At 63.4% G+C, this 111151-nt stretch carries 106 protein-coding genes, 2 tRNA genes and 4 pseudogenes (2 of these 112 only partly in view); 50 read left to right on the forward strand and 62 right to left on the reverse strand.

Going from position 1 to position 111151, the window contains the following annotated elements; genetic code table 11:
- Both phaC and KVG96_RS22575 read left to right on the forward strand, forming a co-directional pair.
- On the forward strand, positions 1–1089 hold the 3' portion of the coding sequence (gene phaC / locus KVG96_RS22570) for a class II poly(R)-hydroxyalkanoic acid synthase (protein ID WP_217894007.1). 594 nt of this gene lie to the left of the window's left edge; only the last 1089 of its 1683 coding nucleotides appear in the window; its start codon lies beyond the left edge, outside the window; it ends in the stop codon at positions 1087–1089.
- 27 nt (positions 1090–1116) lie between these two features.
- On the forward strand, positions 1117–1737 hold the full coding sequence (locus KVG96_RS22575) for a TetR/AcrR family transcriptional regulator (RefSeq protein WP_217894008.1): 621 nt from the start codon (positions 1117–1119) through the stop codon (positions 1735–1737).
- A gap of 188 nt (positions 1738–1925) precedes the next feature.
- Here the strand turns inward: KVG96_RS22575 and KVG96_RS22580 are convergent, their stop codons facing one another.
- The 3 genes from KVG96_RS22580 to KVG96_RS22590 all read right to left on the reverse strand — a co-directional run bounded on the left by KVG96_RS22580 (position 1926) and on the right by KVG96_RS22590 (position 3686).
- Complete coding sequence (locus tag KVG96_RS22580; protein ID WP_217894009.1) at positions 1926–2726, reverse strand: phasin family protein; 801 nt, start codon at positions 2724–2726, stop codon at positions 1926–1928.
- A 10-nt stretch (positions 2727–2736) separates the two neighbouring features.
- Positions 2737–3159 carry a phasin family protein gene (locus tag KVG96_RS22585; RefSeq protein ID WP_085585457.1) on the reverse strand — a complete coding sequence of 141 codons (423 nt, stop codon included), beginning with the start codon at positions 3157–3159 and terminating at the stop codon, positions 2737–2739.
- Between the two features lie 251 nt (positions 3160–3410).
- The gene (locus tag KVG96_RS22590) at positions 3411–3686 is read right to left on the reverse strand and encodes a polyhydroxyalkanoic acid system family protein (RefSeq protein ID WP_217894010.1); all 276 of its coding nucleotides are present in this window, start codon (positions 3684–3686) and stop codon (positions 3411–3413) included.
- Positions 3687–3840: 154 nt separating this feature from the next.
- Here KVG96_RS22590 and ubiE point away from each other — a divergent pair, with 154 nt between their 5' ends.
- The 11 genes and pseudogenes from ubiE (at position 3841) to KVG96_RS27895 (ending at position 11960) form a co-directional block, all read left to right on the forward strand.
- On the forward strand, positions 3841–4611 hold the full coding sequence (gene ubiE / locus KVG96_RS22595; protein ID WP_217894011.1) for a bifunctional demethylmenaquinone methyltransferase/2-methoxy-6-polyprenyl-1,4-benzoquinol methylase UbiE: 771 nt from the start codon (positions 3841–3843) through the stop codon (positions 4609–4611).
- The gene (locus KVG96_RS22600) at positions 4611–5234 is read left to right on the forward strand and encodes a ubiquinone biosynthesis accessory factor UbiJ (RefSeq protein ID WP_217894012.1); all 624 of its coding nucleotides are present in this window, start codon (positions 4611–4613) and stop codon (positions 5232–5234) included. The genes ubiE and KVG96_RS22600 overlap by 1 nt, the downstream gene beginning before the upstream one ends.
- Positions 5231–6835, forward strand: a complete 1605-nt coding sequence (gene ubiB / locus KVG96_RS22605) for a ubiquinone biosynthesis regulatory protein kinase UbiB (RefSeq protein ID WP_217894013.1) — start codon at positions 5231–5233, stop codon at positions 6833–6835. Before KVG96_RS22600 ends, ubiB begins: the two co-directional genes overlap by 4 nt.
- A gap of 123 nt (positions 6836–6958) precedes the next feature.
- Complete coding sequence (gene hisI, locus KVG96_RS22610; RefSeq protein ID WP_217894014.1) at positions 6959–7363, forward strand: phosphoribosyl-AMP cyclohydrolase; 405 nt, start codon at positions 6959–6961, stop codon at positions 7361–7363.
- Positions 7356–7688 carry a phosphoribosyl-ATP diphosphatase gene (locus KVG96_RS22615; protein WP_085585469.1) on the forward strand — a complete coding sequence of 111 codons (333 nt, stop codon included), beginning with the start codon at positions 7356–7358 and terminating at the stop codon, positions 7686–7688. Before hisI ends, KVG96_RS22615 begins: the two co-directional genes overlap by 8 nt.
- Positions 7689–7713: 25 nt before the next feature.
- On the forward strand, positions 7714–7992 hold the full coding sequence (locus KVG96_RS22620; RefSeq protein ID WP_085585471.1) for a twin-arginine translocase TatA/TatE family subunit: 279 nt from the start codon (positions 7714–7716) through the stop codon (positions 7990–7992).
- Between the two features lie 10 nt (positions 7993–8002).
- Positions 8003–8449, forward strand: coding sequence for a Sec-independent protein translocase protein TatB (tatB, locus tag KVG96_RS22625; protein ID WP_085695049.1), 447 nt, complete (start codon positions 8003–8005; stop codon positions 8447–8449).
- Positions 8446–9234 (forward strand): twin-arginine translocase subunit TatC, encoded by a 789-nt coding sequence (gene tatC, locus KVG96_RS22630; protein ID WP_085585475.1) that lies wholly within the window; start codon positions 8446–8448, stop codon positions 9232–9234. The genes tatB and tatC overlap by 4 nt, the downstream gene beginning before the upstream one ends.
- Entirely contained in the window at positions 9231–9938 is a 708-nt protein-coding gene (locus tag KVG96_RS22635) for a 16S rRNA (uracil(1498)-N(3))-methyltransferase (protein ID WP_114881123.1), read from the forward strand. The genes tatC and KVG96_RS22635 overlap by 4 nt, the downstream gene beginning before the upstream one ends.
- A 222-nt stretch (positions 9939–10160) precedes the next feature.
- Positions 10161–11045 (forward strand): annotated as a pseudogene (locus KVG96_RS27890) (methyl-accepting chemotaxis protein); the annotation flags it as partial.
- A 210-nt stretch (positions 11046–11255) separates the two neighbouring features.
- On the forward strand, positions 11256–11960 hold the full coding sequence (locus tag KVG96_RS27895; RefSeq protein ID WP_400835616.1) for a methyl-accepting chemotaxis protein: 705 nt from the start codon (positions 11256–11258) through the stop codon (positions 11958–11960).
- A gap of 154 nt (positions 11961–12114) precedes the next feature.
- Here KVG96_RS27895 and KVG96_RS22645 read toward each other — a convergent pair whose 3' ends face one another.
- The 20 genes from KVG96_RS22645 to hutC all read right to left on the reverse strand — a co-directional run bounded on the left by KVG96_RS22645 (position 12115) and on the right by hutC (position 36688).
- On the reverse strand, positions 12115–12849 hold the full coding sequence (locus tag KVG96_RS22645) for an amino acid ABC transporter ATP-binding protein (RefSeq protein ID WP_217894016.1): 735 nt from the start codon (positions 12847–12849) through the stop codon (positions 12115–12117).
- Positions 12842–13801 carry an amino acid ABC transporter permease gene (locus KVG96_RS22650; RefSeq protein WP_217894017.1) on the reverse strand — a complete coding sequence of 320 codons (960 nt, stop codon included), beginning with the start codon at positions 13799–13801 and terminating at the stop codon, positions 12842–12844. The genes KVG96_RS22645 and KVG96_RS22650 overlap by 8 nt, the downstream gene beginning before the upstream one ends.
- A gap of 175 nt (positions 13802–13976) precedes the next feature.
- Positions 13977–14774: a transporter substrate-binding domain-containing protein gene (locus KVG96_RS22655; protein ID WP_217894018.1), complete on the reverse strand. Its 798-nt coding sequence runs from the start codon at positions 14772–14774 to the stop codon at positions 13977–13979.
- Between the two features lie 221 nt (positions 14775–14995).
- The gene (gene mdoH / locus KVG96_RS22660; protein ID WP_217894019.1) at positions 14996–17569 is read right to left on the reverse strand and encodes a glucans biosynthesis glucosyltransferase MdoH; all 2574 of its coding nucleotides are present in this window, start codon (positions 17567–17569) and stop codon (positions 14996–14998) included.
- Positions 17562–19346 (reverse strand): glucan biosynthesis protein G, encoded by a 1785-nt coding sequence (locus tag KVG96_RS22665; RefSeq protein ID WP_225927444.1) that lies wholly within the window; start codon positions 19344–19346, stop codon positions 17562–17564. The genes mdoH and KVG96_RS22665 overlap by 8 nt, the downstream gene beginning before the upstream one ends.
- 306 nt (positions 19347–19652) lie before the next feature.
- Entirely contained in the window at positions 19653–20090 is a 438-nt protein-coding gene (gene dtd, locus KVG96_RS22670) for a D-aminoacyl-tRNA deacylase (RefSeq protein ID WP_217894021.1), read from the reverse strand.
- The gene (gene pip / locus KVG96_RS22675; protein WP_217894022.1) at positions 20087–21058 is read right to left on the reverse strand and encodes a prolyl aminopeptidase; all 972 of its coding nucleotides are present in this window, start codon (positions 21056–21058) and stop codon (positions 20087–20089) included. Before pip ends, dtd begins: the two co-directional genes overlap by 4 nt.
- Before the next feature lie 104 nt (positions 21059–21162).
- Positions 21163–22080, reverse strand: coding sequence for an alpha/beta hydrolase (locus KVG96_RS22680; protein WP_217894023.1), 918 nt, complete (start codon positions 22078–22080; stop codon positions 21163–21165).
- A gap of 64 nt (positions 22081–22144) precedes the next feature.
- A complete protein-coding gene (locus KVG96_RS22685) occupies positions 22145–23092 on the reverse strand; it encodes a choline ABC transporter substrate-binding protein (protein ID WP_217894024.1) in 948 nt (315 codons plus the stop codon).
- Between the two features lie 290 nt (positions 23093–23382).
- Positions 23383–24186 (reverse strand): N-formylglutamate deformylase, encoded by an 804-nt coding sequence (gene hutG, locus KVG96_RS22690; RefSeq protein WP_217894025.1) that lies wholly within the window; start codon positions 24184–24186, stop codon positions 23383–23385.
- A 10-nt stretch (positions 24187–24196) separates the two neighbouring features.
- Complete coding sequence (gene hutI, locus KVG96_RS22695) at positions 24197–25402, reverse strand: imidazolonepropionase (RefSeq protein WP_217894026.1); 1206 nt, start codon at positions 25400–25402, stop codon at positions 24197–24199.
- 98 nt (positions 25403–25500) lie between these two features.
- A complete protein-coding gene (gene hutH / locus KVG96_RS22700; protein ID WP_217894027.1) occupies positions 25501–27033 on the reverse strand; it encodes a histidine ammonia-lyase in 1533 nt (510 codons plus the stop codon).
- Positions 27034–27154: 121 nt separating this feature from the next.
- Positions 27155–28678: a histidine ammonia-lyase gene (gene hutH, locus KVG96_RS22705; RefSeq protein WP_217894028.1), complete on the reverse strand. Its 1524-nt coding sequence runs from the start codon at positions 28676–28678 to the stop codon at positions 27155–27157.
- Positions 28679–28823: 145 nt separating this feature from the next.
- Positions 28824–29654 carry a quaternary amine ABC transporter ATP-binding protein gene (locus KVG96_RS22710; RefSeq protein ID WP_217894029.1) on the reverse strand — a complete coding sequence of 277 codons (831 nt, stop codon included), beginning with the start codon at positions 29652–29654 and terminating at the stop codon, positions 28824–28826.
- The gene (locus KVG96_RS22715) at positions 29651–30502 is read right to left on the reverse strand and encodes an ABC transporter permease (protein ID WP_217894030.1); all 852 of its coding nucleotides are present in this window, start codon (positions 30500–30502) and stop codon (positions 29651–29653) included. The genes KVG96_RS22710 and KVG96_RS22715 overlap by 4 nt, the downstream gene beginning before the upstream one ends.
- A gap of 84 nt (positions 30503–30586) precedes the next feature.
- Positions 30587–31555, reverse strand: a complete 969-nt coding sequence (locus tag KVG96_RS22720; protein ID WP_217894031.1) for an ABC transporter substrate-binding protein — start codon at positions 31553–31555, stop codon at positions 30587–30589.
- A 70-nt stretch (positions 31556–31625) separates the two neighbouring features.
- Positions 31626–33098: a purine-cytosine permease family protein gene (locus tag KVG96_RS22725; RefSeq protein WP_217894032.1), complete on the reverse strand. Its 1473-nt coding sequence runs from the start codon at positions 33096–33098 to the stop codon at positions 31626–31628.
- A gap of 152 nt (positions 33099–33250) precedes the next feature.
- Complete coding sequence (gene hutU, locus KVG96_RS22730) at positions 33251–34936, reverse strand: urocanate hydratase (protein ID WP_217894033.1); 1686 nt, start codon at positions 34934–34936, stop codon at positions 33251–33253.
- A gap of 475 nt (positions 34937–35411) precedes the next feature.
- Complete coding sequence (locus tag KVG96_RS22735) at positions 35412–35981, reverse strand: HutD/Ves family protein (protein ID WP_217894034.1); 570 nt, start codon at positions 35979–35981, stop codon at positions 35412–35414.
- A complete protein-coding gene (gene hutC / locus KVG96_RS22740; RefSeq protein ID WP_217894267.1) occupies positions 35978–36688 on the reverse strand; it encodes a histidine utilization transcriptional repressor HutC in 711 nt (236 codons plus the stop codon). Before hutC ends, KVG96_RS22735 begins: the two co-directional genes overlap by 4 nt.
- A gap of 146 nt (positions 36689–36834) precedes the next feature.
- On the opposite strand from hutC, the gene KVG96_RS22745 reads away from it, so the two are divergent.
- Positions 36835–38199 carry a formimidoylglutamate deiminase gene (locus KVG96_RS22745; protein ID WP_217894035.1) on the forward strand — a complete coding sequence of 455 codons (1365 nt, stop codon included), beginning with the start codon at positions 36835–36837 and terminating at the stop codon, positions 38197–38199.
- A 58-nt stretch (positions 38200–38257) separates the two neighbouring features.
- Here the strand turns inward: KVG96_RS22745 and KVG96_RS22750 are convergent, their stop codons facing one another.
- The gene (locus KVG96_RS22750) at positions 38258–38827 is read right to left on the reverse strand and encodes a lipocalin family protein (RefSeq protein WP_217894036.1); all 570 of its coding nucleotides are present in this window, start codon (positions 38825–38827) and stop codon (positions 38258–38260) included.
- A 31-nt stretch (positions 38828–38858) separates the two neighbouring features.
- Complete coding sequence (locus KVG96_RS22755; RefSeq protein WP_085581774.1) at positions 38859–39113, reverse strand: hypothetical protein; 255 nt, start codon at positions 39111–39113, stop codon at positions 38859–38861.
- Positions 39114–39405: 292 nt separating this feature from the next.
- Here KVG96_RS22755 and KVG96_RS27900 point away from each other — a divergent pair.
- Positions 39406–40428, forward strand: a pseudogene (locus KVG96_RS27900) (HAMP domain-containing protein); the annotation flags it as partial.
- Positions 40429–40521: 93 nt separating this feature from the next.
- On the forward strand, positions 40522–41286 hold the full coding sequence (locus KVG96_RS27905) for a methyl-accepting chemotaxis protein (RefSeq protein WP_371856106.1): 765 nt from the start codon (positions 40522–40524) through the stop codon (positions 41284–41286).
- 115 nt (positions 41287–41401) lie between these two features.
- Here KVG96_RS27905 and KVG96_RS22765 read toward each other — a convergent pair whose 3' ends face one another.
- The 5 genes from KVG96_RS22765 to KVG96_RS22785 all read right to left on the reverse strand — a co-directional run bounded on the left by KVG96_RS22765 (position 41402) and on the right by KVG96_RS22785 (position 50972).
- A complete protein-coding gene (locus KVG96_RS22765) occupies positions 41402–42004 on the reverse strand; it encodes a DUF924 family protein (protein WP_217894038.1) in 603 nt (200 codons plus the stop codon).
- Positions 42005–42007: 3 nt separating this feature from the next.
- Complete coding sequence (locus tag KVG96_RS22770) at positions 42008–43018, reverse strand: class 1 fructose-bisphosphatase (protein ID WP_217894039.1); 1011 nt, start codon at positions 43016–43018, stop codon at positions 42008–42010.
- A 336-nt stretch (positions 43019–43354) separates the two neighbouring features.
- Positions 43355–44719 (reverse strand): DUF3999 domain-containing protein, encoded by a 1365-nt coding sequence (locus KVG96_RS22775; protein WP_217894040.1) that lies wholly within the window; start codon positions 44717–44719, stop codon positions 43355–43357.
- Positions 44716–48333 (reverse strand): DUF2339 domain-containing protein, encoded by a 3618-nt coding sequence (locus tag KVG96_RS22780; RefSeq protein ID WP_217894041.1) that lies wholly within the window; start codon positions 48331–48333, stop codon positions 44716–44718. The genes KVG96_RS22775 and KVG96_RS22780 overlap by 4 nt, the downstream gene beginning before the upstream one ends.
- A gap of 188 nt (positions 48334–48521) precedes the next feature.
- Positions 48522–50972: a glycogen/starch/alpha-glucan phosphorylase gene (locus tag KVG96_RS22785; protein WP_217894042.1), complete on the reverse strand. Its 2451-nt coding sequence runs from the start codon at positions 50970–50972 to the stop codon at positions 48522–48524.
- Between the two features lie 244 nt (positions 50973–51216).
- Between KVG96_RS22785 and KVG96_RS22790 the strand changes: the two genes are divergently transcribed.
- Positions 51217–51654 (forward strand): YkgJ family cysteine cluster protein, encoded by a 438-nt coding sequence (locus KVG96_RS22790; protein WP_085581788.1) that lies wholly within the window; start codon positions 51217–51219, stop codon positions 51652–51654.
- 209 nt (positions 51655–51863) lie between these two features.
- Here the strand turns inward: KVG96_RS22790 and typA are convergent, their stop codons facing one another.
- Together typA and thiI are read right to left on the reverse strand one after the other, a co-directional pair.
- Positions 51864–53684, reverse strand: a complete 1821-nt coding sequence (gene typA, locus KVG96_RS22795; protein ID WP_085581790.1) for a translational GTPase TypA — start codon at positions 53682–53684, stop codon at positions 51864–51866.
- 139 nt (positions 53685–53823) lie between these two features.
- Positions 53824–55278, reverse strand: a complete 1455-nt coding sequence (gene thiI, locus KVG96_RS22800) for a tRNA uracil 4-sulfurtransferase ThiI (RefSeq protein ID WP_085581792.1) — start codon at positions 55276–55278, stop codon at positions 53824–53826.
- A gap of 328 nt (positions 55279–55606) precedes the next feature.
- Here thiI and glnA point away from each other — a divergent pair, with 328 nt between their 5' ends.
- The 5 genes from glnA to ntrC all read left to right on the forward strand — a co-directional run bounded on the left by glnA (position 55607) and on the right by ntrC (position 61078).
- Positions 55607–57013, forward strand: a complete 1407-nt coding sequence (gene glnA, locus KVG96_RS22805; protein ID WP_085581796.1) for a glutamate--ammonia ligase — start codon at positions 55607–55609, stop codon at positions 57011–57013.
- Between the two features lie 189 nt (positions 57014–57202).
- Positions 57203–57712 (forward strand): DUF4124 domain-containing protein, encoded by a 510-nt coding sequence (locus KVG96_RS22810; RefSeq protein ID WP_217894043.1) that lies wholly within the window; start codon positions 57203–57205, stop codon positions 57710–57712.
- Positions 57709–58329 (forward strand): DUF4124 domain-containing protein, encoded by a 621-nt coding sequence (locus KVG96_RS22815; protein WP_217894044.1) that lies wholly within the window; start codon positions 57709–57711, stop codon positions 58327–58329. Before KVG96_RS22810 ends, KVG96_RS22815 begins: the two co-directional genes overlap by 4 nt.
- A gap of 230 nt (positions 58330–58559) precedes the next feature.
- Entirely contained in the window at positions 58560–59645 is a 1086-nt protein-coding gene (glnL, locus tag KVG96_RS22820; RefSeq protein ID WP_085581802.1) for a nitrogen regulation protein NR(II), read from the forward strand.
- The gene (gene ntrC / locus KVG96_RS22825) at positions 59642–61078 is read left to right on the forward strand and encodes a nitrogen regulation protein NR(I) (RefSeq protein WP_217894045.1); all 1437 of its coding nucleotides are present in this window, start codon (positions 59642–59644) and stop codon (positions 61076–61078) included. Before glnL ends, ntrC begins: the two co-directional genes overlap by 4 nt.
- Positions 61079–61590: 512 nt before the next feature.
- On the opposite strand, the gene KVG96_RS22830 is transcribed toward ntrC, so the two are convergent.
- The gene (locus KVG96_RS22830) at positions 61591–62031 is read right to left on the reverse strand and encodes a hypothetical protein (RefSeq protein WP_217894046.1); all 441 of its coding nucleotides are present in this window, start codon (positions 62029–62031) and stop codon (positions 61591–61593) included.
- Between KVG96_RS22830 and KVG96_RS22835 the strand changes: the two genes are divergently transcribed.
- The gene (locus tag KVG96_RS22835; RefSeq protein ID WP_085581807.1) at positions 62030–62485 is read left to right on the forward strand and encodes a tRNA (cytidine(34)-2'-O)-methyltransferase; all 456 of its coding nucleotides are present in this window, start codon (positions 62030–62032) and stop codon (positions 62483–62485) included. The genes KVG96_RS22830 and KVG96_RS22835 overlap by 2 nt on opposite strands.
- A gap of 119 nt (positions 62486–62604) precedes the next feature.
- Here KVG96_RS22835 and secB read toward each other — a convergent pair whose 3' ends face one another.
- The 3 genes from secB to KVG96_RS22850 form a co-directional block, all read right to left on the reverse strand.
- A complete protein-coding gene (gene secB, locus KVG96_RS22840) occupies positions 62605–63090 on the reverse strand; it encodes a protein-export chaperone SecB (RefSeq protein ID WP_217894047.1) in 486 nt (161 codons plus the stop codon).
- 61 nt (positions 63091–63151) lie between these two features.
- Positions 63152–63406 carry a glutaredoxin 3 gene (gene grxC, locus KVG96_RS22845; RefSeq protein ID WP_217894048.1) on the reverse strand — a complete coding sequence of 85 codons (255 nt, stop codon included), beginning with the start codon at positions 63404–63406 and terminating at the stop codon, positions 63152–63154.
- Between the two features lies 1 nt (position 63407).
- The gene (locus KVG96_RS22850) at positions 63408–63821 is read right to left on the reverse strand and encodes a rhodanese-like domain-containing protein (protein ID WP_217894049.1); all 414 of its coding nucleotides are present in this window, start codon (positions 63819–63821) and stop codon (positions 63408–63410) included.
- Positions 63822–63973: 152 nt separating this feature from the next.
- Here KVG96_RS22850 and gpmI point away from each other — a divergent pair, with 152 nt between their 5' ends.
- The 5 genes from gpmI to KVG96_RS22875 all read left to right on the forward strand — a co-directional run bounded on the left by gpmI (position 63974) and on the right by KVG96_RS22875 (position 70671).
- Positions 63974–65503 (forward strand): 2,3-bisphosphoglycerate-independent phosphoglycerate mutase, encoded by a 1530-nt coding sequence (gene gpmI, locus KVG96_RS22855; protein ID WP_217894050.1) that lies wholly within the window; start codon positions 63974–63976, stop codon positions 65501–65503.
- 251 nt (positions 65504–65754) lie between these two features.
- On the forward strand, positions 65755–67047 hold the full coding sequence (locus tag KVG96_RS22860) for a murein hydrolase activator EnvC family protein (RefSeq protein ID WP_217894051.1): 1293 nt from the start codon (positions 65755–65757) through the stop codon (positions 67045–67047).
- 31 nt (positions 67048–67078) lie between these two features.
- Positions 67079–68398, forward strand: coding sequence for a S41 family peptidase (locus tag KVG96_RS22865; protein WP_085581819.1), 1320 nt, complete (start codon positions 67079–67081; stop codon positions 68396–68398).
- Between the two features lie 2 nt (positions 68399–68400).
- A complete protein-coding gene (locus KVG96_RS22870; protein ID WP_217894052.1) occupies positions 68401–69177 on the forward strand; it encodes a divergent polysaccharide deacetylase family protein in 777 nt (258 codons plus the stop codon).
- A gap of 114 nt (positions 69178–69291) precedes the next feature.
- Positions 69292–70671: a Vps62-related protein gene (locus tag KVG96_RS22875; protein ID WP_217894053.1), complete on the forward strand. Its 1380-nt coding sequence runs from the start codon at positions 69292–69294 to the stop codon at positions 70669–70671.
- On the opposite strand, the gene KVG96_RS22880 is transcribed toward KVG96_RS22875, so the two are convergent.
- The 7 genes from KVG96_RS22880 to KVG96_RS22910 form a co-directional block, all read right to left on the reverse strand.
- Positions 70652–71407 carry a substrate-binding periplasmic protein gene (locus KVG96_RS22880; protein ID WP_217894054.1) on the reverse strand — a complete coding sequence of 252 codons (756 nt, stop codon included), beginning with the start codon at positions 71405–71407 and terminating at the stop codon, positions 70652–70654. The two genes, KVG96_RS22875 and KVG96_RS22880, sit on opposite strands and share 20 nt — an antisense overlap.
- A gap of 73 nt (positions 71408–71480) precedes the next feature.
- A complete protein-coding gene (gene hisF / locus KVG96_RS22885) occupies positions 71481–72251 on the reverse strand; it encodes an imidazole glycerol phosphate synthase subunit HisF (RefSeq protein WP_085581828.1) in 771 nt (256 codons plus the stop codon).
- 9 nt (positions 72252–72260) lie between these two features.
- Entirely contained in the window at positions 72261–72998 is a 738-nt protein-coding gene (hisA, locus tag KVG96_RS22890; protein ID WP_217894055.1) for a 1-(5-phosphoribosyl)-5-[(5-phosphoribosylamino)methylideneamino]imidazole-4-carboxamide isomerase, read from the reverse strand.
- A gap of 94 nt (positions 72999–73092) precedes the next feature.
- Positions 73093–73350 (reverse strand): DUF2164 domain-containing protein, encoded by a 258-nt coding sequence (locus KVG96_RS22895; RefSeq protein WP_085581832.1) that lies wholly within the window; start codon positions 73348–73350, stop codon positions 73093–73095.
- Positions 73351–73989, reverse strand: coding sequence for an imidazole glycerol phosphate synthase subunit HisH (hisH, locus tag KVG96_RS22900; RefSeq protein ID WP_217894056.1), 639 nt, complete (start codon positions 73987–73989; stop codon positions 73351–73353).
- The gene (hisB, locus tag KVG96_RS22905; RefSeq protein ID WP_085581847.1) at positions 73989–74582 is read right to left on the reverse strand and encodes an imidazoleglycerol-phosphate dehydratase HisB; all 594 of its coding nucleotides are present in this window, start codon (positions 74580–74582) and stop codon (positions 73989–73991) included. Before hisB ends, hisH begins: the two co-directional genes overlap by 1 nt.
- 291 nt (positions 74583–74873) lie before the next feature.
- Positions 74874–76538 (reverse strand): OFA family MFS transporter, encoded by a 1665-nt coding sequence (locus tag KVG96_RS22910; protein WP_217894057.1) that lies wholly within the window; start codon positions 76536–76538, stop codon positions 74874–74876.
- 225 nt (positions 76539–76763) lie between these two features.
- On the opposite strand from KVG96_RS22910, the gene KVG96_RS22915 reads away from it, so the two are divergent.
- The 7 genes from KVG96_RS22915 to KVG96_RS22945 all read left to right on the forward strand — a co-directional run bounded on the left by KVG96_RS22915 (position 76764) and on the right by KVG96_RS22945 (position 83788).
- Positions 76764–77168: an acetyl-CoA sensor PanZ family protein gene (locus tag KVG96_RS22915; protein WP_217894058.1), complete on the forward strand. Its 405-nt coding sequence runs from the start codon at positions 76764–76766 to the stop codon at positions 77166–77168.
- Positions 77169–77245: 77 nt separating this feature from the next.
- Positions 77246–79468: an AsmA family protein gene (locus KVG96_RS22920; RefSeq protein ID WP_217894059.1), complete on the forward strand. Its 2223-nt coding sequence runs from the start codon at positions 77246–77248 to the stop codon at positions 79466–79468.
- Positions 79465–80532, forward strand: a complete 1068-nt coding sequence (gene mutY / locus KVG96_RS22925; protein ID WP_217894060.1) for an A/G-specific adenine glycosylase — start codon at positions 79465–79467, stop codon at positions 80530–80532. The genes KVG96_RS22920 and mutY overlap by 4 nt, the downstream gene beginning before the upstream one ends.
- Positions 80529–80801, forward strand: coding sequence for an oxidative damage protection protein (locus KVG96_RS22930; RefSeq protein ID WP_085639391.1), 273 nt, complete (start codon positions 80529–80531; stop codon positions 80799–80801). The genes mutY and KVG96_RS22930 overlap by 4 nt, the downstream gene beginning before the upstream one ends.
- 104 nt (positions 80802–80905) lie before the next feature.
- Positions 80906–80981 (forward strand) — tRNA-Phe (locus tag KVG96_RS22935).
- 365 nt (positions 80982–81346) lie between these two features.
- Complete coding sequence (locus KVG96_RS22940; protein ID WP_217894061.1) at positions 81347–83101, forward strand: anti-phage dCTP deaminase; 1755 nt, start codon at positions 81347–81349, stop codon at positions 83099–83101.
- Between the two features lie 342 nt (positions 83102–83443).
- On the forward strand, positions 83444–83788 hold the full coding sequence (locus KVG96_RS22945; protein WP_217894062.1) for a hypothetical protein: 345 nt from the start codon (positions 83444–83446) through the stop codon (positions 83786–83788).
- Positions 83789–83790: 2 nt separating this feature from the next.
- Here the strand turns inward: KVG96_RS22945 and KVG96_RS22950 are convergent, their stop codons facing one another.
- Both KVG96_RS22950 and KVG96_RS22955 read right to left on the reverse strand, forming a co-directional pair.
- Complete coding sequence (locus KVG96_RS22950; RefSeq protein ID WP_217894268.1) at positions 83791–84066, reverse strand: YceK/YidQ family lipoprotein; 276 nt, start codon at positions 84064–84066, stop codon at positions 83791–83793.
- Between the two features lie 93 nt (positions 84067–84159).
- Positions 84160–84615, reverse strand: coding sequence for a carboxypeptidase regulatory-like domain-containing protein (locus KVG96_RS22955; RefSeq protein ID WP_217894063.1), 456 nt, complete (start codon positions 84613–84615; stop codon positions 84160–84162).
- Between the two features lie 176 nt (positions 84616–84791).
- Between KVG96_RS22955 and KVG96_RS22960 the strand changes: the two genes are divergently transcribed.
- From KVG96_RS22960 to KVG96_RS22970, 3 genes are read left to right on the forward strand one after another with little or no spacing between them, the layout of a single operon-like run.
- Positions 84792–85790 carry an alpha/beta hydrolase family protein gene (locus tag KVG96_RS22960; protein WP_437180513.1) on the forward strand — a complete coding sequence of 333 codons (999 nt, stop codon included), beginning with the start codon at positions 84792–84794 and terminating at the stop codon, positions 85788–85790.
- Positions 85791–85810: 20 nt separating this feature from the next.
- Entirely contained in the window at positions 85811–86224 is a 414-nt protein-coding gene (locus KVG96_RS22965; protein ID WP_217894064.1) for a hypothetical protein, read from the forward strand.
- 6 nt (positions 86225–86230) lie between these two features.
- A complete protein-coding gene (locus tag KVG96_RS22970; protein ID WP_217894065.1) occupies positions 86231–86701 on the forward strand; it encodes a hypothetical protein in 471 nt (156 codons plus the stop codon).
- A 73-nt stretch (positions 86702–86774) separates the two neighbouring features.
- Here KVG96_RS22970 and gabP read toward each other — a convergent pair whose 3' ends face one another.
- Positions 86775–88166, reverse strand: coding sequence for a GABA permease (gabP, locus tag KVG96_RS22975; protein ID WP_217894066.1), 1392 nt, complete (start codon positions 88164–88166; stop codon positions 86775–86777).
- A 552-nt stretch (positions 88167–88718) separates the two neighbouring features.
- On the opposite strand from gabP, the gene KVG96_RS22980 reads away from it, so the two are divergent.
- From KVG96_RS22980 to KVG96_RS23015, 8 genes are all read left to right on the forward strand, one after another.
- On the forward strand, positions 88719–89492 hold the full coding sequence (locus KVG96_RS22980; RefSeq protein WP_007939465.1) for an ABC transporter ATP-binding protein: 774 nt from the start codon (positions 88719–88721) through the stop codon (positions 89490–89492).
- A gap of 13 nt (positions 89493–89505) precedes the next feature.
- Entirely contained in the window at positions 89506–90252 is a 747-nt protein-coding gene (locus tag KVG96_RS22985; RefSeq protein WP_085581872.1) for an ABC transporter substrate-binding protein, read from the forward strand.
- A 78-nt stretch (positions 90253–90330) separates the two neighbouring features.
- A complete protein-coding gene (locus KVG96_RS22990) occupies positions 90331–91026 on the forward strand; it encodes an ABC transporter permease (protein ID WP_217894067.1) in 696 nt (231 codons plus the stop codon).
- Complete coding sequence (locus tag KVG96_RS22995; protein ID WP_085581876.1) at positions 91023–91712, forward strand: ABC transporter permease; 690 nt, start codon at positions 91023–91025, stop codon at positions 91710–91712. Before KVG96_RS22990 ends, KVG96_RS22995 begins: the two co-directional genes overlap by 4 nt.
- Positions 91693–92928: a methyltransferase gene (locus KVG96_RS23000; protein ID WP_217894068.1), complete on the forward strand. Its 1236-nt coding sequence runs from the start codon at positions 91693–91695 to the stop codon at positions 92926–92928. The genes KVG96_RS22995 and KVG96_RS23000 overlap by 20 nt, the downstream gene beginning before the upstream one ends.
- A 344-nt stretch (positions 92929–93272) precedes the next feature.
- A complete protein-coding gene (locus tag KVG96_RS23005) occupies positions 93273–94088 on the forward strand; it encodes an FkbM family methyltransferase (RefSeq protein ID WP_217894069.1) in 816 nt (271 codons plus the stop codon).
- Between the two features lie 76 nt (positions 94089–94164).
- Positions 94165–94240, forward strand: a tRNA-Thr gene (locus KVG96_RS23010).
- Between the two features lie 433 nt (positions 94241–94673).
- A complete protein-coding gene (locus tag KVG96_RS23015; RefSeq protein WP_217894070.1) occupies positions 94674–96140 on the forward strand; it encodes a P-loop ATPase, Sll1717 family in 1467 nt (488 codons plus the stop codon).
- A 42-nt stretch (positions 96141–96182) separates the two neighbouring features.
- On the opposite strand, the pseudogene KVG96_RS23020 reads toward KVG96_RS23015, so the two are convergent.
- A pseudogene (locus KVG96_RS23020) lies at positions 96183–97346 on the reverse strand (IS3 family transposase).
- Positions 97347–97410: 64 nt separating this feature from the next.
- Here KVG96_RS23020 and KVG96_RS27580 point away from each other — a divergent pair.
- Together KVG96_RS27580 and KVG96_RS23025 are read left to right on the forward strand one after the other, a co-directional pair.
- Positions 97411–97824 (forward strand): annotated as a pseudogene (locus KVG96_RS27580) (site-specific integrase); the annotation flags it as partial.
- 320 nt (positions 97825–98144) lie between these two features.
- Positions 98145–99044 carry a GPW/gp25 family protein gene (locus tag KVG96_RS23025; RefSeq protein WP_217894071.1) on the forward strand — a complete coding sequence of 300 codons (900 nt, stop codon included), beginning with the start codon at positions 98145–98147 and terminating at the stop codon, positions 99042–99044.
- Between the two features lie 438 nt (positions 99045–99482).
- On the opposite strand, the gene KVG96_RS23030 is transcribed toward KVG96_RS23025, so the two are convergent.
- From KVG96_RS23030 to KVG96_RS23045, 4 genes are all read right to left on the reverse strand, one after another.
- The gene (locus tag KVG96_RS23030; protein WP_217894072.1) at positions 99483–100496 is read right to left on the reverse strand and encodes an alpha/beta hydrolase; all 1014 of its coding nucleotides are present in this window, start codon (positions 100494–100496) and stop codon (positions 99483–99485) included.
- A 30-nt stretch (positions 100497–100526) separates the two neighbouring features.
- Complete coding sequence (locus KVG96_RS23035; protein WP_217894073.1) at positions 100527–100946, reverse strand: organic hydroperoxide resistance protein; 420 nt, start codon at positions 100944–100946, stop codon at positions 100527–100529.
- A gap of 205 nt (positions 100947–101151) precedes the next feature.
- The gene (locus tag KVG96_RS23040; protein ID WP_217894074.1) at positions 101152–101553 is read right to left on the reverse strand and encodes a helix-turn-helix domain-containing protein; all 402 of its coding nucleotides are present in this window, start codon (positions 101551–101553) and stop codon (positions 101152–101154) included.
- Between the two features lie 163 nt (positions 101554–101716).
- Entirely contained in the window at positions 101717–102403 is a 687-nt protein-coding gene (locus KVG96_RS23045) for a hydrolase (RefSeq protein WP_217894075.1), read from the reverse strand.
- Between the two features lie 263 nt (positions 102404–102666).
- On the opposite strand from KVG96_RS23045, the gene KVG96_RS23050 reads away from it, so the two are divergent.
- Positions 102667–103128 (forward strand): RidA family protein, encoded by a 462-nt coding sequence (locus tag KVG96_RS23050; protein WP_217894076.1) that lies wholly within the window; start codon positions 102667–102669, stop codon positions 103126–103128.
- Between the two features lie 20 nt (positions 103129–103148).
- Here KVG96_RS23050 and KVG96_RS23055 read toward each other — a convergent pair whose 3' ends face one another.
- The 6 genes from KVG96_RS23055 to KVG96_RS23080 all read right to left on the reverse strand — a co-directional run bounded on the left by KVG96_RS23055 (position 103149) and on the right by KVG96_RS23080 (position 106820).
- Positions 103149–104063 (reverse strand): LysR family transcriptional regulator, encoded by a 915-nt coding sequence (locus KVG96_RS23055; RefSeq protein ID WP_367617496.1) that lies wholly within the window; start codon positions 104061–104063, stop codon positions 103149–103151.
- Positions 104064–104276: 213 nt separating this feature from the next.
- Complete coding sequence (locus KVG96_RS23060) at positions 104277–104987, reverse strand: SDR family NAD(P)-dependent oxidoreductase (protein WP_217894078.1); 711 nt, start codon at positions 104985–104987, stop codon at positions 104277–104279.
- 33 nt (positions 104988–105020) lie between these two features.
- Positions 105021–105665 carry a DsbA family oxidoreductase gene (locus KVG96_RS23065; protein ID WP_217894079.1) on the reverse strand — a complete coding sequence of 215 codons (645 nt, stop codon included), beginning with the start codon at positions 105663–105665 and terminating at the stop codon, positions 105021–105023.
- Positions 105662–105880, reverse strand: coding sequence for a tautomerase family protein (locus KVG96_RS23070; protein ID WP_085581897.1), 219 nt, complete (start codon positions 105878–105880; stop codon positions 105662–105664). The genes KVG96_RS23065 and KVG96_RS23070 overlap by 4 nt, the downstream gene beginning before the upstream one ends.
- A 369-nt stretch (positions 105881–106249) precedes the next feature.
- On the reverse strand, positions 106250–106564 hold the full coding sequence (locus KVG96_RS23075; RefSeq protein ID WP_217894080.1) for a type II toxin-antitoxin system YafQ family toxin: 315 nt from the start codon (positions 106562–106564) through the stop codon (positions 106250–106252).
- Complete coding sequence (locus tag KVG96_RS23080; protein WP_217894081.1) at positions 106530–106820, reverse strand: type II toxin-antitoxin system RelB/DinJ family antitoxin; 291 nt, start codon at positions 106818–106820, stop codon at positions 106530–106532. Before KVG96_RS23080 ends, KVG96_RS23075 begins: the two co-directional genes overlap by 35 nt.
- A 465-nt stretch (positions 106821–107285) precedes the next feature.
- Here KVG96_RS23080 and KVG96_RS23085 point away from each other — a divergent pair, with 465 nt between their 5' ends.
- On the forward strand, positions 107286–108212 hold the full coding sequence (locus KVG96_RS23085) for a LysR family transcriptional regulator (RefSeq protein WP_217894082.1): 927 nt from the start codon (positions 107286–107288) through the stop codon (positions 108210–108212).
- Here the strand turns inward: KVG96_RS23085 and KVG96_RS23090 are convergent.
- The 5 genes from KVG96_RS23090 to KVG96_RS23110 form a co-directional block, all read right to left on the reverse strand.
- Positions 108129–108446, reverse strand: a complete 318-nt coding sequence (locus KVG96_RS23090) for an AzlD domain-containing protein (protein WP_085581901.1) — start codon at positions 108444–108446, stop codon at positions 108129–108131. The two genes, KVG96_RS23085 and KVG96_RS23090, sit on opposite strands and share 84 nt — an antisense overlap.
- Positions 108425–109141: an AzlC family ABC transporter permease gene (locus tag KVG96_RS23095; protein ID WP_217894083.1), complete on the reverse strand. Its 717-nt coding sequence runs from the start codon at positions 109139–109141 to the stop codon at positions 108425–108427. The genes KVG96_RS23090 and KVG96_RS23095 overlap by 22 nt, the downstream gene beginning before the upstream one ends.
- Positions 109138–109515 carry a GNAT family N-acetyltransferase gene (locus KVG96_RS23100; protein WP_085582221.1) on the reverse strand — a complete coding sequence of 126 codons (378 nt, stop codon included), beginning with the start codon at positions 109513–109515 and terminating at the stop codon, positions 109138–109140. The genes KVG96_RS23095 and KVG96_RS23100 overlap by 4 nt, the downstream gene beginning before the upstream one ends.
- Positions 109516–109594: 79 nt before the next feature.
- Complete coding sequence (locus KVG96_RS23105; RefSeq protein WP_085581906.1) at positions 109595–110341, reverse strand: 2OG-Fe dioxygenase family protein; 747 nt, start codon at positions 110339–110341, stop codon at positions 109595–109597.
- A gap of 229 nt (positions 110342–110570) precedes the next feature.
- A protein-coding gene (locus tag KVG96_RS23110) for an OprD family porin (RefSeq protein WP_217894084.1) crosses the window boundary here: on the reverse strand, positions 110571–111151 show its 3' end. Its footprint extends 706 nt past the window's final position; the window shows 581 of its 1287 coding nt (coding positions 707–1287); the start codon falls outside the window, past its right edge; the stop codon is at positions 110571–110573.

Genomic DNA, 111151 nt, shown 5'->3' on the forward strand with positions numbered 1-111151 from the left:
GAGATGCTGGAGCTGATCCAGTACCGGCCGATGAGCGAGAAACAGTACGCCAAGCCGCTGCTGGTGGTGCCGCCGCAGATCAACAAGTACTACATCTTCGACCTCAGCCCGCACAACAGCTTCGTCCAGTTCGCCCTCAAGAACGGCCTGCAGACCTTCATGATCAGCTGGCGCAACCCGGACGTGCGCCACCGCGAATGGGGCCTGTCGACCTACGTCGAGGCGGTGGAGGAAGCGATGAACGTCTGCCGCTCGATCACCGGCGCCCGCGACGTCAACCTGATGGGCGCCTGCGCCGGCGGCCTCACCATCGCCGCCCTGCAAGGCCACCTGCAGGCCAAGCGGCAGCTGCGCCGGGTCTCCAGCGCCACCTACCTGGTGAGCCTGCTCGACAGCCAGTTCGACACGCCGGCGACGCTGTTCGCCGACGAGCAGACCCTCGAGGCGGCCAAGCGCCGCTCCTACCAGCGGGGCGTGCTCGACGGCCGCGACATGGCCAAGGTGTTCGCCTGGATGCGCCCCAACGACCTGATCTGGAACTACTTCGTCAACAACTACTTGCTGGGCAAGGTGCCGCCGCCGTTCGACATCCTCTACTGGAACAACGACAGCACCCGCCTGCCGGCGGCGTTCCACGGCGACCTGCTGGACTTCTTCAAGCACAACCCGCTGACCCACCCCGGCGGCCTGGAAGTGTGCGGCACGCCGATCGACCTGCAGAAGGTCACGGTCGACAGCTTCAGCGTGGCCGGCATGAACGACCACATCACGCCGTGGGACGCGGTGTACCGCTCGACCCTGCTGCTGGGCGGCGAGCGGCGCTTCGTGCTGTCCAACAGCGGCCACGTGCAGAGCATCCTCAACCCGCCAGGCAACCCGAAGGCCAACTACGTCGAGAACGGCAAGCTGAGCGGCGACCCCCGCGCCTGGTACTACGACGCGAAGAAGGTCGACGGCAGCTGGTGGACGCAGTGGCTGGAATGGATCCAGCAGCGCTCCGGCGCGCAGCGCGAGACCCAGATGACCCTCGGCAGCCCCGACTACCCAACGATGGAAGCGGCCCCCGGCACCTACGTGCGCGTGCGCTGACGCCCCGAAACCTTTTAAGAAGACTGGATGAAAACCCGCGACCGGATTCTCGAATGTGCCCTGCAGCTGTTCAACGAAAAGGGCGAGCCGAACGTCTCCACCATGGAGGTTGCCAACGAGATGGGGATCAGCCCCGGCAACCTCTACTACCACTTCCACGGCAAGGAGCCGCTGATCCTCGGGCTGTTCGAGCGCTTCCAGGGCGAACTGGCGCCGTTGCTCGACCCGCCCGCCGACGTCGAGCTGGCGCCGGAGGACTACTGGCTGTTCCTGCACCTGATCGTCGAGCGCCTGGCGCTCTACCGGTTCCTGTTCCAGGACCTGTCGAACCTGTCCGGGCGCCTGCCGAAGCTGGCCAAGGGCATCCGCAACCTGCTCAACGTCCTCAAGCGCACGCTGGCGTCCTTGCTGGCGCGCCTGAAGGCGCAGGGGCTGCTGGTCAGCGACACCCAGGCCCTGGGGCAACTGGTGGAGCAGATCACCCTGACCTTGCTGTTCTCCCTGGACTACCAGCGGATCCTCGACCGCGAGGGCGAGGTGAGGCTGGTGGTGTACCAGATCATGATGCTGGTGGCCCCGCACCTGCTGCCGCCGATCAAGGTGGCGACGGAACGGTTCGCGCTGCAGTACCTCGAAGAGCACGAATGACCGTCGAATCCCCTTTGCGGGAGCTAGCCTGCTCGCCATAGCGGTGTGTCATTCAGCTTCTCTGGCGACCGGTCCGACGCCTTCGCGGGCAAGCCCGCTCCCACAGGAGACCGCATCGGCTGCGAAGGTGCGGCACAAACAAAAACGCCCGGCCTTCGCAGGCCGGGCGTTTTCTTGAGCCCTGAGGATCAGGACTGACTGGACGGCGCCGACGGGGTCGGTGCGGCAGTCGGGGTCACGGCAGATGCCGGTGCGGCGGCGGAGTTCGACGCGCTGACCGGAGCGGCCGGGGTCGCAGGCTTGGCGGCTGCGGCCGGTTTCGGCGCAGCGGCTTTCGGTGCGGCCGGCTTTTTCACTGCCGGTTTCTTCGCGGCAGCCGGTTTGGCGGCTGGCTTGGCGGCAGCGGTCTTCGCCACAGGTTTGGCGGCGGGTTTGGCCGCCGCTTTCGCAGCCGGTTTGGCCGCTGCGGTTTTCGCCGCAGGCTTGGCGGCCGGTTTGGCGGCGGCCTTGGCCAGCGGCTTGGCCGCAGGTTTCGCAGCCGGCTTGGCCGCTGCGGTTTTGGCCACAGGCTGGGTTTTCAGGCCGGTGAGTTTCTCGATCTGCTTGGTCAGGGTCTCGACCTTGCTGTGCAGCGCCTTGACCTCATTGCGGCTCGGCACGCCCAGACGCGAGATCGCGCTGTTCAGGCGCTTGTCGAAGGCCTCTTCCAGTTCGTCCCACTTGCCCAGGGCGCGGTCTTTCACGCCGCTGATGCGCGACTTGGCCGAGGAAGCGGAGTCCTTGGCGGCGTCGACTTTCTTGCCGACCGCCGATTTGGTGAGTTTCTCGGCCTTTTCGCCGTCTTTGACCAGTGACTCGAAGAGCTTGCTGCCGTCAGTGTCGATCTTCGAGTACACGCCCAGGCCCGCCAGCCAGATCTTGCGGGAGTAGTCTTCGACCTTCCCGATCCACGAGCTGCCTTCTTTATCGGTGTTCTTTTTGCCAGCCATCCCGTTCTCCTTAAGATTTACGCGCGACGCGTTCGAGCAATGCCGTCAGCTCATCGAGCTTAGCAGAGAGTGCCTCAACGTCATGTTTAGACGGAATGCCGATGCGATTCAAGGCACTGGCGACGCGTGTGTCGAACGCCTTCTCGACCTTGTCGAGCTGCACTTCGACCCGGCCCTTGAAGGTGCTGACTTCGCCCTTGGCCTCATCGATCTCGGCGTTGGCCGCTTCGAGTTTTTCGGCGACGGCTTTTTTGCCTTTCTTTTCAACCGCTTGACCGGCCTTGATCAGCTCTTGAAAGTAGTCGCTGCCCTCTTGGCCGACCTTGGCGTAGGCACCCAGGCCTGCCAGCCAGATCTTGCGGGCATAGGATTTGACGTCGCTCAGAGCGGAAGTCGAAGCGTCGATTTTTTTCTTCAAAATGACTTTGGCCATGGTGCACCTCACGCGCAGAAGGTTTGAGGAACTGCCCGGACGAGTGTCGGGCTCAGGCACAAAGTAGGGAGAAAAATTAGAAACGGCACCCTAACAACTGACATAAAGCAGGTGAACGTGACACGGTACCTGTGGGAGCGGGCTTGCCCGCGAAGGCCATGTTCCTGCCACAAGAAATCTTGCGGATGTACCGGCCTCTTCGCGGGCAAGCCCGCTCCCACAGGATTATCTGTTCGCCGCAAAGACCGGGTTCAGGCCAGCGCCTTGTCCAGCGCCTTCTCGATCTCGGCTTTGATCATGCCGCCCATGGCCGACATCATCAGGCCCAGTTCCACGTCGACGCGAATCGAATCCTCGGCCACATGCACCGCGCCCTTCACGCCGGAGCGCTTGAGGTTCAGGGTGTCGCCCGACCACTGCGGCTCCAGGCCGTACTGGTCGGAGAGTTTCTGCGCCAGCTTGTCGGCTTTCTCGCGGGCGGCGTCCTTGCCCAGGCTATGGGCACGTTCAACACTGATTCGGGCCATCGGATGACTCCTGATTGATGAAGGCTTGTCGGCAGATCCTGACCGCGGCTGCGGCAAATCGTCCCGAGGGTCGCCCATCTTACCTTGAGCCATTCCAAGACAAAGCATGGCTTGGGGATTAGAATGTCGCGCATTCTCTTTTGGTGACAGCGATATGACTGATCAGCGCAAAGGCAGCGATGCCGAACCCACCACCCACTTCGGCTTCAAGAACGTCCCGGAAAGCCAGAAGGCCGAAAAGGTCGCTGAGGTGTTCCACTCCGTGGCCGCCAAGTACGACCTGATGAACGACCTCCTGTCCGGCGGCATGCATCGCCTGTGGAAGCGCTTCGCCATCGAGCTGTCGGGCGTGCGCAGCGGCAACCGCGTGCTGGACATCGCCGGCGGCACCGGCGACCTGACCAAGAAGTTCTCCCACCTCGTCGGCCCGACCGGCCAGGTGGTGCTCGCCGACATCAACGAGTCCATGCTCAAGGTCGGCCGCGACCGCCTGCTGGACGTGGGCGTGTCGGGCAACGTCGAGTTCGTCCAGGCCGACGCCGAAAAGCTGCCGTTCCCGGACAACCACTTCGACTGCGTGACCATCGCCTTCGGCCTGCGCAACGTGACCCACAAGGAAGACGCCCTGCGCTCGATGCTGCGCGTGCTCAAGCCCGGCGGCCGCCTGCTGGTGCTGGAGTTCTCCAAGCCGACCAACGCGCTGATGTCCAAGGCCTACGACGCCTACTCGTTCGCCTTCATGCCGCTGATGGGCAAGCTGATCACCAACGACTCGGAAAGCTACCGTTACCTGGCCGAATCGATCCGCATGCACCCGGACCAGGAAACCCTGAAGTCGATGATGGTCGAGGCCGGCTTCGACCGCGTGACCTATCACAACATGACCTCGGGCATCGTCGCCCTGCACCGCGGCATCAAGCCCTGATGCTGCTGACCGGGCTGCTGGCCAGCGTCGAAACCGGCCTGAACCGGGTGCTGCGCCTCGACAGCACCGCGCTGCCGCGCCTGGCGCACCTGACCGGCAAAGTGATCGCCGTCGATTGCGCAAGCCCGGCGCTGCAACTGTTCATCCTGCCCAGCGACGAAGGCCTGATGCTGGCCTCGCGCTGGGAGACCGGCGTCGACTGCACCCTGCGTGCGCCGGCGTCGGGCCTGGTGAAGCTGGCCCTGAGCAAGGACAAGACCGCGGTGCTGCACGCGCCCGAAGTCGAGCTCGACGGCGACAGCGGCGTGCTGCTGGATCTGGCGGGCATCCTGCAGGACCTGGAGCTGGACTGGGAGTACGAACTCTCGCGCTGGCTCGGCCCCGTCACCACGCAACTGGTCGGCGGCCACCTGCGCAGCCGCGCCCGCTGGTACCGCCAGGGTTTCGCCAGCCTCAACCAGAACCTCGCCGAATACCTGGCCGAAGAGTCGCGCACCCTCGTCGGGCAGCGCGAAGCCGAAGCCCGGTTCCGCGAACTGGACCGGATCAAGCTTGATCTGGAACGTCTCGAGGCGCGTTTCGAGCGCCTTTCCCGATCCCTCGACCCAAGCGATAACGCATGAAGCTGCTTGCCGTCCGCCGTCTGTTGCGCATCCAGCGCGTCGTGATCCGCTACCGACTCGATGACCTGCTGTTCGACCTCCCGTTGCCGTGGTTCCTGCTGGCCCTGCGCTATGTGCTGCCGTGGCGCTGGTTCCCGCGCAAGCCGCTGGAGCTGAGCCGGGGCGCGCGCCTGCGCCTGGCGCTGCAGGATCTGGGGCCGATCTTCATCAAGTTCGGGCAGATCCTTTCGACCCGCCGCGACCTGCTGCCGGAGGACATCGCCGACGAGCTGATGCTGCTGCAGGACCGGGTGCCGCCGTTCGACTCGCAACTGTCGGTGCGGCTGATCGAAGAGCAACTGGGCAAGAAGATTGACGAGGTGTTCAGCCGTTTCGACGTCGAGCCGCTGGCCTCCGCCTCGGTGGCGCAGGTGCATGCCGCCCAGCTCAAGACCGGTGAAGAGGTGGTGGTCAAGGTGATCCGTCCGGGCCTCAAGCCGGTGATCGCCCAGGACCTGGCGTGGCTGTTCATCCTCGCCCGCGCCGCCGAGAAGGTCTCGGCCGATGCCCGCCTGCTGCACCCGGTGGACGTGGTCAGCGACTACGAAAAGACCATCTACGACGAACTCGACCTGCTGCGCGAGGCCGCCAACGCCAGCCAGCTCAAGCGCAACTTCGACGGTTCGCCGCTGCTCTATGTGCCGCAGGTCTATTGGGACTGGTGCCGGCCGAAGGTACTGGTGATGGAGCGCATCTACGGCATCCAGGTGACGGACCTGGCGACCCTGGCCGACCAGCGCACCGACATGAAGATGCTCGCCGAGCGTGGCGTGGAGATCTTCTTCACCCAGGTGTTCCGCGACAGCTTCTTCCACGCCGACATGCACCCGGGCAACATCTTCGTCAGCACGGTCAACCCGTGGAGCCCGCAGTACATCGCCATCGACTGCGGCATCGTCGGCAGCCTGACCCCGCAGGACCAGGACTACCTGGCCCGCAACCTGTTCGCCTTCTTCAAGCGCGACTACCGCCGCGTGGCTCAGTTGCACATCGATTCGGGCTGGGTGCCGGCGGAAACCAAGCTCAACGAATTCGAAGCGGCGATCCGCACCGTGTGCGAACCGATCTTCGAAAAACCGTTAAAAGATATTTCATTTGGCCAGGTGCTGATGCGTCTGTTCCAGACGGCGCGGCGCTTCAACATGGAAGTCCAGCCGCAACTGGTGCTGCTGCAGAAGACCCTGCTGAACATCGAAGGCCTGGGCCGTCAGCTGTATCCGGAGCTGGACCTGTGGAACACCGCCCAGCCGTTCCTCGAACGCTGGATGCGCGAGCGCGTGAGCCCCAAGGCCTTGATCGGCAACGTGCAGAGCCAGTTCGAACAGCTGCCGCACCTGGCCAACATGGCCCGCGACCTGCTCGAGCGCCTGTCCCAGCCCCACGCCGGCGACCCGCCGCCGCCGTGGAAAAAGCGCAAGGACGACTGGTTCCTGCGCCTGCTCGGCAGCGCCCATCTGGCGGGCGGCACGATCCTCGCCGCCGGCGGTCCGCTGCACGAATTGGGGCACTGGCCCGCCGGGATCATGGTGGCAGTGGGCTTGTATCTGGTCGTTCGTCGATAGCAGGAATCAGCTGCAAGCGATAAGCTCTGAGCTTCAAGCTTCAAGCTTCAAGCTTGAGTACGACCCGATTGCTTTCACTTGCAGCTTGAAGCCAAAAGCTTGCAGCTGCTTCAGGAACTGAAGATGAACAACTGGCTGGACGAGATCAAGTGGGACGCCGATGGCCTGGTACCGGCGATCGCCCAGGATCACAAAACCGGACGCGTGCTGATGATGGCCTGGATGAACCGCGAGGCGCTCGAGCTGACCGCTGCCGAAAACCGTGCAATCTACTGGTCACGTTCCCGTGGCAAGCTGTGGCGCAAGGGAGAGGAGTCCGGCCATGTGCAGACCCTGCACGAAATGCGCCTGGACTGCGACGCCGACGTGATCATCCTGATGGTCGAGCAGATCGGCGACATCGCCTGCCACACCGGCCGTCAGAGCTGCTTCTACCGCGTCTTCGAAAACGGCGACTGGAAAACGGTCGACCCGGTCCTGAAAGACCCGCACGCCATCTATTCCGCTGCAGGACACACACATGAGTGACACCCTGACCCGCCTCGCCCAGGTGCTCGAAGAGCGCAAGGGCGCGGCCGCCGACACCTCGTATGTCGCCAGCCTGTACCACAAGGGCCTGAACAAGATTCTGGAGAAGGTCGGCGAAGAGTCGGTGGAGACCATCATCGCCGCCAAGGACGCCGCCGTCAGCGGCGACTGCAGCGACGTGATCTACGAGACCGCCGACCTGTGGTTCCACAGCCTGGTCATGCTCGCCCAGCTCGGGCAGCACCCGCAGGCTGTGCTGGATGAGCTGGACCGTCGCTTCGGCCTGTCCGGACACGCCGAGAAAGCCTCGCGTCCGTCCGCCTGAAAACCAATTAGAGAGGAGCTGCAAGATGGGCATTTTTGACTGGAAACACTGGATCGTCATTCTGGTGGTCGTGGTGCTGGTGTTCGGCACCAAGAAACTGAAGAACCTGGGCACCGACGTCGGCGAATCGATCAAAGGCTTTCGCAAGGCCATGAACGACGACGAGAAACCGGCCGACCCGGGTGCCGCGCCTGCGCAACCGGTGCCGCCGGTGCAGCCGCAAGCCACCGCCCAGGCCAACCCGCCGCACACCATCGACGTGCAGGCGCAGAAGGTCGAAGAGCCGATCCGCAAAGACGTGTGAGCACTGACTAATGTTTGGTATCAGCTTCTCTGAACTGCTGCTCGTCGGCCTCGTCGCCCTGCTGGTGCTGGGCCCCGAGCGCCTGCCGGGCGCTGCGCGCACCGCCGGCCTGTGGGTCGGGCGGTTGAAGCGCAGCTTCAACGCGATCAAACAGGAAGTTGAACGTGAGATCGGTGCCGACGAAATCCGTCGGCAACTGCACAACGAGCACATCCTGTCCCTGGAGCAGGAGGCTCGCAAGATCCTCACGCCGGTCCAGCAGGAACCGACGCCGGTCGAGCATGTGGGCGGGCAGACGATCCACAGCCCTGCGGCGCCGACTCCTGCGGCTCCTGCGCCAGCGCCGGCCGAACCCGCGCCCGCCGCCGCAGCGGCCCCGGCCGAACCTGTTGCCCCAGCTGCCGCGCCGACCGCGCCGGCCCCTCACGACCCGACATTGCCACCGCGAGCCCCATGAGCGATCTCCCCGAAAACGACCAGCACATGCCGCTGGTTTCGCACCTCACCGAGTTGCGCACCCGTCTGCTGCGTTGCGTCGCGGCGATCTTCATCATCTTCGCCGGGCTGTTCGCCTTCACCCAGCAGATCTACACCTTCGTCTCGACGCCGCTGCGCCAGTACCTGCCGGCCGGCGCGACGATGATCGCCACCGACGTGTCGTCGCCGTTCCTGACGCCTCTGAAGCTGACGATGATGGTCTCGCTGTTCCTGGCGATCCCGGTGATCCTGCACCAGATCTGGGGCTTCATCGCACCGGGCCTGTACAAGCATGAAAAACGCGTCGCGGTGCCGCTGCTGATTTCCAGCATCCTGCTGTTCTACACCGGCATGGCGTTCGCCTACTTCTTCGTGTTCCCGCTGATCTTCAAGTTCTTCGCCTCCGCCACCCCGGCCGGCGTCGAGATGATGACCGACATCACCAGCTACCTCGATTTCGTCATGACGCTGTTCTTCGCCTTCGGCGTGGCGTTCGAGATCCCGGTGGCCGTGGTGCTGCTGGTATGGATCGGCGTGGTCGACGTCAAGTACCTGAAGAAGATCCGCCCGTACGTGATCATCGGCTGCTTCGTGGTCGGCATGATCCTCACCCCGCCGGACATCTTCTCCCAGACCCTGCTGGCCGTGCCGATGTGGATGCTGTTCGAAGTCGGCATCCTGTTCGGCAGCCTGGTGAGCAAGCGCGAACGCCCGGACGAGACCGCCGACGACCACAACGACCAGCCGCCAGCGACCCAGCCATGAACCTGCTGCTGCTCGAAGAGGCCGATTTCATTGCGGCCGACCGCGTCGTGCTGCGCGACCGCCGTCTGACCCACATGCAGGAAGTCCATCGCTCGGAAGTCGGCGACAGCCTGCGGGTCGGGCGTATCAACGGGTTGATGGGCTCGGCCGAGCTGCTGCGCCTGGAAGCGGGCGAAGCCGAGCTGCAGGTCACCCTCGATCAGCCACCGCCGGCCAAACTGCCGCTGACCCTGGTACTCGCCCTGCCACGCCCGAAGATGCTGCGTCGGGTGTTCCAGACCGTGGCGACCATGGGTGTGTCGAAGGTGATTCTGGTCAACAGCTATCGCGTCGAGAAAAGCTTCTGGCAGACGCCGTTCCTGGAACCGGAAGCGATTCGCGAGAATTTGATCCTCGGCCTCGAACAGGCCCGGGATACCGTGCTGCCGGAAATCATCATCGAGAAACGCTTCAAGCCATTCGTTGAAGATCGCCTGCCGGCCATCACCGACGGCACCCTCGGTCTGGTCGGTCATCCCGGCAACTTCCCGCCCTGCCCCCGCGCCCTGAGCGAACCGGTGACCCTGGCCATCGGCCCCGAAGGTGGCTGGATCCCCTACGAAATCGATCTGCTGGGCAAATCCGGCCTGCAGCCGGTGCAACTGGGCGATCGCATCCTGCGGGTGGAAACCGCCGTCACCGCCCTGCTCGCCCGCTTGTTCTGAACCTGCCGGCGTCATTCGGCGCCGGACAAATCGCGTTACAGATTGCCATCATCCAGCCGATACAGTCTCCATAAGTCCAATTAGTGGTCCGAGGGGAGTCGTCGCATGTACCGTTGGTTAGCCGAGAATCTTGGAAACGTCAGCGTCAAACGCAAGCTGGGCATCGGCTTCGGCCTGGTGCTGCTGCTGACGCTGTTGATCACCTTCACCGGCTGGACCGGCATGAGCGGCATCATCAGCCGCGGTGACAAACTCGGTTTCATCTCGAGCCTCAACGAGCTGACCAAGGACCTGCGTCTGGCGCGCCTGGACTACGAAATGCGCCGTGGCGAACAAGGCCCGGGCGCGGTCAATGACCTGCTCGGCAAACTCGACAGCGGATTGCAAACCGCCCGCAGTCTGATCGAGCAACCGTCGGACGCAACGAAAGTCGATCAGCAACTGGCGGCCGTCGCCGAGTACAAACGCGCCTTCGCCGACATGGTGCAGGCCGGCGCCAATCGCGAAGATGCCCGCAGCAAGCTGGGTGCCACCGCCGACAACGCCGTGGCCAAGGTCGCCGAAGTCGAAAAATCCATGCTGCAGGGCGACAGCGTTGCCCAGTTCAACGCGGTGATCGACCTGAGCAAGCTGATCCAGCAGGCGCGCTTCCAGGTCCGTGGCTACACCTACAGCGGCAAGACCGAAGCCGAGCAACCGGCCCTCGACGCCATCGACAACGCCCTGAAAAACCTCGAGACCCTGCCGGCCAAGTTGCCTGAGCAACACATCGCCAACCTGCAACAGGCCACCGATTCGCTCAAGGCTTATCGCGCTGCCGTCAGCCAGTTCCGCGATTCTCAGGTGGCCAGCGCCAAGGCTCTGGCCCGCATGTCGGCGCAGGGCGACATCCTGCTCGATGTCAGCAAGCAGCTCACCGAATCCCAGACCGTCGTTCGCGACACCGACGCCGCCAGCGCCAAGAATCAGCTGCTGATCGCCACCCTGCTGGCCGTGGCTTTCGGCCTGCTGGCCGCCTGGGCGATCACCCGGCAGATCATCATTCCGCTGAACCAGACCCTGAAAGTCGCCGAGCGCGTAGCCTCCGGCGACCTGACCCACAACCTGATCTCCCAGCGCCGCGACGAACTCGGCCAGCTGCAGCGCTCGATGCAGAGCATGAACCAGGGCCTGCGCGAACTGATCGGCGGCATCAGCGACGGCGTCACCCAGATCGCCAGCGCCGCCGAAGAACTGTCGGCCGTGACCGAGCAGACCAGCGCCGGGGTGAACAATCAAAAGGTCGAGACCGACCAGGTGGCCACCGCCATGAACGAAATGGCCGCCACCGTGCAGGAAGTCGCGCGTAACGCCGAGGAAGCCTCGGAGGCCGCCGTCGCCGCCGACCAGCAGGCCCGCGAAGGCGACAAGGTGGTCGGCGAGGCCATCGCCCAGATCGAGCGCCTGGCCGTCGAGGTGGGGCACTCCACCGAGGCCATGGGCGAACTCAAGCGCGAAAGCGACAAGATCGGCAGCGTGCTCGACGTGATCAAGTCCGTGGCCCAGCAAACCAACCTGCTGGCCCTCAACGCCGCCATCGAGGCGGCCCGCGCCGGCGAGGCCGGCCGTGGCTTCGCGGTGGTGGCGGACGAAGTGCGCAGCCTGGCCCAGCGCACCCAGAAATCCACCGAAGAGATCGAAGAGCTGATCGTCGGCCTGCAGAACGGCACCCAGCAAGTGGCGACGATCATGGACAACAGCCGCACCCTGACCGACAGCAGCGTGGAACTGACCCGCCGCGCCGGCGGCTCGCTGGACAGCATCACCCGCACCGTGTCGGCGATCCAGGCGATGAACCAGCAGATCGCGGCGGCGGCCGAGCAGCAGAGCGCCGTGGCCGAAGAGATCAACCGCAGCGTGCTGAACGTGCGGGACGTGTCGGACCAGACCTCGGCGGCCAGCGAAGAGACGGCGGCCTCCAGCGTCGAGCTGGCGCGCCTGGGCACTCACCTGCAAACGCTGGTGGGGCGGTTCAAGGTCTGAGCTGATGCATTGACCCCGGTTCACTGCGGATCTGTGTGATGCCATCGCTGGCAAGCCAGCTCCCAAAGTGACCGAGTTGAACACAGACTTTATGGTCGACCGAAAACCTGTGGGAGCTGGCTTGCCAGCGATGGCGTCCGAAAGGACGCCGCCGTTAGAGGACTTGGCGCAGGAAGGCCTGCGCCCGCGGATCCTTCGGCGCCGCGAAGAACCGCTCCGGCGCAGCGTCCTCCAGCAGTTTGCCGTGATCGAAGAACAGCACCCGGTCCGCCACTTCACGGGCAAAGCCCATCTCGTGGGTCACGCAGACCATGGTCATGCCTTCCACGGCCAGGTTCTTCATCACATCCAGCACTTCACCGACCATTTCCGGATCAAGGGCCGAAGTCGGCTCGTCGAACAGCATCACCTTCGGATCCATCGCCAGCGCCCGGGCGATCGCCACCCGCTGCTGCTGGCCGCCGGAGAGGCGCGACGGGTACTCGCGGGCCTTCTGCGCGATGCCGACCTTCTCCAGCAGCGCCAGGGCCTTGGCCTCGCTTTCCTTCTGCCCGCGCTTGCGCACGATCTTCTGCGCCAGGCACAGGTTCTCCAGCACGGTCATGTGCGGGAACAGGTTGAAATGCTGGAACACCATGCCGACTTCGCGGCGGTAGGCGTTGATGTCGGTCTTGGGGTCGGCCAGTTGCAGGCCGCCGATGCTCACGGAACCGGAGTCGAACTGCTCCAGGCCGTTGAGGCAGCGCAGGAAGGTCGACTTGCCCGAGCCGGACGGGCCGATCACCACCAGCACTTCGCCCTTGGCGACGGAGGTGCTGACGTTGTCCACCGCACGCACCACCTGGCCGCGGGTGTCGAAGACTTTTACCAGATCGCGGACTTCAATCACTTTGCGCGAGCCTCCGCTCGAGCCGGCTGGCGATTTTCGACAGCGGCAGGTTGATCAACAGGTACAGGCCGGCGACGCAGAACAGGATCTCGAACGGCGAGAACGAGGTGGTGATGACCTCCCGGCCGCTCTTGAGCAGCTCGGTGATGGCGATCACCGACACCAGCGAGGTGTCCTTCACCAGGCTGATGAACTGCCCGGCCAGCGGCGGCAGCACGCGCTTGAAGGCCTGCGGCAGCACCACATGGCGCATCGACTGGCCGGCGCTCAGGCCCAGCGAGCGGGCGGCCTCGTTCTGGCCGCGGGCGATCGACTGCACGCCGGAGCGGATGATCTCGGCCACGTAGGCGCCGGTGAACAGCGACAGCGCGGCGATCCCGGCGAACTCCCGGGACAGGTTCATCACCGTGCCGATGAAGAAATAGAAGATGAAGATCTGCACCAGCAGCGGCGTGCCGCGCACCAGTTCGACGTAGATCGTCGAAAGGTCGCGCAGGGTCGGATTGCTCGAGAGCCGGCACAACCCCGTCGCCAGGCCGATCAGCAGCCCCAGCACGCCGGACACCAGCGACAGCCACAGCGTCGTCCACAGCCCCCACAGCAGCGGCCCCGCCGCCCAATGCCGGGTGACGCCCACCACGTCGCCTTCGGCGACATCATCGCCCTGGGCGAACTGCAGGCTGTTCTCGTCGACGGTCAGGCGCTGCTCGTCACCGGCGTCGTTGCGCAGGGTGACCTCGGCGCTGCCGCCCTTGCGCACCAGTTCGCTGACGGTGGAGATGTCGGCGGCGCGGTGGGTTTCCTCGGCCTGATAGGCGAAGTACTGCGGCACGCGGTTCCAGCGCCACTCGTAGGACATCAGCGAGGTCGCGTAGTACAGCGCGCCGGCCAGGCCGATCAGCACCAGCACGGTCAGGATGTGCCAGGGCCATTGGGCTTTCTTATGTTTCATTGGATTTGCAGGTTCCGAAATCTGTGTCGCTTGGAAGGCCGCTATCGCGGGCAAGCCCGCTCCCACAGGGAATTGGGCGAACACAAATGATGTGTCCGACGCGAAACCTGTGGGAGCGGGCTTGCCCGCGATTGGAGCGACTCGGCCTTACTGACCCGTCGCCATGATAACGGGCTTATTCCATGTCCTTGAGCCACTCGGTGCTCTTGAACCACTTGTCATGGATGCGATCGTAGGTGCCGTCTTCGTGGATCTGGTGCAGGAAGTTGTTGATGAAGTTGATGCTGTCGTAGTCGCCCTTCTTCAGGCCGAAGGCCAGCGGCTCGTAGGTGAACGGCTTGTCGAGGAACACCAGCTTGCCGGCGCCGACCTTGTTCACCGCCACCACGTTGTACGGCGCGTCGTAGATGAAGGCGTCGGCCTTGCCGTTGACCACGTCGAGCACGGCTTCCTGCTCGTTGTCGTAGCCGTGGTACTTGGCCTTGGCGATCAGCTTCTTGGCCACCAGCTCGCCGGTGGTGCCGAGCTTGGAGGTGATGCGGTAGTCGGCGGTGTTCAGGTCCTTGTAGGACTTGACGGTGCCTTCCAGCTCCTTGCGGATCAGCAGGGTCTGGCCGACCACGATGAACGGTTCGCTGAAGTTCAGGCGCAGGTTGCGTTCCTGGGTCAGGGTCATGCCGCTGCCGATCATGTCGAACTTGTCGGTCATCAGCGCCGGGATGATCCCGTCGTAGCCGGTGGACACCAGCTCCAGCTTGACGCCCATGGCCTTGGTCATGGCCTTGAGGAGGTCGACTTCGAAGCCGATGATCTCGCCGCGCTTGTTGGTCATCTCGAACGGCATGTAGGTCGGATCCATGCCGACCTTCAACGAACCGCGCTTGACCGCGTCATCGATGGCGCCGGCCTGTGCCGCATTGACCGCAACCAGTGCCGTGACGCCGACCAGCAGCATCGACAGATACTTCTTCATCTTCAAGTCCCCAAAACCATTGCATGTGCGGCGCGAAAACGACAGAAGCAGGCAAGTACGCCCGGGCGCGCCAATTCGGGGACGGATGCTAACGCACTCACTCGATTGCACAAGGGTTAATGGACGATTTGTTTAACAATCGGCGGCGGTTTCCCACAGCGTCCTGACAGAGATGCGGGCAGCGCAAACAAAAAAGCCCCGCCAGGAGGCGGGGCTTTTCGTCAGGCCGGCTGGGCCTGCAGGCTGACCGGCGGCCGCAACGGCAGCAGCGGCGCGTGCGGGTCGGCTTTCACCGATGCCCGCCAGGCGTCCAGCCAGTCGCCCAGGCCTTCGCTCCAGACCTGCTCGTGCAGGCGGGCCAGGGCCACCGGGTCGCTCAGCAGTTGCAGGCGGTCGTGGTTGTTCAACCCGGCGGGGCCGACCTTGACCGCGTGGCGCACGCGCTCCTGGCGCAGCCACTCGATCGGCTCGGCCTGGCCGTGACGGGACGTCGCCAGCGAGCACGCCAGGGCGTTCTGCTGCGGGTCGACCACGGCACGGACGAAACCGTCGTTCAGCGCATGCCAGCGGTTCTCGTGGGTGTACTGGTCGGTGGCCAGCAGCGCCTGCGGCGGATTGTATTCCTCAGGGATGAGGAACAGGCTCTCGTCGCGGGACTTGAGGCCCAGGCCCACGCGGCTGGAGATCACCGACACCGGGATCGACAGCATCAGGGAACCGACGATCGGCACCAGCCACCACAGGAAGCTCGGGTTCAGCCAGATCACCAGCAGCGCCCAGAAGAAGCCCAGCAGCGTCTGCGGACCGTGGCGCTTGATCGCTTCGCTCCACGGCGTGGAGTCGTCGTCACGCTGCGGCGAGTTCCAGGTCGCGGCCCAGCCCAGGAACGCGGCGAGGACGAAGCGGGTGTGGAAGATCATCCGCACCGGCGCCAGCAACATGGAGAACAGCATCTCCAGCAGCATCGACACGGTCACCTTGAACTTGCCGCCGAACTCCTTCGCGCCCTTGGCCCAGATCAGGATGATGCTCAAGAGCTTGGGCAGGAACAGCAGCACGATGGTGGTCGAGAACAGGGCGATGGCCTTGTCCGGATGCCACTGCGGCCACAGCGGATAGAGCTGGCGCGGTTCGAGGAAGTACTGCGGCTCCATCAGCGTGTTCACCGCCAGCAGCGCCGTGGACAGCACCAGGAAGAAGAACCACAGCGGCGCCGACAGGTACGACATCACGCCGGTGAGGAACACCGCGCGGTGCACCGGGTGCATGCCCTTGACCAGGAACAGGCGGAAGTTCATCAGGTTGCCGTGGCACCAGCGACGGTCGCGCTTGAGCTCGTCGAGCAGGTTCGGCGGCAGCTCTTCGTAGCTGCCCGGCAGGTCGTAGGCGATCCACACGCCCCAGCCGGCCCGACGCATCAGCGCCGCTTCGACGAAGTCGTGGGACAGGATCGCACCGGAGAACGCGCCCTTGCCCGGCAACGGCGCCAGGGCGCAGTGGTCGATGAACGGCTTCATCCGGATGATCGCGTTGTGGCCCCAGTAGTGGGATTCGCCCAGTTGCCAGAAGTGCAGGCCGGCGGTGAACAGCGGACCGTACACCCGGGTGGCGAACTGCTGCATGCGCGCATACAGGGTGTCCATGCCCGAGGCCCGCGGCGCGGTCTGGATGATCCCGGCGTCCGGGGTCGCTTCCATCAGGCGCACCAGGCTGGTCAGGCACTCGCCGCTCATCACCGAGTCGGCGTCCAGCACGACCATGTACTTGTAGTCGCCGCCCCAGCGACGGCAGAAGTCGTCGAGGTTGCCGCTCTTGCGTTTCACGCGGCGACGGCGGCGGCGGTAGAAGATCTTGCCGAAGCCTTTGGCTTCACGGCAGACGTCCAGCCAGGCCTGCTGCTCGGCCACGCAGATGTCGGTGTCGTTGCTGTCGCTGAGGACGAAGAAGTCGAAGCGGTCCAGGTCACCGGTGGCGGCGACCGACTCGAACGTCGCGCGCAGGCCGGCGAACACCCGCGGCACGTCTTCGTTGCAGATCGGCATCACCAGCGCGGTGCGGGCGTCCTTCGGAATCGGCTCGTTGCCGGCGCTCTTGCCGGAGATCCGGTACTTGTCGTGACCGGTGAGCAGTTCCAGAAAGCCCATCAGCGCAGTCCAGAAACCGGCCGACACCCAGCAGAACAGGATCCCGAACATGATCAGGATGCTGGTCTGCAGCGCATACGGCAGCACTTGCGTGGCGGTCTGCAGCAGCGGCTGGTGCAGGACTTCTTCCAGGTCGACGAACGACCAGCCCTGGTACGGCATGATGCCTTTCATGTACCAGCCGGCGACGATGGTCTGGCCCAGCATCAGCAGCAGCAGGATGTAGCGGCGGATCGACCCGACGGTGCGCCAGCGGGCCGCCGGCAGCACGTTCTGATCCTTCGGCGGCTGCGGCGGGTTGGTGCGCCCGGTCAGGCGTCGCCAGCCGCGCACCAGGATGTTGGTGCGCCATGGCTCCGGCACGACCTTGGTGCGGCGGATCGGCGGCGCGGCCTTGAGGCAGACGCGGCCGCTGGCGTCGAGCGCCAGCATTTCCGCGTCCTGCAGCTCTTCGGCGGTGCTCAGGGTCAGGCGCTTGCCCACCGAGGCCTGGGCGGCTTCGGCAGGGGCACCGAACGTGCTGGAGGACAGGCGTTCATGCAGTTCGCTGAAGGACCGGCAGCCCGCGAGTTCCGCGCGCTGCTCGTCGGTCATCGGCAGATGCGCCAGATACTCGGACAGAGTTTCCGGCTGTACTTGAGAGTTACTCATCGGCAGGCAACTGATAGCTCCAGGTCTCGGTCAGGACTTCTTCAGTCGGGGCCGATTCCGGTGTGGCTGGGGCCGCTTCGGCAGCCGCTGGCTGCTTGGCGTCTTTGTTGGCCTTTTCCTTGGCGTCTGCCGCAGGCTTGGCGTCGGCTTGCTTAGCCTCCGCTGCCTTGGCTTCCTTGTCGGCTTTTTCCTGTTGCTTGGCGGCGACCTTGTCGGCCTTGGCGACGGACGAGTTCGACGCCGGCACCGAAGTCTTGGCCAGGTCCGCCGGCACCACGTGCTGCACCAGGGCGGCACGCATCTCGGTGGACTTGCCCGGATCCTTGATCTTCAGGCGCAGGGTCAGGCGCCAGCCCTTGGTCTCAGGGTTGTAGCGCACGTTGTTCTCGACCAGTTCGGCGTTGTCGCCGACGCTGACCTGGCTGCGCACGTCCGCGTCCGGCGACAGCGCCGACAGGGACGGGCCCTCGAAGTCCACCAGGTAGGCGACGCTGCCGTCTGGCTGACGGATCAGGTTGGACTGCTTCACGTCACCGGTGGAACGCAGGGTCTGATTGACCCAGGCGCTGTCCGGCGCGTGCAGCGCGGCTTCGTCGATGGTCCAGTGCATGCGGTAGGCGAAGTCCAGCGGCTGGCCCGGCTCCGGCATCTTCTCCGGGCTCCAGAACGCAACGATGTTGTCGTTGGTCTCGTCGGCGGTCGGAATCTCCACCAGGTCGACGGTGCCCTTGCCCCACTCGCCCTTCGGCTCGATCCAGGCGCTCGGGCGCTTGTCGTAGCGGTCGTCGAGGTCTTCGTAGTGGCTGAAGTCGCGGCCACGCTGCAGCAGGCCGAAACCGCGCGGGTTTTCGACGCTGAAGTTGCTCACGGCCAGGTGTTTCGGGTTGTTCAGCGGACGCCAGATCCATTCGCCGTTGCCGGCATGGATCGACAGGCCGCTGGAGTCGTGCAGCTCACGACGGTAGTTGAGCACCTTCGACGGCTGGTTGGCGCCGAACAGGAACATGCTGGTCAGCGGTGCGATACCGAGCTTGCCGACCTTGTCGCGCAGGAACATCTGCGCCTTGACGTCGACGATGGTGTCGCTGCCCGGACGCAGGATCAGGCGGTAGGCGCCGGTGGCGCGCGGCGAATCCAGCAGGGCGAAGATCACCAGGTGCTTGTCGCCCGGCTTCGGTTGCTGGATCCAGAACTCGCGAAAGCGCGGAAACTCTTCGCCCGACGGCAGGGCGGTGTCGATGGCCAGGCCACGGGCCGACAGGCCGTAGGTGTGACCCTTGCCGACGACGCGGAAGTAGCTCGCGCCCAGCATGGTCATGATTTCGTCTTGCTTGTCGGCCTTGTTGATCGGGTACAGCACGCGGAAGCCGGCGTAGCCCAGCTGCTCGGTGGCCTTCGGATCGAACTGCAGGTCGCCGAAATCGAAGCGGGACGGGTCGTACTTGATCTCTTCGACGGTGTTCGCGGTGATTTCGTTGATTTTCACCGGCGTATCGAAGTGCATGCCCTGATGATAGAAGGACAGCTTGAACGGCGTCTTCTGGTCGGCCCACTCGGCCTTTTCGGTGCGGAAACGGATCTTCTGGTAGTCCGCGAACTTCATTTCGCGGAACTCGGTCGGCAGGTTGCTGCGCGGGGCTTCGAACTTCTGCCCGGCCAGCTCTTTAGCCTTGGCGGATACATCGTCCAGATTGAACGCCCAAAGCTGGCCGGCGCTGAGCAGGCACAGGAGCGCCGAGCCCGCTACCAGCGCGCTTCGCATGCGTTTGGCAGACATTCTTGCTGCATTACAGGGACTAACAATCACGAGCAACCCTCGCCGAAAACAGATCAAAAAACCAACGGCCAGCTATCTATGTGCCAGGTTGGCGAGCATTGTTCCGACTCCGCTGGGGCAAAATGATTCCCCAATCGGATCCGTCCAAGTCTCTACCTAAGTCAAAATGGATCAACGAACGCTGATCCCCATAGCGCGCGATTATCTAGTAGCCCGCGTGACAACGCATCAGGGGCAACAAAGTATTTATCGCGAAAATTCCCTGTTTTCAGTCGAAAAGCCCTTGAAATGATGTTTCAAAGGCTTTCATGTCTGTAACAGAAACGTCACCGGGCCATCGTTGACCAGGTGCACCTGCATATCCGCGCCGAATCTACCTGATGCCACAGTGCCATGCACCTGTTTCGCTTTGCCCAATAGATAGTCGAACAGTTCCTCGCCCAAGGCCGGAGGGGCCGCGGTCGAGAAACTCGGGCGCAACCCGCTTCGGGTGTCGGCGGCGAGGGTGAACTGAGAGACCAGCAGCAGCCCGCCGCCCACATCCGCCAGGGACAGGTTCATCTTGCCCTCGGCGTCACTGAATACCCGATAGTTAAGCAGCTTATGCAGAAGTTTGTCGGCGTTGGCCCGCGTGTCGTCGGGTTCGACGGCCACCAGCACCAGCAGCCCCTGGTCGATCGAGCCGACCGTCTCCCCCGCCACGTCGACGCGCGCGCCCTTCACGCGCTGCAGCAGCCCCTTCATGCTTCTTCGGGCGGCAGGTCGAGCAGGCGGCGCGCCATCTTGCTCGCCGCGCGCACCAGCGCATCGGTGATGCCCGGTTCCGAGGCGGCGTGGCCGGCGTCGCGGATCACCTGCAGTTCGCTGTTCGGCCAGGCCTGATGCAGCTCCCAGGCGTTGTCCAGCGGGCAGATCACGTCGTAGCGGCCGTGGATGATCACGCCCGGCAGGTGGGCGATCTTGCCCATGTCGCGGATCAGTTGGTCCGGTTCGAGGAAGGCGTTGTTGGTGAAGTAGTGGCATTCGATCCGGGCGATCGACAGCGCGCGCTGCGGCTCGGAGAAGCGGTCCACCACCAGCGGGTTCGGCCGCAGGGTCGCGGTGCGCCCTTCCCAGATCGACCAGGCCTTGGCGGCGTGCATCTGGGCGATCTGGTCGTTGCCGGTCAGGCGCTTGTGGAAGGCGCCGAGCAGGTCGTCGCGCTCCTCCGGCGGGATCGGCGCGATGTAGTCCTGCCAGTAGTCGGGGAACAGGCGGCTGGCGCCGGCCTGGTAGAACCATTCGATCTCCTGCGGGCGGCAGAGGAAGATCCCGCGCAGGATCAGTCCGTGCACCCGCTCCGGATGGGTCTGGGCGTAGGCCAGCGCCAGGGTCGAGCCCCAGGAGCCGCCGAACAGCACCCACTTGTCGATGCCCAGGTGCTTGCGGATGCGCTCAAGGTCCTCGACCAGGTCCCAGGTGGTGTTGTTCTCCAGGCTGGCGTGGGGGGTGGAGCGTCCGCAGCCGCGCTGGTCGAAGGTGACGATGCGGTACAGGTTCGGGTCGAAGTAGCGGCGGCTCTGGGCGTCGCAACCGGCGCCGGGGCCGCCGTGGATGAACACCACCGGCAGGCCTTCCGGCGAGCCGCTTTCATCGACGTACAGCGTGTGGGTTCCATCGACGGCCAGATCGTGCCGGGCATGGGGTTTGATCTGCGGAAACAAAGTCTGCATTGCGCGCTCCGTAAGGGGTCGAGGTCATCCCTGGGGGGACTTCTATTATTCTGCCGTCCGGCATCATAAACCCGATTCACGTCAATGAGCATGCCCGCTCGCAGTCACAATTTGTCAGCCATGAACCTCAGCAGGCTGTCGTACAGGCGGTCGACCTCGGGCACCCGTCCACGGCCGCGCAGGCAACCGTGCACCAGCCCTTGGCCGTAGTGGAGGATGGCCTCGCCGCCGGCGGCGGACAGCCGTTCGGCGTAACGCACGCCGTCGTCGCGCAGCGGATCGAACTCGGCCACGGCGATCCAGGCCGGCGGCAAGCGGCCGAGGTCCTGCGCCAGCAGCGGCATGGCGCAGGCGTCGGGCTGGCGGGTGCCGCGCAGGTACAGCGCGTGGTAGCAGTCGACGTCGCTGGCCGTGAGCAACGGCGCATCGGCGCATTCGCTGCGCGACGGCAGACGGTCATCGCCGCCCAGCCCCGGATAGATCAACACCTGGGCCACCGGCAGCGGCTCGCCGGCATCGCGCAGGGCCAGGCACAACGCGGCGGCGAGGTTGCCGCCGGCGCTGTCGCCGGCCACCAGCAGGCGCTGCGGATCCAGCGCCAGCCCGGCGCCGCGCAAGCCGCGCCAGACGCTCAGGCAATCGTCGAACCCGGCGGGGAACGGATGCTCCGGCGCCAGCCGGTAATCCACCGCCACCACCCTCGCCCCCAATTGCATCGCCAGTTCGAAGCAGATGAAGTCGTGGGAGTCCAGGCCACCGACCACCCACCCGCCGCCGTGCAGGTACAGCACGCACGGCCAGCCCTCGGCCGGCGGCGCGAGGGGTGGCAGGTAGGACCTGACCGGCACGCCGTTCAGCGAAAAGTCCTCCACCGTCAGCCCTTGCGGACGGGGCGGCGTGAACGCCCGGCACATGCTGTCGTACGCCTTGCGCAGGCTTGCCAGGCTGGTGTCCTCTGCGTTGAAGTTCAGGGTCTTGGCGACGAATTCGGCCATTTCAGCGGAAAGCGGATAGGGAGCCATGTCATTTCGATCCGACGGTGTCAGTTGATTGTGGCGAGGGAGCAAGCTCCCTCGCCACACGGCATCAGTTTTTCAGACTGGCCTGCACCGTGGCCACGCCATCCTTGCCGTCGAAGCTGCTGACCCCCGCCAGCCAGCGCTGCAAGTCCTCGGGATGTTCGCGCAGCCACTTTTTCGCCACTTCCTGCGGCGTTTTGCGTTCCATGATCGGCACCATCAACTGGCTTTCCAGGGCAGCGGTGAAGGTCAGGTTCTCCAGCAACCGGTAAACGTTGGGGCAACGCTCGGCGTAATCCGGGGCCGTCACGCTCGACACGGTCGCGGCGCCTTCGTTGGGGCCATAGACGTCTTCGCTGCCGGTCAGGTAGGTGATCTTCATGTTGATGTTCATCGGGTGCGGGGTCCAGCCGACGAACACCACGAATTCCTTGCGGTTCACCGCCCGCTGCACGGCGGCGAGCATGCCGGCCTCGCCGGACTCGACGATCTTGAAGTCCTTCAGGCCGAAGCGGTCGGTGTCGATCATTGTCTTGATCGTGGTGTTGGCGCCGCTGCCGGGTTCGATGCCGTAGATCTTGCCGCCCAGCCGATCCTTGAATCTCGCGATGTCGGCGAAGGTCTTCAGGCCCGCCTCGGCGACGTAGTCCGGCACCGCCAGGGTGGCCTGGGCATCGGCCAGGCTCGGTTTGTCCATGACCTTGACCTGCCTGGCCGCCAGGAACGGCGCGATGTTGTTGTCCATCGCCGGTTTCCAGTACCCCAGGAAGATGTCGAGGCGCTTGTCGCGGATGCCGGCGAAGATGATCTGCTGCACGGCGCTGGTCTGCTTGCTTTCGTAGCCCAGGCCGTTGAGCAGCACGTCGGCCATGCCGCTGGTGGCGATCACGTCGGTCCAGTTGACCACGCCCATGCGCACGGTTTTGCAGGAGGGGTCGTCATTGGCCAGGACAGGGGCGCTGAGCAGCGCAGTGCTTGCGAGGATTAACGCACAACGAGAGAACAGTCTTTTCATGGGAGGGTCTCGTGCGGCAGCGGTTTTATTGTCGGGCCGGTGTCTTCATGCACCGTGGCCGAAACATTACGCAGCAGACGGGACGCAAAAGCGACCTGTGGCGACCGGGATTTGCACTGGGGCGACTGTCTTGCGGTGGCTGGGCGGACGCCATCGCCAGCAGGCTGGCTCCCACAGGATTCTGCGGGGAACCCTGTAGGAGCGAGCCTGCTCGCGAAGAGGGCCTGACAGTCGACATCGAAGTCGGCTGTGCCGCCGCATTCGCGAGCAGGCTCGCTCCTACACAGCCGTCAAGCGGCGTAACGGCCCTGCGCCCAGCCCAGCAGGCCTTGCAGCAGTTCCTTGAGCACCACCCGCGTCGGTTCCGCCAGGTCGGCGCGGTAGCGGAACGGTTCGAACTCTTCCATGTAGGTGCACTGGCCCAGCTCCAGTTGCACGGCGTGAATATGCTCGGCCGGGTTGCCGTAGTGGCGGGTGATGTGGCCGCCCTTGAAGCGTCCGTTGAGCACATGGCTGTAGTCGCCGTGGCGGGCGCAGATGGCTTCCAGCTGCGTGGCCAGCTGCGGGTCGCAACTGGCGCCGTTGAAGGTGCCGAGGTTGAAGTCCGGCAGCTTGCCGTCGAACAGGTGCGGGATCACCGAGCGGATCGAGTGCGCATCGAACAGCAGCGCGTAGCCGAACTCGGCCTTCAGCCGCGCCAGCTCTTGCTGCAGGGTGCGGTGGTACGGCGTCCAGATCTGCTCCAGATAGGTCGCGCGCTCCTCTTTCGAAGGCTCCAGCCCTTCCTGGAACAGCGGGATGCCGTCGAACAGGGTGGCCGGGTACAGGCCGGTGGTCGCCCCCGCATACAGCGGCTTGTCGTCGGACGGCCGGTTGAGGTCGATGACGAACCGCGAATACTCGGCGGCCAGCGTGCTGGCGCCCAGTGCCTGGGCGAAGTCGTACAGCTGCGGGATGTGCCAGTCGGTGTCCGGCAGGCTTTTCGCCGCCGGGATCAGCCCGGCCTCGACCGCCGGCGTCAGGCGCACGCCGGCATGGGGCATGCTGATCAGCAGCGGCACGCGGCCTTGTTTGAAGTTCAGAACCTTATCCACAACCGCTCTCCTACAGATTTGATTCGACGCCGTGACGCACGACGCGCTTGTCCAGTTCGCCGCCCAGCCAGTAGGCCAGGTCCGCCGGCCGGTCGATCTGCCAGGCGACGAAGTCCGCGACCTTGCCGACTTCCAGCGAGCCGTGGGTGGCGGCCATGCCCAGTGCCTGGGCCGCATGGATCGTCGCACCGGCCAGGGCCTCTTCCGGGGTCATGCGGAAGCAGGTGCAGGCCATATTCAGCATCAGGCGCAGCGACAGCGCCGGCGAGGTGCCGGGGTTGAGGTCGCTGGCGACGGCGATCTTCACCTTGTGCTTGCGCAGGGCGTCCATCGGCGGCAGCTGGGTCTCGCGCAGGAAATAGAACGCCCCCGGCAGCAGCACCGCGACCGTGTCGGACTCGGCCATGGCGATGGCGTCCTCTTCGGTCATGAACTCCAGGTGATCGGCGGACAGCGCGCGGTAGCGCGCCGCCAGGCTGGAGCCGTGCAGCGACGACAGCTGTTCGGCGTGCAGCTTCACCGGCAGGCCGAGCTTCTGCGCGACGATGAAGACCCGTTCGACCTGTTCCGGCGAGAACGCCAGGTATTCGCAGAATGCGTCCACCGCGTCCACCAGCCCTTCGGCGGCCAGCGCCGGCAGCATCTCGGCGCAGATGTGGTCGATGTAGGCGTCGGCGCGGTCGGCGTACTCCGGCGGCAACGCATGGGCGGCCAGGCAGGTGCTGCGCACGCTGATCGGCAGTTCGTCGGCCAGGCGCCGGATGACCCGCAGGATCTTGCGTTCGCTGGCCAGGTCCAGGCCATAGCCGGACTTCATCTCGACCGTGGTCACGCCGTCGCGCATCAGGCTGCGCAGGCGCTTGGCGGCGCTGGCGAACAGCTCGTCCTCGGAGGCCTCGCGGGTGGCGCGCACGGTGCTGGCGATGCCGCCGCCCTGGGCGGCGATCTCGGCGTAGCTGACGCCTTGCAGGCGCTTTTCGAACTCGCCGCTGCGGTTGCCGCCGAACACGGTGTGGGTGTGGCAGTCGATCAGCCCGGGGGTGACCCACGCGCCCTGCAAGTCGTTGACCGCCGGGTATTCGCCCACCGGCAATTGATGGCGCGGGCCGATCCACTCAATGAGCGCACCGGACGTCACGATGGCCGCGTCCTCGATGATCGAGTAGGCGCCCTGCGCCATGGTCGCGACGTGGCAGTGTTGCCAGAGGGTTTTCATCCCAAGTCCTCGTCTTGTTCAAAATCGTTTCGCTGGCAAGCCAGCTCCCACAGGAACACGCATTTCACTGTAGGAGCCAGACTGCCGGCGAATGGGCCTTACAGGCTCGGCAGCAGCTTCGCCGGCACCAGCGCGTTCAGGCAGCGCGACGCCAGCAGCCCGGTCGCCGCGTCGATGTCCGGCGCGAAGAAGCGGTCCTTCTCGTAGAACGGCACCTCGGCGCGCAGGGCCGCGCGGGCCTGCTCCAGCGCCGGCGAGCTCTTCAGCCCGTCGCGCAGGTCCAGCCCCTGGGCCGCCGCCAGCCACTCCACCGCGAGGATCCCGCGGGTGTTCTCGGCCATCTCCCACAGGCGCTTGCCGGCGGCCGGGGCCATCGACACGTGGTCTTCCTGGTTGGCGGAGGTCGGCAGGCTGTCCACCGAGTGCGGATGGGCCAGCGCCTTGTTCTCGCTGGCCAGCGCCGCCGCCGTCACCTGGGCGATCATGAAGCCGGAGTTCACCCCGCCGTTGGCCACCAGGAACGGCGGCAGCTGCGACATGTGCTTGTCCATCATCAGCGAGATGCGTCGCTCGCTCAGGGAGCCGATCTCGGCGATGGCCAGGGCCATGTTGTCGGCGGCCATGGCCACCGGCTCGGCGTGGAAGTTGCCGCCGGAAATCACGTCGCCCTCGGCGGCGAACACCAGCGGGTTGTCGGACACCGCGTTGGCCTCCACCGCCAGCACCTCGGCGGCCTGGCGGAACTGGGTCAGGCAGGCGCCCATGACCTGCGGCTGGCAGCGCAGGGAGTACGGGTCCTGCACCTTCTCGCAGTTCTGGTGCGAGTCGGACACCTCGCTGCGCTCGCCCAGCAGGTGGCGGTACGCGGCGGCCGCGTCGATCTGGCCTTTCTGGCCGCGGGCGGCATGGATGCGCGCGTCGAACGGCGAGCGCGAACCGAGCACCGCCTCGACGGTCAGGCCGCCCACGGCCAGCGCGCCGGCGAACAGGTCCTCGCCCTCGAACAGGCCGCGCAGGGCGAACGCGGTGGACACCTGGGTGCCGTTGAGCAGCGCCAGGCCCTCCTTCGCCGCTAGGGTCAGCGGCTTGAGGCCGGCGACCTTCAGCGCCTCGACGGCCGGCAGCCATTCGCCCTTGTGACGCGCCTTGCCCTCGCCCAGCAGCACCAGCGACATGTGCGCCAGCGGCGCGAGGTCGCCGGAGGCGCCGACCGAGCCCTTGAGCGGGATGTGCGGATAGACCTCGGCGTTGACCAGCGCGATCAGCGCGTCGATCACCTGCCGGCGGATGCCGGAGAAGCCGCGGCTCAGGCTGTTGACCTTGAGCACCATGATCAGGCGGCACAGCGCGTCGCTGACCGGCTCGCCGACGCCGGCGGCGTGGGACAGCACCAGCGAACGCTGCAGGTTCTCAAGGTCGGCGCTGGCGATGCGGGTCGAGGCCAGCAGGCCGAAGCCGGTGTTGATGCCGTAGGCGGTGCGGTTCTCGGCGATGATCCGCTCGACGCAGGCGACGCTGGCGTCGATCTGCGCCGAGGCGCTGTCGCCTAAGGTCAGCGTGACCGGGTTCTGGTAGACGTCACGCAGTTGGGCCAGGGTGAGTTGGCCGGGGGTCAGGTTCAGCGCGGTCATGCTTGTGCTCCTTTTGAGAGGTTCTTGTTCATTCACCAGACGCTGCGCAGAGTTCCGTTGTCCGTCGCTTCCCGCCTTGTGGGCGGGCTGGCGCCTTGGCTCGCTGGTTTGCGGGGGGAAATCAGTTCACATCGGGCAAGGCCTTGCGCAACAGATCCGGGTCTTTCAGCACGCCGGCCGCACGGGCGATGTCCGGCGCCAGCCAGCGGTCCTGGTCGTACGCCGGCACGTGCTCGCGCAGCAGCCGCCACGCCGTGCCGGTGCCGGCGCCGAAGCGCTGTTCTTGCAGGAACTCGAAGGCCTGGGCCGCCAGCAGGTACTCGATGGCGAGGATCTGCGTGCAGTTCTCCAGCGCGCGGTGCAGCTTGAGCGCGGCGTTGGTGCCCATGCTCAGGTGGTCTTCCTGAAGCCCCGAGGTCACATAGTTGTCGAGCACCGCCGGTTGCGCCAACTGGCGGTTTTCTGCGCACAGCGACGCGGCGACGTACTGCACGATCATCATCCCGGAGTTCACCCCCGGGTTGGCCACCAGGAACGCCGGCAGGCCGCTGACGTGCGGGTTGACCAGGCGATCCAGGCGCCGCTCGGCGATCGAGCCGACCTCGGCCATGGCGATGGCCAGCAGATCCGCCGCCAGCGCCACCGACTGCCCGTGCGGGTTGGCCTGGGACATCACCCGGAAATCGTCCGGCGTGCCCAGCAGCAACGGGTTGTCGGTGCAGCCGTTGAGCTCGGTCTCCACCTGGCGGACCGCGTGCGCCAACTGGTCGCGCGCCGCGCCGTGCACCTGGGGAATCGAACGGATGCTCAAGGCGTCCTGGGTGCGGATGCCCTTGCTCGCCGCGATCACCTCGCTGCCGTCGAGCAGCGCCCGCAGGTTGGCGCCCACCTGCTGCATGCCGGGGTGCGGCTTGAGCGCGATGATCTCGGCGTCGAACGCGGCGATCTGGCCGCGCTGGGCCTCGAAGCTCATGGCGCCGATCACGTCGGCCCACTGCACCAGACGCGTGGCGTCGGCGATGGCCAGGCAGCTCAGGCCGGTCATGCACGGCGTGCCGTTGACCAGGCACAGCCCGTCCTTCGCCCCCAGTTGCACCGGCTCCAGGCCCTCTTCGGCCAGCGCCTGCTGCGCGGCGACGATTTGCCCGCGGTAGCTGACGTTGCCCACACCCAGCAGCGCGATGCCGATGTGGGCCATGTGGGTCAGATAACCCACCGAACCCTGGGACGGCACCTGCGGGGTGATGCCGCGGTTGAGCAGCGCCAACATCGCCTCGACCACCCGGCGGTGCACGCCGGACTTGCCCTGGCTGAAATTGCGGATGGCCGCGCACAGGATCGCCCGAGTCTGCTCGTCGGCCAGCACCGGGCCGACGCCGCAGGCATGGCTGAGCAGGGTGTTGCGCGACAGCTGGCTGAGCTGTTCGTCCTTGAGCGACACGTTGCACAGCGCACCGAGGCCGGTGTTCACGCCATAGGCGCGCTCGCCGCTTTCGACGATGCGCTGGACGATGGCCTGCGCATTTTCAATGCGCGCCCAGGTCTGCGCCGACAGCTCAAGCTGCGCGCCGTGACGGGCGACTGCAACCACATCCTGCCAACGCATCGGAGCGTCGGCGATAACGATTTTTTCAGCCTGGGACATCTAAAACCTCAACCTTGATAGGGATGCAGCCCTACTGGCCTCATCGCTGGCAAGCCAGCTCCCACAGGTATCTCAGTGATCACACGATCCCTGTGGGAGCTGGCTTGCCGGCGATGGGGCCCGTCAGACCACCGCAAAATTCAGATCAGACCACCGCCGCCCGCCGCTGCACGAAGCGGTCCACGTATTCGTCCGCCGGCGAGTGCAGGATCTCCTTCGGCGTGCCGACCTGGATCAGGCGGCCGTCCTTGAGGATCGCGATGCGGTTGCCGATGCGCACGGCCTCGTCGAGGTCGTGGGTGATGAACACGATGGTCTTGTGCAGGGTCTTCTGCAGCTCCAGCAACTGGTCCTGCATCTCGGCGCGGATCAGCGGGTCGAGGGCGCTGAACGCTTCGTCCATCAGGATGATGTCGGTGTCCGCCGCCAGTGCACGGGCCAGGCCGACGCGCTGGCGCATGCCGCCGGAAAGCTGGTGCGGGTATTTGTTTTCGTAGCCCTTGAGGCCCACGGTGTTGATCCAGTGCAGCGCGCGCTCGGTGCACAGCTGCTTGCTTTCGCCGCGCACCTTCAGGCCGTAGGCGACGTTGTCCAGCACGCTCTTGTGCGGCAGCAGGCCGAAGCTCTGGAACACCATGCTGATCTTGTGCCGGCGGAATTCGCGCAGGGCGTCCATGTCGTACTGCAGGATGTCCACGCCGTCCACCAGGATCGCGCCGCTGGTGGGGTCGATCAGGCGGTTGAAGTGGCGCACCAGGGTCGACTTGCCGGAGCCGGACAGGCCCATGATCACGAAGATCTCGCCGGTGCCGATGCTCAGGGACAGGTCGTTGACCCCGACCACGCAACCGGTCTCGTTGAGCACCTGCTCCTTGGTCTTGCCCTGGCCGACCATGGAAAGGGCGTCCTTGGCGCGGTTGCCGAAAATCTTGAAGACGTTCTTGACTTCGATCTTGCTCACGGTTGCGTTGCTCATTTGCTCACCTCATGCCGCGCACGACCGTAGGCCTGGGTAATGCGGTCGATGACCACAGCGAGAATCACGATGGCCAGACCGGCTTCGAGGCCGCGTCCGACGTTGAGGGTCTGGATGCCCACCAGCACGTCTTCGCCAAGGCCACGGGCGCCGATCATCGAGGCGATCACCACCATCGACAGGGCCATCATCGTGGTCTGGTTGATCCCGGCCATGATGCTCGGCAGGGCCAGCGGCAGCTGCACGCCGAACAGTTGCTGCCAGCGGTTGGCGCCGAAGGCGTTGATCGCCTCCATCACTTCGCCGTCGACCTGGCGGATGCCAAGGTCAGTCAGGCGGATCAGCGGCGGCGCGGCGTAGATCACGGTGGCGAAGATCGCCGGCACCTTGCCCAGGCCGAACAGCATCAGCACCGGGATCAGGTACACGAAGCTGGGCATGGTCTGCATGATGTCGAGCAGCGGCATCAGCACCGAGCGCAGGCGGTCGCTGCGCGCCGAGAGGATCCCCAGCGGCACGCCGATCAGCACCGAGATCAGCGTCGCCACCAGCATCAGCGCCAGGGTCTGCATGAGCTTGTCCCACAGGCCGACGGCGCCGACCAGGAACAGCAGGCCGACGATCACGCCGGTGGTGACCAGCTTGCGGGTGGCGTGCCAGGCGATGCCGGCGACGATCGCCAGCATCAGCCACCACGGCACCGAGCGCAGCAGGCCCTCAAGGTTGACGATGGCCCACAGCAGGGTGTCGGAGATGTGGCGGAACACGTCGCCGTAGTTGGTGACCAGTTTGTCGACCCAACCGTTGACCCAGTCGGCGATGGAAAAGGTAAAGCTTTCGGGAAACATAAGCGGCTCTCAATCAGAAAACTCAGTCAAGCGATTGCGGCGAACACCCCGGCCAGCCTCTCGGTTGGCCGGGAGGAATTCGACCTACAGCGCCGCGTCGATTTTCTTGGCAGCGTCTTCACTGACCCACGCGTGCCAGACTTCAGGATGTTCCTTGAGGAAGATTTTCGCCAGCTTCGGCGACTCGATGCGTTCCTTCGCCATGCGGCCCAGGTTCTGGTTCAGCAGGTCGATCGGCAGGTTGACCTTCTCCAGCACGGACACCAGTTCCGGCGCCTCGTCGTGGAAGGTCTTGGACAGGCCGACCTTGATGGTCACGCTCTTGTCGACGCCGGCCTTCTCTTCCAGCTTCACCGCGTCGATCTGGCCCATCAGCGGGGTCGGCGACCAGTAGTAGAACAGGATCGGCTCGCCGCGCTTGTAGCTCGACAGCACCGCCGCATCCAGCGCGGGACCGGTGCCCGGGCGGAAGTTGGTGTAGCTGTTCTCCAGGCCGTAGCTCTTGAGCATCTCGGTGTTGTCCAGCTCGCAGGTCCAGCCGGCCGGGCAGTTGTAGAAACGGCCCTTGGACGGCTCTTCGGCGTCCTTGAAGATCGCCGAGTACTTGCCAAGGTCAGCGATGTGCTTGAGGTCCGGCGCCTTGGCTTCGAGCTTGCGCTTGGCGTCGCCCTCGATCACGTAGCGCGGCACGTACCAGCCTTCGATGGCGCCCACCACCGGAGCGCCGACGCCGACGACCTTGCCGGCCTTCTCGGCCTTGTTCCAGACCTCGCTGCGGCCGACCCACTCCTCGGCGAAGACCTGGATGTCGTTGCTGCTCAGGGCGTTCTCCATGGTGATGGAGTTGCCCGGCAGGCTGTCGGTCTTGCAGTCGTAGCCTTTCTCCAGCACCACTTGCAGCACGTCGGTCAGCAGCATGCCGCTTTCCCAGTTCAGGCCGGCGAACTTCACCGGTTTGCCGGATTCGCACCAGCCGGCGGCCTGGGTGGCGCCGGCGCTGGCCAGAAGGCCCATGGAAAGCAGAGTGGTCAGCAGGGTCTTGTTCGATTTCATTGTTGTGACGCTCCTAATCATGAATTGGCTTACGGCAGTCAAGAGGCATCCAGCCCTGTCCACGTCCAAATCAGGCCTGCGCCGCAGCGCGACCGGCCCCGCTTGTTTTAGGTTGTACGGCACTGTTCTGCTCGACGGGCAGAATCAGGCGATCGGGCACTGCACCGTGCCATTTCTTGGCACACACATAGTAGAGGCCGGCGGGAAGCACCAGGCCGATGATCCAGGAAATGTCCACATCGCCCAGGGCGGCCACGAGCGGGCCGGTGTAGAACTTGGTCGAGATGAACGGCAGTTGCACCAGCACGCCGAACACATAGACGCTGATGCCCAGCACGTTCCAGCGGCCGTAGCGGCCGTTCGGATCGGCCAGCGCCGGCACGTCGTAGCGCTCGCGGGTGATGCAGTAGTAGTCCACCAGGTTGATGGCGCTCCAGGGCGTGAAGAACGCCAGCAGGAACAGGATGAACGACTTGAACGCCCCCAGGAACGAATGCTGGCCGAGCAGCGCGATCAGGGTCGCGGCGCCGACGATCACCAGCACGAACACCAGGCGCTGCAGGCGGGTGACCGTCAGGTGGCCCCGGAAGCCGCTGATGATGGTCGCGATGCACATGAAGCTGCCGTAGGAGTTCAGCGTGGAGATGGTGACCTTGCCGAACGCGATGCTGAAGTACAGCAGCGCGGCGGTGGCACCGGTCCCGCCCAGACCGACGATGTAAGCGACTTCATGACCGGCGAATTGCCCGTTGGCCGAGGCGGCCGCGAACACACCGAGGATCATCGCCACCTGCGCGCCGATCACTGAACCTGCACCGGCGGCGAAGAAGGTTTTCACCGAAGACACCTTGCTCGGCAGGTAGCGCGAGTAGTCCGCCACGTACGGGCCGAACGCGATCTGCCAGGAGGCCGCGAGCGACACCGCCAGCAGGAAACTGCTCCAGCTGAAGTGGCGGATGTCCAGAAGTGCGCCGACGTCCACCTGACTCATCAGACGGCTGAACAGATAAACGAAAGCAATCACGCCAACGGCACTGGCGATACGGCCGATCCAGTGAATCACCCGGTAGCCGAGCACCGTGACCACGACGATGACGCTGGCGAAAAGCAGGATGCCGACGGTGTCGCTGACCCCGAACAACTGGCCCAGCGCCTGGCCGGACAACACGGTCCCGGTGGCGGTGAAGCCCAGGTACATCAGGCACACCAGCACGATCGGAATCGCTGCGCCGTAGACGCCGAATTGCACCCGGCTGGAGATCATTTGCGGCAGGCCGAGCTTCGGCCCTTGCGCCGCATGCAGCGCCATCACCCCGCCGCCCAGCAGTTGACCGATCAGCAGACCGATCAAAGACCAGAACACATCGCCGCCCAGCACCACGGCCAGGGCCCCGGTGACAATCGCGGTGATTTGCAGGTTGGCACCCATCCACAGGGTGAACTGACTGAACAGACGACCGTGTCTTTCCGCTTCCGGGATGTAGTCGATCGAACGCCTTTCGATCAACGGTTTGTTGCCTGCACGATCGGTGTTGCCTGCCATGATTCAACCTCTGTGGATTGTTTTAATTGTTCTGTCGGGCTTACTCGATTCCTGTGGGAGCTGGCTTGCCAGCGATGACGTAGGCACTTTAAACATCAATTCCAGCAGTGCCGCCGCAATCGCTGGCAAGCCAGCTCCCACAGGGATTTGCGTTACTTGCCGCCGGTGATCATCGGCAGGTTCAGGCCCTGCTCTTTCGCACAGTCGATCGCAATCTGGTAACCGGCATCGGCGTGACGCATCACCCCGGTGCCCGGGTCGTTGTGCAGCACGCGGGCGATGCGCTCGGCCGCCTCGTCGGTGCCGTCGCAGACGATCACCATCCCCGAGTGCTGCGAGAAGCCCATGCCCACACCGCCGCCGTGGTGCAGCGACACCCAGGTCGCGCCGCTCGCGGTGTTCAGCAGCGCGTTGAGCAGCGGCCAGTCGGACACGGCGTCGGAGCCGTCCTGCATCGATTCGGTCTCGCGGTTCGGGCTCGACACCGAGCCGGAGTCCAGGTGGTCGCGGCCGATCACGATCGGCGCCGACAGCTCGCCGCTGCGCACCATCTCGTTGAACGCCAGGCCCAGCTTGGCGCGCAGGCCCAGGCCGACCCAGCAGATGCGCGCCGGCAGGCCCTGGAAGCTGATGCGCTCGCGCGCCATGTCCAGCCAGTTGTGCAGGTGCGCGTCGTCCGGGATCAGCTCCTTGACCTTGGCGTCGGTCTTGTAGATGTCCTGCGGGTCGCCCGACAGCGCCGCCCAGCGGAACGGGCCGATGCCGCGGCAGAACAGCGGACGGATGTAGGCCGGCACGAAGCCGGGGAAGTCGAAGGCGTTCTCCACGCCCTCTTCCTGGGCCATCTGGCGGATGTTGTTGCCGTAGTCGAAGGTCGGCACGCCCATCTTCTGGAAGTCCAGCATCGCCTTCACGTGCACCGCCATCGACTGCTTGGCGGCCTTGACCACCGCCGCCGGCTCGGTCTTGGCGCGGGCGCGGTACTCGTCCCAGGTCCAGCCGGCCGGCAGGTAGCCGTTGAGCGGGTCGTGGGCGCTGGTCTGGTCGGTGACCATGTCCGGACGCACGCCGCGGCGCACCAGCTCCGGCAGGATCTCGGCGGCGTTGCCGCACAGGGCGATGGAGATCGCCTTGCCTTCGGCGGTGTACTTGGCGATGCGCGCCAGGGCGTCGTCCAGGTCCTTGGCCTGCTCGTCGACGTAGCGGGTCTTGAGGCGGAAGTCGATGCTCACCTGCTGGCATTCGATGTTCAGCGAGCAGGCGCCGGCCAGGGTCGCGGCCAGCGGCTGCGCGCCGCCCATGCCGCCCAGGCCTGCGGTCAGCACCCATTTGCCGGTGAGGTTGTCGTTGTAGTGCTGGCGGCCAGCCTCGACGAAGGTCTCGTAGGTGCCCTGGACGATGCCCTGGCTGCCGATGTAGATCCAGCTGCCGGCGGTCATCTGGCCGTACATGGCCAGGCCCTTGGCGTCCAGTTCGTTGAAGTGCTCCCAGGTCGCCCAGTGCGGCACCAGGTTGGAGTTGGCGATCAGCACGCGCGGGGCGTTGGCGTGGGTCTTGAACACGCCGACCGGCTTGCCCGACTGCACCAGCAGGGTCTCGTCGTCGTTGAGGTGGGTCAGGCTCTCGACGATCTTGTCGTAGCACTCCCAGTTGCGCGCCGCACGGCCGATGCCGCCGTAGACCACCAGCTCTTTCGGGTTCTCGGCCACCTGCGGGTCGAGGTTGTTCATCAGCATGCGCAGCGGCGCTTCGGTCAGCCAGCTCTTGGCGGTCAGCTGGTTGCCGCGGGGGGCGCGGATTTCGACGTCGCGGAACTTGGTAGGCTTTTTGTCAGTCACGAAAAACTCTCCTCAGCATTCAATTCAAACCAACCCTGGCGGTGGGCAAGCGGGCCTGTGCGCTTCACTGCACGACAAGCGAATCAGTGGACGCTGCGGAGAGTTTCCTTCAACTCATACGCATACGTCTTTACTTGTACATACAAGCATATGCAATCAAGCGGCCAACTCGTTGGAGACACGTTCAAGAAAACTTGCGCGCAGGGCTGGAGAGCGCCTGGATCAAGGCCTGCGGCGTGAATGAAATTTTTCGGTAGGGGGTTTTGCGTGAAGGGCGGAGGCTGTTACGTGAGCGGGGCATTGCGCCACACTGGGGCGTTCGGTAACAAATTGGTGCGCCGCAGGAAACAGGAACGCCGAAAACACGTGTGGCGAGGGAGCTTGCTCCCGCTGGAGGCCGAAGGACTCCCGAGCGACTCGGGAAACGCTTCGCGGCCCAGCGGGAGCAAGCTCCCTCGCCACAGCTTTTAGAGGATCAGCGTGCGGTCAGTTCAATCACGCAGCACGCAGCATTGACGGCGACTTCCGCCAGCCCGGCGTTACCGTCCAGTTGCAGGCAATCGTGCCGGCCCAGTTGCTCGGTGCGGCCGCCGGCCTGCACCTGCAAAAGCTCGCTGACGCTGAACACCAGCAGCGTGCCCGCCGAGCTGAAGAAGCGTTGCTCGCCGTGAAGCCATTGCAGGCGTGCGCTGTAGCGCTGCGGCGCGTAAATCAGGTTGAAGTCGCGGATCGCCCCGCCGAGCAGGGTGCAGGACACCTGGCTTTCGCCGCTGAAGGCGAACGGATCGAGGGGCCGCAGCGGGCGGGTGTCGTCACCGTCGACGCACAAGGTCATGCCGTCGCCCTGCAACACGGTGATCACCCGCTGGTAGCCGGCGAAGGTGGAGAAGCCGCCCGACTCGGCGATGTCGGCGATCGACAGGCGCCAGCCGAACCCGTCGAGGCCGGCGCCGGCGTCGCGGGTGATTTCCTCGGTGCTGCCGCCGCCGTTCTTCCATGGCATGCGCGGGTAGCCTTCGGCACGTAAAACCTTGATCTGACTCATTTGTGGAACCGACCTTCCAGACTGTGACGGGAACCGGGATGGATCAGGCGCGCCGCCGTCACCGGCTGACGGCCCGACCAGGTGCGGCGGCGGATCAGCAGGCAGGGTTCGCCCTTCTCGATCTGCAGCAGCTTGCATTCGGACGGCTCGGCCAGGATCGCCTCGACCACGTGTTCGCCTTCGGTCAGCGGCGCGACCTGGTTCAGGTAGGCGTAAGGCGTCTGCAGGGTGAAGTCCTGCTTGAGGTATTCCGGCGCCACCAGCGCGTTGACGAAACGATCCTCGATCTGCACCGGGATGTCGTTCTCGTAGTGCACGATCAGCGAGTGGAACACCTTCTGCCCTTCGCGCATGTCCAGGGCCAACGCACGCTCGGAACCGGCGGCCTCCTCTTCGAGGACGATGACCTGGCAGGTGTGACGGTGGCCGCGGGACGCGATCTCGTCGGCGATGTTGTGCACTTCGAACAGCGCGGACTGGCTCTTGGGCTCGGCGACGAACGTGCCGACGCCTTGCATGCGCACCAGCAGGCCGTCGGCGGTCATCTCGCGCAGGGCGCGGTTGATGGTCATGCGGCTGAAGCCCAGTTGGCTGACCAGCTCGCTTTCCGACGGCACGCGGTAGTGCGGCGGCCAGTTACCGCTGTCGATCTGCTGGGTGATCATCTGTTTGACGCGGGCGTACAAGGGCGCCGGACTGTCGCCCATGTTCGCGGCCAACGGAGAGACGGGTGGCGGAGTCGGCACGGTGGATCCCTGTTCGTCTGGTGAAAGTTGCTAGCTTGCCGGAGTTTACCGGGCAGGCAAACGTCTGTATATGTATATACAAATAACACACGATGGGGTGCTGAACCATGTCCGCCTTCTTTGCCGAACGCGCGCTGCTGCCTAGTGGATGGGCCAACAATGTACGTCTTGAGGTCAACGCCGACGGCGTGCTGACCAGTGTCCAGGCCGATTCCACCGCAGACGGCGCCGAACGGCTGGGCGGTCCGCTGCTGCCGGGCATGCCGAACCTGCACTCCCACGCCTTCCAGCGGGCGATGGCCGGACTGGCGGAAGTGGCCGGCAATCCGAACGACAGTTTCTGGACCTGGCGCGACCTGATGTACCGGCTCGTCGGAAAAATCACGCCGGAGCAACTCGGCGTCATCGCCCGCCAGCTCTACATCGAAATGCTCAAGGCCGGCTACACCTCGGTGGCCGAATTCCATTACGTGCACCACGACACCAGCGGCCGGCCTTACGCCGACCCGGCCGAACTGGCCTTGCGCATCAGCCAGGCCGCCGGCGCCGCCGGCATCGGCCTGACCCTGCTGCCGGTGCTCTACAGCCATTCCGGCTTCGGCGGCCAGGCGCCGAACGACGGCCAGCGCCGCTTCATCAACGGCACCGACGCCTACCTCGATCTGCAGGCGCGCCTGCAACCGGTGCTGGCGCAACAGCAGGCGCAGTCGCTGGGCCTGTGTTTCCACTCGTTGCGCGCGGTCACCCCGCAGCAGATCAGCGACGTGCTGGCGGCCAGCGACAAGCAGTGCCCGGTGCACATCCACATCGCCGAACAGCAGAAGGAAGTCGACGACTGCCTGAGCTGGAGCGGCCGCCGCCCGTTGCAGTGGCTGTACGAGAACGTCGAGGTCGATCCGCGCTGGTGCCTGGTGCATGCGACCCACGCCGATCCGGACGAAGTCACGCTGATGGCCAAGAGCCGCGCCATCGCCGGCCTGTGCCTGACCACCGAAGCCAACCTCGGCGACGGGATCTTCCCGGCGGTGGATTTCCTGGCCCAAGGCGGGCGCATGGGCATCGGTTCCGACAGCCACGTGTCGTTGAGCGTGGTGGAAGAGCTGCGCTGGCTGGAATACGGCCAGCGCCTGCGCGACCAACGGCGCAACCGCCTGTACGGCGCGGACCAGCCGATGGTCGGCCGCACCCTGTACGACGCGGCGCTGGACGGCGGCGCCCAGGCGCTGGGCCAGCCGATCGGCGCGTTGGAGGTCGGCAAGCGCGCCGACTGGATCACCCTCGACGGCAGCGATCCGTACCTGGCGACCGCCCAGGGCGACGGCATCCTCAACCGCTGGCTGTTCGCCGGCGGCGACCGTCAGGTGCGCGACGTCATGGTGAACGGCCAGTGGGTGGTGCGCGGCGGGCGGCATGCCGCAGAAGAGGACAGCGCCCGGGCGTTCACCCAGGTGCTGCGCGAGCTCCTGGGCTGACGCGGATCAAAACGGCGGGAGCCAGCCTGCTGGCTCCCGCCGTGGTTGGCGGAACCGGTCAGTTGGAGGTCTTGGCCATCTGCCGGTCCGAGGTGCGCCAGATCAGCCGCGTGGTGTCGTACCCCTGCTGGCGCGCCTTGCTCAGCAACTCCTCGCGCACCACGCCGTTGACCGTCGGCGTGCGGGACAGCAGCCACAGGTAACGCCGGCTCGGGTCGCCGACGATGGCGGTCTTGTAGTCATCGCTGACGTACAGCACCCAGTACTGGCCCTTGGCGGTGCCCGGGATCAGCCGCGAGAACCACGTGTCGAACTCGACCCACAGCTTGTCGGTCTTGCCCGGCACCTGTGGATAAGCGGTGCCCTTGACCTCTTCCCACTGCCAGTCTTCCGTCAGGCAGCGGTTGAGCACCCCGAGGTTGCCGTCGGGCTGGAGGGTGTAGCGGGCTTCGGACTGTGCGCAGTTGCGCTGGAAATACATCGGCAGGCGCGCCAGCTCGTACCAGGTGCCCTGGTAGCGCTTGAGATTGACGCTGTGGACTGTCTTGGGCGCCAGCGGATCTTCACCGGTGGTGGCGCAGCCGGCCAATACCAGGCCGGCGAAAAGGACAAGCAATAACCGCTTCATTGTTTTTCTCCCGTGGGCGCGCGGCCCCGGTTCACTTCAGGCCTTGGCCGGAAAACATCAACACTTTGTCACCGGCGTACTGCACGCTGATAAAGCTCTTTTCGTCGCCCCAGGTGCAACTGGACATGCCGAGCGCACCCGCGCAATCGGTGGGTTTGCCGAGCAGGGTCTCCACCTCGGCCTTGGCCATCCCGGTCGAGAGCTTCGAGTAGTTTTCCTGATTGATCTTGCTGCAGGCGGCCAACAGCACGCAAAACGACAGCAAGGCGATAGAACGCAGCGACATGTGTAACTCCTGGAGCGGAAGGGGGATGGCCTGGCGCCAACCAGAAGCTTAGAAGAGAAAACCCCTGTCGGGTTCCCTCCCGGGCCGGCTATTTGTTGCCCCGCCCGTCTGCCTTTTCCCGATAAATCAGACACTTTGTAAGGCCATTGGGCATTTCGTCGCCTTTCGCGAAAACGGCCTCATCTTTGGCCCGCAGCGGTCGAAATAAGAGCAGCGCAAAGCCCGAGACTGTGGCAAATTGCCGCCCCTTCTTGACCAGCCCTCCGCGGTAGCTCATTTAATGACCAGAAACATGAAATTCAGCCACAAGATCTTGTTGGCTGCCGCCCTCGTGGTGGCCGTTGCGTTCGCCTGTTTCATTTTGTTCAACGACTATCGCCAGCGCGAAACCCTGCGCAGCAGCACCGATGCGTCGATGCAGGAACTGGGCAGCCTGACCACCAGCAACATCCAGACCTGGCTGGAGAGCCGCATCCAGTTGCTGCAATCGCTGTCCCAGCAGATCGTCGCCGACGGCAACGCCCCGGCCAGCCTCAAGCGCATCATCGACCTGCCCGCCTACACCGGCAATTTCCAGCTCAGCTACTTCGGCGGCGCCGACGGCGTGATGTTCTCGGTGCCGGCCGGCAACCGCGCGCCGGACTACGACCCGCGCGCCCGCGGCTGGTACAAGGCGGCCAACGCCGCCCAGCAGACCATCGTCACCGAACCCTACATCGCCGCCTCGTCGGGCAAGCTGGTGATCACCGTCGCCACCCCGGTGCAGCGCCAGGGCCAGATGATCGGTGTGGCCGGCGCCGACATCGACCTGTCCAGCATCAGCGCGATCATCAACTCGCTGAACTTCGGCGGCCACGGCCACGCGTTCATCGTCAGCCGCGAAGGCAAGATCCTGATCCACCCGGACAGCAAACTGGTGCTCAAGAGCCTGGCCGACGCCTATCCCGACGGCGCGCCGAGCGTCAGCCCCGGCTTGAAGGAAGTCGAGGCCGACGGCAAGACCCAGCTGATCTCGTTCACCCACGTCAACGGCGTACCGTCGGCCGACTGGTACGTGGCGCTGGTGCTGGACAAGGACACCGCGTTCTCGATGCTCAGCGAATTCCGCACCTCGGCGCTGATCGCCATGGTGATCGCGGTGGTGATCATCATCGCCCTGCTCGGCATGCTGATCCGCGTCCTGATGCAGCCGCTGCTGACCATGGGCCGCGCCATGCACGACATCGCCGAAGGCGAAGGCGACCTGACCAAGCGCCTGACCATCCACGGCCACGACGAGTTCGGCGCCCTGGGCCTGTCGTTCAACCGTTTCGTGGAGCGCATCCACACCTCGATCCGCGAAGTGTCGTCGGCCACCGGGCAAGTCAACGAAGTCGCCCTGCGGGTGGTCGCTGCCTCCAACTCGTCGATGCACAACTCCGACCAGCAGGCCTCGCGCACCAACAGCGTGGCCGCCGCGATCAACCAGCTCGGTGCCGCCGCCCAGGAGATCGCCCAGAACGCCGCGCTCGCCTCGCAGCATTCCAGCGAAGCGCGCAGCCAGGCCGAAGACGGCCAGCAGGTGGTGGACAAGACCATCCACGCGATGCAGCAGCTGTCGGCGCAGATCAGCGATTCCTGCGGCAACATCGAGACCCTGAACAGCCACACGGTGAACATCGGCCAGATTCTGGAAGTGATCACCAGCATCTCCCAGCAGACCAACCTGCTGGCGCTCAACGCCGCCATCGAAGCGGCCCGTGCCGGCGAAGCGGGCCGCGGTTTCGCCGTGGTGGCCGACGAAGTGCGCAACCTGGCGCACCGCACCCAGGACTCGGCGCAGCAAGTGCAGAAGATGATCGAAGAACTGCAGGTCGGCGCGCGTCAGGCGGTCACCATCATGACCGACAGCCAGCGCCAGAGCGAAAGCAGCGTGGGCATCGCCAACCAGGCCGGCGAGCGTCTGGGCAGCGTGACCCAGCGCATCGGCGAGATCGACGGCATGAACCAGTCGGTGGCCACCGCCACCGAAGAGCAGACCGCCGTGGTGGAGTCGATCAACGTCGACATCAGCGAGATCAACATGCTGAACCAGGAAGGGGTGGAAAACCTGCAAGCGACGTTGCGTGCGTGCTCGGACCTCGAGCAGCAGGCGGCGCGGCTCAAGCATCTGGTGGGCAGTTTCAGGATCTGAGGCGCCTTCACCGGCCGCCGCCCGGAGCAAGCCCTCTCCCACAGGGATCTGTGTCGTTCACGAACCCACTGTGGGAGTGGGCCCGCTCCGGGCGGTGATCCGCCGCAAAGCGACTCTAGAAACCCGCACCCGGCTGCGAAAGGTAAACCAACTCCTCAGCCGTCGACTCCCGCCCCAACACCGCGTTGCGGTGCGGAAACCGCCCGAACCGGGCGATCACCTTCCGGTGCCGTTCGGCATAGTCCAGATTGTCGGCAAACACCGCACGCTCGGCCTGCGGCTGTTCGTCCGTCAGCGCCATGAACCTTGAGACGGCCTCGTTCTGCACCGCGAGGTTCTCGCAGTGCTCGAACACCAGGTAGATGAACACCCGCTGGATCGGCTTCAGTCGCCGGTCGAAGTCCGCCGCAATGCCCTGGGCGACCAGCTTCTGGGCACGGGCATCACCGGAAAACGCCTGGGGTGTGTCGCGATAGATCATGCGCGGCAGTTGATCGAGCAGCAGCACCACGGCCAGCCAACCCTCGGGACATTGCGTCCACCCGGTCAAGCCGCCGGCCAGGGCCTGATCGACAAAGACCCCGAAACGCTCCCGCGCTTCGAGGTCCTGGCTGTCGCGTTTGCCGAACCACAACGCGCCCTTTTGCGCCGCCGTTGCGCTCGCCGATCCGGCATGGCCGAACCACCAGTCGAGCAACGGCTGCCAGGGCGCGTCCATGGGTCAGGCCTTGTGGTAGGCCGTGGCGCGTTCGACTTCTTCCTTCGAGCCGAGGAACACCGCCACGCGCTGGTGCAGGCCTTCAGGCTGAATGTCGAGGATGCGCTGGTGGCCGTCGGTGGACGCGCCGCCCGCCTGTTCCACCAGGAACGACATCGGGTTGGCTTCGTACATCAGGCGCAGCTTGCCCGGCTTGGACGGCTCGCGGCTGTCGCGCGGGTACATGAACAGGCCGCCGCGGGTCAGGATGCGGTGCACGTCCGCGACCATCGAAGCGATCCAGCGCATGTTGTAGTTCTTCTTCAGCGGGCCGGTCTCGCCTTCCAGCAGTTCGCCGACGTAGCGCTGCACCGGGGCTTCCCAGTGACGCTGGTTGGACATGTTGATGGCGAATTCCTGGGTGGCGGTCGGAATGGTGATGTTTTCGTGGGTGAGCACGAAGCTGCCCATCTCGCGGTCCAGGGTGAAGCCCTTCACGCCGTTGCCCAGGGTCAGGATCAGCATGGTCTGCGGGCCGTAGATCGCGTAGCCGGCGGCGACCTGCTGGGTGCCCGGCTGCAGGAAGGCCTTCTCGTTCAGGCTTTCGTTCTGGCTCAGGTATTCGTTCGGGCAGCGCAGCACCGAGAAGATGGTGCCGACCGACACGTTGACGTCGATGTTCGACGAACCGTCCAGAGGGTCGAACACCAGCAGGTAGGCGCCTTTAGGGTACTTGCCCGGGATCTGGTAGGCATTGTCCATCTCTTCGGAGGCCATGCCGGCCAGGTGGCCGCCCCACTCGTTGGCTTCGAGCAGGATTTCGTTGGACAGCACGTCCAGCTTCTTCTGCACTTCGCCCTGGACGTTCTCGGTGCCCATGCTGCCCAGCACGCCGCCGAGGGCGCCTTTGGACACGGCGTGGCTGATTTCCTTGCAGGCACGCGCCACCACTTCGATCAGGAAGCGCAGATCGGCAGGGGTATTGTTGCTGCGGGTCTGCTCAATCAAATAGCGACTCAGGGTAACGCGGGACATGGACGGCTCCGGTGGAATGGGGGGCTGAAAAACCCGCGCAGTTTACAGGGAGTCTGGAAACCTAGCGAGCGGTGACGCCCGTAAACGTGCGTCGGGGCAATTCCTGCCATCTGACGGGATTGGCGGGACAGAGTTCAGGCACGGGATTGAGCGTAGCCCGGAACGGGACGGGCGGTGCTGCGTTGAGCATGACCGCCCCCCCTTTTTGCCTGATCGGCCGCCTTCGCGGGCAAGCCCTCTCCCACAAGGATCTTCAGTGGACACAAATCCAGTGAACACCCTCTTCTGCTGTGGGAGCGGGCTTGCCCGCGATCCGGCGCCCAGCGCCGGCCAACCTCAGGGCTTGGCCGGCGGCTTGCGCAACAGGCTGAACGCCATCGCCCCCAGGAACAGCACGCTGAGCAGCAGCACCGCCCACAGCCCGAACTTCTTCCAGTTCGTGTCCGCCGTCGCCGTCGTAGTGGCGGTCGAGGTCTGGGGCGCGAGCGCCTCGCCCTGCACCGTGGCCTTGCCCAGCGCCGCCAGTTTCGCCGGGGTGAAATCAGGAATCAGCGTGGACAGCGGCAAGTTCGCGGTCTTCACGCCGGCGTTGCCCAGCGCCAGGCTGTAGGGCCCTTCGCCCCGGGCCAGGAAGATCACCTGCGTGGCGCGCACCGCGTACTTCAGACTCGGCGCCTGTTCGCCGAGGCCGCCGCCGCGCTCGTCGACCGTCAGCCTGAGCTGCTGGACGGTCTGCCCGTACAACTGCAATTCGTTCTGCACCACGTCCTGGCCGTTCTGGGTCAGGCGATAGAGCAAACCGCCGGTCAGCGTCTGCCACGGCAGGCTGGTTTCGCGGCGCCCGGCCAGCGTCACCGGTGCCAGGCTGTTGGCCTGCCTGAGTTCCACCTGCACCCGCTCGACGTTCAGTCCCATCGGCAGTTGCCAGGTGTATTCGCCGGCCTTGCCGCGGCTGCCGGCCAGCGCCTGCGACCAGACCAACGGCAGCGGCACCTGACGCGGGTCGCTGCTCTTGAGCTGCGCCGCCGTCAGGGCCGGCGCCGAGGCCGGCGAGTCCCACAGCAGGCGCAGGTAACGGGCGTTCTGGCCCGGCAGGGCCACTTCGTGCTGTTCGACCTGCTCATCGGCAAAGGTCAGCCGCGCCACCTGCCCTTCGCCCCACGGGCGCCAGTGCTGCAGGTCGTCGCTGGCCTCGATGGAAAAGCGCTGGAAGCCGTCCCGCTCGCTGCTCCAGTCGAGGATCAGTTGCTGCAGCGGCGCCTTGACCGCGCTGGCGTCGAGCAGCCAGCCGCGCAGGGTTTCCTCGCCCGCCTCCAGTTGGCTGGACGGCTGCACCTCGACCAGCGTGCCGCTGGTGGTGGACTGGATGCGCACGTTCGGCGCCCGCTCCTGGGCGTCGGCGGCGCCGTACAGCGGGAACCGCTTCACGTCGTGCAACTGGCCGTCGTCGCGGGTCTGCGCCGATTCACGGGCCAGGGCGTAGGCCTGCGGCTCGCCGGCGGCGTTGAACACCCGCAGATCGCTGAGGTCGGTCTGCCGCGCCTGCAATTGCGCGCTCAGCGGCAACTCCAGGCGATACCACGGGCCGTCGCCGGTGACCGCCAACGGGATCTGCACGGCGAAGTCCGCCGGTTTTTCCTGGGCGCCGACCGTCATGGCCACGCCCAGCATCAGCCACCCCAGATTAAGCTTGCGACTCAAGACGACACTCCTCCGGTTTCCGGCGCGGGCTTGTCCGCCGCCGGTGCGGCGTCGGCGCGCTTGGGCGGCAGCGGGGCGAAATAGCCCACCACCAGCAGCAATACGCCGACGCCAATGAACGAGACGATCCGGGCCAGTCCGCCACGGTTGCTCAATTCGACGAAAATCAGTTTGGCCACCACCAGCGCGATCAGCGCCGCGCCGATCAGCCACACCTCGCGGCGATGGCGCAGGTGCCCGCCGATCATCAGCCCCAGCGCCATCAGCGTCCAGACGATGGACAGCCCCGCCTGCACCAGCATCGATTCGAGCAGCAGATCCAGCTCGAACGGAATCCCGGCCCAATGGTGGGCGGCGCGGGTCACCAGCGCCGTGCCGAAGGCGAACAGCGACACCCCGGCGACCGCCTGCGCGGCGAGGCTGGCGTAATCCTCGCGGATCGCCAGTTGCCCGACCGCGCTGCGCGACCAGACGTTGACGCCGAACAGCGCAAACAGCAGGCCCAGCTCCAGCGGGTTGAGCAGCGGCACGTAAGGCAGCGGCTCGGCGTTGCCGTCGCTCACCCCGTTGGCCAGCCAGAACCAGCCGAGCATCAGCGCCGCCAACGGTGCCGCCGCATACACGCGGTACTCGCGGGGGAACGCCGCCACCGGCCACGACCAGTCGCGCGGGGCCGCCATCAGCAGCAGGTACAGGCTCGGCAGGATCGCCCAGCCCAGCCAGCGCCAGGCGTTGTATTGCTCGGACAACAGCAGCAGACCGTAACGCAGCTCCAGCGCCAGCACGCCGATCAACAGCCAGCAGCCCAGCACATGGGCCGTGCTCAGGGCCCGGGCCGGCAGGCTCGGCGCCAGGCGCCGCAGGCTGAAGAAATGCACGACGAACACCAGCGCCCAGGCCAGCCAGCCGAACTCCGCCGCCGGGTGGTAGCGCGAATGCCAGGCCGCGAGCAGCACCAGGGCCGCCGCCGGCGTCAGCAAGGTGCAGACCCGCCCCAGCGCCGGCCATTTCAGCCGCGATGCCAGCAACGTCCACACACCGACGCTCAGTGCCGCCACCACCAATAGCAGCGTGGCCTGCAGTGGCAACGGCGCAAAGCGCAGCACTTCGCTGACCCATGCCAATGCCCACCAGGCGGCGCCCCACACCAGCAGCACCTCGGACAGACGGTGCAGGCTCAAGCGGTCGAACGCCGAGGCGTGATTGCCCAGTTTCAGGCGCCAGGCGCCGACCAGCGCGGCCACGCCCAGCACCAGCGGCGTCCAGAAGCCGCCATGGGCCAGCGGCTTGAGGCCTTCGCCGGACAGCGGCCCGAGCCACTGAGGGCCGGCCAGCAGGAACGCCGCCCCGCCGATCACCTGCAACAGCAGGCCGAACACGAAACTCACCGGCTGGCGCAGGTACAGGCTCAGCCAGATGATCAGCAGGCCGCTGGCCGCCCACACCGCGCTCGCCGTCTGCCACGGCAGGACGAACAGCACCGCCAGGTTGATCAGCACCAGCCCCGCCAGCAGCACCACCGACAGGCCCTGGAGCAGACGCACGTCGCTGCGCACCATGTCGTCCCGGGCCGCCAGCAGCATGCCGGCGATCAGCGCCAGCCCGATCAGCGAGGCACCGAGCAGCCCGCTCCAGCCGGCGCTGAACACCGCCGCCGAATCGTCCCCGGCCCCTTGCAGGCGCAGCAGGAACAGCGCGCCGCCCAGCAGTTGCACGGCGAACGCGGTGAACAGGAACGTGCGCGATTGCAGGCGCAGGCCGACGAACAGCGTCGCCAGCCCGGCCAGCGCCCAGCTGATCGCCGTGCCGTGGGCGAGGAAGAACAGCGGCGCCAACAGATAGAGGAACGTCAGGCCCAGACACGCCAGCACCGGCAGACCGTAGCGTTCCCACGGCTGCGTCTGCGGCGCCGGGGACTGGCGCAATTGATGGAAACTGAACAGCAGCGCCAGGCCGAGCATCAACGCCCCCAGCGGCGCGCCGTCGAGCAGGCTGGCCTCGCCGGCACGCAGGCCGCTGAGGAACGCCAGCGCCGAACCCAGTTGCAGCAACAGCGCAAAGCCCCGGGCCAGCAACCGCTGCTGGCGCAGGCCCAGCCAGAAGATCCCCGCGCCTTCCACCGCCCAGGCGGCGGACGTCCAGCGCGCATCCAGCCCCAACGGAATCGCCAGGCTGGCGAAGATCACGCCCAAGGCCAGGCAGGTTTCCCCGAGCAGCAGCGCCCGACCGCCCATCAATGCGCGGGCCAGCAGCAGGTAGATCAGGCCCAGCGCCAGGGCGCTGAACGCAGCGGCGAATTCCAGGTGCTGCACCAGCGCCAGCTGCAGCCCGAAGCCCACCAAGGGCGGGCCGAACAGCATCGTGCCGTCGACGTAGTCGCCCTTGCGCGCCGACCAGTGCAGCAGCGCCGCGCGGTCGCCGTCCGCCGGGGCGTCCGGCAGATCCAGCAGTTTGCGCCGGGCGAACAGCAGGCCGATGGCCAGGTACATCAGGAAGAACAGCACCAGGAACGGCTCGGTGCTCCACAGCAGCTCCGGCGTGTACGACCGGGCACCCCAGGCGAAACCGATGCCGAAGGTGCCGACGAAGCCGATCAGGTTGAGCAGGCGCCAGGCCTTGAACCAGGCGATGGCGAGGATGCCGGCGTTGAGCAGGGCGAAATAGCTGAACAGCGCGACGTGGTTGCCGGCACCGGTGGAGGTGAGGATCGGCGCGGCGAACCCGCCGAGCGCCGCCACGGCGGCCAGGGCCAACGCATCCTGGGTGATCGCCAGGATCGCGGAAAACACGGTGACCGCCACCAGCAGGCCCAACGCGGCGGACGGATCGAGCAACGGATGCAGGCGCATCGCCGCGAACACCGTCAGGTACAGCACCGCGATCCCGGTGCCTTGCAGCATCAGCGCATAGCCGCTGTTGCGACGCCGCAGCCACCAGCCCAGCGCCAGCAAGCCCAGGGCCGACGCCGCGACCCCGGCGTAACGCAGCTCCACCGGCACCACCACGCCTTCGGTGGCGTAGCGCAGCAGGAACGCCAGACCGAAGAACAGCAGCACCACACCGACCCGCAGCACGGTGTTGCCGCCGAACAGCCAGTTGCGGGCGGCGCCGATGGCGCGCTCGATCAGGTTCGGCCCGCGGGGCTCGGCAGGGGCTGGCGGCTCGGACGGGGCGGCTTCGGCGCGCCAGGCGTCCTGCGCCAGCGCCGGGCTGGCCGGACGGGCGACGGAAACGGGCTCCAGTTCGGGCGGCAGTTCCCAGACCAGTTCGGGCGCCGGCCGGGGCTCGGATTGAGGCTCAGGTTGAAGTGCTGACGCAGCCTGCGCCACAGCGACCGGTTGCGCAGCGGCCTCATCGTCCGGGGCTTCGCTGAAGGAGGGCGCGGTCTGGGCCGGAGCGCCCTCCAGCCGGAACAGCCGCTGCTCCACGGCTTGCAACGCCGCGTTGGCCTGTTCAAGTTGCCGCTGCTGCTGCGCCGTCTGCGCGCCGAGCCGGGCGATGCGGATCGCCTGGCCGATCCCCAGCCCCAGCAGCGCGCCCAGCAGCGCGTCGCTGAACGACTCGTCGGCCAGCCAGCCGAGCACCAGCCCGATCAACATGAACATCCATTGCATGGTCGATATCCCTAAGCGGCCCCGGCACGGGGCGAATGCGGCAGTCCAGTCAGTCTAGGCAGCCATTCACTCCCTGCAGGTGCTTTTCATGCGGGAGCGGCAAGACCTGAGACTGCCGTTGAAACGGCGCCCAGTATATCGATCCGGTCCAGCGAACGCCGGGCCTTGCGCACAATTCCCGCGAAAAGCTACTCCAGCGCTTTCCAGATGTCCGTGGCGTATTCGCGGATGGTGCGGTCGGACGAGAACCAGCCCATCCGCGCCGTGTTCAGCACCGCCGAGCGCCACCAGTTGTCGGCGTCGTGCCAGAGCGCCTCGACCCGCCGCTGCGCTTCCCAGTACGCGTCGAAGTCGGCGCAGACCAGGAAGCGGTCGTAGTCCACCAGCGAATCGATCAGCCCGGTGTACCGCGAGGTGTCGTCCGGCGAGAACACCCCGCCGCGGATCGCCTGCAGCACATCGTTCAGGCGGTGGGACGCGGCGATGTCCGGCACCGCGCTGAACTCGTGGTTCTGCTTGCGCGCCTCGACCTGCTGGGCGCTCAGGCCGAAGATGAACATGTGCTCGGCGCCGATGCGCTCGCACATTTCCACGTTGGCGCCGTCGAGGGTGCCGATGGTCAGCGCGCCGTTGAGGCCGAACTTCATGTTGCTGGTGCCCGAGGCTTCGAAGCCGGCGGTGGAGATCTGCTCCGACAGGTCCGCCGCCGGGATGATGCTCTCCGCCAGGCTGACGTTGTAGTTGGGCAGGAACACCACTTTCAGCAGGCCGCGCACGGTCGGGTCGTTGTTCACCACCCGGGCGATGTCGTTGGTCAACTTGATGATCAGCTTGGCCTGGTGGTAGCTGGCCGCGGCCTTGCCGGCGAAGATCTTCACCCGCGGCACCCAGTCGACCTCAGGTTCGGCGCGGATCGCCTGGTACAGCGCGACGGTGTGCATCAGGTTGAGCAACTGGCGCTTGTACTCGTGGATCCGCTTGACCTGCACGTCGAACATCGCCGCCGGGTTCACCGCAACCCCCAGCCGCTCATGGATCAGGTAGGCCAGGGCTTTCTTGCTGTGCAGCCGCTGCTCGGCGAAGGCCTTGCGGAACGCGGCCTTCTCGGCGAACGGCTCAAGGTCGAGCAGGCGCTCCTCGGGGTTGTCCAGCACCTGCGGACCGAGGGCGTCGACCAGCATCGAGGTCAGCTCCGGGTTGGCCTGGTACAGCCAGCGGCGGAAGGTGATGCCGTTGGTCTTGTTGTTGATCCGTTGCGGATACAGCTTGTGCAGCTCGGCGAACACCGTCTTGCGCATCAGTTGGGTGTGCAGCCCGGATACGCCGTTGACGCTGTGGGAGCCGAGGAACGCCAGGTTGCCCATGCGCACCCGCCGGCCGTTGTCTTCCTCGATCAGCGACACCGCCCGCAGCACGTCGAAGTCGTGGATGCCCTTGGCCCGGATCGAGTCGATGTGCTGGGCGTTGATCAGGTAGATGATCTGCATGTGCCGGGGCAGCATGCGCTCCATCAGGCCCACCGGCCAGGTCTCCAGCGCTTCGGGCAGCAGCGTGTGATTGGTGTACGACAGGGTCTCGACCGTGACTTGCCACGCCGCGTCCCACGCCACGTCGTAGACGTCCACCAGCAGGCGCATCAGCTCGGCGACGGCGATCGAGGGGTGGGTGTCGTTGAGCTGGATCGACGCGTGATCGCCGAGCGTCAGCACCGAGGTGTGCATGTTGCGGTGGCGCCGCAGCAGGTCCTGCAGCGAAGCGGTGACGAAAAAGTATTCCTGGCGCAGGCGCAGTTCCTGCCCCGCTTCGGTGCTGTCGGCCGGGTAAAGCACCCGGGAGATGCTTTCGGCCCGGGCCACTTCGGCCACCGCGCCCAGGTGGTCGCCGGCGTTGAAGCGCTCCAGGTGCAGGTCTTCCATCGCCCGCGCCCGCCACAGGCGCAGGGTGTTGACGCTGGCCCCGCGCCAGCCGACCACCGGGGTGTCGTAGGCGATGGCCCGCACGGTTTCCGACGGCGACCAGACCTGCTTGGCCTTGCCGTTCGCGTCGGTGACCGTGGCCACGCTGCCGCCGAAGCCGATGGAGTAGACGACCTCCGGCCGCTCGAACTCCCACGGGTTGCCGAAATCCAGCCAGTGCTCGGTCTGCTCCTGCTGCCAGCCGTCGACGATGGCCTGGCGGAACAGGCCGTGCTCGTAGCGGATGCCGTAGCCGTGGCCGGCGATGCCCAGGGTCGACATGCTCTCCATGAAGCACGCCGCCAGCCGCCCGAGGCCGCCGTTGCCCAGCGCCGCGTCGGGCTCCAGGATGCGGATGCGCTCCAGGTCCACGCCCAGTTCGGTGAGCGCCTCGCGGGCCACGTCGAGCAGGCCGAGGTTGCTCAGGCTGTCGTACAGCAGGCGGCCGATGAGGAATTCCAGCGAGAGGTAGTACACCCGCTTCTGGCCCTTGCGGTAGATCTGCCGGGTGTGGTCCATCCAGTGCTCGACCATGTGATCGCGCGCCGCCAGGGCGATGGCTTCGAACCAGTCGTGGTCGAAGGCGTGATCCGGGTCTTTGCCCACCGCATAGGTGAGTTTGGTCAGGACGGCGTCGCGGAATGCGGCCACTTCAGCTTCGCGAACTAGCGGTTCTTGAGTCATCGATAGGACCTCGGGCGAGCGGGGAATGGTCAGAGCCTAGTCGGTCTGACCGACGGCGGCGGCTCTGGTTCGGCTGTTTTTCCGGTGCTGGCAATCGTCGAACGCGCGACACATCCGATGCAGGGGCCGTGCCGAACCGCTGCGGACCGTGCGTTGCCCGATAAAAAACCGGCGAAAGGTTGTTCAAAAATCCACCGCTCCCGGTATGATCGCGCGCCCTGATGCCTACGCCTGGTAAACACCGATGATGAAGCCCAACCTGATCGCCGCCGCCGAGATCGACCGTCTCGAGACTTGGGCCAAATACTCGGCGCCGATGTGCGGCTCCTGCGTGTCGAGCTGCTGCACGCTGCCGGTCGAGGTCAAGATCAAGGACCTGGTGCGCATCGGCGTGGTCGACGAGTTCGAGCTGGGCGAACCGCCGAAGAACATCGCCAAGCGCCTGCAGAAGGAAGGGCTGGTCGAGCGCTTCAACCAGAAGTCGGGGATCTTCACCCTCCAGCGCATGAGCAACAACGACTGCTATTACCTGGATCGTAAGAGCCGGCTGTGCACCATTTATGACAAGCGCCCGGACACCTGCCGCAACCACCCCAAGATCGGCCCGCGCCCGGGGTACTGCGCGTACAAGCCCAAGGAAGTGGAGCGCGAGCGGCAGTCGCGCAACATCGAACGCTTCTGATTCTGCAGCGGCTGATCGGCCGCCATCGCCAGCAGGCCGGCTCCCGCAGGATTTGCGGTGGCCTGCCATTTCCGCGAACACCGCCGAACCCTGTGGGAGCTGGCTTGCCAGCGATGGGGCCGGTACAAACACCGCACAAATTCCAAACAAACAAAAACGCCCCCGGCCTTTCGACCGGGGGCGTTTTCGTTTCAGCTCAGGCTAGATGATCAAGCCTTGGCTTTCTTGGCAGCGCGGGTACGCTCGCCTTCGTCCAAAATTTTCTTACGCAGGCGAATCGATTTTGGAGTCACTTCGCACAATTCATCGTCCTGGATGAATTCCAGGGCCTGTTCCAGGGTGAAGCGGACCGGCGGAACCAGGGCGATGGTTTCGTCTTTGCCCGAAGCACGCATGTTGTCGAGCTTCTTGCCCTTGGTAGGGTTGACGCCCAGGTCGTTGTCGCGGCTGTTCAGGCCGACGATCTGACCGTTGTAGATCTCCTGGCCGTGCTCGACGAACAGCTTGCCGCGCGCCTGCAGGGTTTCCAGGGAGTAGGTCAGCGCCTTGCCGGTCTCGACCGACACCAGAACGCCGTTCAGGCGGCCGGACATGTGGCCGGACTTCATGGTGTCGTAGCGGTCGAAGATCGAGGTCAGGATGCCTGCACCGTTGGTCAGCGTCAGGAACTGGTTACGGAAACCGATCAGACCGCGAGCCGGGATGTTGTACTCCAGGCGCACACGGCCCTTGCCGTCCGGCGCCATGTTGGTCAGGTCGCCCTTACGCAGGCCCATCTCTTCCATCACCTTGCCCTGGGATTCCTCAGGGATGTCGATGGTCACGTTCTCGAACGGCTCCTGCTTGGTGCCGTTGACTTCGCGGATGATCACTTCAGGACGGCCCACGGCCATCTCGAAGCCTTCGCGGCGCATGGTTTCGATCAGAACCGACAGGTGCAGCTCACCGCGGCCGGAGACCTTGAACTTGTCGGCCGAGTCGCCTTCTTCAACGCGCAGGGCAACGTTGTACAGCAGCTCTTTGTCCAGACGCTCCTTGATGTTGCGGGAGGTCACGAACTTGCCTTCTTTACCGCAGAACGGCGAGTCGTTCACCTGGAAGGTCATGGAAACGGTCGGCTCGTCGACAGTCAGCGGCTTCATCGCTTCGACGTTGTTCATGTCGCACAGGGTGTCGGAGATGAACAGCTCGTCGAAACCGCTGATGCAGACGATGTCGCCGGCAGCGGCTTCTTCGACGTCGACGCGGTGCAGGCCGTGGTGACCCATCAGCTTCAGGATGCGGCCGTTGCGCTTCTTGCCTTCGGTGTCGATGGCGACGACCGGGGTGTTCGGCTTGACGCGGCCACGGGCGATGCGGCCCACGCCGATCACGCCCAGGAAGCTGTTGTAGTCCAGAGCGGAGATCTGCATCTGGAACGGACCGTCACGGTCAACGGCCGGAGCCGGAACGTTGTCGACGATCGACTGGTACAGCGGGGTCATGTCTTCGGCCATCTCGGTGTGGTCCAGACCGGCGATGCCGTTCAGGGCCGAGGCGTAGACGACTTTGAAGTCCAGCTGTTCGTCGGTGGCGCCGAGGTTGTCGAACAGGTCGAAGATCTGGTCCAGGACCCAGTCAGGACGCGCGCCCGGACGGTCGACCTTGTTGATCACGACGATCGGCTTCAGACCGGCTTCGAAAGCCTTCTTGGTCACGAAGCGGGTTTGCGGCATAGGGCCGTCCTGGGCGTCGACCAGCAGCAGCACGGAGTCGACCATCGACATCACGCGCTCTACTTCGCCGCCGAAGTCGGCGTGGCCCGGGGTGTCCACGATGTTGATGTGGTAGCCGTTCCAGTTGATGGCGGTGTTCTTCGCCAGAATGGTGATGCCGCGCTCTTTTTCCTGGTCGTTGGAGTCCATCACGCGCTCGTCGTTGAGCTCGTTGCGCTCCAGGGTGCCGGATTGGCGCAGCAGTTTGTCGACCAGGGTGGTTTTGCCGTGGTCAACGTGGGCGATGATGGCGATGTTGCGTAGATTTTCGATCACGTGTGTATCTCGATCAGAGGATTCGGTGTGCTGACAAGTCATGGCAGCGATTGACAGTAGTGTCCGGCATGGCCGTTACAGCTTGACGGCGGTGTCGGGGGGCCGGTGACGCAGGCCACAGGCAAACAGCCCCGGGCACTTAGCTCGGTCGATAAACGCGCACATTGGCATGCCCCTCACTGAGCAGATGGTGGGCATGCAGGCGACTCATCACGCCTTTGTCGCAATACAGCAGGTACTGGCGGGTTGGGTCCAGTTCCTTGAAACGAGCGTTCACCGCGTAGAACGGCATCGTCTGTACCTCTACGCCGGGAAGCTCCAGCGGCTCGTCCTCGGCGGCATCCGGGTGACGGATGTCGAGGACGATCTGGCCGGCCAGCGCTTCGCCGACTTCTTCGATCTGCAAGTCCTGGCCCAATTCGTCGATCACCCGATCGATCGGCACCAGCCTGGCGTTCTCGAGCGCACGCTCGAGCACCGCCATGTCGAATTCTTTCTCTTCGTGCTCGACCCGGTAACGCTTGGCGGCGGTCTTCGGGTTGACCGAAATGACCCCGCAGTATTCCGGCATGTGCCGGGCGAAGTCGCCGGTGCCGATGGCGTCGGCCGTGTCGATGATGTCCTGCTTGTGGCTGGCGATCAGCGGACGCAGGATCAGTTTCTCGGTGACGCAGTCGATCACCGACAGGTTCGGCAGGGTCTGGCTCGACACCTGGGAGATCGCCTCGCCGGTGACCAGCGCGTCGATGTGCAGGCGGTCGGCGATGCTCGACGCGGCCCGCACCATCATGCGCTTGAGCACCACGCCCATGTGGCTGTCGTCGACCTTGCCGAGGATTTCGCCCAGCACTTCCTCGAACGGCACACTGACAAATAACACGCGTTGCGAGCTGCCGTACTTCTTCCAGATGAAATGCGCGACTTCCATCACGCCCAATTCGTGGGCACGGCCGCCCAGGTTGAAGAAGCAGAAGTGCCCCATCAGGCCGCGGCGCATGATCTGGTAGGCCGCCACGGTGGAGTCGAAGCCGCCGGACATCAGCACCAGAGTCTGCTCCAGGGCGCCGAGCGGGTAGCCGCCGATGCCGTTGTGCTGGCCGTGGATGACGAACAACCGTTGGTCGCGCACTTCGATGCGCACTTCGACTTCAGGCTTCTTCAGGTCGATCCCGGCGGCGCCGCACTGGCGGCGCAGCTGGCTGCCGACGTACTTCTCGACGTCGATCGAGCTGAACGGGTGCTTGCCCGCGCGCTTGCAGCGCACCGAAAAGATCTTGCCGGCCAGCGCGTCGCCGTAGTGCTGCTTGCACTTCTCGACGATGTCGTCGAAGTCGCCCAGCGGGTACTCGTCGATCTGCAGGAAGTGCGCGATGCCCGGCATGCAGCTCAGGCGCTCGCCCATCTCCTTCAGGGCCTTCGGATCGGTGACGCGGGTTTCCAGCTCGAGGTTGTCCCACACGCCGTTCACCACCACGGCCGGATCCAGATCGCGGAGCACGGCACGGATGTTCTTGGCCAACTGGCGGATGAAACGCATCCGGACAGGGCGGCTCTTGATGGTGATCTCGGGGAAGACTTTTACGATTAGTTTCATGAAAACTGCGCGCGCAACGCCAGCCGGAAAAAGTGGGGCGCGGATTATAGCGGAAATTGCTCAAGGTTTAACCAGTTAATGTGCAGAAGGTTTTGCATGCACCAAAACGGGTCGTTTTCGGATTCAAACGCTACATTAGAGGGCGGGATTTTCGCCGTTTCGGCGCCCTGCACCTTTATAAGCGTGAATTTGGGGCAAAAAACCCATGCTGGGGCACTGGCATGCAATTTGCTCCCTTGTGAGGCAGGTTGCCTTGGCAGAGTATTCGCGCCGGCATCACCAATACAGAAGGGCATCCACTACCGCCCTAAGCCACCCGGAGGACACTATGTCGAAGTCGGTTCAACTCATCAAAGATCATGACGTCAAGTGGATTGATCTGCGCTTCACGGACACCAAAGGCACTCAGCACCACGTGACCATGCCGGCTCGCGATGCGCTGGAAGATGACTTCTTCGAAGTCGGCAAGATGTTCGACGGTTCCTCCATCGCCGGCTGGAAAGGCATCGAAGCCTCCGACATGATCCTGATGCCGGACGACGAAACCGCCGTCCTGGATCCGTTCACCGAAGAGCCGACCCTGATCCTGGTGTGCGACATCATCGAACCTTCGACCATGCAAGGCTACGACCGCGACCCGCGCGCCATCGCCCGCCGCGCCGAGGAATACCTGAAGTCCACCGGCATCGGCGACACCGTGTTCGCAGGCCCCGAGCCAGAGTTCTTCATCTTCGACGAAGTGAAGTTCAAGTCCGACATCTCCGGCTCGATGTTCAAGATCTACTCCGAGCAAGGCTCGTGGATGTCCGACCAGGACGTGGAAGGCGGCAACAAAGGCCACCGTCCAGGCATCAAGGGCGGCTACTTCCCGGTTCCGCCGTTCGACCACGACCACGAAATCCGCACCGCAATGTGCAACGCCCTGGAAGAAATGGGCCAGACCGTCGAAGTCCACCACCACGAAGTGGCGACCGCCGGCCAGAACGAAATCGGTGTCAAGTTCAACACCCTGGTGAAAAAAGCTGACGAAGTTCAGACCCTGAAATACGTCGTGCACAACGTTGCCGACGCCTACGGCCGCACCGCGACCTTCATGCCGAAGCCGCTGTACGGCGACAACGGCTCGGGCATGCACGTGCACATGTCCATCGCCAAAGACGGCAAGAACACCTTCGCCGGCGAAGGCTATGCCGGCCTGTCCGACACCGCCCTGTACTTCATCGGCGGCATCATCAAGCACGGCAAGGCCCTGAACGGCTTCACCAACCCGGCCACCAACTCCTACAAGCGTCTGGTGCCAGGCTTCGAAGCCCCGGTGATGCTGGCCTACTCGGCCCGCAACCGTTCCGCCTCGATCCGCATTCCTTACGTCAACAGCCCTCGCGGCCGTCGTATCGAAGCCCGTTTCCCGGATCCGGCCGCCAACCCGTACCTGGCTTTCGCGGCACTGCTGATGGCCGGCCTGGACGGCATCCAGAACAAGATCCACCCAGGCGACGCCGCCGACAAGAACCTGTACGACCTGCCGCCTGAAGAGGCGAAAGAGATCCCGCAGGTGTGCGGCAGCCTGAAGGAAGCCCTGGAAGAGCTGGACAAGGGCCGCGCGTTCCTGACCAAGGGCGGCGTGTTCTCCGACGACTTCATCGACGCCTACATCGCGCTGAAGTCCGAAGAGGAAATCAAGGTGCGCACCTTCGTGCACCCACTGGAATATGAGCTGTACTACAGCTGCTGATCCGGTGGCGCCGCCCCGCGCGGCGCGACACAAGAGAGGCCTCCTTCGGGAGGCCTTTTTTGTTGCCCCGACGACACCCTCCGGCAGGCTCGCTCCCACAGGGAATTGCGCCAGGATATGTCCCGGATTGGGCCAACCGCCGCGACTGGCCTATGCTGCACCCCATCGCTTTCGAATCCGGTCGATGCCATGGGTCGCACCTTCCTTTGTCTCCTGCTGCTGATCGCCCTGCCCGCCGCCGCGCAGATCTACAAGTACACCGACGCCAACGGCCACACGGTCTACAGCGACCATTCCCCTGAAGGCGTGCCGTCGCAGCCGGTGGAGCTGCCGCCGCTCAACCAGGTCGCCACCCAACCGCCCGCCGCACCGCCCGCGAATGCGGACACGCGCGAACCCGCCCGCAGCGCCTACGAAACCCTGGAACTGACCGGCCTGCCCAGCGAAGAGGCCCTGCGCGCCAACAACGGCACGTTCACCGTCGGCGTGCTGATCAAGCCGCGCCTGAGGCCGCCGCATCAGCTGCGGCTGCTGCTCGACGACGAACCCTACGGCCAGCCCAGCAACCTGCCGACCCTGCAACTGGTGAACGTGGACCGCGGCGAGCACCGCCTCGCGGTGCAGGTGATCGACGGACAGTCGGTGATCCAGCAGAGCCCGCCGGTGACCTTCAGCGTGCAGCGGGTGCACAAGCCATGATCCGCCTGCTTGCCTTCTGCCTGACGCTGGTCGCGTTCGCCGCGTCGGCCGAGGTGTTCACCTACACCGATGCCCAAGGCAACCGGGTCTACACCGATCAGCCGCGGGGCGACGCCAAGCGGATTCAGTTGACCACCAGCAACCGCATGCCGGCCGCGTCCGCGGGCAAGACGTCCCCCGCCGTGAAGAACCCGATGCCGGAACCGACGCCGTTCCGCTACGACATGCTGCGGGTGCTGATCCCCGAGCCGGACGCGACCATCCGCAGCAGCGCCGGCGAACTGATCGTCAGCGTCACCAGCGAGCCCGGCCTGCAGCCGGGCCACCGCTACCGCCTGCTGCTGGACGGCCAGGCCACCGGCGAACCCGGACCGAGCCCGGTGTTCCCGCTGAGCAACATCGACCGCGGCAGCCACAACCTGTCGGTGGAGATCCTCGACGGCCAGGGGCGCACCGTCGAGCGCACCGCCAACCAGCCGTTCCACATGCAGCGGATATCCCTGGCGCAGAAACGCCAGGTCAAACCCTGCGCGAAGGACGACTACGGCGTGCGCCCCGAGTGCCCGCTCAAGGACAAGCCCCCCGAACCGAAAAACCCTTTCCTGCGGTTCTTCTAACGGCCTCGCGCATTGCGCACTATATTGGTGCAACAGTCTGCACCTTACTCACATTCCAACCCATTTTGGTTCGATTCTTCCCGTCAACGCGGGCGGAATGCCACGCAAACGAGCGTCAAACGCCCGTTTCAGGCGTCGGACGCTTCTTTTCGGAGCCTTGGTTTGGTTTTTGCATTTTCCCTGCATCAGCGCTTTATCCCTGCGCGCGCCATGCTCCAAAAGAGGTCCTCATGACCATCAGTGACGCACTGCATCGCTTGTTGCTCGACAACCTGACCACCGCCACGCTGCTGCTCGACGACGAACTGCGCCTCGAGTACATGAACCCGGCGGCGGAGATGCTGCTGGCCACCAGCGGCCAGCGCAGCCATGGCCAGTTCATCAGCGAGCTGTTCACCGAGTCCACCGAAGCGCTCAACTCGCTGCGCCAGGCGGTGGAGCAGGCGCATCCGTTCACCAAGCGCGAAGCGATGCTCACCGCCCTCACCGGCCAGACCCTGACGGTGGACTACGCGGTGACGCCGATCCTGAGCAACGGCACCACCTTGTTGCTGCTGGAAGTCCATCCCCGCGACCGCCTGCTGCGGATCACCAAGGAAGAAGCCCAGCTGTCCAAGCAGGAAACCAGCAAGATGCTGGTGCGCGGCCTCGCCCACGAGATCAAGAACCCCCTCGGCGGCATCCGCGGCGCCGCTCAGTTGCTGGCCCGCGAACTGCCGGAAGACAGCCTGCGCGACTACACCAACGTGATCATCGAAGAGGCCGACCGCCTGCGCAATCTGGTGGACCGCATGCTCGGCTCCAACAAGCTGCCGTCGCTGGCGCTGTGCAACGTCCACGAGGTGCTGGAGCGGGTCAGCCAACTGGTAGAGGCCGAAAGCCAGGGCTGCATCACGCTGGTGCGCGACTATGACCCGAGCATTCCCGACGTCCTGATCGACCGCGAACAGATGATCCAGGCCGTGCTGAACATCGTGCGCAACGCCATGCAGGCCATCGGCAGCCAGAACGAACTGCGCCTGGGCCGCATCACCCTGCGCACCCGCACCATGCGCCAGTTCACCATCGGCCACGTGCGCCACCGCCTGGTGACCAAGATCGAGATCATCGACAACGGCCCCGGCATCCCGGCGGAACTCCAGGAAACCCTTTTCTTTCCCATGGTCAGCGGCCGCCCGGACGGCACCGGGCTGGGCCTGGCCATCACCCAGAACATCATCAGCCAGCACCAGGGCCTGATCGAGTGCGACAGCCACCCCGGCCACACCACGTTCTCGATCTTTCTGCCACTGGAACAAGGAGCCACATCGACATGAGCCGTAGTGAAACCGTGTGGATCGTCGATGACGACCGTTCTATCCGCTGGGTCCTCGAGAAAGCCCTGCAACAGGAAGGCATGACCACCCAGAGCTTCGACAGCGCCGACGGCGTGATGAGCCGCCTGGCGCGCCAGCAGCCGGACGTGATCATTTCCGACATCCGCATGCCCGGCGCCAGCGGCCTGGACCTGCTGGCGCGGATCCGCGAGCAGCACCCGCGCCTGCCGGTCATCATCATGACCGCCCACTCGGACCTGGACAGCGCCGTCGCCTCCTACCAGGGCGGCGCGTTCGAATACCTGCCCAAGCCGTTCGACGTCGACGAGGCGGTGTCGCTGGTCAAGCGCGCCAACCAGCATGCCCAGGAGCAGCAAGGCCTGGAAACGGCGCCGTCGCTGACCCGCACCCCGGAGATCATCGGCGAAGCGCCGGCGATGCAGGAGGTGTTCCGCGCCATCGGCCGCCTGAGCCACTCCAACATCACCGTGCTGATCAACGGCGAGTCCGGCACCGGCAAAGAGCTGGTGGCCCACGCGCTGCACCGCCACAGCCCGCGCGCGACGGCGCCGTTCATCGCCCTGAACATGGCGGCGATCCCCAAGGACCTGATGGAGTCCGAGCTGTTCGGCCACGAGAAAGGCGCGTTCACCGGCGCGGCCAACCTGCGCCGCGGGCGCTTCGAGCAGGCCGACGGCGGCACGCTGTTCCTCGACGAGATCGGCGACATGCCGGCCGACACCCAGACCCGCCTGCTGCGGGTGCTGGCCGACGGCGAGTTCTACCGCGTCGGCGGCCACGTGCCGGTCAAGGTCGACGTGCGGATCATCGCCGCGACCCACCAGAACCTGGAAACCCTGGTGCACGCCGGCAAGTTCCGCGAGGACCTGTTCCACCGCCTCAACGTGATCCGCATCCACATTCCGCGCCTGTCGGATCGCCGCGAAGACATCCCGACCCTGGCCCGGCACTTCCTCAGCCGCGCCGCGCAGGAACTGGCGGTGGAACCGAAGCTGCTCAAGAACGAAACCGAGGAATACCTCAAGAACCTGCCGTGGCCGGGCAACGTGCGCCAGCTGGAGAACACCTGCCGCTGGATCACCGTGATGGCCTCCGGGCGCGAAGTGCACATCAGCGACCTGCCGCCGGAGCTGCTGAGCCTGCCGCAGGACTCGGCGCCGGTGACCAACTGGGAACAGGCCCTGCGTCAGTGGGCGGATCAGGCCCTGGCACGGGGCCAATCGAGCCTGCTCGACAGCGCCGTGCCGGCGTTCGAGCGGATCATGATCGAGACCGCGCTCAAGCACACCGCCGGCCGCCGCCGCGATGCCGCCGTCCTGCTGGGCTGGGGGCGCAATACCCTGACCCGCAAGATCAAGGAGCTGGGGATGAGGGTTGACGGCGGGGATGAGGACGAGGGGGATGAGGGCTGATCAAGCCTCATGATCTTCGCTGCCAGGTAAACCCAATCGCGAGCAGGCTCGCTCCTGCAGGTGAAATGCATGAGCCTGCTCGCGATGCCTTTCAGCCCGGCGTGCACCGCAACGATGCACCCTGACCCGCAACCGAGCAGGGCCGGCCACTTGTTTTTCCGCCGGGTGACGCCCGGCACTCCACCCCTGAGAACGCAAAAGCCCCGGATTCCGGAGCTTTCAGCGTCTGTCGCGATTATTTTGTTTCAAGGGAAGAAAACCTGGCACGCCCCCTGCAATAACCCTGTCAGGTGATTCGATTCACCCACCCGGTTTCGGGGACCTTGGTACAGGCAGGCCGGGGATTCCCCTCTTTAACACGGATCCGCATCGCCATCGCGTCGGATCCTGCCGCTTTGGGGCCCTTGATACAGGCAGGTCAGGGGTTCCTTCTTTACGCCGGGCCCGTCGCCCCTGCGACCGGCCCGCCCCTTTCGGGAACCTTGGTACAGGCAGGCCGGGGATTCCCTCTTTTATTGCTCGCGCAAGTGGATCTCCAGCCGCCAGCGGTCATCGACCTCGCTGGCGGCCCAGTCGCCCTGCAGCGGCCGGGCCGCCACCAGGGTCAGCAGCAGGCCGCCGTCGCTCAGCCGCGTGCGCCAGTTAACGTCCTTGCCGTTGAGCTTGAGTTGCCCCTTCTGCGGCTTGCCCTCGGCGCCGAACAGCAGCGCCAGCGAGCCATCGACGACCTCGCCGTGCAGTTTCGGCTCGTTGTCGAACCACACCACCAGACCGCCGTCGATCACGTCCACCTGCTGCAGCACGCTGGGGTCAGGGGTGGTCAGGCGACCGATCATCAGGCCGACCATCACACCGAAGATCGCCAGCGACCCCATCACCCGCGGGAATAGTTTCGAACGCGGATCCGCTTGCGGCGTAGAATGCGCGTCATCTTTACCTTCGGAGCCGTGCATGTTTCACGTCATCCTTTTCCAACCGGAAATTCCGCCGAACACCGGCAACGTTATCAGGCTGTGCGCCAACAGCGGCTGCCACCTGCATCTGATCGAACCGCTGGGTTTCGAGATGGACGACAAACGCCTGCGCCGCGCCGGTCTCGACTACCACGAGTATGCCACCCTGCAGCGCCATGCCGACCTGGCCAGTTGCCTGGAAAGCCTGGGCCAGCCCCGCCTGTTCGCGTTCACCACCAAGGGCTCGCAGCCGTTCCACGACGTGGCGTTCGCCCCCGGCGACGCGTTCCTGTTCGGCCCGGAAAGCCGTGGCCTGCCGCCGGAAGTGCTGGACGCGCTGCCCGCCGGCCATCGCCTGCGCCTGCCGATGCGCGAAGGCTGCCGCAGCCTGAACCTGTCCAACACCGTGGCGGTGGCCGTCTATGAGGCGTGGCGCCAAAACGGTTTCAACTGACCCAGAACGACTGTGGGAGCGGGCTTGCCCGCGAATGCGCCGTGCCAGGCGACATCGATGTCCACCGACAGACCGCGTTCGCGGGCAAGCCCGCTCCCACAGGGGTGTTGCGTGACCGCTTACTGAACGGTCGGAGCCTCGCCGGCTTCCTGCATGCGCTGCACTTCCTGCGCGTACAGGGCGTCGAAGTTCACCGGAGCCAGCATCAGCGCCGGGAACGAGCCGCGGGTCACCAGGCTGTCCAGGGTTTCGCGGGCGTACGGGAACAGGATGTTCGGGCAGAACGCGCCCAGGGTGTGGCTCATCGAAGCCGCGTCCAGGTTCTTGATCAGGAAGATGCCGGCCTGCTGCACTTCGGCGATGAAGGCCACTTCCTCACCGTTCTTCACGGTCACCGACAGGGTCAGCACGACTTCGTAGAAGTCGCCTTCCAGGGCCTTCTGGCGGGTGTTCAGATCCAGCGCGACGCTCGGGTCCCACTGCTGGCGGAAGATCGCCGGGCTTTTCGGGGCCTCGAAGGACAGGTCGCGCACATAGATGCGCTGCAGGGAGAATTGCGGTGCGGTTTCTTCTTCGCTGGCTGCAGTGTTCTGTTGGTCAGTCATCTCAGATCCTTTCTGATCTCGGGTCTTTTAGGGTTCTTGTTTCGGCAAAGCGTGCAGCAGTTCAGGCCTTGAGCAGCGCGTCGAGCTTGCCGGCGCGCTCCAGGGCGTACAAATCGTCGCAACCGCCGACGTGCCTGCCGCCGATCCAGATCTGCGGCACGGACGTGCGCCCCGCCTTCTGGGCCATCTCGGCGCGCACCTGCGGCTTGCCATCGACCTTGATCTCATCGAAGGCCACGCCTTTGCTCGCCAGCAAATGCTTGGCCCGCGAGCAGTAAGGGCAGTAATCGCTGGAATAGACGATGACGTCGCTCATGTCATTTCACCAGCGGCAGGTTGTCGCCTTTCCAGCTGGAGATGCCGCCGGACAGCTTGGCGGCGGTGAAGCCGGCCTTCATCAGTTCGCGGGCGTGGGTGCCGGCGGTCTGGCCCAGGGCATCGACCAGGATGATGGTCTTGGCCTTGTGCTTCTCCAGCTCGCCGACGCGGGCGGCCAGCTTGTCCTGGGGGATGTTCAGGGCACCTACGATGTGGCCGGCGGCGTATTCCTTGCTCGGACGGATATCCACCACCACGCCCGCTTCCTTGTTGACCAGCGCGGTCAGCTCGCCGGTGCTCAGGCTCTTGCCGCCGCCCTGCATCGTGTGAGCGATCAGCAATGCCAGCAGTACGACGAAGATACCGACAAGAATGTAGTGGTTAGTGGCAAATTCAATCAGGTGAGCAACCATCGAAGGAGGTTCCAGGGCATTAAAATGTCGGCCAGTATACACAGCCGGTATGGTGGGCCAAACCCCGTCCGGCGGTGACGCCGGCGGAACTTGGCTTTAAACTCCTACTCCCTTTTTCATCGCTTCCTCTAACTTTCGCCAGAGTGGATTCCATGACTACCACGCCCAAACCTTTGGTCCTGATGATTCTCGACGGCTTCGGTCACAGCGACAGCCCCGAGTCCAACGCCGTCTACGCGGCCAGGAAGCCTGTGCTGGATCGCCTGTGGGCCACCGTGCCGAACGGCTTGATCTCGGGCAGCGGCATGGACGTCGGCCTGCCGGACGGCCAGATGGGCAACTCCGAAGTCGGCCACATGAACCTGGGCGCCGGCCGCGTGGTGTACCAGGACTTCACCCGCGTGACCAAGGCGATCCGCGACGGCGAGTTCTTCGAGAACCCGGTCATCTGCGCCGCCGTGGACAAGGCCGTGGCCGCCGGCAAGGCGGTGCACTTCATGGGCCTGCTGTCCGACGGCGGCGTGCACAGCCATCAGGACCACCTGGTAGCGATGGCTGAGCTTGCGTTCAAGCGCGGCGCCGAAAAAATCTACCTGCACGCCTTCCTCGACGGCCGCGACACGCCGCCGAAAAGCGCCCAGTCGTCCATCGAACTGCTCGACGCGACCTTCCAGGCCCTCGGCAAGGGCCGCATCGCCAGCCTGGTCGGCCGCTACTACGCGATGGACCGCGACAACCGCTGGGACCGCGTGGCCGCCGCCTACAACCTGATCGTCGACGGCCAGGCCGAATTCCACGCCGCCACCGCCCAGGAAGGCCTGCAAGCCGCCTATGAGCGCGGCGAAAGCGACGAGTTCGTCAAGGCCACCGCCATCGGCGAGCCGGTGAAGGTCGAGGACGGCGACGCCGTGGTGTTCATGAACTTCCGCGCCGACCGCGCCCGTGAGCTGTCCCGCGTGTTCGTCGAAGACGGCTTCAAGGAATTCGACCGCGCCCGCCAGCCGAAACTGGCCGGCTACGTGATGCTGACCCAGTACGCCGCCAGCATTCCTGCGCCGTCGGCCTTCGCCCCCGGCAGCCTGGACAACGTGCTGGGCGACTACCTGGCGAAGAACGGCAAGACCCAGCTGCGCATCGCCGAAACCGAAAAGTACGCCCACGTGACGTTCTTCTTCTCCGGCGGCCGCGAAGAGCCGTTCCCCGGCGAAGAACGCATCCTGATCCCGTCGCCGAAGGTCGCCACCTACGACCTGCAGCCTGAGATGAGCGCCCCGGAGGTCACCGACCGCATCGTCGAGGCCATCGAGCAGCAGCGCTACGACGTGATCGTGGTCAACTACGCCAACGGCGACATGGTCGGCCACAGCGGCGTGTTCGAGGCGGCGGTCAAGGCCGTGGAGTGCCTGGACACCTGCGTCGGCCGCATCGTCGACGCCCTGGAGAAGGTCGGCGGCGAAGCGCTGATCACCGCCGACCACGGCAACGTCGAGCAGATGGCCGACGAATCCACCGGCCAGGCCCACACCGCCCACACCACCGAGCCGGTGCCGTTCATCTATGTCGGCAAGCGTGACCTCAAGGTGCGCGAAGGCGGCGTGCTGGCGGACGTGGCGCCGACCATGCTCAAGCTGCTGAACCTGGAGAAGCCGGCGGAAATGACCGGCACCTCGATTCTGGTGTAATCGCCCGTCGAATCACTGGAAAACCCTGTGGGAGCTGGCTTGCCAGCGATAGCAATCTGACAGCCAACAACTATGTTGAATGTTCAGACGCCATCGCGGGCAAGCCCGCTCCCACAGTGGTTTGTGGGGTTTTCAAAGAGGATTTCACTCTGTCCGGCACCCCAGTTATCACACAGTCCCATTTGGGCGTTTTTTTTGCAGCGTCGGGCGGGCATACTAGGCCGTCCCTTACCCTGGTGCCGCCCGCCCCTATGCTTCGCCTCCTGATCGCCCTCGCTCTGACCTGCCTGCTCCAACCGGCCTTCGCTGACGAGCGCGCGCAAACCCAACAGCAGTTGGACGCCACGCGTCAGGACATCGCCGAGCTGAAGAAAATGCTGGGCAAGCTCCAGGAAGAGAAGTCCGGCGTGCAGAAAGAGCTCAAGGGCACCGAGACCGAGATGGGCAAGCTCGAGAAAGAGGTCGACGCCCTGCAGAAAGAGCTGAAGAAAAGCGAATCCGAGCTGCAACGGCTCGATGCGGAGAAAAAAAAACTCCAGAGCGCGCGCACTGAACAACAGCGACTGATCGCCATCCAGGCCCGGGCGGCCTACCAGAACGGGCGTCAGGAATACCTCAAGCTGCTGCTCAACCAGCAGAACCCCGAGAAGTTCGCCCGCACCCTCACCTATTACGACTACCTGAGCCAGGCCCGCCTGGAGCAGCTGAAGAATTTCAACGAAACCCTGCGCCAGCTGGCCAACGTCGAAAAGGACATCGGCCTGCAGCAAGCGCAGTTGCTGGTGCAGAAGAGCGACCTGGACACCCGTCGCGACGAGCTCGACAAGGTGCGCAAGGAGCGCCAGCAGGTGCTGGCCAAGCTCAACGACGACGTGAAGGCCCGGGACCAGAAGCTCGCGGCCCGCGAGCAGGATCAGGCAGACCTGTCTAAAGTCCTTAAAACCATTGAGGAAACCCTGGCCCGCCAGGCCCGTGAGGCAGAAGAAGCGCGGCAGAAAGCGCTGATCGCCCAGCAGGAAGCCGAAAAAAAGCGGTTGCGTGAGGCCCAGGCGGCGGCGGACGACAGCGATGCCCCGCGCAAGCCGGCCCGGCCGACGCCCGGCGCGCTGGTCTCCAGCGGCGGCGAAACCTTCGGCGGCCCGTTTGCCGCCACCCGGGGAAAACTTCCGTGGCCGGTCGATGGTCGACTGTTGGCGCGCTTCGGCGAAACCCGCGGCGACGACGCCCGCACCAAGTGGGACGGCGTGATGATCAGCGCCTCCGCCGGCAGCCAGGTGCATGCCGTGCACGGCGGGCGCGTGGTGTTCGCCGACTGGCTGCGGGGTGCGGGGCTGCTGGTGATCCTCGATCACGGCAACGGTTTTCTGAGCCTTTACGGCCACAACCAGACGCTGCTCAAGTCGGCCGGTGATGTGGTCAAGGCCGGCGAGTCCATCTCCACTGTGGGCAACAGTGGCGGCCAGGACACGCCGGCGCTGTATTTCGCAATTCGTCAGCAGGGTCACCCGAGTGATCCGGCGCAATGGTGCCGCGCGCAAGGATAAGCGCGCCGCCTAATTCAGGAGTCCGTTCGACATGCTGCATCTGTCCCGCCTTACCTCGCTGGCCCTGACGATCGCCCTGGTGATCGGCGCGCCCCTGGCGTTCGCCGCCCAGCCGGCCCCGGCCGTCGCTCCGGCAGGCACCGCCGCCACCGCCAAGGCACCGCTGCCGCTGGAGGAGCTGCGCACCTTCGCCGAGGTCATGGACCGGATCAAGGCCGCCTATGTCGAGCCGGTGGACGACAAGACCCTGCTGGAGAACGCGATCAAGGGCATGCTCAGCAACCTGGATCCGCACTCCGCCTACCTGGGCCCTGAAGACTTCGCCGAACTGCAGGAAAGCACCAGCGGCGAATTCGGCGGCCTGGGCATCGAGGTCGGCGCCGAAGACGGCTTCATCAAGGTCGTGTCGCCGATCGACGACACCCCGGCGTCCAAGGCCGGCATCCAGGCCGGCGACTTCATCGTCAAGATCAACGGCCAGCCGACCCGCGGCCAGAGCATGACCGAAGCCGTGGACAAGATGCGCGGCAAGATCGGCCAGAAGATCACCCTGACCCTGGTGCGCGACGGCGGCACGCCGTTCGACGTGACCCTGGCCCGCGCGGTCATCCAGGTCAAGAGCGTCAAGGCGCAGCTGCTCGAATCCGGCTACGGCCTGATCCGCATCACCCAGTTCCAGGTCAAGACCGGCGAGGAAGTCTCCAAGGCCCTGGCCAAGCTGCGCAAGGACAACGGCAAGAAGCTCAACGGCATCGTCCTCGACCTGCGCAACAACCCCGGCGGCGTGCTGCAGGCGGCGGTGGAGGTGGTCGACCACTTCATCACCAAGGGCCTGATCGTCTACACCAAGGGCCGGATCGCCAACTCCGAGCTGCGCTTCTCCGCCACCGGCAAGGACGAAAGCGAAGCGGTGCCGATGGTGGTGCTGATCAACGGCGGCAGCGCCTCGGCCTCGGAGATCGTCGCCGGCGCCCTGCAGGACCAGAAGCGCGCCGTGGTCATGGGCACCACCAGTTTCGGCAAGGGCTCGGTGCAGACCGTGCTGCCGCTGAACAACGACCGGGCGCTGAAGATCACCACCGCGCTGTACTTCACCCCCAACGGCCGCTCGATCCAGGCCCAGGGCATCGTGCCGGACATCGAAGTGCGCAAGGCCAAGATCACCAACGAGGCCGACGGCGACTACTTCAAGGAAGCCGACCTGCAAGGCCACCTGGGCAACGGCAACGGCGGCGCCGACCGTCCGAGCGGTTCCGGCGGCAAGGCCAAGGCAATGCCGCAGGATGACGATTACCAGTTGGCCCAGGCCCTGAGCCTGCTCAAAGGGCTGAGCATCACTTCCGGCCGTTGAGGATGGGTCTGCGCTTCATCCTCGTCCTGCTGTGCTGCCTGGCGGGCGCCGCCCACGCGGAGCCTGCCGGGCCGGTGCCCCACAAGGCCTACCTGAGCCTGATCATCGACGACCTGGGGCAGAGCCTGCCCCGGGACCGCCGCGTCCTCGCCCTGCCGGGCCCCGTGACCGCCGCGATCATGCCGGACACCCCGCACGCCACCGAGTTCGCCCGCGAAGCCCATCGCGCCGGCAAGACCGTGATCCTGCACATGCCCATGGATCCGGCCACCGGCCCGTTCGCCTGGCACCCCGAACTGCCGGTCGAAGAATTGGCCCGGCGCCTCGACGCCGCCTTCCGGCAGGTGCCCTACACCGCCGGCATCAATAACCACATGGGCAGCCGCATGACCGCGCAACCGGCGGCCATGGCGTGGCTGATGGAGGAGCTGCAGCGCCGCCACAAGTTCTTCGTCGACAGTCGCACCAGCGCACAGACCGTCGCGGCGCAACAGGCGCAGAAGATCGGCCTGGCCAGTGTGTCGCGCGATGTGTTTCTCGATGACGAACGCACCGAGGCCGCCATCTTCACCCAGTTGCAGACGGCTATCAGCCTGGCGCGCAAGCAGGGCTCGGCGGTGATGATCGGCCATCCGTATCCGCAGACCCTGGTCGTGCTGGAGCGCGAACTGCCCAAGCTCAAGGCCCAGGGCATCGAGTGGATCGACATCCGCCAGATGATCAGCGTACGCGGCAACCGCGCCACGGCGGCCCACGGCAAGGACGGCGTCTACCGCTGAGCCGTCTTGCCCGCGCCATACCCGGCTACCGCCAGACGTCCCCCGCGATTCCCGATAGTGAAGCCTGCAACAGGCCGCGACCCCTTCGGTCGCCTTCCACCATCAGGAGCTTCCATGAACACACACGAAGACACCGCATCGCCGATCCGGCAAATGCGACCCTTGCGCTTCGACAACCTGCTGATCAACTTCACGACCGAGTTCTACCGGGTCTGGGACACCCAGGGCTCACGGGCGAAACCGGCCGCCATCTGGCGCCCCACACCGGTTCCGGACCTGCTGCCCGGCTACTTTCCGCTGGGCGACGTGATCGTCGCCGACCTCGACAACATCAACGGCGCTCACGTGGTGGCGGTGGTCTGCGAAGCGGAGGCCGGCGGCACGGATCCGGCCCAAGGCAAGGCGCTCAGCCAACCCGTGGACTATGAGCTGATCTGGAGCGACTCCGGCACGAAATCAAAGAAGGACGGCTCGCTGTGGCGCCCGGTTCCTCCGCAAGGCTATGTCGCGCTGGGCTCGGTATGTTCCAACGACCACGAAAAGCCTTCCCTCAACGCCATTCGCTGCGTCCGGACCGACCTGGTCGTCGTTTCAAGTGCCGATGAGCTGATCTGGAACGACAAGGGCAGCGGCGCCAAACTGAGCTTCAGCGCCTGGAGCATCACGCCGCCCCACGCCCCGGCCGGGGAGATTCATCTGGCGCCCGGCACCTTTGCCGGCAACGACAGCTATTCCAGGCCGGAACTGGGCAGACCGACCTATTCACTGCGCGTGCCGATTGCGCTGCAGGTCAGCCCCCAGCCGACGGCGCCCGAACTGACCGGGGAGCTTCCGGCAAGGCAGGTCGAGCCGGCCAAGCTCACCCACACGGCCAGGCTGCCCTGGTTCACGGTCAAGGATCCGTTGCTGTCGCCCCTCGAACAGCTGCGCCATTCGCCTTGCTACCGGCTGGAAAGGACAGACCAGTACAGGCTCATCGGCCATGGCCGGAATCCGGACAGCCAACGCAGGACATTCAGATGGACAGCGCCCCGCGCGCAAAGGGCCGCGCACCTGAAGACGCTCGCGGGCCTCACGACGGTCGAGTTCGGCCAGCAATGGCCGACGGGGGCGCCGACACCTTTGCGGTTCTCGGCGAGGCTGGACGAAGACTTCGCCCAGTGCGGCATGCAAGCGAACGAATGGTTCAATGAGCGCCCCCTCGAGGTGGTCACGCTCGCCGCCGGGAAAAGATCCGTCGCGGCCTACCTGGTGCAGAGCAACTACACGCTGTTGCGCGAAGACGGCAAGCCAGTGGCCGACACCGTCAGCTACACCGACGGCAACCGTTTGCACCTCTGCGAACACTCACCCGAAGAGACGGCCTTCACCTGCCCGTCGACCCCGGCAACGGCCGGGCAGCCGCTCATCGAAACGCCCCCGGCGGCAGAAGAACCGCGCATTGAGCCGGCCCCGACGCCAGACGTGCCGGACGCTACAGATACCGCCCCATGATCTCGTCGACCACCCCGTCCTTGCGCATCTGATCCAGGGCGGCCTGGAGCCGGGCGACCGTTTCGTCCGGCACTTCCTTGTTCAGCGCCAGGTACAGTTGGGCGCTGTTGAAGCGCAGCACGGTCTTGAGGCCGGTCACGCCGTCCTGGCGAGCCAGGTAGCGCCCGGCGGGGTCGCCGGTGGCCCACAGGTCGATCTGGCCGCTCACCAGCTTCTTCGCGTTGTCCTGATCGCGCAGCACCACGGCCGGCTTCAAGCCTTGCTTGGTCAGCGTCTGCGCGATCGCATCGCCCTTGTAGGCGCCGATCTTGTACTTGCGCGCGTCGTTCAGGGTTTCGAGGGTGATCTTGCTGTCGGCCCGGGCCAGCATGATCCAGTCGTCCGGGCCGATGGGACCGACCCACTTGAACAGTTTTTCGCGGTCAGGCAGCCGCGCCATCACGAACGCGCCGTAACCGGGATTCTCCAGCGCCAGCTTGTAGACCCGCTCCCAGGGGAAGCGCAGGGTCAGGCTGTAGGTGAGGCCGGCCCGCTTGAACATCTCGCGCACGATGTCCGTGGCGATGCCGTCGATGTTCTCGTCCTGGGCGAAGTTCTTGCCGTTCTTCGCCATGTTGTACGGCGGGAAGTTTTCGGTGAGGAGCACCAGGCCGGTGTCGGGACTGTCCTCGGCTCGGGCCGTGTTGAACAGCAACACCGAAGCGCTGGCGAGGACGAGAAGCAGGCGTTTGATCATGTCGGGCTACCGGAATCCATGGCGTGTTCAAGAGTGCCCTGAGCACGCCATGCTGTCCACTGGCCTGTACGGCTTAGCGCATCACGATGCCGCGATGGGCCATATAGGCCTTGGCTTCCTGCACGGTGTATTCGCCGAAGTGGAAGATGCTCGCCGCCAGCACCGCGCTGGCGTGGCCTTCGAGGATGCCGTCAGCCAGGTGCTGCAGGTTGCCGACGCCGCCGGAGGCGATCACCGGGATGTTCAGGGCATCGCTGATGGCGCGGGTCACGCCCAGGTCGAAGCCGTTCTTCATGCCGTCCTGGTCCATGCTGGTGAGCAGGATCTCGCCGGCCCCCAGGCCTTCCATCTTCTTCGCCCACTCGACCGCGTCGAGGCCGGTCGGCTTGCGGCCGCCGTGGGTGAAGATCTCCCAGCGCGGGGCCTCGCCCGGGCCGGACACCTTCTTGGCGTCGATGGCGACGACGATGCACTGCGAGCCGAAGTGCTCGGCCGCTTCGCCGACGAACTCCGGGTTGAACACCGCCGCCGTGTTGATCGACACCTTGTCGGCGCCGGCGTTGAGCAGGTTGCGGATGTCTTGCACGGTGCGGACGCCGCCGCCCACGGTCAGCGGGATGAACACCTGGCTGGCCATGCGCTCGACGGTGTGCAGCGTGGTGTCACGGCCGTCGACGCTGGCGGTGATGTCGAGGAAGGTGATCTCGTCCGCGCCCTGTTCGTCGTAGCGGCGGGCGATCTCCACCGGGTCGCCGGCGTCGCGGATGTTCTCGAACTTCACGCCCTTGACCACCCGGCCGTTGTCCACGTCCAGGCAAGGGATGATGCGTTTGGCCAGCGCCATGGTCAGTCCTCAGCCGGTGTACGAATCGCAGAAGGCCTGGGCCTCTGCGACGTCGAGGGTGCCTTCGTAGATCGCCCGGCCGGTGATGGCGCCGATGATGCCCGGCGCTTTCGCGTCGAGCAGCGACTTGATGTCACCCAGATTGTGGATGCCGCCGGAGGCGATCACCGGAATCTTCGTGGCCGCCGCCAGGGCAGCGGTGAACGGCACGTTGCAGCCCTGCATCATGCCGTCTTTGGCGATGTCGGTGTAGACGATGGCGGACACGCCGTCGGCTTCGAAACGCTTGGCCAGGTCGATGACCTGCACGCTGCTGACTTCGGCCCAGCCGTCGGTGGCGACGAAACCGTCCTTGGCGTCGAGGCCGACGATCACTTTGCCCGGGAACGCGCGGCAGGCCTCGGCGACGAACTCAGGCTCCTTCACGGCCTTGGTGCCGATGATCACGTAGCTCACGCCCGCCTTGACGTAGTGCTCGATGGTTTCCAGCGAGCGGATGCCGCCGCCGATCTGGATCGGCAGGTTCGGGTAGCGCTTGGCGATGGCGGTGACCACTTCGCCGTTGACCGGCTGGCCTTCGAAGGCGCCGTTCAGGTCGACCAGATGCAGACGGCGGCAGCCGCCCTCCACCCACTTGGCAGCCATGCTCACCGGGTCATCGGAGAACACCGTGGAATCTTCCATGCGGCCCTGGCGCAGACGTACGCAGGCACCGTCCTTAAGATCGATAGCGGGAATAATCAGCATGCTTTTTCCTTTGTCAGAAGAGCTGCAAGCTGCAAGCGTCAAGCTGCAAGCGAGCGGTGCACAAGTTCTTGCAGCTTGCGGCTTGCAGCTGCCCTCAGTTCTTTTCTAACGCCCACAGGTCGCTTTCGATGCTTTCAAACCGCTCCTTGAGGTGGGTCTGCACATCGAAGATCGCCCTGTTGTAATAGTGCGGTGCGATTTCGCGGGTAAACAGGTCAAGAATCTCCGCCGCCTCGAACGAACCCAGGTCCAGTTCGAAACGGTCCTCCATGAACCGCTGGATCTTGCGGCTGGCCTCACTCTCCTGTTCGGGCGTGAGGGTCAGGATCGGCGGCTTCTTCTTGACGGCCATTTACCAGCGACCGTCCCACGCCGCGAAGTTCTGCAGCAATTGCAGGCCATGGGTGTGGCTCTTCTCCGGGTGGAACTGCACGGCGAAGCGCGAGCCTTCGGCCAGCGCGGCGGCGAAATCGACGCCGTAATGGCCGCTGCCCACCACCTGCCGCGCGTTGCCGGCGGCGATGTAGTAGCTGTGCACGAAGTAGAACCGCGCCAGGTCCGGAATGTTGTGCCACAGCGGGTGATCCACCGACTGCTTCACTTCGTTCCAGCCCATGTGCGGCACCTTCAGGTGCTCGCCGTCTTCATGCAGGTCCTTGCCGAAGAACTTCACCGCACCCGGGAACAGGCCGATGCAGTCGACGCCGTCGTTCTCTTCGCTGGTGTCGAGCAAGGCTTGCATGCCGACGCAGATGCCGAGGAACGGACGGTCCTGGCTGACCTCGCGCACCAGCGCGTCGAACCCCAGGCGACGGATCTCCGCCATGCAGTCGCGGATCGCGCCGACGCCGGGAAACACCACCCGGTCGGCTTCGCGGATCACGTCCGCGTCGCTGGTGATCAGCACCTTGCCGGCGCCGACGTGCTCGAGGGCCTTGGCCACCGAGTGCAGGTTGCCCATGCCGTAATCGATAACCGCCACTGTCTGCATTACAGCACGCCCTTGGTCGATGGCATCTGCCCGGCCATGCGGTCGTCCAGTTCCACGGCCATGCGCAGCGCGCGGCCGAAGGCCTTGAACACGGTCTCGATCTGGTGGTGGGTGTTGTGCCCGCGCAGGTTGTCGATGTGCAGGGTGACGTTGGCGTGGTTGACGAAGCCCTGGAAGAATTCCTGGAACAGGTCGACGTCGAAGCCGCCGACGGTGGCCCGGGTGTACGGCACGTGCATCTGCAGGCCCGGACGGCCGGAGAAGTCGATCACCACGCGCGACAGCGCTTCGTCGAGCGGCACGTAGGCGTGGCCGTAGCGGCGGATGCCTTTCTTGTCGCCGATGGCCTGGGTGAACGCCTGGCCGAGGGTGATGCCGACGTCTTCGACGGTGTGGTGGTCGTCGATATGCAGGTCGCCCTTGCACTCGATGTCGAGGTCGATCAACCCGTGACGGGCGATCTGATCCAGCATGTGCTCAAGAAAAGGCACGCCGATATCGAATCGGGCCTTTCCGGTGCCATCAAGGTTGATCGAGGCTTTGATCTGGGTTTCCAGAGTGTCGCGCTCGACAGACGCCTTACGTTCGGCCATCACCAGCTCCGCAAAATCATTGGGCGAAAAAGGCAGCCATTATAGGGGCGCGGGGCCGAAACAGAAACACGAGACGTGATATGGCAGACAGACAGAAACCCGTGCCGTCGGGGATAGACATGTCCATACAAGCCATTTCGGACTGCCCAAAACAACTGTGGGAGCGAGCTTGCTCGCGATGAGGGCCGCACATTCAACATCACTGTCGACTGCCAGACCGCTATCGCGAGCAAGCTCGCTCCCACAGGATTTGGCGCTGACCTGAAGATTTTCAGGCAAGCGCTTGGCTGCTTAGTGGAACAGCACCGCCGTCTTCTGCAGGGTCACCCACACGCCCCACGCCAGCGGAATGCCCACCGCCAGCCAGGCGGCGATCGCCAGCGGCTTGCTGCCCGGCGCGGCTTTCCACTCAAGCACCGTGGTGGCGTCGGCGCCCTTGTCGTGGCCCAGCGCCTGTTCGGCGGCCAGTTCGGCGTCGGTCATGAAGTACTTGTCGGCCACCGGACGCACCAGCAGGTTGCACAGGAAGCCCAGCACCAGCAGGCCGGCGAGGATGTACAGGGTGATGTCGTAGGCGGCGGCGCGCTCGACGCCGATGCTCAGCTGATACTCGCGCAGGTAGTTCACCAGCACCGGGCCGAGCACGCCGGCAGCGGCCCAGGCGGTCAGCAGGCGACCGTGGATCGCGCCGACCATCTGCGTGCCGAACAGGTCGGCCAGGTAGGCCGGAACGGTGGCGAAACCGCCGCCGTACATCGACAGGATGATGCAGAACGCGGCCACGAACAGCGCGACGTTGCCCAGGTGGCCAAGGTTCGGGATCAGCGCGTAGAGGGCGAAGCCCAGGGCGAAGAACACGAAATAGGTGTTCTTGCGGCCCAGGTAGTCCGAGAACGAGGCCCAGAAGAACCGGCCGCCGATGTTGAACAGGCTCAGCAGCCCGGTGAAGCCGGCGGCGATCGCAGCGATCGAAGCCAGTTGCGAGGCGTCGAGCTGGCCGAACGGCAGGTCGTTGCCCAGCAGCTTGCCGCCGAACACTTCCTGCAGCAGCGGCGAAGCCATGCCGAGAATGCCGATGCCGGCGGAGACGTTCAGGCACAGCACCAGCCACACCAGGCGGAACTGCGGGGTCTTCCAGGCCACCTTCACGTGCACGTGACGGTGGGTGATCATCGCGTTCGACGCCTTCTTCGCCGGCGCGGTCCAGCCTTCAGGCTTCCAGCCGGTCGGCGGAACGCGGTAGGCCAGGGCACCGCCGATCATGAACACGAAGTAGATCGCGGCCATCGCCACGAAGCTCTGCCAGACGCCCACGCCTTGCGGCGAAGCGAAGTGGCTCATCAGCGCGGTCGCCAGCGGGGCACCGACCATCGCACCGCCGCCGAAGCCCATGATCGCCATGCCGGTGGCCATGCCGCGCTTGTCCGGGAACCACTTGATCAGGGTCGAGACGGGCGAGATGTAGCCCAGGCCCAGACCGATGCCGCCGATCACGCCCGAACCGATCCACATCAGCCAGATCTGGTGGGTGTAGATGCCCAGCGCAGAGATCAGCAGACCGCCGCACCAGCACAGCGCCGACACCACGCCGGCCTTGCGGGGACCGGCGTGTTCGAGCCAGCCGCCCCAGATCGCCGCCGAGCAGCCGAGGAAGATGAAGAACAGGGTGTAGATCCAGCCGAGCATGGAGATCGGCCAGTCGCATTGCGAAGAGAAGACCTGTGCGATGAAGCTCATGTCCGGAGCGCAGGCCACCGGCGCGGTGATGCCAAGCGCCTTGGACAGCGGCAGCCAGAACACCGAGAAACCGTAGGCCATGCCGATGCACAGGTGGATGGCCAGCGCGGCCGGTGGAACCAGCCAGCGGTTGAAGCCGGGCTTGGCGATGATGCGTTCCTTGGACAGGAACGCGGGCTCGGCGGCGCGAAGGCCGTCCGCCGTGATGCTCGTGCTCATTGTGTATCCCCCAATTATTAGAATGGTTCGCCAGCCACTGCTCACCCTCGGCCTTGATGCACGCAGGCATGACCGTTGTTTTGGGGTGAAGCTCCTTGATGGCGCGACGTTAAGTCGCAGAAGGACGGACGAACGGGCGAAGGTTACCATTTGCAGGTGACAGAAAAACCAAACTGATATCACCTTTTTCACGTCATCTGATCTCGTATCACTCAGGAAAACCCCATGCCGATCATTGTCCAAGCGCTGAACGCCGCCGATTCCCGCGATCGGGAGGATTTAGAGAAGATCTACCGCGATGCGCCGCCGTGGCTGTTCGCGCCGTTTTCCGGGGCTTTGCAATTGACCGAAGAGGCCCTGGCCGACGGCACGCTCATCGCCGGTCGCTTCAACGACCGGCTGCTGGGCGCGGCACGTCTGCGACCCCAGGGCAACGTCTGGTACTTGTCCCATTTGTGCGTCAGAAAAGTCACCCGCCGTCGTGGCGTTGCCGAGCGGTTGGTGAACGAAGCGCGGAAAATGGCGTCGCAAGCGGGGGCCCGATTACGCCTGCAGGCCCCGGCCGGCCATCTCGAGGCCCAGGCGCTGGCGGCCAAGCTGCATCTGCCGCTGGACGTACTGCCCCTGTGAAGCCACACCAGCCGGAGGGCATGCGGCGCTATACTCCCCGGCTAATTTACGAATTCGACTAACACAAGGACTCGCCCATGAAAGCGTTCGGCAAAATCCTGGGTCTGGTGCTTCTGGGTCTGTTGCTGATCATCGTGGCGGCAGGCTTTGCCCTGACCCACTTCTTCGATCCCAACGACTACAAGGACGAAATCCGCCAGATTGCCCGCGACAAGGCCCACATCGAGCTGACGCTCAACGGCGACATCGGCTGGAGCCTGTTCCCGTGGCTCGGCCTGGAGCTGCACGAGGCCAGCGTCGCGACCCTGGCCAAACCTGCCGAACCGTTCGCCGACCTGCAGATGCTCGGCCTGTCCGTGCGCGTGCTGCCGCTGCTGCGCCGCGAGGTGCAGATGAGCGACGTGCGCGTCGAAGGCCTGAACCTGCGCCTGAGCCGCGACAAGACCGGCCACGGAAACTGGGAGGACATCGGCAAGGTGCCGGCGCCGGCCGGCAGCACCCCGCCGGCTGCGCCAGGCACATCCGCCGCCGAGGCGCCGGCCCAGCCGGAAAAGCCGGCGCAGCCGATCCGCCTCGACATCGACAGCCTGACCGTCAACAACGCCCGCGTCGAATACAACGACGAGCATACCGGCAAGCAGTTCAGCGCCGAGAGCATCCAGCTGAGCACCGGCGCGGTGCACGACTCGACCAACATTCCGGTGAAGGCCACCGCGTTCCTGGGCACCAACCAACCGGTGCTGCGCGTGCGCACCGAACTCAACGGCGAACTGCGCTTCGAGCGCGCGCTGCAACGCTACAAGTTCGAAGACCTGAAGCTGAGCGGCGAACTGGCCGGCGACCCGCTGCAGGGCAAGACCGTCACCTTCGCCGCCCAAGGCCAGATGCTGCTGGACAAGGCCGCGAACGTCGCCGAATGGACCGGCATCAAGATTTCCGTGAACCAGTTGCGCGCCTTGGGCGAGCTGAAAGCCAACGACCTCGACAAGACGCCGCAGATCAGTGGCGGCATCTCCATCGCCCAGTTCGACCTGGCGAAGTTCGTCGACAGCATCGGCCAGACCCTGCCGGCCATGGCCGAAGGCAGCCTGAGCAAGGTCGAGCTGGTCAGCCGCGTCTCGGCCACGCCGACCAGCGCGGCGCTCGACAACATCAACCTGAAGCTCGACGACAGCAGCTTCAGCGGCCGCATCGCCGTCGAGGACTTCGCCAAGCAATCGCTGCGGGCGATCCTCAAGGCCGACACGTTCAACGTCGACCGCTACCTGCCGCCCAAGTCCGCCCAGGCCAGCAGCGCCGCCCAGGTGCGCCAGGCCGAGGTCGCCAGCACCGAGGCCGATGCCATGGCCGGCGCCGGCTCCACGCCGCTGCCGGAGAAACCGAGCAAGAGCGCCTGGAGCACCGAGCGTCTGTTCCCGGTGGAGCGCCTGGGCAAGCTCGACGTGGACGCCGACCTGACCTTCGGCCAGTTGACCCTGGACAAGCTGCCGATCCAGAACGCCGCGCTCAAGGCCACCGGCCAGGGCGGCCTGCTGACCCTGGAGAACCTGCGCGGCGAACTGTTCAACGGCGACTTCGAAGCCAAGGGCACCCTCGACGTGCGCCCGAGCGCGCCGGTGCTGAACCTGCAGACCCGGATCAACCGCGTCCCGGTGGAGAAGATCCTCGAAAGCCAGGGCAAGAACCCGCCGGTCAAAGGGCTGGTCAACCTCACCGGCAACTTCACCGCCAGCGGCAACAGCCAGCAGGCGCTGGTCGAGACCCTCAACGGCAACGCCGGGTTCGTGATCAACAACGGCGTGCTGCTCAACGCCAACCTGGAACAGCAACTGTGCAAGGGCATCGCCACCCTCAACCGCAAGTCCCTCAGCGGCGAGCCGCGGGGCAAGGACACGCCGTTCCAGGAGCTCAAGGGTAACCTGACCTTGCGTAACGGCGTGGCCAGCAACCCGGACCTGAAGGTGCGCATCCCCGGCATGACGGTCAACGGTGACGGCGACGTGGATCTGCGGGTACTGGGCATGGATTACCGTGTGGGCATCATCGTCGAGGGCGACACCAGCGCCATGCCGGATCCGGCCTGCCAGGTCGGCGAGAAGTTCGTCGGCGTCGAATGGCCGCTGCGCTGCCGCGGACCGCTGGAGCTGGGCGCCAAGGCTTGTCGGGTGGACAACGAACGCCTGGGCCAGGTCGCCAGCAAACTGGCCGGCGACCGGATCAGCGAGAAGATCGACGAAAAACTGGGCGACAAGGTCAGCCCTGAACTGAAGAACGCATTGAAGGGGCTGTTCAAGCGATGAGAGCGGAGCAGTTTTCAACGGCGGTGCTGGACTGGTACGACCGCCACGGCCGCCACGACCTGCCCTGGCAGCAGGGCATCAACCCGTACCGGGTGTGGGTGTCGGAGATCATGTTGCAGCAGACCCAGGTCAGCACCGTGCTCAACTACTTCGACCGCTTCATGGCCGCGCTGCCCACGGTGCAGGCGCTGGCCGAAGCGCCGGAAGACGAAGTGCTGCACCTATGGACGGGCCTGGGCTACTACACCCGCGCCCGCAACCTGCAGAAGACCGCAAAGATCGTCGTCAGCCAATACGGCGGCGAATTTCCGCGGGATGTGGAAAAGCTCACGGAGCTGCCGGGCATCGGCCTGTCCACCGCCGGGGCGATCGCCAGCATCAGCATGGGCCTGCGCGCGCCGATCCTCGACGGCAACGTCAAACGGGTGCTGGCGCGCTTCACCGCCCAGGAAGGCTATCCGGGCGAACCGAAGGTGGCCAAGCAGCTGTGGGCCGCCGCCGAGCGCTTCACGCCCAAGGATCGGGTCAACGCCTACACCCAGGCGATGATGGACCTGGGCGCCACCCTGTGCACCCGCAGCAAGCCGAGCTGCCTGCTGTGTCCGCTGGAGAAGGGCTGCGAGGCGCACATGCTGGGCCTTGAGACCCGCTACCCGATCCCCAAGCCGCGCAAGGCGATCCCGCAGAAGCGCACGCTGATGCCGATGCTGAGCAACGGCGCGGGCGCGATCCTGCTTTACCGCCGCCCGTCCACCGGGTTGTGGGGCGGCCTGTGGAGCCTGCCGGAGCTCGACGGCCTCGACGACCTGCAACACCTGGCCGACCAGCATTCGCTGGCGCTCGGCGAGCAGCAGGCGCTGCCCGGCCTCGTCCACACCTTCAGCCACTTCCAGCTGTCCATCGAACCCTGGCTGGTGCAGGTCCGGGAGACCGGCCATCACGTGGCCGAGGCCGACTGGCTCTGGTATAACCTCGCCACCCCGCCGCGCCTGGGCCTCGCCGCCCCGGTCAAGACCTTGCTCGAACGCGCGGCCGCCGTAATGAATGCAGGAGTGTCGCCATGACCCGTACCGTAATGTGCCGCAAATACAAAGAACAGCTCGAAGGCCTGGAGCGTCCTCCGTACCCGGGGCCCAAGGGCCAGGACATCTTCGAGCACGTCTCGGCCAAGGCCTGGGCCGACTGGCAGAAGCACCAGACCCTGCTGATCAACGAAAAGCGCCTGAACATGATGAACGCCGAAGACCGCAAATTCATCCAGGGCGAAATGGACAAGTACTTCAGCGGCGAGGAATACGCCCAGGCCGAAGGCTACGTTCCGCCTGCGGAGTAAACCCCGCGAAATTGGGGGTCGGATCGTAAGCGACGGAATTAATTTAAGAAATTTTAAAAAAGTCGTTGACGTGAATCCGAAAAACCCTTTTAATGCGCCCCGTTGCCCAGATAGCTCAGTCGGTAGAGCAGGGGATTGAAAATCCCCGTGTCGGCGGTTCGATTCCGTCTCTGGGCACCACATACCGAAAACCCTGAATCGAAAGATTCAGGGTTTTTTTATGCCCGGAATTTGGCGACCGATAGACCTCGCCTCGAATGTCGCGTTGCCAGGCGAATCCCTCTCGCCTCCTCCTCTGATGCCCTGCCGAAATCATCAAAATGCTCCCGAGCATTGCGTTCTCACGCAGACCTCTCCTGCATGTAGCAGATCGACAACTCCTACAAATCAACAACCTCATTCCCATAGAAAGCACAGCCGCAGAGCACAACATCGATTTAGAAATGAGAGCTATAGTTTGTACCGACAAAAACGCCCTCAACCGAAAAGCGCACAACCTTTCAGATCGGCCGTAAGCAAAAGACTCTTATGGAAAGGGAATTAAAATGCGATTTGATGGAAGCATCGAAGACCTAAAGAAGAAGCTTGAACCTATTACCTCTGCCGGAGAATGGTACGAGATCAACGAAAACCAATATCAGTTCAAGACCAGGAGTAATGGCATCCTAAACTGGTTTCCTGCCACCGGCGGCATATCGTTCCAAGGCAATGCTGAGTCCGTAAAAAAGCTGAAGTCTTCGGTACAGTCACTTCTGAATTCTGAAACCAAAAAAATCCAGAATATTGACAGTCCTACCATCAGCACCGAGGAATTTGTTTCCGAGCTTTCAATTGAAGACACAACAGAAAAAACATACTTTATTGACAATACCTACTCCGACTCGGAGCTTATCATTGGTCTCGTAGGCACAATTGGAACAGACCTCCCTGAAGTATCGAAGCTCATAACCGACCGACTGAAAGCGTTCAACTACAAAACGCAAAATATAAAAATCTCTACCGACATAATCGCCAACATTGGCACCCCCACGGAAAGCATTAATGAATTTGATCGAATAAGCTCTTACATGGAAGAAGGAAATCGACTCAGAAAAGAGAGCCGAGACAACTCAATACTGGCTCTGGGCGCAGCAGCAAGAATAAGTAAACTGCGAGAAAAACCAGAACCGCTCCGTCGCAATGCATTCATCATCAACTCGCTCAAAAGCCCCGCCGAAGTTCAGAAACTCAGAAAAATCTATTCGGATGGATTTTTCCTGATAGGCGTTCACGCGGATCACACCAGAAGATACGAATACCTTACGAAAGACAAGTCGCTTACATCTGAACAAGCATCTCGCCTGATCGATAGAGACGCTGACGAAAGAGAGATATATGGACAACATACCAGTGACACCTACCACCTTTCTGACTTCTTTATCGACTACAACGGAAGTTCGGATTCCTTAAAGAAGCAGGTTTGGCGAATACTAGATCTTCTGTTTGGAAAACCCTATATAACTCCAACCTTTGATGAATATGCCATGTTCATGGCCTTTTCCGCTTCATTACGATCAGCCGATTTATCGCGCCAAGTGGGTGCCGTGCTCACAAGAGACCGGTGCATTATCTCTACTGGGGCAAATGACGTACCCAAAGCACATGGTGGCTTGTATTGGCCTGATACAGATCCCAAAACACGTGAAATAGCGGACATACCCGACGGCAGAGATTACATGAGGGGAGAGGACTCGAATGCAATTCAGAAAAAACTGATAATCGAGGGGATAATAGATGCCCTTCCAGAAAAATATAGAGAAGAGCTAGCTCCGCTCATAAAAAGCAGCAAAATAAAGGACATCACAGAATATGGAAGGGTCGTACACGCTGAAATGGAAGCACTTCTTTCCAGCGCAAGATCCGGGGTAAGCACGGCAGAAAGCGACCTTTATTGCACCACATTCCCATGTCATAACTGCGCCAAACACATCGTGGCGGCGGGTATAAAACGAGTCGTTTACGTTGAGCCGTACCCAAAGAGCAAAGCACTTCAGTTTCACTCAGATTCCATTTCCTTGGAAAAGGACAGCAACAATGTCATTTTCGAACCGTTTATCGGCGTTGGGCCTCGAAGCTTTTTTAACCTATTCTCAACGAATCTAGGAAGCGGATATCCGGTAGTGCGAAAAACCGATCAGGGTGAAACCATTGACTGGAAGGAAGCAGATGCTAAATTGCGCACCCAGATGTTGCCTTGCTCCTACATGGATCGTGAAACCATAGCTGCAGCACTGCTATCAAGGTACATAGAGGAAATCTAATATGATCAACAGCAAGCAAGATTTCATTAATTACCTAAATGAGTCTCGCAAAATCGTCGATCAGTGGCCGACCTGGAAACAAGAATCGCTGAAATCCACACAAGGAAGCTCGCGCCCCTCGTCTCCACCTCCTCGAGAACGTGAAAAGGGCTGATGTGAGCTTCGCGACAGTCAGAGAGAAGCGGCGGTAGAATCGCCGCTCCTCATAGCGAATCCAGTCCGGAATCAAGAGCGCTGCCCTTGGAGATTGGAGTTGCGTCTTTGTTTCAGATCAAACGTCCCACTCCCGTACCTTGGGCGTAGTACCTTGCCTGCCCCTTACGGAAAAGGGATGCCTACCCAATGAACCAGAAACGCACCCGCGTCCCCCTGCCCCATCCGCCGCCCTACCGCGAGAGCCGCGTCTCGTTCTGGCTGACCGTGCTCGTCGGCGTGATGCTGGCCTTCGCCATCGGCGCGTCCCTCTACCTGATCGCCGATAGCCTCATCAGCGGCTCGGTCACCACGATGAACCGCACCGGCCCGCGCCAGACCTACACCCTGGCGTCGCAGCCGGGCAGGTACTGGTTCGAGATCGTCTGGCAAGGCCTCTTCACGCTGATGATGCTGGGCGTCGTGTCGTTCGGGCTTTGGATACGGCGCAAGACGCGCCCGCCCGGTGCGCGGAGCAAGCGCACCGGGCGGTGACCCTATAGGGTGTTCACGTAATCCACGGGAAGCAGGACGGTGTCCAGCGCAGCGTCCACCGGCATCGATACGACGGTGACCAGCGGACAGACGATCATGAAGTAGCAAATGATCGCCGCCGGCTTGCCGTCCTTGCCGGTCACGCCGAGCAGTTGCAGATCCCCGTCGACACCCTTGTAGTAATCCACGTCGGACATGCCCGTACTGACCCGCCCGATCATGGTGCCGCACGCGGTCTGCAACAACACCAGACCCGCCATCAAACCCACACGCAACATCCCTTTCAAAACCGACATCCTTGCATCCACAAAAACAGGAGGGGCGGGATTCTATCCGCATCGGCGCGCAAACTCCCGCCCCGCTGCCCGCCGCTATTGGGTCGGCTCCCAGTTCCAGTGGAACACCAGGTTGCGCGCAGGCCCGTTGCCGATGTCTGCCACATCGCGACGCACTTCGCCATTGCGGGTGGCGACCACGGTGTATTTGCCCGCAGGCAACTGCGCGTAGAGCAGCGGCCCGATCTGGTTGAGGCTGAGCACCGGTTGCCCGGTCGTTTTCTGGATGACCACATCGACATCCGAGGTGTACAGGTTCTGCACGCCGACGGCGAAGGTCATGTGCAGGTTGTAGCCGGCGGACTGCTGAATGGCCCGCGATTCGTCCAGGCCGATCCCGCCGGACAGGTAGTTGATGCCGTTCTGCTGCTGTTGCTGGACTTGCACGCCGGCGCTGTCGATCGGCTCCAGGCTGGTGGCCTGCACCATCACCGGAAACAACAGCGCAACCACGGCGGCGACGGGCAGCATGCATGCAATGACGCGTTTCATGATGCGACTCCCGGGTTCGTTCAGAACCCCTTCGTTACATCTCTTTAGATTTTTTGCGGCAGGGCGGGTTTTAGATTGTTTGGGAGTTGGGGTGGGTGCGAAACGGACTACAGCGTTTCAGGCCGCCGGTTCGCATCGCGCTCCAGGTGCATTGCAAAACACGCCGGCCAACGTTCATGCTCGCCCCTTCAACGCCAGTCGCCAACGCCATGACCCTACCCAGCGCATCGCCGACACGTGCCCAAACGCCCGACAAGGAAAGCGTGCCGTTCCATGAGCCCGCCGCCGACGGTTATCCCTTGGGCGGCTTCACCTGGCGCCACGCGCTGCCCGACACGCGTCGCCCGGTGGTGATCATCAACGCCGCCACTTCGGTGCGCTGCCGTCACTACTCGCGCTTCGCCGCCTACCTGTTCGCCAACGGCTTCGACGTGTTGACCTACGACTACCGGGGCGTCGGCGAATCGCGGCCCTCCTCCATGAAAGGCCTGAAAGCTTCCTGGACGGATTGGGGCGCGCTGGATTTCGAAGCGATGCTCAAGCGCGCGCAGCGGGAGTTTCCCGGCCAGCCCATCGATGTCATCGGCCACAGCTTTGGCGGCTGCGCGGCAGGCCTGGGCGCTTCCGGGCAGGTGATCCGACGATTGGTCACCGTCGGCGCGCAGTTCGCCTATTGGCGCGATTACGCGCCCGAGCACCGCCTGAGGATGTTCGGCAAATGGCACGTGCTGATGCCGCTGCTGACGCTGTTCTGCGGCTATTTCCCCGGCAAGCGCCTCGGCTGGCTGGAAGACACCCCCGCCGGCGTGGTGCGCGACTGGAGCACGCCCACGCCCCGCTACGAAGGGCGCCCGAGCGGCCGCAAGCTGCTGGCGAGAGACGGCCGGCTGCCCTTCGCCGAGGTGCGCGCGAAGGCGCTGGCGATCAGCATCGGCGACGATCCCTACGGCACGGTGGCGGCCACCGAACGCCTGCTCGGCTACTTCAGCCAGGCCGAAAAGACCCACCTGCGCATCGAGCCGCAGGACATCGGCGAACAGGAAGTCGGACATTTCGCCTTTTTTCGCAGCGCATACCAAGCCACACTATGGCCCATCGCTCTGACCTGGCTGCAGACCGGCGAGCTGGCCTCCGACACCCCGGGGCGCAAAATCCCACGCAGCCAAGCCCTTTAACGCACCACGGAACACACACCATGGCCTCCGCCAACAAGCAGCAGAAACGCGCCTCCCGGGCCAAAGCCAAGGCCAAGCAGAACCGCACCAAGCGCGCCGAGGCGCCGGTCGAGCTGGATCCGAACGACGACCGCATCGACTTCGAATCGGTGGACCTGACCGACCTGTTCAAGAAAATGATCGACGCCGAGAAGATCAGCCAGCAGGCCATGTGCACGGCATTCCTCGAAGACCCGCTGCTGGAGATCGTGTACGAGCAGGAAGGCGAGGAAGGCGCGATGGACTTCATCCTCGCGGCCCTGCTCGAGTACCGCCAGTGGGCCACCGAGACCGACGAGGCCGGCGCCCTGGCGTGGATCGAATCCCCGGCCTTCCAGGCCGACTATGTGGCGGCGTCCGACGCGATCGCCGCGCAATCCCAACACAAAGACTGAGTTCCCATGGCATCCCTGAACAAGCAACAGAAACGCGCCAAACGCGCCAAGGCCAAAGCCAAGCAGATCCGCATGGTCGGCCGCAAACCGCTGGCCCAGGACGACGACCTCGGCCACCTCGCCGAGCCGATCCCGGAATACACCCTGGCGATGTTCAGCAAAATGCGCGAAGCCGAAGCCGTCAGCCGCAACGACATGCTGCTGACGCTGCTCAGGGAGCTGGCGTTCATCATCGTCGACCACCCTGAACTGCTGGACATGGAAAACGCCGACGACGAAGGCATGGCCGCCACCCACCTGGCCGCCGACATGCTGATCGACTACCGCATGTGGGCCGACGGCATGGACATCGAGGCCGCCCAGGCCTGGCTGAACGAGCCGCAGTTCATCACCGACTTCGGCATTGCGCTGGACGCCTACGGGCAGTCGCAGAAAGCGCAGGAAGAGCAGGAAGAGCAGGAAGAGCAGAGCGAGTAATCCCTCGCCCGCAAACGCAAACGGCCGCCCGTCATCACTGACGGGCGGCCGTTTTCGCATCAGGCGCTGCGGATCAGCTCAGCACTGCCGCACCGCCCTTCTCCAGCTTGCGGCGGCGGGCCACCAGCAGGCCGGCGGCGACCACCAGAAGGCTCAGCAGGCCGGTCGCGAGGATTTCCACGCGGTGGGCTTCCTGGAACAGCATGATGGTCAGGGCCGCAATGATGAAGGCGATCACCGCGTAGGTCAGGCCCGGGAACAGCCACATGCTGAAGGAGATCTTCTCGCCGCGGGCCATGCGCTGCTTGCGCATGCGCAGTTGCGAGAACGCGATCACCAGGTACACCAGCAGCGCGATGGCGCCGGAGCTGGCCAGCAGGAACTCGAACACCGCAGCCGGGGCCACGTAGTTGGCGAAGGTGCACAGGAACGCCGCGCCGGTGGACAGCATCACCGCCCAGTAAGGCGTGCCGCTGTTGTTGGTGCGGGTGGCCATGGCCGGGGCGTCGCCGCGCTTGCCCAGGGAGAACAGCATGCGCGAAGAGGTGTACAGCGCCGAGTTCAGGCAACTGGTCACGGCGACCAGCACCACGATGTCGACGATCATCTTCGCGTTCGGGATGCCCATGCGCTCAAGCACGGTCTGGTAGGAGCCCAGGTTGGCCAGCGACGGGTCGTTCCATGGCACCAGGGCCACGACGATGAAGATCGACACGAGGTAGAACAGGCCGATCCGCCAGATCACCGAGTTGGTGGCCTTGGAGATCTGCTTGCCCGGGTTCTTCGATTCGGCGGCCGCGATGGTCACGATCTCGGTGCCCATGAAGGAGAACATGGTGGTCAGGATCGCGCCCAGCACCGCGCCCATGCCGTTGGGCAGGAAGCCCTGGGTGTCGAAGATGTGCGACACGCCGCTGACCTGGCTGTTCGGCAGCAAGCCGAAGATGGCCATGATGCCGACAATGATGAAGCCGATGATCGCCACCACTTTGAGCAGGGCGAACCAGAATTCGAACTCACCGTAGTTCTTCACGCTGAACAGGTTGGTCACGGTCAGCAGGAAGGTGATGATCAATGCAAATGCCCAGATCTCCACGCCCGGGAACCACGCATGCAGGATGGTGGCGGCGGCGTTGGCTTCCAGCGGGATCACCAGCACCCAGAACCACCAGTACAGCCAGCCGATGGTGAAACCGGCCCAATGGCCGATGGCGCGGTCGGCGTAGGTGGAGAAGGAACCGGTGTCCGGCGAGGCCACGGCCATTTCGCCGAGCATGCGCATCACCAGTACAACCAGCAGGCCAGCGGCGGCGTAGGCCAGCAGCACGGCGGGACCGGCGGCGGCGATGGCGTGGCCGGAGCCGACAAACAGACCTGCACCGATCACACCGGCGATCGACAGCATGGTCACATGACGCGGTTTGAGCCCCTGTTCGAGGCCATTGGAGCTATGGGTGCTGCTCATTGAAACTACCTTTGCGAGGAAAGCGATTCAGTCCGTCCCGTCTGGCGTTCCTTCTCGTAAAAAGAATCCAACGGGCCGTTCCAGATTCTGCACGCAAATATTGCGCCAAAATGTTTCAAAAGCTTCTGCCCTGCGGTTTTCAGCCTGACCGGACAGTCATCGCAACCCCTTGAGATTACTGGCCTTTCGCCAGAACGTTACCCTGCGACTCACTTTTCAAACGAACGGGCGCACCAGAAACACACTGAAAAAGTGTGTGTTGCACAATAAAAGGGCGAATCCGCAACGTTCGGCCGGTTAGCGCTTCCAACACCCCGCCAAAGGTGGCAACATCGCGCCTTTTTTTACGCGACACCCACGGGAATCCGCGTTCAAACACCCGTTCGGTTGTTGATGGGGCGACAGTCTGCTGCGCCGATGCGACAACCTGCCACACGCCATCCGTTTACCGCCCGAAGCGCTGTTGGCTGCCATTGAAACGCTATGCTAGCTTGGCCGCCTCGCCAGGAAGGCCACCCGACAGCTGGAGCGCAACACATATGAGGAACGCACATGGCTGAGGCCACGCCCGCGCTTGAAATCCGCAACTTGCACAAACGCTACGGACAGCTTGAGGTGCTCAAGGGCATCTCGCTGACCGCCCGTGACGGCGACGTGATCTCGATCCTGGGTTCTTCCGGTTCCGGCAAGTCCACGTTCCTGCGCTGCATCAACCTGTTGGAAAACCCGCACCAGGGCCAGATCCTGGTGGCCGGGGAAGAACTCAAGCTCAAGCCCGCCAAGAACGGCGAACTGGTTGCCGCCGACGGCAAGCAGATCAACCGCCTGCGCTCCGAGATTGGTTTTGTGTTTCAAAACTTTAATCTGTGGCCGCACATGAGCGTGCTCGACAACATCATCGAAGCCCCGCGCCGCGTGCTCGGCCAGAGCAAGGCCGAAGCCATCGAAGTGGCCGAAGCCCTGCTGGCCAAGGTCGGCATCGCCGACAAGCGCCACGCTTACCCTGCGCAGCTGTCCGGCGGCCAGCAACAGCGCGCGGCCATCGCCCGTACGCTGGCGATGCAGCCCAAGGTGATCCTGTTCGACGAGCCCACCTCCGCCCTTGACCCGGAAATGGTCCAGGAAGTACTTAATGTCATCCGCGCGTTGGCCGAAGAAGGCCGCACCATGCTGCTCGTCACCCATGAGATGGGCTTCGCCCGTCAGGTCTCCAGCGAAGTGGTGTTCCTCCACCAGGGCCTGGTAGAGGAGCAAGGATCGCCGCAGCAGGTGTTCGAGAACCCGCTTTCGGCGCGCTGCAAACAATTCATGTCCAGCAACCGCTAACGGAGCTACCCGCATGCAGAACTACAAAAAGGTCTTCCTGGCCGCCGCCGTCACCCTGGCCTTCAGCGCCGGCGCCATGGCCGAGACTTTGAAGATGGGCATCGAGGCGGCTTACCCGCCGTTCAACAACAAGGACGCCAGCGGTAACGTGGTCGGCTTCGACAAGGACATCGGCGACGCCCTCTGCGCCAAGATGAAGGTCGAGTGCAGCGTGGTCACCTCCGACTGGGACGGCATCATCCCGGCCCTGAACGCCAAGAAGTTCGACTTCCTGATCTCGTCGATGTCGATCACCGACGAACGCAAGCAGGCGGTGGACTTCACCGATCCGTACTACTCCAACAAGCTGCAGTTCATCGCGCCGAAGGACAAAGAGTTCAAGACCGACAAGGACTCCCTCAAAGGCAAAGTGATCGGCGCCCAGCGCGCGACCCTGGCCGGCACCTTCATGGAAGACAACATGCCGGGCGTCGAGGTCAAGCTGTACGACACCCAGGAAAACGCCTACCTGGACCTGACCTCCGGTCGCCTCGACGGCATCCTCGCCGACAAGTACGTCAACTACGAGTGGCTCAAGAGCGACGCCGGCAAGGCCTACGAATTCAAGGGCGACCCGGTGGAAGAAAGCGACAAGATCGGCATCGCCGTGCGCAAGAACGATCCGATCCGCGAGAAGCTGAACGCCGCGCTGAAGGAAATCGTCGCTGACGGCACCTACAAGAAGATCAACGACAAGTACTTCCCGTTCAGCATCTACTGATCCTGACCGGCCGGACCGGCGCCGCCTGCGAACGGCGTCGGTCCCCGGCCTTGCCTGCCGCGATTTGAAAAGAATTCCATGATTATCGATCTCTACGGATTCGGCCCGGCGCTCGCCGCCGGCGCGCTGATGACCGTCAAACTGGCGCTCTCGGCCCTGTGCCTGGGGCTGGTGCTCGGCCTGCTCGGCGCCTTGGCCAAGACGTCCCCGTACAAGCCCCTGCAATGGCTGGGCAGCACCTACTCGACCCTGGTGCGCGGCGTCCCGGAACTGCTCTGGGTGCTGCTGATCTACTTCGGCACCGTCAACGCCATGCGCGCCCTGGGCGAATACTTCGGCAACCCGGAACTTGAGCTCAGCGCCTTCGCCGCCGGCGTCATCGCCCTGGGCCTGTGCTTCGGCGCCTACGCCACGGAAGTGTTCCGCGGCGCGATCCTCGCCATCCCCAAGGGCCACCGTGAGGCCGGCGTGGCCCTGGGCCTGTCGAAATGGCGGATCTTCACCAGGCTGATCATGCCGCAGATGTGGCGCATCGCCCTGCCGGGCCTGGGCAACCTGTTCATGATCCTGATGAAGGACACCGCGCTGGTGTCGGTGATCGGCCTGGAAGAAATCATGCGTCACGCGCAGATCGGCGTGACCGTCTCCAAACAGCCGTTCACCTTCTACATGGTGGCCGCGTTCATGTACCTGGGCCTGACGGTGCTGGCGATGGTCGGCATGCACTTCCTGGAAAAACGCGCCGCACGCGGCTTCGCGAGGAGCGCTCAATGAACTGGGACGTCATCATCAAGTGGCTGCCGAAACTGGCTCAGGGCGCGACCCTGACCCTGGAGCTGGTGGCCATCGCCGTGATCGCCGGGCTTCTGCTGGCGATTCCGCTGGGCATCGCCCGCTCGTCGAAGCTGTGGTACGTGCGCGCTTTGCCCTACGCCTACATCTTCTTTTTCCGCGGCACGCCGCTGCTGGTTCAGCTGTTCCTGGTGTACTACGGCCTGGCGCAGTTCGACGTGATCCGCAACAGCTCGATGTGGCCGTACCTGCGCGATCCGTTCTGGTGCGCCACCGCCACCATGACCCTGCACACCGCCGCGTACATCGCCGAGATCCTGCGCGGCGCGATCCAGGCGATCCCCCCGGGCGAGATCGAAGCGGCGCGGGCCCTGGGCATGTCCAAGCCCAAGGCGCTGTTCTACATCATCCTGCCGCGCGCCGCGCGCATCGGCCTGCCGGCCTACAGCAACGAAGTGATCCTGATGCTCAAGGCCAGCGCCCTGGCCAGCACCGTGACCCTGCTGGAACTCACCGGCATGGCCCGCACGATCATCGCCCGCACCTACCTGCCGGTGGAGATCTTCTTCGCCGCCGGCGTGTTCTACCTGGTCATGGCCTACGTGCTGGTCCGCGGCTTCAAGCTGCTGGAACGCTGGCTGCGCGTCGATGCCTGCCAAGGGCGCTGACGCTGCCCCCGTGCTGACGGGCGAGGCTCTCCTCGCCCGGTTCACCGCACTGGATGCCTTTCTCACGGCCCATCAGGCGCTGTGGGAACCCCGCCCGTTCACTCATCTGCACCTTCCCTGGGAAACCTCCCACCCGGAACTGGCCACCTGGCTACGCGGCCGGTCGCTGGAGGACGCGGAAAATGCCCACAACCAACCTGCCGATCTGCTGAATGCGCCGGAGCCGTTCGCTTCCCTGGCCGCGCTGTCGCTGGAGCTGAGCGCGGTGGGCGAACTGCCGGGGCACGCGCTGGAGGCGGCGGGCCATCGGCTCAACGTCGATGTGCCGGGGCGCAAGTGGCAGCAGATCGAGGCGTTCGCCAGTCGCTTGTCGTTTGCCTCCAGGCCCGTGCATTGGCTGGACTGGTGTTCCGGCAAAGGACATTTGGGGCGGCGCCTGCTGGGCCCTGACCAGCAACTCACCTGCGTGGAATACGACCCTTTGTTGGTCGCCAGCGGACAGGCATTGAGCCAGCGTCATCAGCTCCACGCCTTGCACGTCGAACAGGACGTCCTGGCCGCCGACGCCGCCGCCGTCCTCAACAGTCGTCACACCCCCGTCGCCCTGCACGCCTGCGGCGATCTGCATGTGCAGTTGATGCAACTGGCCAGCGCCGCCGGCTGCAAACACATGGCCATCGCGCCGTGCTGCTACAACCGGATCCGTCTGACCGAGTATCAGGCGTTGTCCTCGCCGGGCCTGCGATCCGTCCTGCAACTGTCGCTGGAAGACCTGGCGCTGCCCATGAGCGAAACCGTCACCGCCGGCGCACGCGTCCGCCGCCAGCGCGACACCTCCATGGCCCGGCGCCTGGGGTTCGACCTGTGGCAACGGCAACTGCGCGGCGTCGATTCATACCTGCCCACCCCGTCCCTGCCCAGCGCCTGGCTGGACAAACCCTTCGCCGACTACTGCCGCGACCTGGCCGCGCTCAAAGAGTTATCCACAAGCGGCGAGCCAGACTGGCCGACCCTGGAAGCGGCGGGATGGCAGCGGTTGGCCGAAGTTCGCAACCTGGAATTGCTGCGCGGATTGTTCCGACGGCCGCTGGAGCTTTGGCTGAACCTGGATCGGGCACTTTTCCTCAGCGAACAGGGTTACACCGTCCGGCTCGGCACCTTCTGCGACACCCCGCTCACCCCCCGCAATTTCCTGCTGCTGGCTGAACGCCCCTGACGCCACGCAGCCTGTGGATAACTCTGTTGATGGATTTGCCGTGGATCCAATATCCGCGCATGTTTCAGGGGCGAAACAGCGCTGGTCATTTTTTGTTCACATAAATAAAAAATTTGCAAAACAGGGATTTGCGACCCAAATGAGAACCCGTCCACAAAACCCCGCCTGATCGCACTGTCCAGCCGGCGCGTTGTGCATAAGCCCCCAATCAAAAGGACATAAACGCCGAATTCCGGACGCCCGGCACAGGCAATTGCACCGACCGGGCACCCTTGCTATACAAGGTCACTCCGTTCCGGCGGCGCACAGACCAATAAGAAAAACCTGACAGAAAGGAAGCGACTTTGACGTTTATTTCCTACGCCGAGAATTTCGAAGACGTTCGCCTGTGGCGGGCCCTCAAGCACTGCGAAAACGGCTTCTACATCGACGTCGGCGCCAATGACCCCATCCAGGACTCCGTCACCCAATCCTTCTACGACCACGGTTGGCAAGGCATCAACATCGAGCCGGTGCAGGACTTCTACGACGCCCTGAGCCAGCACCGCCCGCGAGACATCAACCTGCAATGCGTGGCCACCGACCAGCCGGGCGAACTGACCTTCTACAGCATCCCCGACACCGGCCTCTCCACCGCCGCCCCCGCCGTCGCCCAGGCGCGCAAAGACCTCGGCATGGACGTGCGGACACTCACCGTCAGCGCCCGCACCCTCACGTCGATCTGCGAAGAACACGCCGCCGACCGGCCGATCCACTTCCTGAAAATCGACGTCGAAGGCCACGAGGAAACCGTCCTGCGCGGCATGGACTTCAGCCGCTTCCGCCCGATCATCATCCTCATCGAAACCCCATGGGAACGCGACCACACCTGGGAACACCTGGTGACCGACGCCGGCTACCAAAACGTACTGTTCGACGGCCTCAACAGCTACTTCCTGGCCAACGAACACCTGAGCCTCAAACCCGCCTTCGACATCCCGCCCTGCAACCTCGACGGCTTCCGCCTCTGCAAGGGCCACAAACTGGCCCACCCGCTCAACACCGACCTGGAAACCGCCCTGCAACGCGCCGAACACGCCGAAGCCCAACTGCACGCCCTGCAGAGCAGCCGCGCCTGGCGAACCGTACAAAAACTGCGCAACCTCCTGCGCCGGGCCTGATCCGCCACCCGCGCAAAAATAGTCAGAATTCAGGGGTTTACAGAACCCGCCCAACCGCTATAATCGTCGCCCACACGCCGGTATAGCTCAGTTGGTAGAGCAACTGACTTGTAATCAGTAGGTCCCGGGTTCGATTCCTGGTGCCGGCACCATTCAAGGTTCCATAGAAAGCTTTCAAAATCTCTGGAACCCCCGAAAAACCCGCCTTCTGGCGGGTTTTTTCGTTTTGGCGTTCCGTCGGATTCCGAGGGTAGCCAGCGCTAATAAGGGTACTTTTAAGGATACCTACCGAAAGTACCCTTATGGCTCGCACAACGGCACCCCTTACCGACAACGCCTGCCGCACCATACACAGTGAAGCCCCTGCAGAGATGCGGGGGCTTTGTTGTTTTTGGGGGGTTGGAAATTTATTCTGTGCGGATGGTCGTTGTGCTGACTTTCCGAGCCCCAACCCGCTCAAGCCCGCTTAAAACCCATCGAATAGAGTACTGCACTATCACCTTTCCTGCGTTCAATTTCAGTAGCCGCAGACCGTAGCGATGTGCTATTGATGCCACAATGCTCACAGCAAACTAAGGATAGGAAATGCTCAGAGACCTTGCAGATCCAGAGCTATTTGGGAATGAAGCGGGCGAGGATGAAGATGAAGAAATTCTTGATAGCTATTTTTTAGATAAACAAGAGTTTGAGAAATTCTATGCACCTCAAAAGCGACTAGCTTTTGTGCGTTCAAGAAAAGGGATGGGTAAATCTACTCTGTTGAAGCAGACCCTTTATAGGCGACAAAAAAACAATCCTGAAGAATTAGTTATTAGCGTAAAAGCATCAGATCTATTCGCTCTCCAAGACACTCCCGGGGCCTCTTCCTCTGAAATGATATATGGCTGGCAACAGCGAATTTGTACTCGAGTAAACTTAGAGCTTGGTGCTACGCTTCGCGTAGGCTTTACCGATGACGCAATGCTTCTGATTGAAAGTTCAGAAATTGCCGGATTCAGGAACAGAAATCTTATATCAGCACTCTTTGACAGACTTAAAGTTAAAGGAGCCGGCTTAGAAGTTGACCGAGTCAGGCCTCCGGTTGGGAACTCGGAACAAGTTCTAACTAGAGTTCTCGAAAACAAAGATGTGATTGTTTGGTTATCTATTGATGATATTGATGCCACATTTGTAAACACCGAGCACGAAAGGCTCAAGGTGAGTACTTTTTTTAGCGCCTGCAGAAATATCATAAATAATGTTAAGGGATTGTGTATAAGAGCCTCCGTAAGAACCGATGTATGGTCTATCCTTGCTCAGCATGATGAGGCGCTTGATAAGTGCGAACAGTACATGCTCGATCTAAAGTGGAGCACTACTGACACCGGCAGGATACTTGAAAACAAAATACTTAGTTTTTTCATGCGCTATTACGGGGACGATCGAAGATTTAGCTCGTTAGATTCCAAAAGCGAAGGAAACAAAATAAGAAAATTAGTTTTCAACGAACCGTTTACATGGTCTGGTCGCCCCTTAGAAGCATTTCGGCCAATACATATTCTTTCCGCTGGAAGACCTCGCTGGGCTGCACAGCTTTGTAAGCTTGCTGGAAATGATGCCTTCAACAAAAACGCCGACAAAATATCAATCGGACATATACACTCAGTATTGAGACCATATGGGCAATTGAGGGTTGCCGACCTTTACAAAGAGCATCGACATCAGTGCTCCAAGCTTGAAGACTTAATTGAATGCTTCAGTGGTGGCAGAAAGCGGTACAGCACAAAAGAGTTACTAGACCATCTAGCCGACAAAGTAATAACTCCTCGAGGCTTTCCTAATATCGATGGTGTCCATGCTGAGGGCGGTGTCATTGGTGTCGCAAATTTCTTGTACAGAATTGGATTCATCACCGCACGCGATGATCAGGATGTGGCGGGGTTAGGATTTATTCGATTCGAAGATCGACCTACTTTACTAACCACCAAAGCTAATCTCGATGACAATCTTGACTGGGAGATCCACCCTAGTTACCGAAGTGTTTTGCGAATAGAGAAAAACAAGGAGTTATAAACACATTAGTATTTTGGCTGAGGCTTCGCTCGACTGTAGTGGTCAACTCATCCCGGACACGGTTTTGAGTTTTTCTTCAGCTTTCGCCGGAACCAGTCCATCGTTGAACTGATGAGGCCGGATCCAGTTGTAGTGGCTCATCAGGTATTGGCCAATGTCTCGTTGAGCTTGCTGCCCGGTCAGGTAGCCCGTGGGTCGGTATCCACTCTGATTTCAAGCTGCGAAATACTCGCTCCATCGGTGCATTATCCCAACAGTTGCCTCGGCGGCTCATGCTCTGGCGAATGCGGTAACGCCACAGTCTCTGGCGGAACTGACGGCTGCCATATTGCGATCCCTGGTCGGAGTGGAACAGTAGTCCTTGAGGCTTTCCACGTTGTTCGTAAGCGACGTCCAGCGCTTTGACCACCAGCTCTCCATCCGGCTTTTCTGATAAGGCCCAACCAACCACTCTGCGTGCATAGAGATCCAGGACAACTGCCAGAGAGTGCCATTTGCCCTGTGCCCAGACGTAAGTGATGTTTCCACACCAGACCTGATTTGGCGCTTCGACATCAAACGCTCGGTTCAAGGTGTTCGGAATATCTGGCCGCTCCACTATGGCCTTTTTGTACGCATGTGATCCTGGCTGCTTGCTGATCAATGCCAGCTCACGCATCAGGCTGCGGACCTTGAACCGCCCGATTTGCTCACCCTCTTCTTGCATCATTGCCATGATGGTACGGCTGCCGGGCGCACTTCGACCTCGCGTGAACAACTCATTCACTCGACTGCGCACCCGCAGTCGTTCAACGTCCGGAGTTCGCCTTCTGTGACGATGTGCGTAGTAACTTGAGCGAGTAACTTCGAACACTTCGCACAAACAATCAACGGGCTCATGGTCGCTGAGCTGGCGGATCAGCGCGTACGCTCGAGATCTTCCGACATCAAGAGCGCGGTAGCCTTTTTTAGTATCGATTTCTCGCGTTCAAGGCGCGTGATCCGGGCTTCCAACTCTTGGATTTTTTGCTGCTCTGGCGTCAACGCTTTGCTGGCCGGCGTAACGCCGCCGCGCTCCTGCTGAAGCTGATTAACCCATCGGCGTAGTGCCGACTCGACCAGGCCGAGCGAACGGGCCGCTTCGGCATGGCTGTAGCCTTGATCGAGCACCAGGCAGGCAGCTTCGCGCTTGAACTCAGGGGTAAAGGTACGGCGTTGCTTGGTCATCGGACACCTCTCTGTGGCAAGCATTCTCGCCTAAATGGGTGTCCGGGGTTAGTAGACCACTACAGAGGGAATACTCACCAATCGGCGAAAAGGCAGTCGAGACAATATTGTCCGGTGGACGCCTCGGCTCCGTGCCGTATGGGATGGTGCCAAGGAACTGCGCGCCAGAACATGGGAACGCCGGAAAACACCGATCCCGATCGCAGCGTCCAAGCGACCAATCATCGTGGCCAGCCACGGTGGCCCGCTTCGCAAGACGAGTCTCGATACTGCATGGCAGCGATTTATTACGTTAGCGATCGCTGATGGAAACATTGATCCTGACGACCGCTTCGCTTTACATGATCTGAAGCGGCGAGGCATCACGGACACAGTCGGAACGAGGGCTGTTAAGCAGGAGGTCAGCGGCCATCGCGACTCCAAGATGTTGGATGTTTACGACCTTAGCGTTCCTATCGTATCCCCCTCAGCAGACTGATCAAATATCTCCCATCCAGAGATTTACTCCCTTGTAATGTCGATCCGACAGCGAGAGAGCTAAGCTGGAAGCACATTGACACCCACACGGAAGAGTGCGGCATGACAACTGACGATACGAACGCTAAGCCAATTCGAGACGACTTCACTCGAACAACGAAATCAAAACTAGCGCTACGCGCAAATTATCGCTGCTCATATACTGGGTGTGGCATAGCAACATCGGGGCCTAGCGACGAGGAAGTTGATAGATCTATAAGCATTGGAGAAGCAGCACACATATCCGCGGCGGCACCTGGGGGGGCGCGATTCGATCCACAGATGACCTCCGCACAACGAAAGCACATTAGCAACGGCATATGGATGTGCAAAATTCATGCGCGGCTCGTCGATGTGGATGCTTCTGCCTATCCTATTGCTAAGCTCCGAAATATGAAGATCGAGCATGAAGCACGCATTAAGCTCGAAATGACTGGACTGCGCCCTGGCTCACAAGTCTTCGATTTAATCGCCGTCGGCCCTTCGGTTGTTTTCGTCGGTGAACTGGCAGCAGTAGAGCAAAGAACATGGAGCTTCCGTGTCGAACACTTTGTAATCGGCGACCTTAACGAACTGATCACTTACATTGAGCAATTCGACGTCATCAATCCCTACGATAAATTTGTGTTAGTCAACGAACTCGGTGACGGCAGGGAATTGGTCAGCGCTCCTTCGTGGGCAAAATCAGCGGGCAACTGCTTAATCAGCGTTCCCATCGCCGCAAGCGCTCCCAAGACTGATGTTAACCGGCTACCCTTGGATCTAGCCTTAAATGACGGCCACGATTTGTTTTTCGTGAACGGGGGAATTGCCACGGTATCCGGTCTCGATGCGCTTCCGCAGAAAATTAAGACATGCCTTTCAACGAGCCAAGGGGAATCCTGGTTTGCTCCAACCTTCGGAACGAGAATTCGAGAGTACACAGTCGATTTCTTCGATTCTCCGTGGCTCTCGCGGCTGATCAAGCTCGAAGTCATTCGTATGGCCGCCATTCCCTATTCGGACAGCGTCGGCATTTCGCCGCCAGCACCACCTCTTCGCTGCGTGCGGGTGGTAAAAACCATTGATCAGATCGACAGCAAAGGACAAGACGGCTGGTTCAAATTTCGCTTTCATCTCGATATCGAAGGGCTCGGGGAGTGGACTTCTGAAATCCCTATTTTCATTTCCAAGGATTTGTAGAAGGGCGTCGATCATGCTTGAGAATCAACGTAATAACAGTCTCAGGAAGCGCGATTTACCGCGTTTTGAAGGGGGACAGCACGTAACATAAAATCACATAAGTCATTGATTTTTATGTTTAATACATCTTCCTTGTAATCAGTAGGTCCCGGGTTCGATTCCTGGTGCCGGCACCATACAAAACAAAGCCCCTACAGAAATGCAGGGGCTTTGTTGTTTCCGGGATTCAGGAAACTCTCCTATCGCGCACGGTCAATGCGCTAACTGTCCATGCCCCTGATCACTCGAAAGCTCATCGTGATGGAAAACTGATCTGTCACCTTTCCCGCTTGTGCCTCACGCTACGCCGCAAACAAAAAAGCCCGCTGTTCGGCGGGTCTTTTCGTTTGCGGCGGTGATTACTCGTTCATGGCATACCTTTGCGGTCTTGAACGGGGTTCACTTCAAGTGAGCCTTCAGCTCTTCGCCAGCCTGCAACATTGCCGAGCGTACCGCCGGCACCTGGCTGACCACGTTGAGCAAGCCGTAGTCGTGGATCATGCCGTTGTAGCGCACCGCGGTGACGGGCACGCCGGCTTGGTCCAGTTTGCGGGCGTAGGCTTCCCCTTCGTCGCGCAGGACATCGGCGCTTGCGGTCTGGATCAGCGCTGGCGGCAGACCTTTCAACTGTTCAGCGGTGGCGCGCAGCGGCGAGGCGTAGATTTCGGCACGTTGCTTGGGGTCGGTGGTGTAGTTGTCCCAGAACCACTTCATCATGTTCTTGGTGAGGAAATGCCCCTCGGCGTACTGGTTGTACGACGCTGTCTCGAAGTTGGCGTCGGTCACCGGCCACAGCAGCACCTGGTACTTGATGGACGGAGTACCTTTATCCTTGGCCATCAGGCTGACCACGGCCGCCATGTTGCCGCCGACGCTGTTGCCCGCTACCGCCAGGCGCTTGCCGTCGACATTGATTTCCTTGCCATGTTCGGCCACCCATTTGGTTGCCCCGTAGGCCTGGTTGATCGCCACCGGGTAGTGCGCTTCAGGGGACGGGGTGTAATTGACGAACACCGCCGCCGCCCCCGACCCGGCCACCAGGTCCCGCACCAGGCGTTCGTGGGTCGGGAAGTCTCCCAGCACCCAGCCGCCGCCGTGGAAGTACATGAACACAGGCAAGGTTCCCTTCACGCCCGCCGGACGCACGATGGTCAAGCGGATGTCCTGGCCGTCGACGGTGATGGTCTTCTCGCTGACATCCGCCTTGGGCAGTGTCAGTTTTACCCCGGCCTGAGCGCCGCTCAGCACCGCGCGGGCGTCCTTCGGCGAAAGCTGCTCGATGGGTTTTCCGCTGCCTGAGTTCAGCGCGTCGAGGAATGCCTGGGTGTTGTGTTCGACGCCAGAGTCAGCGAATGCGTGACCGATCGACAGGGCAAGGAGCGAGCCAACCAGTGTTTGGGTCAAGACGTTCATTTCATATCTCCTGTTTCTGGTGAGGGGAAGTCAGACGGTGACGTGCAGACGGACATCGACGTTGCCACGGGTTGCGTTGGAGTACGGGCACACGTGGTGGGCCGCCTCCACCAGCGCTTGCGCATCGGATTGCTCCAGGCCCGGCAGGCTGATGTTCAGGTCGATGTCCAGGCCGAAGCCGCCCGGGATCTGGCCGATGCCGACCTGCGCAGTGATCGAGGCATCGGCGGGAATGCTGCGTTTGCTCTGGCTGGCGACGAACTTCAGTGCTCCGATGAAGCAGGCCGAATAACCGGCGGCAAACAGTTGCTCCGGGTTGGTGGCATCACCGCCGGCACCGCCCAACTCCTTGGGCGTGGCCAGTTTCACGTCGAGATTCTTGTCGCTGGAGATGGCTCGGCCGTCACGACCACCGGTGGCGGTGGCGACTGCGGTGTAGAGAACTTTCATGGCTTTCCTCACTTTTGAATGTCTTCGAGGGACTCTGATAGGGATACAACTGTTTGCGCATCAACAACGCGCGATAAATTTTCACTCAATAATTTTGCGCGCAAATTTATTAAGTATTCGTCTGCAGCTGCAGCACATTGATTTTCGAGGGGATTACGCCTCGATCCGCTTGGGTGTGCCCGCGCGCTGAGGCTGCCTCACCGTCTCAAGCCACGACCGGCGTCGGCCCGATTGCTCGTTGCTGCCAAGCCAGCGGCGTCATGCCTTCTGCCTTCATGAATGTGCGACAGAAGTGAGCCTGATCGCAGAAGCCGCATTCCAGCGCGATCTCGGCGAGCAGCATCGTGGAAGCCTTCAACAGCTCCCTGCTCTTGATGACCCGCTGTTCACGCAGCCATTGCTGCGGGGGCATCCGGGTGCTTTTCTTGAACATGCGAGAGAAGTGACTGCGCGACAATGCGCATGCTTGAGCGAGCTCAGTCACTGATATGCCGGTGTCCAGCCTGTCCAGCATCAGTTGTTTGGCCGTTCTTATCTGCCAGGATTTGAGCTGCCCTGTCGAAGCCAGTGTGAGCGTCGCCAGCACGGTAGAGTTGTCCTTGTTCATACGCATCCATCAATCCAGGTAACAGGATGCGAGCGCCTGACTCGGCCAGCGCCGGGCATTGGAACCCCCAGAGGTTCCAGGCCTGGCTCGCTGACTCGGTTCAGTCGACCGCGCCCCCTCGGCAAGTCGGTGAACAGCCCCCGGAACAGGGGCTGGCGATGGCTCAGACAGATGCGGCGACAGGCGCCAAGGTGGGGCCGTGCTGAACGCGCTCAGGTGCCTTGTGCACCATGGTGTAGGCGTAGTCGACGCCCATGCCATAGGCACCGGAATGTTCTTTGACCAGTTCCATCACTGCGTCGTAGGTGTCGCGGTTCTTCCAGTCCCGTTGCCATTCCAGCAACACCTGCTGCCAGGTGACCGGCACCACGCCGGCCTGGATCATGCGCTGCATGGCGTAATCGTGGGCTTCTTTGGTGGTGCCGCCGGAGGCGTCCGCAACCATGTAGATCTCATAGCCGGCATCGTTCATGGCCGAGAGGGCGAAGGTGGCATTGCACACCTCGGTCCACAAGCCGGAGACGATGATCTTGTTGCGGCCATTTTTCTTGAGTGCGTCGCGCACCTTCTGATCGTCCCAGGAGTTCATGGAGGTGCGCTCCAGCAGCGGTGCGTCCGGGAACACGGCGAGCAGCTCGGGGTAGGTATGACCTGAGAAGCTTTGTGTCTCGACCGTGGTGAAGGTGGTGGGGACATTGAAAATCTTCGCTGCCTTGGCCAAGGCAACGGTATTGTTCTTCAGCGTTTGCCGGTCGATGCTCTGAACGCCGAAGGCCATCTGCGGCTGCTGATCGATGAAGATCAATTGGCTGTTGAGCGGAGTCAGGACTTCAGTTTTCGGATTGTTCATTTTTGTTTCCTTTCAGCTTGATGATGTTCAATCGCACAAGTCTCGGATCCCGCACGTTGCAGGCATTACCGTAGCCACGAGTGCACTCACGCCTCAGGGCCGTTGCTTGAGGACGAGCAAAAGATAACGAAACAAAGCGTTTGTCGGTGGCGCATTTTTGCGCCTCTACCGGCTCATTTATGAGCCATCAAACGCACGGTCGCGCTGCTAGCATTCGCCCTTCCAATCGGATCGGACCGATCCTTCATGTTCAGGAGAATGCAATGGCAGCTTCACAACCGTTCAACAAGCAAACCGCCTACTGGGGCGTTTCCTGGGAGGAAGCGTATGGCTATCCACAGGCGCGGCGGGTAGGAAACGAGATCTACGTGTCAGGTCAGTTCAACCATGACGAGGAAGGTAATCTGGTCGCCCCGGCACCGCTGGACGCCGACGGCAGGCCCAGTGATTTTTCTTCGATGGGAGAGCAGATGCGGGTCTCTTACGACAACATTTCCAAGCTGCTCGCCCTGTATGGCGCAACGATGCAGGATGTGGTCGAGGAAACGCTTTATGTGCTGGACATGGACGCCGCGTTCGCGGTGGTCGGCAAAGTGCGCAAGGCGGCCTATGGCACTGAGCGGCCTCAGTGCGCGAGCAATATCATTGGGGTGTCGAGACTTGCCCAGCGTCCGCAGTTGATCGAGATCGTGTGCAAGGCCGTGATTGGCGCCCGAGCCGTCTGAACCGCGCTCCCGGTTTCGACCTATGCGACCGGGAGTGGCGATTGCCCCTCGACCAGGGGCTTTTGACTGGCCACGGCTGCGGCGCAGAAGGTCATGAACGCTTTGACTCGCCACGATTTTCGGATGTCCTGGTGAGTCAGCAGCCACAACTCATCCTGAAGCTCCGGCACCACCGGTCCTGCGCGAACCAACCCCGGGGTTATGTCGCCCAGCATGCAGGGAAGGAATCCGAATCCCAGCCCCGCCGCGATTGCAACGCTTGCCGCTGCGACAGAATCGGTGCGGTACGCGATGCGCTCGGCAGCGACTCTGCTTTCGACATAGCTTGTCGCCCTCAAACCGCAAAGCGCTGCGGAGTATGACACCCATGCCTGGCCCTCTTCGAAAAGGGGTGAGGCCGTCATCAGCTTGGCGCAGCAATAAGGTGCCCAGGCAATGTTCGCCAGTTTGCGCCCCACCAGGCTTTCTGCAGGTTTTCTCGTCGCCCGAATCGCGATGTCCGATTCATCCCGGGCGAGGCTCAGGGTTTCATTGCCCACCAGCACCTCGATGGTGATCCCCTCGTTCAGGGCCTTGAAGTCCGCGATGATGGGGGTGAAGAAGTACAGCAGCAACGAGTCGCTGGTGGTGATTCGAAGTTTCCCGAGGGGGTCTTGGCCCGAACGCGAAACACGCCGCGTGACGCTGACGATATCCAGCTCCACGCGCTCGGCGAGCGCCCGCAATTCAGCACCCTCGGCGGTGAGCAGATACCCTGATTTGCGGTGATCGAACAGCGCGATGCCCAGCGTTCGCTCGACTTGGGCGACCCGGCGCGAAACGGTGGAGACATTGATGCCAAGCTTCTTGGCCGTCGCCGAACGGTTGCCGCAATCACTGAGCGTCTTGATGATGCGCAAGTCGTCCCACGAAAGCTGATTGACCGCCTCGCCCACGTCCCACTTCGTCCCGGCAGGGGCAGCCGGAGCTTTTCCAGTTGGCGCTTTCACACGGTTCGTTCCAGATGAGAAGGCGCTGATGATACGAGAAGGGGTGGGGTGAAGCAGCCACATTGTTCCGGCGATGGATTGAAAACGGTTATGCCGACTGGCGGCCAGGGGGGCGGAAGGCCCCCGCCGACCGGTGGGGGCGTTGTGTTTCGACAGCAATCAGTGCCCGGCGCTCTGCCCGCCGTCCACATGCAGAATCTCACCGGTCACGAACCCCGCGTTGTCGAGGTAGAGCACCGCCTGCGCGATGTCTTCGACTTCGCCCATGTGCCCGACCGGGTGCAGGCTGCCCAGCGCCGCGTGGGTTTCTTCGCCGTGCATCGGGGTCTTGATGATGCCTGGCGACACCGCGTTCACGCGGATCCCGCGTTTGGCGTACTCGATGGCCAGGGATTTGGTCGCGGCGTTGAGACCGCCCTTGGTCAGCGAGGCGAGCACCGAAGGGACACCGTCGATGGCGTGGTCAACGAGGCTGGTGGTGATGTTGACCACATGGCCCTTGCCCTGTTTTTCCATTTCGCCGATGGCCAGTTGGGTGATGTAGAAGAAGCCGTTGAGGTTGACCGACAGCACCGCCGCGTAGTCTTCCGGGGTATAGGCGGTGAACGGTTTGGCGACGAAGATGCCGGCGTTGTTGACCAGGGTGTCGATGCGGCCGAAGCGGGCCACGCCTTCGCTGATCACGCGCCGGGCGGTGGCGGGGTCACCGATGTCGCCGGCGATGGTCAGGATCTGCGGGTCGCTCGACGGTTTGATCGAGCGCGAAGTGGCGACGATGTTGTAGCCCAGTTCGCGGAAGGCCTTGACCATGCCTTCGCCCAGACCTTGGGATGCACCGGTGACGACGACGGTTTTTTTCGAGCTGCTCATGATGGATTCCTCAATGATAAAGACGGTGTTCAATCAGGCCTTGGCCAGTTGTTTAAGCATCTGTTCGTAGTACTCGACCGATTGCGAACCGGACACCAGGTGCGTGCCGTTCAGAATCAGTGCCGGCACCGAGTTGATGCCGTGTTGCCGGTAGAACGTTTCGAGCTGGCGCACTTCGCCGGCGAACTCGTCGTTGGCCAGCACCTTGCGGGCCCGGGCCGTATCCAGTCCCGCTTCGGCAGCCAGTTGCACCAGGGTCGGCCGGTCGCTCGGGTTGGCGCCGTCCCGGAAGTAGGCGCGCAGCAGGATCTTCTTCAGCGCGATCTGCCGCCCTTCCTGCGCCGCCCACATCAGCAGGCGGTGGGCGTCGAAGGTGTTGTAGAAGTGCGTGCGCTTCTGCAGGTCGAACTCGAAGCCGATGGCCTGGCCGCGTTCGATCTGCATCCGCTTGCCGGCGGCGATGTCGGCGGCGCTGCGCCCGTACTTGCGCATCAGGTGCTGCTCCGCCGGTTCGCCTTCGGCCGGCATGTCCGGGTTCAGTTCGAAGGGCTTGTAGGTCAGCTCCACCGACACTTCGCCGGCCAGGTTGGCGATGGCCTGTTCCAGCGCCGTCGCCCCGAGGGCGCACCAGGGGCACACCACGTCGGAGACGAAATCGAGGGTCACGGTCGGGGTCATGACTGGCCCCGTTCCGCCAGCTGTCGGCGGTACTCGGTGGTGGTGATGCCGGCGTAGCCCCAGTTATCGGTGTCGACTTCTTCGATCACGATGTGGGTCAGATCCGGGCGTTTGTTGAGGACGCGTTCCAGGGTTTCCGTGATTTCGGCGATCACCTGGGCTTTCTGTTCGGCGGTGACGCCGTCGCGGGTGATGCGGACGCTGACAAATGGCATGACGACTCTCCCAGTGACCTGGCCTCGGGATGGGGTCAGGTGTTGGAGCTCAATTTAGGCGTGCGGCGGGAGGGGAAAAAGTAGGGGTGGGGTACTTCATTTGTGAGGTGGTGTAATCAATAGGCATGCTGAAATGTTCACCCCAATCGTTTCGGAAGTTGTGTTGAAACTTCTATGCCCAGCGATTACGGATCGCCCCCCTGAGCGTGAAATCGACTGCGCTCAGAGGGTAGTAGTGGGCGTTAGGGTCTCCACTGATGGAGCTGAGAATCAGTGTTCGGATGAGGCGTCTACTCCCTGTTTGAACGAACGAAGCTTCAAGCGTCTTCAACAAAAAAACCGACGGCAAGGTCGGCTTCTTTGTGCGTACTATTTAAACAACTCGGAATGCGTGCCCAGGTCAACGAAGGTGATCAGATCCGGACGTGTATTCTCATAGATCATCAAAAAATCCCCTCCGATGTGACTTTCACGAAACCCGATCCACTCACCGTTCAGGGCGTGATCCACATACTCCGGGGGTAGGGACTCCCCCATGAACAGCATCCCCATCACCTTGCGAACCTCATTCATATCGCGACGCCCGGCACGCTCGTAACGATCCCAGGACTTCTTGAACTCGGATGTCTGTGCAACCTGCCTAGGCCGTTCAGCTCGTTTTTTCTTTTTCTCCGGTTTCGCCATCGCCAGCCCTCAGCATGTCGTCTATCGAGTCGAAACGCTGGCGGATATCGCGTGCTTCCATCATTGCGCGGGCGGTCTTCTCCGAAGGGACTCGCACCTCGAAGGGCAAACCCTGAGTCGCGACAACCTGACGAAGAAAAAGACGCATGGCATCACTGATACTGAGCCCGCAGGCGTTCAACACCTCTGTCGCACGCGCCTTCAAATCCTCATCGATGCGACAGCGCACATCGGTAGTTTTCAGCAGTGCAGCCATTTCAGATACCTCATCGTTATTCTGTAGCTACATTAGCGCTACCTCTGCATTGTGATCGGGAGATTCGCACTCGGTCAATTGCAAGTTGATGCACGGCCTTTCTCCGCCGCGACTGCCTATCCGCCCACTATTTGATCTGCTCTCAACGAAACCTGCTATCAGCTCAATCGATGCTTTTTTAAAGACCCATCTGTATCTCTTGCAGGCAGCACGCATTCACCCTGTCAGTCGTTTCCCACAAATTCGCCAGTCCAAGGCCATCAACCCCCGTATTTTTTGACCCCAATCACCCTCACGTCATCAAAAACCCCGATCCTCTGTCAGCCTCCAGCCATCGGCAGGGACATCAATTCGCTACTAATTGCGCGACAACTATGCTCAGGTACAGGAATATAGCCGGCAGATGGCGCCGGACCGGCGGAAACGTACACAACAATACCCAGCCCACATCAGAGGGCATTACCCATGGATAGCAGAACCTTACGCAACCTCATGCGCATCGTGCAGACCGGCTCGTTGTCGGCCGCAGCCGAGCATTCGTGCCTGACCGTGCAGGCGTTGGCCGCGCAGTTGAACAAGGTCGAAGAACAGTTTGGTTTCCGCTTGTTTCGCCGATCCAACAAAGGGCTGACGCTGACGCCCCAGGGCACCGAGCTCACGCCTTACATGGACCGGGTGCTGATCGCCACGCGCCAGATGGAAGAGAAAGTCGAAACGCTGAAGGCACCAGGACAGCGCACCCTGAAGGTGGCGCTGAACACCACGCTGGCGCCGGATTTCAACCGGCGGATGATCGGACGCCTGATTGAGGTGTTTCCCGATTACCAGATGGAATTCAGCTACGCCGAGTCGATGGAAAACCTCAGCAAGCTGAAGAACGAGGACTTCGACCTGGCGGTGCTGATCGGCCCGCAGCGGCCGGGCTTGCCGAGCCTTGTCCTGCCGGACGTGCAGGTGCAGGTGGTCGGTGCCCATTGCGGGCAGGAGAACGATCCGCTGACGTTGCTGGGCAACAAGTTTCAGGTGCGTCCGGCTGAGGATTGTCCGTATTCCCACAGCTTTTTGCGTTTTCTCGACGCGGGGCTGGGCAATCACGAGAACGGCCAGCGCATGATCTATTCATGCAGCGAAACCCTGACCCTGTCGCTGATCACCCAGATGGACGGCGTCGGCATGGTCTCGCGCGAGGCCGCGCAGAAGAACGGCCTGACGATCTTCCCGGGATTCGAGGATTTCCTCGAAGTGCGCCTGGCGGTGAACAACCCGAACCTGTCCGGCCAGGCGCTGAACGAGGTGGTCGATCTGCCGCTACATGAACGAGCCGAGCGCAATGTACGCAGCCGTCCCAACCGCCACACTGAGAAAGAGGTTTTTGCTGAAATACGCACATAACAACGTCGGAATCGCGGCATAGAATTCCGGGCGGTCGAGCTGTATGCGCTGATCCTTGATCAACAAGGGTGTCAGGCTGATCGCAGCGACGATCGCCACCGGCAGGTACTCCAGCGCACGCGCCACGAAGGGCGGCCAGTGCTCGGTGTTGACCTGCAGCGGCAGGGCCCGCGGCAGGAAGGTCACGGCCATCATCAGCGCCACCACCAGCATCAGGAACGTTTGGTCAGGCATACACCCACTCCGCAGCCCACGAACGTGGCGATGAAAACGTTGAACGGCGAACTGCCGGCCAGGCTCAGCGCGCCCATGCACAGCACGGCGGCCAGGGCGGCGACGAGTTTTTTCCGGGTGTTGCACAGCGAGACCAGCACGTAGAGCATCATCGCGGTCAGGGCGTAATCGAGCTGGTACTTGATCAGGTGTGCCGCGTACTGCGCGCAGACCGCCCCGAGCAGCCCGCCGAGCACCCAAGAGGTGTGGCAAAACAGGTTGAAGCCGATCAGGTAACGCACGTTCACCGGTGCGCCGTTGCCCAGCTTCACGCTGTGGAAGGCGAACGATTCGTCGGTCAGCCCGCCGGCGTAGCACCAGCGCTCCATGCGGCTCAGGCCCAGCGCGCGCAAGGCCTTGGCCATGTACACCGACATCAGCATGTGCCGCGCGTTGATCAGGAAAGTGGTCAGCACGATGGTGGTCAGCGACGCCCCGCTGGTGATCAGCGCCAGCGCCGCGAACTGCGAAGCCCCGGCATACACGAACAGGCACATCGCCACCGGCAGCCACAGCGGCAACCCGGCGTTGACCGCCATCAGCCCGAACACGAACGACACCGTGAAGTAACCGGCCACCACCGGGCTGGCTTCGGCGAACGTGCGCGACGGCTGACGGTCGGCCATCAGCGGCGCACTGCCGGACGTTTCATTCATAGATCCCTCTCGTAAGTCCGTTCGCCGTGAGGTTCGCAAAAACCCTGGGCCGTCCAAAAACGCTTGCCCGCGAGGTTAGCATCGTCGACGAACAGAAACATCCGCAGCACGCCGACCCGCTTCATGTCGGACGACGCCGCCTCCACCAGCCGCTGGCCGACGCCCTGGCTGCGGTAGCGCAGGCTGACCGCCAGGTGGTTGATGGTGCCGCGGCTGCCGAGCATGCCGCCGAGCACCGCGCCGACGATCTCGCCTTCGACGTCGAAGGCCAGGTACGCCGTGGTGGTCTTCTGGATCAGCACGCCGCGCAGGCACTTGGCGTCCTGCCATTCGCAGAAGGACACTTCGTCGAACTGGCGGAAGAAGCGCTCCATGCGCTGCGCATCCTTGGCGGTGGCGCGTCGCAGCACCACCGGCGTCGAGCATTCGACGCCGTCGATTGGGGTGATCTGATTAGCGAACAATGTCGAAAGCGGTCCCGGGCCGCGAGAAGGAAATCGCCAGAATCTGCCGGTACGCCATGGCGCTCGAGTGGGTGTTGCGTGCCGGTGTCACGTAATGGCGCATGTCACGGTCGAGGAAGTACGTGGTGTCGAGGATTTCCTGGTAGGTGGTCGACGCCAACTGGTGCTCATGGATGTCGTACAGGCGGCTTTCGGCGCCGTCGACGTTGTTGCGGCCCCAGAAGTGCACGCCGCTGAACGGGTAGCCGTCGCAGTGGATGCCTTCCGGCGTGATCTCCAGCTGCTTGCCGGGCTTGATCTCGATGCGGATCTGGTGGATCTGGCACTGCCAGATTTCCTCGTGCAACTCTTCCGGCAGCACGTTCTTGTACACCTCGAAATCGGTGTCGATCAGGCTGCGCATCACAGGCGAGGTGATGACTTCATCGGAGAAGTCCTGAAAGTGCCGCACCACGCCGCCCACGTAACTGTTGTTGGCCTTGGACTGCACATACGCGCGATGTTCCAGCTGGCGCAGTTCACGGGTCTTGGGGTTGTATTCGAAGTCGCTGTAACGACGGTAACGCATGCCGGCGTCGGCCTGACCGTAATAACTGTCAGGTTCCATGTTTTCCCAACTTTTGGTCAGTCTGACGAAGTCGGCGAAATGACCGTAGAGATTGAAGTCACCACCCTGGACGTTGACATACTTGTCGCGCCGTAGCGATTCGCCCACTTCTCTGTTCAAAACGATCATTACCAAATTCTCCGTTGCATTGAACGCCCTAATCTAGAGGGTGGAGAATTTGCGTCCATGAGAAAGAATTTCAGGCATTTGAAGCCCTGTTTGAAACGGCTTTTGAAGCACCTTCAAATGCAGTTTGAAGGGGTCGAAAAGCGTCTTTTTCGCCTTTTTCATCAAAAACGGGCCGAAAAAAACCCCGAACCGTTCGGGGTTTTTTTCATGTCTGCGGCTTAAGCGATCATCAGAAGATGTTGATCGGGTAATCCACGAACACGCGCACTTCGTTGCCGCTGACGTTGTACTCGCTGGACTTCTGCGACACGCGCAGGATCGAGCTGCGCAGTTTCACGCTGAGGTCCTTGGCCGGGCCGCTCTGCACCACGTACTTGAACTGGTTGAAGATTTCGCGCTCGGTGCCGCCTTCGCTGGTGGAGGTGGTGATGTTGTCGCCACGCACGTACGCGAAGTTGTAGCTCAGGCCCGGCACGCCGAAGGCGCCGAAGTCCAGGCCGTAGCCCAGCTGCCAGCTGCGTTCGTCTTCAGCGTTGAAGTCCGACCAGTAGGAGTTGGCCAGGTAGATGGTGTTGCCGCCGTCGCCGACGCGGCCTTGACCTTTCTGGTAGCCGCCGTAGGCGTAGCCCAGGTTGCTGTCGCCGGTGGAGCGCTGGTGCGCCACGGTGAACGAGTGCGGGCCGGTGGCGAAGGTCGCCGCCAGGCTCCAGATCTTGTTGTCGTCGCCGGTCGCGCCGCTTTCGCGGACGTAGGAGTCGTCCAGCTTGGTGCGGTAGCCGTTGAAGTCGAAGGTCAGGGACTGATCCTTGT

The organism is Pseudomonas ekonensis (assembly GCF_019145435.1).
Taxonomy (GTDB): Bacteria; Pseudomonadota; Gammaproteobacteria; order Pseudomonadales; family Pseudomonadaceae; genus Aquipseudomonas; species Aquipseudomonas ekonensis.

What these genes read in the sequence shown, in the direction of transcription:
- KVG96_RS22575 (WP_217894008.1), top strand. Translation starts at nt 1,117, where the DNA reads ATGAAAACCCGCGACCGGATTCTCGAATGTGCCCTGCAGCTGTTCAAC.
- KVG96_RS22580 (WP_217894009.1), bottom strand. Translation starts at nt 2,726, where the DNA reads ATGGCTGGCAAAAAGAACACCGATAAAGAAGGCAGCTCGTGGATCGGG.
- KVG96_RS22585 (WP_085585457.1), bottom strand. Translation starts at nt 3,159, where the DNA reads ATGGCCAAAGTCATTTTGAAGAAAAAAATCGACGCTTCGACTTCCGCT.
- KVG96_RS22590 (WP_217894010.1), bottom strand. Translation starts at nt 3,686, where the DNA reads ATGGCCCGAATCAGTGTTGAACGTGCCCATAGCCTGGGCAAGGACGCC.
- ubiE (WP_217894011.1), top strand. Translation starts at nt 3,841, where the DNA reads ATGACTGATCAGCGCAAAGGCAGCGATGCCGAACCCACCACCCACTTC.
- KVG96_RS22600 (WP_217894012.1), top strand. Translation starts at nt 4,611, where the DNA reads ATGCTGCTGACCGGGCTGCTGGCCAGCGTCGAAACCGGCCTGAACCGG.
- ubiB (WP_217894013.1), top strand. Translation starts at nt 5,231, where the DNA reads ATGAAGCTGCTTGCCGTCCGCCGTCTGTTGCGCATCCAGCGCGTCGTG.
- hisI (WP_217894014.1), top strand. Translation starts at nt 6,959, where the DNA reads ATGAACAACTGGCTGGACGAGATCAAGTGGGACGCCGATGGCCTGGTA.
- KVG96_RS22615 (WP_085585469.1), top strand. Translation starts at nt 7,356, where the DNA reads ATGAGTGACACCCTGACCCGCCTCGCCCAGGTGCTCGAAGAGCGCAAG.
- KVG96_RS22620 (WP_085585471.1), top strand. Translation starts at nt 7,714, where the DNA reads ATGGGCATTTTTGACTGGAAACACTGGATCGTCATTCTGGTGGTCGTG.
- tatB (WP_085695049.1), top strand. Translation starts at nt 8,003, where the DNA reads ATGTTTGGTATCAGCTTCTCTGAACTGCTGCTCGTCGGCCTCGTCGCC.
- tatC (WP_085585475.1), top strand. Translation starts at nt 8,446, where the DNA reads ATGAGCGATCTCCCCGAAAACGACCAGCACATGCCGCTGGTTTCGCAC.
- KVG96_RS22635 (WP_114881123.1), top strand. Translation starts at nt 9,231, where the DNA reads ATGAACCTGCTGCTGCTCGAAGAGGCCGATTTCATTGCGGCCGACCGC.
- KVG96_RS27895 (WP_400835616.1), top strand. Translation starts at nt 11,256, where the DNA reads ATGGCCGCCACCGTGCAGGAAGTCGCGCGTAACGCCGAGGAAGCCTCG.
- KVG96_RS22650 (WP_217894017.1), bottom strand. Translation starts at nt 13,801, where the DNA reads ATGAAACATAAGAAAGCCCAATGGCCCTGGCACATCCTGACCGTGCTG.
- KVG96_RS22655 (WP_217894018.1), bottom strand. Translation starts at nt 14,774, where the DNA reads ATGAAGAAGTATCTGTCGATGCTGCTGGTCGGCGTCACGGCACTGGTT.
- mdoH (WP_217894019.1), bottom strand. Translation starts at nt 17,569, where the DNA reads ATGAGTAACTCTCAAGTACAGCCGGAAACTCTGTCCGAGTATCTGGCG.
- KVG96_RS22665 (WP_225927444.1), bottom strand. Translation starts at nt 19,346, where the DNA reads ATGTCTGCCAAACGCATGCGAAGCGCGCTGGTAGCGGGCTCGGCGCTC.
- dtd (WP_217894021.1), bottom strand. Translation starts at nt 20,090, where the DNA reads ATGAAGGGGCTGCTGCAGCGCGTGAAGGGCGCGCGCGTCGACGTGGCG.
- pip (WP_217894022.1), bottom strand. Translation starts at nt 21,058, where the DNA reads ATGCAGACTTTGTTTCCGCAGATCAAACCCCATGCCCGGCACGATCTG.
- KVG96_RS22680 (WP_217894023.1), bottom strand. Translation starts at nt 22,080, where the DNA reads ATGGCTCCCTATCCGCTTTCCGCTGAAATGGCCGAATTCGTCGCCAAG.
- KVG96_RS22685 (WP_217894024.1), bottom strand. Translation starts at nt 23,092, where the DNA reads ATGAAAAGACTGTTCTCTCGTTGTGCGTTAATCCTCGCAAGCACTGCG.
- hutI (WP_217894026.1), bottom strand. Translation starts at nt 25,402, where the DNA reads ATGAAAACCCTCTGGCAACACTGCCACGTCGCGACCATGGCGCAGGGC.
- hutH (WP_217894027.1), bottom strand. Translation starts at nt 27,033, where the DNA reads ATGACCGCGCTGAACCTGACCCCCGGCCAACTCACCCTGGCCCAACTG.
- hutH (WP_217894028.1), bottom strand. Translation starts at nt 28,678, where the DNA reads ATGTCCCAGGCTGAAAAAATCGTTATCGCCGACGCTCCGATGCGTTGG.
- KVG96_RS22710 (WP_217894029.1), bottom strand. Translation starts at nt 29,654, where the DNA reads ATGAGCAACGCAACCGTGAGCAAGATCGAAGTCAAGAACGTCTTCAAG.
- KVG96_RS22715 (WP_217894030.1), bottom strand. Translation starts at nt 30,502, where the DNA reads ATGTTTCCCGAAAGCTTTACCTTTTCCATCGCCGACTGGGTCAACGGT.
- KVG96_RS22720 (WP_217894031.1), bottom strand. Translation starts at nt 31,555, where the DNA reads ATGAAATCGAACAAGACCCTGCTGACCACTCTGCTTTCCATGGGCCTT.
- KVG96_RS22725 (WP_217894032.1), bottom strand. Translation starts at nt 33,098, where the DNA reads ATGGCAGGCAACACCGATCGTGCAGGCAACAAACCGTTGATCGAAAGG.
- KVG96_RS22735 (WP_217894034.1), bottom strand. Translation starts at nt 35,981, where the DNA reads ATGAGTCAGATCAAGGTTTTACGTGCCGAAGGCTACCCGCGCATGCCA.
- hutC (WP_217894267.1), bottom strand. Translation starts at nt 36,688, where the DNA reads ATGGGCGACAGTCCGGCGCCCTTGTACGCCCGCGTCAAACAGATGATC.
- KVG96_RS22745 (WP_217894035.1), top strand. Translation starts at nt 36,835, where the DNA reads ATGTCCGCCTTCTTTGCCGAACGCGCGCTGCTGCCTAGTGGATGGGCC.
- KVG96_RS22750 (WP_217894036.1), bottom strand. Translation starts at nt 38,827, where the DNA reads ATGAAGCGGTTATTGCTTGTCCTTTTCGCCGGCCTGGTATTGGCCGGC.
- KVG96_RS22755 (WP_085581774.1), bottom strand. Translation starts at nt 39,113, where the DNA reads ATGTCGCTGCGTTCTATCGCCTTGCTGTCGTTTTGCGTGCTGTTGGCC.
- KVG96_RS27905 (WP_371856106.1), top strand. Translation starts at nt 40,522, where the DNA reads ATGCACAACTCCGACCAGCAGGCCTCGCGCACCAACAGCGTGGCCGCC.
- KVG96_RS22765 (WP_217894038.1), bottom strand. Translation starts at nt 42,004, where the DNA reads ATGGACGCGCCCTGGCAGCCGTTGCTCGACTGGTGGTTCGGCCATGCC.
- KVG96_RS22770 (WP_217894039.1), bottom strand. Translation starts at nt 43,018, where the DNA reads ATGTCCCGCGTTACCCTGAGTCGCTATTTGATTGAGCAGACCCGCAGC.
- KVG96_RS22780 (WP_217894041.1), bottom strand. Translation starts at nt 48,333, where the DNA reads ATGCAATGGATGTTCATGTTGATCGGGCTGGTGCTCGGCTGGCTGGCC.
- KVG96_RS22785 (WP_217894042.1), bottom strand. Translation starts at nt 50,972, where the DNA reads ATGACTCAAGAACCGCTAGTTCGCGAAGCTGAAGTGGCCGCATTCCGC.
- KVG96_RS22790 (WP_085581788.1), top strand. Translation starts at nt 51,217, where the DNA reads ATGATGAAGCCCAACCTGATCGCCGCCGCCGAGATCGACCGTCTCGAG.
- thiI (WP_085581792.1), bottom strand. Translation starts at nt 55,278, where the DNA reads ATGAAACTAATCGTAAAAGTCTTCCCCGAGATCACCATCAAGAGCCGC.
- glnA (WP_085581796.1), top strand. Translation starts at nt 55,607, where the DNA reads ATGTCGAAGTCGGTTCAACTCATCAAAGATCATGACGTCAAGTGGATT.
- KVG96_RS22810 (WP_217894043.1), top strand. Translation starts at nt 57,203, where the DNA reads ATGGGTCGCACCTTCCTTTGTCTCCTGCTGCTGATCGCCCTGCCCGCC.
- KVG96_RS22815 (WP_217894044.1), top strand. Translation starts at nt 57,709, where the DNA reads ATGATCCGCCTGCTTGCCTTCTGCCTGACGCTGGTCGCGTTCGCCGCG.
- glnL (WP_085581802.1), top strand. Translation starts at nt 58,560, where the DNA reads ATGACCATCAGTGACGCACTGCATCGCTTGTTGCTCGACAACCTGACC.
- ntrC (WP_217894045.1), top strand. Translation starts at nt 59,642, where the DNA reads ATGAGCCGTAGTGAAACCGTGTGGATCGTCGATGACGACCGTTCTATC.
- KVG96_RS22835 (WP_085581807.1), top strand. Translation starts at nt 62,030, where the DNA reads ATGTTTCACGTCATCCTTTTCCAACCGGAAATTCCGCCGAACACCGGC.
- KVG96_RS22830 (WP_217894046.1), bottom strand. Translation starts at nt 62,031, where the DNA reads ATGCACGGCTCCGAAGGTAAAGATGACGCGCATTCTACGCCGCAAGCG.
- secB (WP_217894047.1), bottom strand. Translation starts at nt 63,090, where the DNA reads ATGACTGACCAACAGAACACTGCAGCCAGCGAAGAAGAAACCGCACCG.
- grxC (WP_217894048.1), bottom strand. Translation starts at nt 63,406, where the DNA reads ATGAGCGACGTCATCGTCTATTCCAGCGATTACTGCCCTTACTGCTCG.
- KVG96_RS22850 (WP_217894049.1), bottom strand. Translation starts at nt 63,821, where the DNA reads ATGGTTGCTCACCTGATTGAATTTGCCACTAACCACTACATTCTTGTC.
- gpmI (WP_217894050.1), top strand. Translation starts at nt 63,974, where the DNA reads ATGACTACCACGCCCAAACCTTTGGTCCTGATGATTCTCGACGGCTTC.
- KVG96_RS22860 (WP_217894051.1), top strand. Translation starts at nt 65,755, where the DNA reads ATGCTTCGCCTCCTGATCGCCCTCGCTCTGACCTGCCTGCTCCAACCG.
- KVG96_RS22865 (WP_085581819.1), top strand. Translation starts at nt 67,079, where the DNA reads ATGCTGCATCTGTCCCGCCTTACCTCGCTGGCCCTGACGATCGCCCTG.
- KVG96_RS22870 (WP_217894052.1), top strand. Translation starts at nt 68,401, where the DNA reads ATGGGTCTGCGCTTCATCCTCGTCCTGCTGTGCTGCCTGGCGGGCGCC.
- KVG96_RS22875 (WP_217894053.1), top strand. Translation starts at nt 69,292, where the DNA reads ATGAACACACACGAAGACACCGCATCGCCGATCCGGCAAATGCGACCC.
- KVG96_RS22880 (WP_217894054.1), bottom strand. Translation starts at nt 71,407, where the DNA reads ATGATCAAACGCCTGCTTCTCGTCCTCGCCAGCGCTTCGGTGTTGCTG.
- hisF (WP_085581828.1), bottom strand. Translation starts at nt 72,251, where the DNA reads ATGGCGCTGGCCAAACGCATCATCCCTTGCCTGGACGTGGACAACGGC.
- hisA (WP_217894055.1), bottom strand. Translation starts at nt 72,998, where the DNA reads ATGCTGATTATTCCCGCTATCGATCTTAAGGACGGTGCCTGCGTACGT.
- KVG96_RS22895 (WP_085581832.1), bottom strand. Translation starts at nt 73,350, where the DNA reads ATGGCCGTCAAGAAGAAGCCGCCGATCCTGACCCTCACGCCCGAACAG.
- hisH (WP_217894056.1), bottom strand. Translation starts at nt 73,989, where the DNA reads ATGCAGACAGTGGCGGTTATCGATTACGGCATGGGCAACCTGCACTCG.
- hisB (WP_085581847.1), bottom strand. Translation starts at nt 74,582, where the DNA reads ATGGCCGAACGTAAGGCGTCTGTCGAGCGCGACACTCTGGAAACCCAG.
- KVG96_RS22910 (WP_217894057.1), bottom strand. Translation starts at nt 76,538, where the DNA reads ATGAGCACGAGCATCACGGCGGACGGCCTTCGCGCCGCCGAGCCCGCG.
- KVG96_RS22915 (WP_217894058.1), top strand. Translation starts at nt 76,764, where the DNA reads ATGCCGATCATTGTCCAAGCGCTGAACGCCGCCGATTCCCGCGATCGG.
- KVG96_RS22920 (WP_217894059.1), top strand. Translation starts at nt 77,246, where the DNA reads ATGAAAGCGTTCGGCAAAATCCTGGGTCTGGTGCTTCTGGGTCTGTTG.
- mutY (WP_217894060.1), top strand. Translation starts at nt 79,465, where the DNA reads ATGAGAGCGGAGCAGTTTTCAACGGCGGTGCTGGACTGGTACGACCGC.
- KVG96_RS22930 (WP_085639391.1), top strand. Translation starts at nt 80,529, where the DNA reads ATGACCCGTACCGTAATGTGCCGCAAATACAAAGAACAGCTCGAAGGC.
- KVG96_RS22940 (WP_217894061.1), top strand. Translation starts at nt 81,347, where the DNA reads ATGCGATTTGATGGAAGCATCGAAGACCTAAAGAAGAAGCTTGAACCT.
- KVG96_RS22945 (WP_217894062.1), top strand. Translation starts at nt 83,444, where the DNA reads ATGAACCAGAAACGCACCCGCGTCCCCCTGCCCCATCCGCCGCCCTAC.
- KVG96_RS22950 (WP_217894268.1), bottom strand. Translation starts at nt 84,066, where the DNA reads ATGTTGCGTGTGGGTTTGATGGCGGGTCTGGTGTTGTTGCAGACCGCG.
- KVG96_RS22955 (WP_217894063.1), bottom strand. Translation starts at nt 84,615, where the DNA reads ATGAAACGCGTCATTGCATGCATGCTGCCCGTCGCCGCCGTGGTTGCG.
- KVG96_RS22960 (WP_437180513.1), top strand. Translation starts at nt 84,792, where the DNA reads ATGCTCGCCCCTTCAACGCCAGTCGCCAACGCCATGACCCTACCCAGC.
- KVG96_RS22965 (WP_217894064.1), top strand. Translation starts at nt 85,811, where the DNA reads ATGGCCTCCGCCAACAAGCAGCAGAAACGCGCCTCCCGGGCCAAAGCC.
- KVG96_RS22970 (WP_217894065.1), top strand. Translation starts at nt 86,231, where the DNA reads ATGGCATCCCTGAACAAGCAACAGAAACGCGCCAAACGCGCCAAGGCC.
- gabP (WP_217894066.1), bottom strand. Translation starts at nt 88,166, where the DNA reads ATGAGCAGCACCCATAGCTCCAATGGCCTCGAACAGGGGCTCAAACCG.
- KVG96_RS22980 (WP_007939465.1), top strand. Translation starts at nt 88,719, where the DNA reads ATGGCTGAGGCCACGCCCGCGCTTGAAATCCGCAACTTGCACAAACGC.
- KVG96_RS22985 (WP_085581872.1), top strand. Translation starts at nt 89,506, where the DNA reads ATGCAGAACTACAAAAAGGTCTTCCTGGCCGCCGCCGTCACCCTGGCC.
- KVG96_RS22990 (WP_217894067.1), top strand. Translation starts at nt 90,331, where the DNA reads ATGATTATCGATCTCTACGGATTCGGCCCGGCGCTCGCCGCCGGCGCG.
- KVG96_RS22995 (WP_085581876.1), top strand. Translation starts at nt 91,023, where the DNA reads ATGAACTGGGACGTCATCATCAAGTGGCTGCCGAAACTGGCTCAGGGC.
- KVG96_RS23000 (WP_217894068.1), top strand. Translation starts at nt 91,693, where the DNA reads ATGCCTGCCAAGGGCGCTGACGCTGCCCCCGTGCTGACGGGCGAGGCT.
- KVG96_RS23015 (WP_217894070.1), top strand. Translation starts at nt 94,674, where the DNA reads ATGCTCAGAGACCTTGCAGATCCAGAGCTATTTGGGAATGAAGCGGGC.
- KVG96_RS23025 (WP_217894071.1), top strand. Translation starts at nt 98,145, where the DNA reads ATGACCTCCGCACAACGAAAGCACATTAGCAACGGCATATGGATGTGC.
- KVG96_RS23030 (WP_217894072.1), bottom strand. Translation starts at nt 100,496, where the DNA reads ATGAACGTCTTGACCCAAACACTGGTTGGCTCGCTCCTTGCCCTGTCG.
- KVG96_RS23035 (WP_217894073.1), bottom strand. Translation starts at nt 100,946, where the DNA reads ATGAAAGTTCTCTACACCGCAGTCGCCACCGCCACCGGTGGTCGTGAC.
- KVG96_RS23040 (WP_217894074.1), bottom strand. Translation starts at nt 101,553, where the DNA reads ATGAACAAGGACAACTCTACCGTGCTGGCGACGCTCACACTGGCTTCG.
- KVG96_RS23045 (WP_217894075.1), bottom strand. Translation starts at nt 102,403, where the DNA reads ATGAACAATCCGAAAACTGAAGTCCTGACTCCGCTCAACAGCCAATTG.
- KVG96_RS23050 (WP_217894076.1), top strand. Translation starts at nt 102,667, where the DNA reads ATGGCAGCTTCACAACCGTTCAACAAGCAAACCGCCTACTGGGGCGTT.
- KVG96_RS23060 (WP_217894078.1), bottom strand. Translation starts at nt 104,987, where the DNA reads ATGAGCAGCTCGAAAAAAACCGTCGTCGTCACCGGTGCATCCCAAGGT.
- KVG96_RS23065 (WP_217894079.1), bottom strand. Translation starts at nt 105,665, where the DNA reads ATGACCCCGACCGTGACCCTCGATTTCGTCTCCGACGTGGTGTGCCCC.
- KVG96_RS23070 (WP_085581897.1), bottom strand. Translation starts at nt 105,880, where the DNA reads ATGCCATTTGTCAGCGTCCGCATCACCCGCGACGGCGTCACCGCCGAA.
- KVG96_RS23075 (WP_217894080.1), bottom strand. Translation starts at nt 106,564, where the DNA reads ATGGCGAAACCGGAGAAAAAGAAAAAACGAGCTGAACGGCCTAGGCAG.
- KVG96_RS23080 (WP_217894081.1), bottom strand. Translation starts at nt 106,820, where the DNA reads ATGGCTGCACTGCTGAAAACTACCGATGTGCGCTGTCGCATCGATGAG.
- KVG96_RS23085 (WP_217894082.1), top strand. Translation starts at nt 107,286, where the DNA reads ATGGATAGCAGAACCTTACGCAACCTCATGCGCATCGTGCAGACCGGC.
- KVG96_RS23090 (WP_085581901.1), bottom strand. Translation starts at nt 108,446, where the DNA reads ATGCCTGACCAAACGTTCCTGATGCTGGTGGTGGCGCTGATGATGGCC.
- KVG96_RS23095 (WP_217894083.1), bottom strand. Translation starts at nt 109,141, where the DNA reads ATGAATGAAACGTCCGGCAGTGCGCCGCTGATGGCCGACCGTCAGCCG.
- KVG96_RS23100 (WP_085582221.1), bottom strand. Translation starts at nt 109,515, where the DNA reads ATGGAGCGCTTCTTCCGCCAGTTCGACGAAGTGTCCTTCTGCGAATGG.
- KVG96_RS23105 (WP_085581906.1), bottom strand. Translation starts at nt 110,341, where the DNA reads ATGATCGTTTTGAACAGAGAAGTGGGCGAATCGCTACGGCGCGACAAG.